Below are 113677 nucleotides of genomic sequence, written 5' to 3' on the forward strand. Positions count from 1 at the left end.
ATGGCCTCCACCGTCGCCGGACCCCGAGCACGACGCACAGGCCCAGCACCAAGCCACCGACCACGGCGATGTTGGACCCCGACACAGCGGTGAGGTGAGTCATCCCGGTGGCCTGCATCGCCTCGGTGAGGTCTGGCGGGGTGCGGCTCGTGTCGCCGATGACGAGGCCCGGGAGGAGTCCGCGCGCGTCGGCCGGCGTCGGGTCGACGGCCCGGCGCAGACCCGCCCGCAGGTGCTCGGCGACCTGCGCCACCCGCCCCGCAGGAGCCACGACCTCGTGCGAGGACACCACGAGCACTGCGAGCTCGGGCCGGCCCGCATCGGGAGGCGCCAGTCGCCCGCGAAGCCGCACCCGGTCGTGCCAGCGCACCTTCATGAGTGACGTGTCCCCGCGAAGCGTGACCGGAGCGTGCGCTCGGCTCGAGCGTCCCCGCCCCTCGATCCGGTGTGCCGTGGCACGAGCCATGACGACCGGCTCACGGCCGGCGCGCGCAGCGGGCGTGAAGGGGTCCGAGGTCACCGTGGCCTCGAGGATCACGACGGCTCTGGTCGCCGTGAGGCTGTCGAGGTCGCCGACCGCTCGCAGGGCGTGCTGGCCGTTGCCGGCGAGCTGGAGCAGGAGGCCGACCCCGAGCCCGAGCAGCACGCCGGGACGTCGCCTGAGCAGGTAGGCGCCCGCGGCCAACGCGGCCAGCACCGCGGTGGTGGTCCAGCGAGCGGTGGACGACCACGTCATCGTCGTCGCGAGCAGCGCCCATCCCAACAGGGCGGGGACGAGCATCCGTAGATCGCTGAACCGCACGACGCCGCGCTCCCACGCCCCGACGTCAACCTCTGGCTCAGCAATCCCGCCACCACGCTCGGGCGCAGCGGGTCCCCGGGGCGCCGACGTCCCGGACGTGCTCACAGCGTCACCTTGGGCGTGAGCTGCGCGAGCAACTTCTCGCCGATTCCGCTGACCTCGCCCAGCTCCTCGACGCTGGTGAAGCGCCCGTGCTCGGTGCGCCAGTCGAGGATGCGCTGCGCGAGGACAGGCCCGACTCCCGGCAACGTGTCGAGCGCGGACAGGTCGGCGGAGTTGAGCGCGACCTTGCCGCCGGCAGAGCCGGCTGAACCCGCCACTCCCCCAGCACCTCCGGCCCCTCCAGTCTGACCAGCGACACCGGCTCCCGGGGCCGCCACGGCCTCGCCGGGTCGCGGAACGACGACCTGCTCGCCGTCGACGAGCACCCGCGCGAGGTTGACGGCTGCCAGGTCGGCCCCCGTCTTGGCGCCCCCGGCCGCTGTCACGGCATCTCCCACGCGTGCGCCCACCGACATCCGGTAGACCCCGGGAGTGCGTACCTGACCCACGACGTGGATGACGAGAATCCCCGCCGCGCCGGAGGCTGCGCCGGCACTGCCGACGGCTCCTGCGGCTCCACCTCCCGCATCCGGCGATCCGGTCGTCGACCCAGCCGGCGAGGCGCGCGACATCGTCGACGTGCCTCGGCTCACTCCGCTCGGATCGGCACCGCCCGGTGAGCGGACCCCCACCACGTCACCGCCACCGGACCCCGCCAGCCACAGACGCACGCCGAAGACGAGCACCACCACGACGATGACGGCGAGCACCGCCGCGGCTGCCGAGCGGCTGGGTACCCACCTGGCACCCCGCAGGCTCGACGGCAGCTCGAACACCGGGCCGCGTGGGACCTCGAGCGGTCGGTGCCGTCCACGCTCCGCACCAGCAACTCCCACCGGCGCCGCTCTCGCGGCCGCGCCGACGGACGGATCGCGCGTCGCACCACGCGACGCACCGCGCGTCGCGCCTCCGGATGGATCGGTGGAGACGTCGTTCGGCTCCCGCACCCGCGCGAGCGCGCGCGGTGAGATGGCGTCGGAGTCGCGGGGGGACGGCATACGCCGACGTTAGGAAGCGCGACAGCGCGACCCAAGCCGCAGACCGCTGTCCTGTGGACGACCGGAGACCGGCGGCGCGGCTGTGGACGGCTCAGCCGACGATGCGCCCTGCCCAGATGGCGATGTTGCGGCGGTGCCGGGCGAGGACGAGCAGGGCCATGAGCGCGAGCCACACCCCCACCCCGCGGTCGACGCCCGTGGTCGCGCGCACCGCCAGGACCACGCCGGCGCCGAGCAGGAACGTCGAGGCGACCACCGACGCGTCACCGAGCCTCTTGACGAACGGCAGGACGACGACGAAGACGGCCAGTGCGGCGAGCGCCACCCATGGAGTCACCGCGAGCATCGCCCCGAGGGACGTCGCCACGCCCTTGCCCCCGCGGCCGGCGAGGTAGGGGCTGTAGATGTGCCCGAGCAGGCAGGCCACCCCGGCGACGAGCGCCACCCACGTGCCCATCGCCCGCAGCACGACGAACGTCGGCACGAAGCCCTTGAGGACGTCGAGGACACCCACAGCGACCCCCCACTTCCTGCCGATGACCCGGCCGAGATTGGTGGCGCCGGGGTTGCCCGACCCGACGGCGGAGACCTCGATGCCACGGCGGCGGCCGACGATGGTCGCCGGGTTGATGCCCCCGATCGAGAAGCAGACCGTCGCGACGACCAGCGTCAGGAGGATCTGGCCGGGGACCGCAAGGTTCATGGTGTGGCCCGGTCAGGCTCGCGGACTCACCGCGATGGCGAGGGTGCCCGGGCCGACATGGGCGCCGACCACCGCCCCGAGCTCGACGACGACGAGCTCCTCGAGGCCGTCGACGCGCAAGCGCAGCCGCTCGGCGAGCTTCTCGGCACGCTCGAGGGAGTCGAGGTGGTGCACCGCGACGTCGACGTGCTCCACACGGGACGCGGCCTCGACCGCGAGCTCCTCGAGCCGGGCGATGGCACGTGAGGACGTGCGGACCCGCTCGAGCGGGACGATGCCCCCGTCCCGCAGGCCCAGGATCGGCTTGATCGCCAGGGCAGACCCCAGCAGCGCATTGGCCTTGCCGATCCTGCCGCCCCGCCTCAGGTGCTCGAGGGTGTCGACGTAGAACACGACGGTCGCACCCTCGCACCGGGCACGCACGACGTCCGCGACCTCCTCGGCCGAACCGCCACGCGAGGCGACCTCGGCGCCGGCGAGGACGGCATACCCCATCGCCATGCCCATCGAACGGCTGTCGATGACGGTGACCGGTACCGGCGACTGGTTCGCGGCGAGCTGGGCGGAGCCGATCGTGCTCGACATGTCCGCCGAGATGTGGACCGAGACGATCGAGTCCGCACCCTCGTCCGCGAGTGCGCGGTAGACGTCGAGGAACGCCTGCGGAGAGGGCCGGCTCGTCGACACCGGACGGAACCGGCGCAGCGCCTCGGCCACCTCCCCCGGACCGACGTCGACACCTTCTCGCCGCTCCTGTCCGCCGATGACGACGTGGAGCGGCACGACCCCGATCCCGTGGGCCTCGACGGCCTCAGGAGTCAGGTATGCCGTGGAGTCGGTGACGAGGGCAGTGGGCACGCTCCGAGGCTAGTGCTCAGAGCGTCCCGTCGTGGTCGCCGTGCCGAGAGACGGTCACCAGGGCAGGTCGACGAGGGTCTCCCGCTGGTCGTCGACCGGCACCCAGCCGCGTCCTTCGACCTGCTCGTATGCCGTCCCCGGCCCGTCCGTGGCGAGCCTCGCCACCGCGGTGAGGAGCCGGTCGACGTGCTCGTCGGTCGACGCCAGCCCGGCGCTGACGCGGACGGCGGTCGTGACCTCGGCGTCCTCGTCGGAGAGGAGGGTGTCGACGAGGAGGTGGGCGCAGAACTTGCCGTCGCGCACGCCGATGCCGTACTCGGCCGAGAGCGCTGCGGAGACGAGGGCCGAGGGCACCCCGTCGATGGTGAAGGTGACGACCGGCGCCCGGTCGAGGTCGTCGCCGAAGATGCTGAACGTCTCGACGCCCTCGATGTCGCGCAGGCCTTGGACGAGCCGCTCGGTGAGGCGTCGCTCGTGCGCCTCGATGGCTCCCCGGTGCTCGCGGATGGCGGCACAGGCGGCAGCGACGGCGATCGCGCCGAGGACGTTGGGGGTCCCGCCCTCGTGGCGGGCGGGACCGGTCTTCCACGTCGTCGACAGTGGTCCGACCGCGGCGGTGGCACCGCCACCGGCCAGGTAGGGCGCGGCCGCGTCGAGCCAGTCCGAGCGGCCGACGAGGACGCCGGCGCCGTAGGGCGCATAGATCTTGTGGCCGCTGAAGGCGACGTAGTCGACGCCGAGGGTGTCGAGGTCGACCCGGCGGTGGCCGACGAGCTGTGCAGCGTCGAGCGCGACGCGGGCGCCGCGCTCACGGGCCACGGCCGCGAGGCGCTCGACCGGCCAGTACTCGCCGGTGACGTTGGAAGCGCCGCTGAGCACGACGAGGGTGCGGGAGGAGGTGGAGCGCTTGAGCGCGTCCCTGAGCAGGGCCTCGGCGTCGCGGTGGGTGAGCGGCACCGGGAGGCGGGTCGTCCGCCGCTCGTCCCACGGCAGCAGGGTGGCGTGGTGCTCGGTGGCGAAGACGATGACCTGGGTGCGGCGAGGCAGGGCCCTCGCAAGCAGGTTGAACGAGTCGGTGGTGTTTCGGGTGAAGACGACCTCGTCGCCGTCGCGGGCGCCCACGAAGCGGGCGACCTCCTCGCGTGCCGCCTCGTAGTAGTGGCTCGACACCTGGCTGGCCCACCCCTGGCCACGGTGGACGCTCGAGTAGGTCCGGGTGGCCTTGTCGACGGCGGCCTTGACGCTGACGAGTGCCGGGGTGGAGGCGCCGTGGTCGAAGTTGGCGTACTCGACCAGGCGACCGTCACAGGTCGGCACCTGAGGTGCGGCGACGACCGCGGGGATCGTGACAGCCGGGATCGTGCGCGCGGCACTCGCGGGTGACGCGAGAGACGCGGTCAGGGGCTCGAGGCTGGACGGCTGGCCCGGCGCGTCGGTCGGCGTCGGTGCGGGCACGGAGCGCAGCCAGGGCTGACGGCGTTCCCGGGTGACGGTGTGCGGAATCGAGCTGGCGATGGACATCTGCTGCTCCCTGGAGAGTCGTTGGACCCTCGAGGTGCTCGCGAGTCCGCGCTTGCCGGCTGCGTTGCTGCAGCCGACCAGGTCGTCACCCGGAGCACCCCACCGCGGAGGAGGGTTGCCGACCAGCAAGCCGGGGCTATGCGCTGGTACTCATGACCTTGTCCGCGACCCTAGCGCGGCGCGGGCACCCCTCGGGACCCTCGTTCCAGCATCTGGAACCTTCAGGCACGGCCGGCCGCGGCGGCGAGCAGCGCTGCGCCGGCGAGGGCCGTCGCGATCCGAGCGCCGTTCCACGCCACCCAGGGCTGCGAGAACCTGCTCCAGTCGGCGGCCGTCGCCGACGATGCGTCGACGGTGGCCAACCGGGTGTTGAGCGGGACGTTTCCGACGCCGGTGACGACGAATGACGCGAACACGAGCACAGCACCGCTGAGCCGGAGCCCACGGTCGGCTCCGTCCCCGGCCAGGCTCGCCACGACGACGGCCACGGACCCGACCGCGACCCCGGCGAGCGGCACCATCAACGCACTCCTCGGTGCCCGGAGGTTCATCGTCTGCATGGCACGGACACCCTCGCGTGCGTCGAGGTCGCGCAGGGCCGGCATGACGAACGCCGAGAACGCGAACATCGCCCCGCCGAACACGGCCGCGCACGCCGCGGTCCCGGCGAGCAGCACCGTTGGGCTGGTCACCGCACACCACCGCCTCGGATGGGTGACAGGGCGTCCTCGGCCCAGTCCTCGAAGGCCTTGGGCTCCCGGCCCAGGGCGTCGCGGACACCCGTGGTCGGGATGACCCCCCGGCCGTCCAGGAGCTCCTCGAACAAGCCGGCGAGAAAGGCTGCGGCCGGCGCGTCGAGGCCGCCGTCGACCGCAGCGGCGATGAACTCCTCGGGCGTCACCCGGACGAACTTGAACGGCAGCCCACTCGCCGCGGCGACGATCTCTGCGGCCCCGGTGAGGGTGATCGACGCGGGGCCCGTGAGCTCGTGGACGATGCCCGCGTGTCCCTCCTGGGTCAGCGCCGCGACCGCGACGTCGGCCACGTCGTCGAGGTCGACGAACGGCTCGGGGACGTCGCCCGGCACCGGCATGCCGAAGGTCCCGGTGGTCAGGGCGTCGGCGAACATCCCCTCCGTGAAGTTCTGCGCGAACCACGAGCATCGGCACACGGTCGCATGGGGGTGTGCCGCCAGCGCAGCCCGCTCCGACGCCAGGGCGCCGTCCTCCCCTCGACCCGAGAGCAGGACGAACCTCTCGACACCGATCTCTGTCGCGAGGGTGGCCAGGTCGTGGATCTGGGCGTCCGCACCCGGGACCGCGAGGTCCGGCTGGTAGGCGACGTAGGCCGCCCGGGCGCCTTGCAGCGCGGCGCGCCACGTCGTGGCGTCGTCCCAGTCGAAGCGCGGAGTCGTGGAGCGCGAGACTGGACGCGTGGGTATGCCGTGTTCCCGCAGTCGGGCGGCGACGCGGGCCCCGGTCTTGCCGAGGCCGCCGACGATGGCGACGGGGGCGCTCGACGTGGCGGGCACTGTGGCCGGCTGCAGGTCACGGGTCAGGTTCGTCGTGGTCATGGGACGAGTCCACCGCGTTATCGATGGACTCTCAATGGTTCAAGCGCTCACATACATACGCCAACGTCTACGCTGGGCGACATGGACGCCTTCAGCGCCGTGCTCGACGGCCCGCGGGCCCGGGGCGCCTTCATCCTGCGACTCGTCCTCGAGCCGCCGTGGGCCATCCGGGTCGAGGACGAGGCTCCGCTCACCGTGGTCACCGTCGTCAAGGGCACCGTCTGGGTGCTCGACGAGTCCGAACGGTTGGAGCTGACGGCCGGCGACACCGCAATCCTTCGCGGTCCCATGCCGTACACGTTCGCCGACGACGCCGGCACGCCACCACAGGTGCGTGTCGATCCCGAGCAGCAGTGCTGGGCCCTTGACGACGGCCGCAGCCTTGCCGACGAGATGAGCCGGGGCGTGAGGACGTGGGGCAACACCGGGCTGGCTGCCCCTGGTGCCACAGTCGCCCTGGTGGGCGCGTACGACCTCACCAGCCAGATCACCCCTCTGCTCGTGGGCCTGCTCCCCCGGGCTGCGGTCATTCGGGGCGCCGACTGGACCTCACCGGTGCGGGACCTCCTCGCGGACGGGATCGGGCGGGACGCCGCTGGACAGGGAGTCGTCCTCGACCGGCTCCTCGACCTCGTGCTCATCGAGGCACTGCGGCACTGGTTCACCACCCGCGCCGACGACGCCCCGCGCTGGTGGGTCGCGGCCGAGGACGAGATGGTCGGCTCCGCCCTCCGCGCCATGCAGAACGACCCGGCGCGTGCGTGGACCGTCGAAGCGCTGGCCCGGCAGGCTGGTGTGTCCCGGGCTGCGTTCGCCCGGCGATTCGCCGAACTCGTCGGCACACCACCGATGACGTTCCTCACCCACTGGCGGCTCTCCACCGCAGCTGACCTGCTTCGGGACACCGATGCCACGATCGCCTCTGTGGCGCGCGACGTCGGCTACGGGAGTCCCTACGCCCTGACCGCGGCGTTCACGAGGCAGTACTCGGCAAGCCCGAAGGCCTACCGCCGAGGAGCGCGACGACCCGCATGACGCGTCCCTGCGGCCGGATCGTCAAGGCGCTGCGGCGAGAATCCGACTCAGCACGCGTCGCGGCTCGATTCCCTCACCGCTCGACGGCCGGTCAGCGGTCGCTGCGCATCCGGACAGCGCCTTCCACAGTGCCCACCCGCGGCCGCGCGCCCACTCGCCGTCGTCGATGTCGAGCTGGTCTCGGAAGACCCGTCGCCCCTGGGTGGTGAGCAGGGTCCAGGCCGCGGCCACGTCGCACGCCGGGTCACCCACTCCACAGGTGCCGAAGTCGATGACGGCCGCCAGATCACCTCCGTCCAGCAACAGGTTCCCCGCAGCCACGTCACCGTGAAACCAGCTCGCAACCCCGTCCCAGCGCGCCTCGAGCGCAGCAGCCCAGACGGCGTGGACCCGGTCGGCGTCGACGGTGTCGCCGAGAGTGGTCACGGCGTCGCGGACGGTCTCGTCGAACGTGCGCAGAGTGCCGCCGCGGAACCAGCTGTGTACGCCGGGCCGTGGCCCACCCGTCGGGTCGACGCGACGCAGTGCTTCGAGGAAGGCGGCCAGATCCCCGGCGAACCGGACGGGGTCCCTCACGAGGTCCGCGCGCATCGGCTGGCCCGGCAGCCAGCCATAGACCGACCACGAGAACGGGTAGCCCGCACCGGGTTCACCCCGACCGAGCGGGTTCGGGACAGCCATCGGCAGCTGGGGCGCGAGCACCGGAAGCCATCGGTGCTCCTTGTCGACTGCCAGGCCATACTCGGCAGCACTGGGCAGGCGCACCGACAGTGTCGATCCCAGCCGAAAGGTCCAGTTGTCCCACCCGCCATGATCCACCGCGCGCACCGGCAGGGACGACCACTGCGGGAACTGTTCCACGATGAGCCGGCGCACCTGCGCGACGGTCACGGCGACGCGCCGCGGTGGGTCGCCCAGCGCAGCCGGAACATCGTCAGCGGCGGATGGCGTGACACGGGGATCGAGCGACACAGCAGCGACCATCGCAGACCGCCCGCGCGAATGCCAACGCTTTCCCGCATGCGGCCATGCCGCACCAAAGTGCCTCGGAAATGAGAAATGGCCCGCCGGTTGGGCGGGCCATTTCTGGAATGTTTGTCCGGCTGCGTCCTACTCTCCCACACCGTCACCAGTGCAGTACCATCGGCGCTGAAGGGCTTAGCTTCCGGGTTCGGAATGGAGCCGGGCGTTTCCCCTTCGCTATGACAGCCGAAACTCTATGGAGATGTCGGTGGTTCTTTCCCCCTGGTCACGTCGCACCGGGTTCGGTGGCGTGTCGGGGGGTTCCCGACCGTATCTCGGGAACTGCACAGTGGACGCGAGCACAACAAAATCTTTTGGTGTGTATCAAGTTATCGGCTTATTAGTACCAGTCAGCTACATGCATTACTGCACTTCCACGTCTGGCCTATCAACCCAGTAGTCTAGCTGGGAGCCTCTCGGACACGAGGTCCATGGAAATCTCATCTTGAAGCGTGCTTCCCGCTTAGATGCTTTCAGCGGTTATCACTTCCGAACGTAGCTAATCAGCGGTGCTCTTGGCAGAACAACTGACACACCAGAGGTTCGTCCATCCCGGTCCTCTCGTACTAGGGACAGCCCTTCTCAAATTTCCTACGCGCACAGCGGATAGGGACCGAACTGTCTCACGACGTTCTAAACCCAGCTCGCGTACCGCTTTAATGGGCGAACAGCCCAACCCTTGGGAGAGACTCCACCCCCAGGATGCGACGAGCCGACATCGAGGTGCCAAACCATGCCGTCGATATGGACTCTTGGGCAAGATCAGCCTGTTATCCCCGGGGTACCTTTTATCCGTTGAGCGACGGCGCTTCCACAAGCCACCGCCGGGTCACTAGTTCCGACTTTCGTCCCTGCTCGACATGTCTGTCTCGCAGTCAAGCTCCCTTGTGCACTTACACTCAAAACCTGATTACCAACCAGGCTGAGGGAACCTTTGAGCGCCTCCGTTACCTTTTAGGAGGCAACCGCCCCAGTTAAACTACCCACCAGGCAATGTCCCTGATCCGGATCACGGACCGAGGTTAGATATCCAGAACGACCAGAGTGGTATTTCAACGTTGACTCCACCGACACTGGCGTGCCGGCTTCACAGTCTCCCACCTATCCTACACAAGCCGTACCGAACACCAATACCAAGCTATAGTAAAGGTCCCGGGGTCTTTCCGTCCTGCTGCGCGTAACGAGCATCTTTACTCGTAGTGCAATTTCGCCGAGTTCATGGTTGAGACAGTGGAGAAGTCGTTACGCCATTCGTGCAGGTCGGAACTTACCCGACAAGGAATTTCGCTACCTTAGGATGGTTATAGTTACCACCGCCGTTTACTGGGGCTTAAATTCTGAGCTTCGACCCCGAAGGATCTAACCCGTCCTCTTAACCTTCCAGCACCGGGCAGGCGTCAGTCCGTATACATCGTCTTGCGACTTAGCACGGACCTGTGTTTTTAGTAAACAGTCGCTTCTCCCTGGTCTCTGCGGCCGTTCGGGCTAGTTCGTGAAGAACTTCACCCTCTGGGCCCCCCTTCTCCCGAAGTTACGGGGGTATTTTGCCGAATTCCTTAACCATGATTCACTCGATCGCCTTGGTATTCTCTACCTAACCACCTGAGTCGGTTTGGGGTACGGGCGGCTCGAACCTCGCTAGAAGATTTTCTTGGCAGCATAGGATCACCCTGCTTCCCGCATTCGCGGTCACTATCAGGTCTCAGGACATGTGTGAGACGGATTTGCCTATCTCACTCCCTACACCCTTGGACGTGGACTACCATCGCCACGCGGAGGCTACCTTCCTGCGTCTCTCCATCGCTTGACTACTACCAGATCGGGTCGCGCGCTCCGCCCGCATCGGTCCGAAGACGTCAGCGGGTTTCAGGCGCTTAGCATCAAAAGGTTCGTCATGGGCGGTTCTTCGCCGGTTCCGGAATATCAACCGGATGTCCATCGACTACGCCTGTCGGCCTCGCCTTAGGTCCCGACTTACCCAGGGCAGATTAGCTTGACCCTGGAACCCTTGGTTATTCGGCGGACGGGTTTCTCGCCCGTCATTCGCTACTCATGCCTGCATTCTCACTCGTGTGGCCTCCACGGCTGGATCACTCCGCCGCTTCCCTGGCCACACGACGCTCCCCTACCCATCAACACGCTTGGACCACCAACCCGCAGGTGTGGTGGCCGGGCAATATGTCAATGCCACAGCTTCGGTGGTGTGCTTGAGCCCCGCTACATTGTCGGCGCGGAATCACTTGACCAGTGAGCTATTACGCACTCTTTAAAGGGTGGCTGCTTCTAAGCCAACCTCCTGGTTGTCAGTGCAACTCCACATCCTTTCCCACTTAGCACACGCTTTGGGACCTTAGCTGGTGGTCTGGGCTGTTTCCCTCTCGACTACGGAGCTTATCCCCCGCAGTCTCACTGCCACGCTCTCACTTACCGGCATTCGGAGTTTGGCTAACGTCAGTAACCTGGTGAGGCCCATCGGCTATCCAGTAGCTCTACCTCCGGTAAGAAACACGTGACGCTGCACCTAAATGCATTTCGGGGAGAACCAGCTATCACGGAGTTTGATTGGCCTTTCACCCCTACCCACAGCTCATCCCCTCAGTTTTCAACCTAAGTGGGTTCGGTCCTCCACGACGTCTTACCGTCGCTTCAACCTGGCCATGGGTAGATCACTCCGCTTCGGGTCTAGACCCAGCGACTCATTCGCCCTATTCGGACTCGCTTTCGCTACGGCTTCCCCACACGGGTTAACCTCGCCACTGAGCACTAACTCGCAGGCTCATTCTTCAAAAGGCACGCTGTCACCCCACAAGGAGGCTCCAACGGATTGTAGGCACACGGTTTCAGGATCTATTTCACTCCCCTCCCGGGGTACTTTTCACCTTTCCCTCACGGTACTTGTCCGCTATCGGTCACCAGGGAATATTTAGGCTTAGCGGGTGGTCCCGCCAGATTCACACGGGATTTCTCGGGCCCCGTGTTACTTGGGATAACTCTCTGAAGTTCACGATGTTTCGTCTACGGGGGTCGCACCCTCTGTGCCGGGCCATTCAATGCCCTTCGACTACACCGCGAATTTTTGACTCCATGCCGGGATGTCAGTCCCGGCCGAGAGGTCCCACGACCCCGTACCTGCAACGCCTGACAGCTATCACACAGATACGGTTTAGCCTCTTCCGCTTTCGCTCGCCACTACTCACGGAATCGCGGTTGCTTTCTCTTCCTGTGGGTACTGAGATGTTTCACTTCCCCACGTTCCCTCTACTCACCCTATGTGTTCAGATGAGAGTGACTGGACTTGCCTCCAGCCGGGTTTCCCCATTCGGAAATCCACGGATCACAGTCTGGTTATCGACTCCCCGTGGCTTATCGCAGATTCCTACGTCCTTCTTCGGTTCCTGGTGCCAAGGCATCCACCGTGCGCCCTTAAAAACTTGATACGCAAAGATAAAGATGCTCGCGTCCACTGTGTAGTTCTCAACATACGGGCGGCCCGCCACCTACGCTGCCATGCCTACCCGCTCCCCCATGAGGGAGCCAGCGGTTCACCAGCGGTGACGGTCCTGACCGGATACCGGCCTGAGTTTCGAGCTTGCGCCCGAGCCCTCAGGACCCAACAACGTGTCAGGCGCCGACCCACCCACCACCACGTTCCAACCACGACAAAAGCCGAGGTGTACTTGCGTGCGATGCACGAGACGACGCCAAATAATCGATGTTCCACCCTTGAGCACCTGCTGCCCCACAGTCGGGGACAGACCAGGCTCTGGACGCTTGCGCGCCAGTGCTCCTTAGAAAGGAGGTGATCCAGCCGCACCTTCCGGTACGGCTACCTTGTTACGACTTAGTCCCAATCGCCAGTCCCACCTTCGACGGCTCCCTCCACAAGGGTTGGGCCACCGGCTTCGGGTGTTACCGACTTTCGTGACTTGACGGGCGGTGTGTACAAGGCCCGGGAACGTATTCACCGCAGCGTTGCTGATCTGCGATTACTAGCGACTCCAACTTCATGGGGTCGAGTTGCAGACCCCAATCCGAACTGAGACCGGTTTTTTGGGATTCGCTCCACCTTGCGGTTTCGCAGCCCTTTGTACCGGCCATTGTAGCATGTGTGAAGCCCAAGACATAAGGGGCATGATGATTTGACCTCATCCCCACCTTCCTCCGAGTTGACCCCGGCAGTCTCCTATGAGTCCCCACCATCACGTGCTGGCAACATAGAACGAGGGTTGCGCTCGTTGCGGGACTTAACCCAACATCTCACGACACGAGCTGACGACAACCATGCACCACCTGTATACCGACCTTGCGGGGCACCCATCTCTGGATGTTTCCGGTATATGTCAAGCCTTGGTAAGGTTCTTCGCGTTGCATCGAATTAATCCACATGCTCCGCCGCTTGTGCGGGCCCCCGTCAATTCCTTTGAGTTTTAGCCTTGCGGCCGTACTCCCCAGGCGGGGAACTTAATGCGTTAGCTGCGGCACGGATCTCGTGGAATGAGACCCACACCTAGTTCCCAACGTTTACGGCATGGACTACCAGGGTATCTAATCCTGTTCGCTCCCCATGCTTTCGCTTCTCAGCGTCAGTAGTGGCCCAGAGACCTGCCTTCGCCATCGGTGTTCCTCCTGATATCTGCGCATTTCACCGCTACACCAGGAATTCCAGTCTCCCCTACCACACTCTAGTCTGCCCGTACCCACTGCAAGTCCGGGGTTGAGCCCCGGATTTTCACAGCAGACGCGACAAACCGCCTACAAGCTCTTTACGCCCAATAATTCCGGACAACGCTCGCACCCTACGTATTACCGCGGCTGCTGGCACGTAGTTAGCCGGTGCTTCTTCTGCAGGTACCGTCACTTGCGCTTCTTCCCTGCTGAAAGAGGTTTACAACCCGAAGGCCGTCATCCCTCACGCGGCGTCGCTGCATCAGGCTTTCGCCCATTGTGCAATATTCCCCACTGCTGCCTCCCGTAGGAGTCTGGGCCGTGTCTCAGTCCCAGTGTGGCCGGTCGCCCTCTCAGGCCGGCTACCCGTCATCGCCTTGGTGAGCCATTACCTCACCAACAAGCTGATAGGCCGCGAGTCCATCCCAGACCGAAAAACTTTCCAGACACTCACCATGCGGTGGCGTCTCGTATCCGGTATTAGACGCCGTTTCCAGCGCTTATTCCAGAGTCAGGGGCAGGTTACTCACGTGTTACTCACCCGTTCGCCACTGCTCACCCAAGAGCAAGCTCTCGAGATCACCGTTCGACTTGCATGTGTTAAGCACGCCGCCAGCGTTCGTCCTGAGCCAGGATCAAACTCTCCGTTGATGACTGCAATCCCCCACCCAAAAGGCGGAGAAAAACATTATCCCAAAAGGATGATTGAAAACCTGGCTGAGCAAGAACAACCAGCAAAAACTGCTGAATGATCATTGTCAACCAAAGGAAAAAAATTCGTTCGCCACGACAACAACACCACCCGAACGGGCAGCGCCACCATCGCCACGAGACGAGGTATTGGCATCGATTTTTGACACGCTGTTGAGTTCTCAAGGAACGGACGCACACCATCAACCAACCCAACAGGGCCAGCATCCAGGGCAACTGCTCAAACCTACCCACGGCCACACTTGGGCGTCAAACCCGGCCTCTTGGACCAGACTCGACCACACTTGGATCTTCGCGGGTGTCCCACTTTAGCAGCCTTTCGACTGCCTCCCAAACCGGCTCTCACCGACGTGGTCCTGCGGGGTCAAACCCAGGGACCGGCCTACTTCGCGCTGGGCCTCAAGCCCTGCACCGTGGTGTCCGTTCCTCCCTCTCGGGCTGACATCGAGAACAGTAGAGGACGTCGCCGCCGAATTCCAAATCGGCGCATTCGTGCAGGTCAGAGGCGTGCCCGGAAACGCCGCCGGCCCCGTCCCGCGGCGTGATCAGCCGGTGGGACGGGGCCGATGAGCCCAAGAAGAACGACGAGTGCGCTCAGAGGGGGACGACGTTGACGAGCTTGGGGGCGCGCACGATGACGGTGCGCACTCCCCCGGCCGTCGCCTCGAGCACCTTGGGCAGCGCGAGCGCCTTCTCGCGGAGCTCGTCCTCACCGATGTCGGAGGCGACCTCGATCCGGTCGCGCACCTTGCCCTTGATCTGGACCACGCAGGTCACGGTGTCCTCGACGAGGAGGGCCGGGTCGGCCACGGGGAAGTCCTCGTGGGTGAGGGACTCGGGGTGCCCGAGCCGTGACCACAGCTCCTCGGCGATGTGGGGTGCGAGCGGCGCGACCATGAGGACGAGCTGCTCCGCTGCCTCGCGGGGCACCGCGTCGAGCTTGGTCAGCGCGTTGTTGAGCTCGATGAGCCGGGCGATGGCGGTGTTGAACCCGAGCTCGTCGTAGTCCCGGCGCACCGCGTCGATCGTCCGGTGCAGCACCCGTGACGTGGTGTCATCGACCGGGGCGTCGACGACGACCACCTCACCGCTCTCCTCGTCGACGACGTTGCGCCAGAGTCGCTGCAGGAACCGTTGGGAGCCGACGATGGCGCGGGTGTCCCACGGCTTGCTCTGGTCCAGCGGGCCCATGCCCATCTCGTAGAGCCGCAGCGTGTCCGCGCCGTACGCGGCATACATCTCGTCGGGAGACACCATGTTCTTGAGCGACTTGCCGATCTTGCCGAACTCGCGTGTGACCGGCTGCCCCTGCCAGGTGAAGCCGACCTCGCCGGAGTCGCCCACGACCTCCTCGACCTCGCTGGCCTCGACCGGCTGACCGCGGTCGTCGCGGTACGCAGGTGCCTGGATGTAGCCCTGCGAGAAGTACGTCCGGAACGGCTCCTCGCTCGAGACGTGCCCGAGGTCGAAGAGCACCTTGTGCCAGAACCTGGCATAAAGCAGGTGCAGCACCGCGTGCTCGACGCCGCCGATGTAGAGGTCCACACCGCCGGGGTCCGCGGCACCGGCCGGCGCACCCTCGACCGGCGTCTCGCGGGGACCGATCCAGTACTCCTCGGTGGCCGCCGACACCAGCTCCTCGCGGTTGTCCGGGTCGAGGTAGCGCAGGTAGTACCAGCAGGAGCCGGCCCAGTTGGGCATCGTGTTGGTCTCCCGGCGGTACTTCTGCACCCCGCGACCGTCACCCAGGTCCAGCTCGACCTCGACCCACTCAGAGACTCGGCCCAGCGGCGGCTCCGGGGAGCTCTCGGCGTCCTCGGGGTCGAACGTGCGGGGGCTGTAGTCGGGCACCTCGGGCAGCTCGACCGGCAGCATCGACTCGGGAACGCCGTGCGCGACCCCGTCGGTGTCGAACAGGATCGGGAAGGGCTCGCCCCAGTAGCGCTGGCGCGAGAACAGCCAGTCGCGCAGCTTGTAGCTGACGGTGGCCTCACCGTGACCACGCTCGACGAGCCAGTCGATCATGGCCGCCTTGGCCTCGGCGACGGGCTTGCCGTTGAGGTCGATCGAGTCGTTGGCGGAGTTGATCGCCGGTCCCTCGCCGGTGAACGCCTCGTCCTCGGGATGACCCTCGCTCGGCTGGACCGTGCGGACCCGGGGCAGGTCGAAGTTGTCCGCGAAGTGCCAGTCGCGCTCGTCCTGGCCGGGCACCGCCATGATGGCGCCGGTGCCGTAGCCCATGAGGACGTAGTCGGCGATGAAGATCGGGATCTCCGCACCCGTGGCCGGGTTCACGGCATACGCGCCGGTGAAGACACCGGTCTTGTCCTTGCCCTCGATCTGGCGCTCGACGTCGCTCTTGCGCGAGGCGGCACGCCGGTATGCCGTCACCGCGGCTTCCGCAGTCGGCTCACCACCGGTCCACGCGGGGTTCGTACCGGGCGCCCACTCCCCCGACGGGACGAGCGAGTCGACCAGCGGGTGCTCGGGGGCGAGCACCATGAAGGTGGCGCCGAAGAGGGTGTCCGGGCGAGTGGTGAAGACCTCGATGGGCTCCGACCCCTCGCCCGCGCCGACCACCGGGAAGGCGACGCGGGCGCCGTGGCTGCGCCCGATCCAGTTGCGCTGCATGGCCTTGACCTTGTCGGGCCACTGCACCCGGTCGAGGTCGTCGGCCAGCCGGTCGGAGTAGTCGGTGATGCGCATCATCCACTGGCGCAGGTTGCGCTTGAAGACCGGGAAGTTGCCCCGCTCGGAGCGGCCGTCGTTGGTGACCTCCTCGTTGGAGAGCACCGTGCCCAGCCCGGGGCACCAGTTGACGGGGGCCTCGGAGGCGTAGGCGAGACGGTGGCTGTCGACGATGTCGGCCTGCTCGACGCTGCTCAGGTCGGCCCAGTCCCGGCCGTCGTCCGCCGGCAGCGGACGGGCGCCGGACGCGTACTCGGCGACGAGCTCGGCGATCGGCCTGGCGCGGCCCAGCCCACCGTCGGGACGCACGGCGTCACGGTCGTACCAGCTGTTGAAGATCTGCAGGAAGATCCACTGCGTCCACTGATAGTAGTCGGGGTCCATCGTGCGGATCGACCGACGGTTGTCCAGGCCCAGCCCGAGACGGCGCAGCTGGCGGGCCATGATGACGATGTTGGCCTCGGTCGTGACGCGCGGGTGCTGACCGGTCTGGACGGCATACTGCTCGGCCGGCAGGCCGAAGGCGTCGTAGCCGAGGCAGTGCAGGACGTTCTTGCCGAGCATGCGGTGGTAGCGCGAGAAGACGTCAGTGGCGATGTAGCCCAGGGGGTGCCCGACGTGCAGGCCCGCTCCGCTGGGGTAGGGGAACATGTCGAGGACGAGCATGTGGCCGCCGTCGAACGAGGCGATCCTGTCCGGGTCGGCGAACGGACCGGACGGGTTGGGCGCGTCGAAGGCGCCGGTGGCCTCCCAGCGTTCCTGCCAGGCCAGCTCGATCTGGTCGGCCAGCTCGGCCGTGTAACGGTGCGCCGTCTCGCTCATCTCATCCTTGCCTCATCGGTGCTGCCCACAAAAAAGCCCCTCGCGCAGGAGGGGTTCGCCACGGTGACGTCCTGGGTCGGAGCGTCAGCGCGGCTGCGGAAGAAGCAGCGGCCTTGCCATGGCTGCAGACTATCGCAGCGCCGCTTCCACCCCGCTCGTTCCCCGAGGGGCGGGCGGGGAGTGCCCCGCCCGGCCGCCTCAGTGGTGGTAGCGGTGGACCACCGCGTGGCCCTTGCCGCGGGCGATGAGCCAGCGGTTGACCGGCACGGTGACGACGAAGGCGACGGCGAGCGCGAAGGCGAGCGCTCCCCAGAAGACCCACGACGTGAGGCCAGCGTCCATCGCGCCGGGCACGACGAGCATGATCGCGTTGTCGACGACCTCCATGACCGTGATGGAGGCGGTGTCCGCGGCGAACGTCACTCCGAGCGCGGTGGCGAGGGGGACGCCGGCCCGCAGGACCGGGGTGAGGGTCAGGGCGTACCCGAAGACGAACGCCAACCCGATGGCGAGGGCGATCGTCGCGAGGTTCGAGAGCCCGAGGGCGGTGCCGATGACGAGGCCGAGGACCTCGCCGATCGCACAGCCGGTGAGGCAGTGAAGCGTCGCGCTCGCTGCCTGGTTCCAGAGCGCCCGGCCGTCCGGGACGCTGACCGGGGGGTGGTTCGCGTGCGTGGTGTGGTTGCTCATGGTCGTTCACCATATACCCCTAGGGGGTATATGGCCAGCCCTTAGGAACCACCAGCTGCCGCCCTGAAGCGCCGGGCCGTCTCCGCGCACGCAGTGCGCAGCTCGTCGGGCGACTCGACCTCGAACATCGCCCCCACCTGGGCCAGGACCATGACGGGCCAGTCCAGCGAGTCCACCCCCATCTCGAGCAGGCAGGTGCCCTCACCGGTCGCCGTGACCTCCCCCCATCGCCCCACGGCCCAGCCCACGCGCTCGGCGGGGGCCGCGACCCGGACGCGGACGGCATACCGGTGTGGGATCCGGCGGAAGCCGGACTGGACGAAGGCGACGGCATCCTCGGCCGGAAGGTCGCGGGGCCGGAAGCGCTGCCCCGTGAGCGCCGGCGCGCTGACCCGGTCCACGCGGAAGGAGCGCCAGTCCTGGCGGTCGCGGTCCCAGCCGACGAGGTACCAGCGCCGCCCGAGCGACACCAACCGGTGCGGCTCGACCCGCCGATGAGTCGGTTCGGCGTCACGCGCCTCATAGCCGAAGGTGACCGACTCGTCGTCGCGGCACGCCTGGGCGAGCGTCGTGAGGACTCCGGCGTCGACGCTCGGACCGCGCGACCACGGACCGGGGGTGTCGGTCTGCGACGCGAGCGCGTCCATGCGGCGCCGCAACCGCGGCGGCATGAGGGCCACGACCTTCGTCAGTGCCTGGACGGAGGTCTCCTCGAGACCTCCCACCGAGCTCGCGGCCGCGGTTCGGAGCCCGGCGGCGATGGCGACCGCCTCGTCGTCCTCGAGCAGGAGTGGGGGCAGCTGGCCGCCGGCGCGCAGCTGGTAGCCCCCGGCCGTGCCGCGGGACGCGTCGACGACGTAGCCGAGGTCGCGGAGGCGCTCGATGTCGCGGCGCAGGGTGCGCCCGCTCACCTCGAGCCGGTCCGCGAGCTCGCCCCCGGGCCAGTAGCGGTGGGTCTGCAGCAGGGAGAGCAGGCTGAGCATCCGGGCACTGGTCGACATATCGTCGACGATAGAGCTCATTGAGGACAGAAACTGACCTGATGGGCTCCTAGCGTCGGAGCCATGGACACCACACCACAGCAGAGCGGTCCGGTCATCCGGACCTCCGGCCTCACCCGCACCTTCACCCGCGGCAAGCACACCGTCGAGGCGGTCCGCGGGCTCGACCTCGAGGTCCACGACGGCGAGCTCGTCGCGTTCCTCGGCCCCAACGGCGCTGGCAAGTCCACGACGCTGCGGATGCTCACCACCCTCATCCCCCCGACGTCGGGAACGGCCCGGGTGGCCGGCTTCGACGTCGTCCGCGACCAGAGGGCGGTGCGTCGCTCGATCGGCTACGTCGGGCAGGGCAACGCCGCGGGCCACCAGCAGCGCGGCCGGGACGAGATCGTCAGCCAGGCCCGCGCCCACGGCCTCTCCCGCAGCGAGGCACACCGTCGCGCGGAGGAGCTGCTCGACGCCTTCGACCTCACCGAGCACGCGGACCGTCCGGTCTCGACGCTGTCCGGCGGCCAACGCCGCCGGCTCGACGTCGCCATCGGCCTCGTGCACCAGCCGCGCCTGATGTTCCTCGACGAGCCCTCGACCGGCCTCGACCCGCAGAACCGGGTCAACCTCCAGGAGCAGGTCCAGCGCCTCAACCGCGACCTCGGCACGACGATCCTCCTCACGACCCACTACCTCGAGGAGGCCGACGCGATCGCCGACCGCGTCGTCATCATCGACCACGGACTCGTCATCGCCGACGACACCGCCGCGCGCCTCAAGTCCGGGCTCGGTGACCTCGTCTCGCTCGCGTTCGCGACCCGCGAGGACGCCGTGCTCGCCGCCGAGCAGGCGGGTCGCCTCGACGGAGCCGCGGTGGCCGTGGACGGCACGCGGGTCACGGTCCGCGTGCCCCACGGCCGCGACCTCGCCCCGGGACTGGTCACCGCACTCGCGGCAGCTGGCTCCCCTGCCTCCTCCATCGAGGTGGTCAGCGCGACCCTCGACGACGTGTTCCTCCACCTCACCGGCCGCAGCCTGCGGGAGAGCACGCAGACCACCGGCGACGCCCTGCCCGAGACCACCGAAGGAGACGCAGCATGAGCACCACCGAGACCACCCGCGCGACCGCCCTCCCGTCCGTCGCCCACGCACCAGCGTCCCGACCCGCACCGAGCTTCCTCGCCGACACGTGGAACGTCATGCTCCGAGAGCTCAAGCCGATGCTGCGCGAGCCCGCATCGGTGCTCTTCGCCATGGTCCAGCCGCTCGTCTTCCTCGCGCTGTTCGCCCCGCTGCTGCCGGACGTCGGCCAGGGGTCGGCCCTGCAGTGGTTCGTCCCGGGCATCATCGCGATGACTGCGCTCATGGGCGCCTCGATGACCGGGTCGAACCTCACCCTCGAGATGAACACCGGGTCGCACGAGCGGCTGCTCGTCTCGCCGTTGCGCCGGTCGGCGCTGCTCGTCGGGCGCGCCCTCAAGGAGGTCGTCCCCGTCCTGGCGCAGGGCCTGCTCATCGTCGCGGTCGTCACGCCCTTCTCGTTCGAGCTGCACCCTCTCGGCATCCTCGTCGGACTGGTCGTGCTCGCCGTCTTCGCGGTGGGGATCGGCTCGCTGTCCTTCGCCCTCGCGCTCGTCTCCAAGGGCCAGGACTGGCTGTTCTGGACGGTCCAGCAGACGCTGATCTTCCCCCTGCTGCTCCTCGCCGGGGTGCTGCTGCCCATCGACGACGGGGCGCCGGGCTGGCTCAAGGTCCTCGGCGACCTCAACCCGCTGACCTACATCGTCGAGGCCGAGCGCGCCCTCTTGGCCGGGACCTGGCCGGCGGGGACCGTCGCCGCCGGAGCGGGTGCTGCCACCGCGGTGGCAGCCTTGGGGCTGGTCGTAGGGCTGCGCACGATGAGCCGGGCCGACTGATCGACCGACCGTGGGGGCCCGCCGCGGACATCGACCGGCGCCCACCGGCCCGCACTAGGCTCAGGCCATGGCGAGCTCGGAGGGCGCCGGTCCCGCGGGCGGGGCCACGGTCCCGTTCCACCTGTGGCCGCCGCTGGCGGTCGGCCTCCCGATGCTGGCGGGCGTCGTCCTCACGTGGACGCTCGGGGACCCGGTCGACCTCGGTGGCTGGCGGGTCCCGGTGGGGTGGCTGCTGCTGGTCGCGTTCACGCTCTGGAACGGCTGGGCGCTGCTGCACTTCCGCCGCCACCGCACGGGGCTGCTGCCCGGGCAGCCGACCCGAGTGATCATGACCTCGGGACCCTTCGCGCTGTCACGCAACCCGCTCTACATCGGGCTGCTCGCCCTCCACCTCGGGCTGGCCCTGCTCGCCCCGTCCGTCTGGGCGCTCGTCCTGTGGCCCGTGTCCGTCGGACTCCTGCTGTGGGGGGCGATCCTGCCCGAGGAGCGGCTCCTCACCCGGGCCTTCGGAGACGAGTACCTCTCGTATGCCGCGCACGTGCGCCGCTGGCTGTAGCCCGGCCGGTCATCCGCGGCTGAAGCCGCCCCCCACGCCGTTGAGGCAGCCCTCGGTCGAGTCGAGCCTCAGAGGCGCTCGCGCAGCCACGCGAAGTCGGCGACGTGCTCGTCGGCGCCGCCCGGCGTCTCGCAGACGACGGGTGCGCCCGCCGACCGGACGACCCCGGCCAGGAGGTCGGCGTCGATCTGGCCCGCGCCGAAGTTGGCGTGGCGGTCGGCGCCGGAGTCGAACGCGTCGCGGCTGTCGTTGCAGTGCACGAGGTCGATCCGTCCGGTGATGGCGAGGACGTCGTCGACGACGGTGTCGAGCGCGTTGCCGCCGGCGTGCGCGTGGCAGGTGTCGAGGCAGAAGCCGACGCGATCGGACTGCGACGCCGGGCCGATGGCCTCCCAGACCCTGGCGATGCGGTCGAGGTAGCGGGCCATGGCGTTGTCGCCGCCGGCGGTGTTCTCGAGCAGCAGGGGCACCTTGAGGTCGGTGGCCTCGACAGCCTTGCGCCAGTTGTCGAAGCCGACCGCAGGATCGTCGCCCTTGCCGACGTGGCCGCCGTGGACGATGAGGCCCTTGGCGCCGATGGACGCCGCGGCGTCGACGTGCTGCTGGAGCAGCTTGCGCGAGGGGATCCGGATGCGGTTGTTGGTCGTCGCCACGTTGATGACGTAGGGCGCGTGGACGTAGAGGTCCACCCCCGCCGCCTCCGCGTCCGTGCGCAGACCGTCGGGCCCACCGGCATACCGGATCTCGGGGCCCTTGTAGCCCTGGGGGTCGCCGAGGAAGAACTGGACCAGCGTCGTCCCGCGGGCCGCGGCCTCGGCGAGGGGGTCGGTCTGGTCGACGTGGGCTCCGATGGTCAGCGACATGCCGACCAGTCTAGGAAGCCCCACCGTCAGCACCGGCGAGCACCGAGGGCCGCACGGCCAGCGGCGCGAACTCGAGCGTCCCGTCGTCGACCCTCTTGGGTGACATGAGGCGCAGGTCGTGGAAGTAGTTCTGGCGGACCGTCCACGGCTTGGTCACGCCCTGCTTGGGGAAGAGGTGACGCGAGCGCTCGACGTAGCCCGAGGACAGCCCGAACGGGGGCGCACCCTCCTCGAGGTCACTCTCGAGGCGAGGAGTGGCCGTGGCCGACCCCGAGGTCCGCAGCTGCTCGAGCACCGCGCACACGAACCGCGACGTGAGGTCGGCGCGCAGCGTCCATGAGTTGTTGGTGTAGCCGAGGCAGACCGCGAGGTTGGGGACCCCGCCGAACATCGCCCCTTTGTAGAGGAACCGCTCGTGCGGCGCGAAGGTCTGACCGTCCACGGTGAACGAGATGCCGCCGGCGACCTCGATCCGCAGGCCGGTCGCAGTGACCACTGCGTCGGCCTCGACCTCGGTGCCGCCGGAGAGGCGAATGCCGGTGCGGGTGAACGTGTCGATGGTGTCCGTCACGACGGACGCCCGCCCGGACCGGATCGCGCGGAAGAGGTCGCCGTCGGGTACGACGCAGAGTCGCTGGTCCCAGGGGCCGTAGCTCGGCGTGAAGTGCTCCCGGACCGCGTCGGACCCGACGAGGCGGGTGTTGAGCCGGGCCAGGCCCGTGCGGACCGCCCCCGGGAAGCGCTGGGCGAGCTCGTAGAAGCCGACGTTCGCCACGAGGTTCTTGGCCCGCACCACCCGGCGCGCGGCACGGTCAGGAAGTACCCGTCGCACCGCGTCGCCGACGGCGTCCCTGCCCGCTCGGGACAGGACGTAGGTCGGGCTGCGCTGGAGCATCGTCACGTGCTCCGCGCCGCGGTCCGCGAGCGCCGGCACCAGGGTCACGGCCGTGGCACCCGAGCCGATGACGACGATGCGCTTGCCCTGCGGCGAGAAGGCCTCGGGCCAGAATTGCGGGTGGATGATCGGGCCGTCGAAGGCCGCCCGCCCGGGGAAGTCGACGACGTGCCCGGTGTCGTAGGAGAAGTAGCCGGTGCAGATGTAGAGGAACGACGCCGAGTGCTCGACCAGTCCGTCGACCGTCTCGGCCTTGACCGACCACCGTGCCGAGCCCGACGACCAGGCGGCCGAGATGACCCGCTGGTCGTGGTGGATGTGGTCGGTGACCCCGAACTCGTCGGCGGTCTCCCGGATGTAGCGACGGATGTTCTCGCCCGACGCCAGAACGTCGGAGCCGGCCCACGGCCGGAACGGGTACGCGAACGTCGACACGTCGGAGTCCGAGCGGATCCCGGGGTAGCGGAAGAGGTCCCAGGTGCCGCCGCTGGCCGCCCGCGACTCGAGGACGGCATACGACCGCTCGGGTGACAGCTGCGACAGGCGGCAGGCGGCCCCCACACCGGACAGCCCCGCACCGATGATGAGGACCTCCACGTCGAGGCGGCGCATCCTGCTCCCTCCGGCGGGCTGGTGGTCAGCCCACATGAAACCACGAGGAGACCCCACCGCCCCGGCTCAGGCGGTGGCGTCCTCCCGGGTGAGCGCCGCGGCCCGACCCGCCTCGAGCCGGGCGATGGGGACCCGGAAGGGGCTGCAGGAGACGTAGTCCAGCCCGGCGTCGTGGAAGAAGTGGATCGACTCCGGGTCGCCGCCGTGCTCGCCGCACACGCCCATGTGCAGGTGAGGCTTCGTCGAGCGGCCGCCGGCGACGGCCGACGAGACCAGCGCCCCGACCCCGTCCGCGTCCAGGGTCTCGAACGGCGAGATCGTCAGCACGCCGTTCTCGAGGTAGTCGGCGAAGAAGGCGCCCTCGACGTCGTCGCGGGAGAAGCCCCACGTCGTCTGGGTGAGGTCGTTGGTGCCGAAGGAGAAGAAGTCGGCCTCCTCGGCGATCCGATGGGCGGTGAGTGCCGCGCGCGGTAGCTCGATCATGCAGCCGATGGGCAGGTCGAGCTCCATCCCCGACGCGCCGCCCACCTCGGCGAGGATGCCCAGCGCCTCCTCGCGGACGAGCTGCAGCTCGCGCACCGAGCCGACGAGCGGAACCATGATCTCGGGCCGCGGGTCCTTGCCGGCCTCGCGCAGCTGGACCGTCGCCTCGGCGATGGCCCGGATCTGCAGGCCGAACAGGCCGGGGATCTTGAGGCCGAGCCGCACGCCTCGCAGGCCCAGCATCGGGTTCTGCTCGTGCATCCGCTGGACGGCGGCGAGGAGCTTGACGTCGCGCGGGTCGGCGCCACCGTCGGCGTTCGCGAGGGCCACCGAGACCGCCAGCTCGGTGAGGTCGGGGAGGAACTCGTGCAGGGGCGGGTCGATGAGCCGGATCGTCGTGGGCAGGCCGTCCATCGCGTCGAGCAGCTCGACGAAGTCCTGTCGCTGGAGCGGGAGCAGCTTCTCGAGAGCCGCCAGGCGCTCGTCGTCACCCTCGGCGAGGACGACGTGCTCGATGTAGGCGCGTCGGTCGCCGAGGAACTGGTGCTCGGTCCGGCACAGGCCGATGCCCTCGGCGCCCCGGGCGCGGGCCCGGCGGGCGTCCTCCGCGGTGTCGGCGTTGGCGCGGACCCGCATGCGGCGGGTGGCGTCCGCGTGCTTCATGACGCGGTCGACCGCCTGGAGCAGCTCGCGCATCGCGTCGTCCTGGCAGGCGTCGAGCCCGGCCTCCAGGCCGTCGGAGACGTAGCGCATGACCGGCGAGTCCACGACGGCGACGTCGCCGAGGAAGACCTCGCCGGTGGTGCCGTCGAGGGCAATGACGTCACCGGGGCGGAGCACGCGTCCGTCGACCCGCACCTCCTTGGCCTCGACGTCGACGTCGAGCTCCTCGGCGCCGACGACGGCGGTGGTGCCCATCCCCCGGGCGACGACCGCGGCGTGCGAGGTCTTGCCACCGCGAGCCGTGAGCACGCCGGACGCGACGATCATGCCCTGCAGGTCGTCCGGGTTGGTCTCCCTGCGGACGAGGATGACGCTCGCACCCGCGTTGGTGCGCTCGAGGGCCTGGGCGTTGTCGAGCACGATCTCGCCGACGGCTGCACCGGGCGAGGCGGCCAGCCCCGTCGTGAGCAGCTCCTTGTCGGCGTCGCCGTCGAACTGCGGGAACAGCAGCTGCGAGAGCTGGGCGCCGGTGGTGCGTGAGATCGCCTCGTCCATCGTGATGAGGTTCTCGTCGACGAGCTGGGTGGCCACCCGGAAGGCAGCGGCAGCGGTGCGCTTGCCCACGCGGGTCTGGAGCATCCACAGCTTGCCGCGCTCGATGGTGAACTCGATGTCGCAGAGGTCGCGGTAGTGGGTCTCGAGGCGTCGCATCGCCTGCATGAGCTCGGCGTAGGACGTCGGGTCGAGCCGTTCGAGGTCGGCGAGCGGCAGCGTGTTGCGGATGCCGGCCACGACGTCCTCGCCCTGCGCGTTGGCGAGGTAGTCGCCGTAGATGCCGGAGTGCCCGGTCGAGGGGTCGCGGGTGAAGGCGACCCCCGTGCCGGAGGTCTCGCCGAGGTTGCCGAAGACCATGGTCATGACGTTGACGGCGGTGCCGAGGTCGTTGGAGATCCGCTCCCGGCGACGGTAGAGCCGCGCCCGCTCGGTGTCCCACGAGCCGAAGACGGCGGCGATGGCCATCTCGAGCTGCTCGCGCGGGTGCTGCGGGAACTCCCGTCCCGTCGAGTCCAGGACGATCTGCTTGAACGTCGTGACGAGCTCGCGCAGGTCATCGGCCGTGAGGTCGACGTCGGTCGCCGCGCCGACGGTGCGCTTCTTCTCGTCGAGGGCGTGGGCGAAGAGGTCACCGTCGATGTCGAGGACGGTCTTGCCGAACATCTGGATGAGCCGGCGGTAGGAGTCCCACGCGAAGCGCTCGTCGCCGGAGAACTCCGCCAGTCCCTTGACGGACGCGTCGTTGAGGCCGACGTTGAGCACCGTCTCCATCATCCCGGGCATCGAGAACTTGGCGCCGGACCGCACGGACACGAGCAGCGGGTCGTGGAAGTCGCCGAGGCGCCGCCCCAGGGTGTCCTCGATCTCGCGAAGCGCCATCGTCACCTCGACCCGGAGTTCGGCCGGGACCTCGCCGTCGCGCATGAACGCCCGGCAGGCCTCGGTCGTGATCGTGAAGCCGGGCGGCACCGGCAACCCGACCCGCGCCATCTCGGCGAGGTTGGCGCCCTTGCCACCGAGCAGGTCCTTCTGCCCCATGTCGCCCTCGCTGAACCGGTACACGTACTTCGGCATGGCCGCTCCTGTCCTCGGATCCTGTCCTCAGGCTAGGAACAGACCGGTCGCATCCATGAGGACCAAGGGCCCGCCTTCGCGACGAGGTCCTGCTCCCACCGGGCGGACGCTCGTCGGGTCGCCACATCCGTGCGTGCGAGCATGAGCCCTTCGTCTCCGACCCCCGGGATCCCTGCGTGCTGCTCTTCCTCCTCATCGCCCTGACCGTGGTCGGGCTCCTCACCCTCTGGTTGCACCGGCGGCTCGTCGTCGCGCCGGGGTGGGCGACGCCGTGGCGGTATGCCGGCTCGCTGGCCCTCGTGCTCCTCACGGCTCTCGCCGTCGTCACCGCCGCGGGCGGCCTGCGCTGGGGGACGGCCGAGGACACGCGACCCGTCGCCGCCGTGGCGCTCTCGTGGCTCGTCGTCGCGCTGTACCTGTCCCTCATCCTCGCCAGCACCCAGATCGGCGCTGTCGTCCTCTGGCTCGTCACGCCGCGCGAGGACCGAGCCCCACGCCTGCGCCGGTTCAACCGGGCCACGGCGCCGGTGGCGGTCATCGCGGCACTGGGCGCGACGGCATACGGAGCAGTGGCGGCCGCCGACCCCACGGTCACACGGACGACGCACACCTCCGGTGCGCTGCCCGCAGCCTTCGACGGGACGACCGTCGCGCTCGTGACCGACCTGCACGCCGGAGTGGTCCACGGACCCGACTTCGCCCGCAAGGTCGTCGACCGGGTCAACGCGGCGAAGCCCGACCTCATCGTGCTGTCCGGCGACGTCGTCGACGCGCCGTTCGAGCGGCACCGCGCCGAGATCGCCCCGCTGGCCGACCTCGAGGCACCTCTCGGGGTCGTCGCGGTGACCGGCAACCACGAGATGTACACCGGCTCGACCGCGGAGTGGCTCGCCGAGTGGGACCGGCTGGGCATCACCGTCCTGTCGAACACCTCCCAGGTCGTCACGCGCGGAGCCGACTCGATCCGGGTGGCCGGAGTGCACGACCGGGAGGGCACCGGCGACTTCGCGCCGGACCCCGCGCGGGCCCTCGACGGGACCTCCGACGCGTTCACCCTCTATGTCGCGCACCAGCCGGCCATGGCCGAGGTGTCGAGTGACCGAGGTGTCGACCTGCAGCTGTCCGGCCACACCCACGGAGGGCAGGTGTGGCCCTTCGGGCTGCTCGTGCCGCTCCAGCAGCCGATGGTGGAGGGCTTCGCCGTCGTCGACGGGGTGCCGGTGATCACGAGCCGTGGCGCGGGGACCTGGGGCCCGCCGGTGCGCATCGCGGCAGCACCCGAGATCCCGCTCATCACGCTGAAGAGAGGTTGACATGTCCGAACCGACGGCCCCGCGTGGGCCGCTATACCGCTCCGTCGTGCGACCGAGCACACCTCTCGTCGTCGTGGGCGCGGCCGTGGCCGGCAGCGGTGTCCTCCTCGGGCTGCTCATCGCCTCCCTCGGCGGCTGGTCGATCGCCCTGGGCGCCCTCGTGCTCCTCCTGCTCGGCACTCTCGGCTGGCTCGTCGCCCGAGGGCCGGTCACTGTGACCGTGACGAGGGACGAGGTGCGGGTGGGCTACCCGTTGGCGTCGCGGACCATCCGGATCGGCGACGTCACGGACGTCGGCGCCGGGGACCACGTCGACGGGCTGGGCTACGGCTGGGGGGTCCGCTGGGAGGGCCGCGGCAAGTGGGCCTACCGCGTCGGGGGCCCGATGGCGACCCTCGTGCACCGTCGTGGTCGGCTCGGCCTCTCCGTCGCGGACCCGCACGAGTTCGTCGAGGCCGTCGTCGGTGCCCGCCAGGACATCACGTGAGCGAGGTCGTCCTCGGCGACGACGGTCTCGCCCGACCCGCCTGGGCCTCGGTCGACCCGATGCTGCGCGACTACTACGACACCGAGTGGGGGCTGCCGGTCCGCGACGAGCGCGGGGTGTTCGAGCGGCTCTCGCTCGAGGCCTTCCAGTCGGGGCTGTCCTGGGCCACGATCCTGCGCAAGCGCCCGGCGTTCCGGGAGGCGTTCTCCGGGTTCGCGCCCGAGGTCGTCGCCGGGTTCGGCGAGGCGGACGTCGAACGGCTCATGGCCGACGCCGGCATCGTGCGCAACCGGGCCAAGGTGCTCGCGACGATCCAGAACGCCCGGGCCACGCTCGGGCTGCGCGACGACCCCGACGGTGACCTCGCGGCATACGTGTGGTCGTTCCGACCCGAACGGACGCCACGCCCACGGACCCACGCCGAGGTGCCCACGACCTCGCCCGAGTCGCTCGCACTCTCCAAGGGGCTCAAGCGCAAGGGCTTCACCTTCGTCGGCCCGACGACGATGTACGCCCTCATGGAGGCCATCGGCATCGTCGACACGCATCTCCTCGACTCGCACCGGCGCGGCACCTCGGGCGTCTGGCCGGACTAGGCCACTCCCGGCTCGGGTCCGTGCAAGGCTCCGGACGTGACCGACGACCCGCACAGCGACTTCTCCCGCGAGGACTTCACCCGGCGCGGCGTCACGCACGAGATCCTGCGCTCGGGCAGCGGCCCGGCCGTCATCGTCATCGCTGAGCTCCCGGGCGTCACGCCCCGCGTGCTCGACTTCGCCCGTCGGGTGCGGGACCTCGGCCTCACCGTCGTCCTCCCGGTCCTCTTCGGCAAGGTCGGTCACGACCCCCACCCGGACTCCGCGGGCCGGCTCGGCCTCCCCGCGGCGATGGCGAGGGCCGGTGCCCGGATCTGCGTCGGCCGCGAGTTCACCCTCCTCGCCACCGGCCGGACCTCCCCCGTCGTGCCGTGGTTGCGCGAGCTCGCCGCCGCGGAGCACCAGCGGTGCGGCGGACCCGGCGTCGGTGCGGTCGGCATGTGCTTCACCGGCGGCTTCGCCCTGGCCATGGCCACCGACGAGCGGGTCCTCGCCCCCGTCCTGGCCCAGCCGTCCCTGCCGCTGGGGCTCACGCCGTGGCAGAAGCGGTCGATCGACACCTCGCCCGAGGAGCTCGCCGTCGTCGCCGAGCGCTGCGCCGCCGGGCTCACGGTCCTGGGGCTGCGCTTCGAGGGTGACTGGCTGGCACCGGCGGAGCGCTTCGCCTACCTGGAGCGGGTCCTCGGCAAGGGCTTCGTCGCCATCCCGCTCCCCCGCGCGTCGGCGAACCCTGCTGCGGTGATGTCGCCGCACTCGACCCTCACCGAGCACCTCGTCGACGCTCCCGGCGCGCCCACCCGGGAGGCCCTCGACCAGGTGCTCGAGCTGTTCCGCAGCCGCCTGCTTCCCGGACGGGACTGAGGCCCTCAGCCGTCGGACGGGAACCGGACGTCGCCGAAGGAGCGCCCGAAGATTCTCCCGACGGCGGCCACCTGCAGGGCGAACCAGCACAGGCCGAGTCCAGTCCCCGCGATCACGGTGACCGTCCTGCCCAGCTCCATGAGGGTGGCGACCAGGGCTCCCAGGGTTCCGGCGACCATCGCGTTGATGACGAAGACGAAGAACGCGGTGGATCCGATGACGTGCACGAAGGTGCTCCGGCGATCACCCAGCGTGTAGGTCGCCGCGAGGCCGTCGCGGTCGTCCCTGGTGGAGGCCGTGAGGTAGGGCTGGATCTCGGGCGCCAGCTCGACGTAGGCAGCCCGCAGCCGGTTCATCGCCCGGACCAGCTGTGAGTCCTCCTGGCTCGCGAGGACCACCCGGACTGCGGTCAGGGTGCCGATGACGAGCGACGCCGCTGAGAACCCCACTGCCAGCGGGAGGATCGACCGGTCGAAACCGACGCCCTGCGCGAAGAGAGCGAGGACGACCAGAAAGGCCGACATCACGGTGAGCATGATCGAGATCCGGCTCATGATCTCGCTCCACGTCATCGAGCGGGTGCCGAGCAGGCTCCAGTGCTCGGTGGCGAGCATCGTCGCCAGCTCGGGCCGCGGTCGGGGCTTCTCGATCGGCTCGTCATCGCTCATGGGGGCACCTCCGTCCCCCGAGTGTCCTCCCGAGCGGCCCGGCGGACATGCAGAACGACGAGGCGCGCCCTGGTCGGAGCGTGGCCCGGCGCGGACCGGGTGCGCTGTGCATGTCCGGCGGACGGCATACGGGCAGGAACGACGAAGGACCGGACACAGTGCGTGTCCGGTCCTTGTCGTCGGGTGGAGCATAGGAGATTCGAACTCCTGACCTCTTCCATGCCATGGAAGCGCGCTACCAACTGCGCCAATGCCCCGAGTTGCCCCGGTGGGACGTCCCCCGAAGGCGACTGCGAAAGTTTACGACGCCACTCGCCCGGCCACCAAATCGGCCTCAGGCCACGCCGTCGTCACGCGTCGAAGCCGTTGCCGCCGAATGGTTCCACGTCTGGATCCGCCACCCCGCGCGGCCCTCGACGAGCTCGGCCCAGTGACAGTTGCCCAGGCCTGCGAGCGCGAGCCACGACGTGCGCTGGTCGATGCCGACCAGATCGGCGGCGAGCGCCCGTCCCGCCACTCCGTGTGTCGCGATGACCGCGCACTCCCCCGGCGCGAGCTCCTCGAGCAGCGCGTCGACGCCAGCGCGACACCGCTGCGCGACGTCCGCCACGGACTCGCCGTGGCCGCCGCGCTTGAAGTCGTCGCCCCGCAGCAGCTTGTCCATGTCCTCGGGATAGCTCGCGCGGACCTCGGCGCCGGTGAGTCCCTGCCAGGCTCCGGCGTGGATCTCACGGAACCGCTCGTCGGTCGAGAGGGGTATGCCGTCCACGCGCGCCACGGTCTCGCCCGTCACCGCTGCGCGGGACAGGTCGGAGGCGACGACGCGCACGGGCGCGAACTCGGCCAGCGCCCGGGCGGCGGCCTCGGCCTGGGCAACCCCCCGCTCGGACAGCGGGGAGTCGAGCTGGCCCTGCCAGACCCCGGCGGCGTTGTGCGTGGTCTCGCCGTGCCGGAGCACGATGAGACGACGCGGCGAGTCGCCCCTCATGACGCGTTCGTTGGGACCCGGCTTCACCGGCCGCCCTGCTCGGTGCCGACGGCGCCGAGGTCGATCTCGGGGCAGTCCTTCCAGAGGCGCTCGAGCTCGTAGAACTCGCGCTCCTCGTCGTGCTGGACGTGGACGACGATGTCGCCGAAGTCGATGAGCACCCAGCGGCCGTCGCGCTGCCCCTCGCGGCGCACGGGCTTGGCTCCGAGCTCGCGCAGGGAGTCCTCGACCTCGTCGACGATGGCGCCGACCTGACGCTCGGTCTCGGCCGAGGCGATGACGAAGACGTCGGTGATCGCGAGCTGCTCGCTCACGTCGATGCCGACGATGGTGGTGGCGAGCTTCTCGGCGGCCGCGTGGGCGGCTGCGCGAGCGAGCTCGAGGGAACGGTCAGTGGCTGGCACGGGACTCCTCGTCCGCTTCGGAGGGTGCGCCGGACGGCGCACCCGGCCCACCGGCATACAGGTGGTGTTTGTTGATGTACTGGACGACGCCATCCGGCACGAGGTACCAGACCGGCTCGCCGTCGGCGACGCGGTCACGACAGTCTGTCGAGCTGATCGCCATGGCCGGCACCTCCTGGAGGGTGACGCGGTCCTGCGGCAGGCCCGACTCCGAGAGCTCGTAGCCCGGCCGGGTCACGCCGATGAAGTGGGCGAGCTGCCAGAGCTCGTCGACGTCCTTCCACGACAGGATCTGCGCGAGGGCGTCGGCGCCGGTGATGAAGAACAGCTCGTCGTCCGGGTGCTGCGCCCGCAGGTCGCGCAGCGTGTCGATCGTGTAGGTCGGACCCTCGCGGTCGACGTCGACGCGGCTCACGAGGAAGTGCGGGTTCGAGGCGGTCGCGACCACCGTCATGAGGTAGCGGTGCTCGGCCTCGCTGACGACCTTGTCGGCCTTCTGCCACGGCTGCCCGGTCGGGACGAAGATGACCTCGTCGAGATCGAAGAGCGACTGGACCTCGGAGGCAGCGACGAGGTGTCCGTGATGGATCGGGTCGAACGTCCCGCCCATCACGCCGAGACGGCGCCGCGACGATGCCGTCAGTGCTCGCCCTGTTGGTCGTGCATCGTGCCGCCGTGCGCGTGGGCCAGCTCGGTCGAGTGGTGGTCGTTGCGCTCGTCGAGCGGCGTGTGGCGCTGCGCCGTGCCACGGAAGGCCCACGTCACGAGCAGCAGGAGGGCGAAGGCGGCGAGCGCCAGGACACCGAAGGCCCAGGGCGGCATGGGCAGGTCGTGGGTGGCGGCTTCCTCGGTGAGGACACGGGCGGCGTGCGACGTCATGACGTGCAGCCTACCGCCCCCGTTGTCCACCGGCCCCGTCCACAGGGCTGTGCACGGGAGCGTGGCGAAAGCCCGTAGCCTGTGGACGACACGCGCGGGACCTCCCACTCACCGACAAACTCGCGGATCGTCTTGCGCCACAGCCGGGTTCGGGGCTAGACAAGTCCTCACGAACAACCGCTCGGGCTTCGCGGCCAGAACGGAAGTCGGGTCGAAGGAGAACGGCTGTGCCGCCGAACCCGCACATTGGGGAAGGATGGGGGTCTCACCCCCAGTCGCGAGCGACATCGCGGGGCGCAGCCGCGGCCGACGGCCAGAGTCGAAGTTCGTCCCGGTCCTGCCGGGACGACGCCACTGTCGCGTGGCCCCCTCGGCGGGCTCGCCCCGCCGGGAACGACCGGCTCAGATGACGGGCTAGCCCCACGCTGAAGGCCCCCGACCTCATACGTCGGGGGCCTTCGGTGGTCCCGGTGGCGAGTTCGCGGTGTCCGGGCTCTGCGCGCGAGGCCGCCCCTTACGCTGAACCCCATGCCCGCGCCCTCTCCCTCCGTCACGCTGAGCATCGTCATCCCGATGTTCAACGAGGAGGCCGTTCTGCCCCTGCTCGTCGAACGGCTCCGTCCCCTCGCGGACCGGCTCGAAACGGTCTACGAGGTCGTCGCCGTCGACGACGGGAGCAGCGACGCGACCCCGGTCGTCCTCGAGCGCCTGCGGCGGGAGTGGCCCGAGCTGCGGATCGTGCGGCTGCGCGCCAACGCCGGTCACCAGGCGGCCATCTCGGCCGGGCTCCGGCGGGCGCGCGGCGACTACGTCGTCACCCTCGACGCGGACCTCCAGGACCCGCCGGAGGTCATCTCGGAGATGCTGCGGATCGCCCGGGAGGACCACGTCGACGTCGTCTACGGCGTGCGCGAGGACCGGTCGACCGACACCGCGTTCAAGCGCTGGAGCGCCCGGCTCTTCTACCGGACCATCCGGCGTCTCGGCGCCATCGACGCCCCGGTTGACGCCGGTGACTTCCGGCTCATGTCGCGCGCCACCGTCGACGCGATCAACTCGCTGCCGGAGCACAACCGGGTGCTGCGGTTCGTCGTGCCCGGGCTCGGTTTCCCGTCGGGGTCGGTGGGCTACACCCGCGAGGTGCGCGCGGCCGGCACCTCCAAGTACCCGCTCGCCAAGATGATCCGGCTCTCGCTCGACTCGGTCACGGGGTTCTCGCACGCTCCGCTGCGCTTCGCGACGTGGCTCGGCCTCCTCGGCGGCCTGGCCGCGCTCGGCGTCCTCGTGTATGCCGTCGTCGCGCGGCTCATCGGGCACGCCCTGCCCGGTTGGACCTCGACCGTCGTCATCGTCTCGGCGGTCGGCGCCGTGCAGCTGCTCGCGCTCGGCATCCTCGGCGAGTACGTCGGCCGCATGTATGCCGTGATGCAGGCTCGGCCCACCTACTTCATCGCCCACGACTCGCTGGACGCCGAGCGGTGAACCGCCGGCTGCTCGGCGTCGTGGTGGCCCTGGCCGTCGCCGTGCTCGGCTTCGGCGGCTGGGTCTCGCTCCGCGACGACGAGACGCCCTCGAAGGCCCCCACCGGCACCCCCGGAGGGGCGCTCACGTTCGTCCTGCCGCCGACCTGGCAGACCCTGGCGTGTGGGACCGACGAGGGTGACTGCGTCCGCGTGGCGACGCCGGGCATGATCGAGGCGCACGCCGCGACCGTCTCGTTCCTGCCACCCAACCCCGTCGAGGGCACGCCGGTGGACACGCTCATCAACCCCGACGTCACCGTCCCGGGGAGCACGCGCATCACCGTCGACGGGCTCCCCGCCACCCGGCTGGACCCCGACCGTGCCGGCCAGGACGCCATCCTCGTGGCCGGTCGAGCCCGCACCGAGGTGGGTTACGCGTTCATGGTGCTCTGCCCCGTCGGAGGCGACGCCGAGCGCGCCCGCGGCCTCTGCGAGCAGATCCTCAGCACCCTCAGGGTGACGCGCTAGCGCCGGCTTCGCGGCCCCACGGTCACGCGCTCACCTGATCTGGCCGTCGCCCTCGACGATCCACTTCGTCGTCGTCAGCTCGGGCAGGGCCATGGGTCCGCGGGCGTGGAGCTTCTGGGTGGAGATGCCGATCTCGGCACCGAACCCGAACTCGCCGCCGTCGGTGAAGCGCGTCGAGGCGTTGACCATGACCGCGGCCGCGTCGACCTCCGTGGTGAAGCGGCGGGCGGCGGCTCGGTCCTCGGTGACGATCGCCTCGGTGTGACCGCTGGAGTGGGCCCGCACGTGCTCGAGTGCCGCGTCGAGGTCCGGGACGACGCCGACCGCCATCTCGAGGGCGAGGTACTCGGTGTCCCAGTCCTCGTCCGTCGCCGCGACATGGGGTATGCCGGCCGCCTCCGCGGCGCGACCGGCCGCAGCATCCGTGTGGAGGACGACCCCGGCGCCGGAGAGCTCGGCGAGGACCTTGGGCAGGAACTCCTCGGCGAGTGACGCGTGGACGAGGAGCGTCTCGGCGGCGTTGCACACGCTCGGGCGGTGGGTCTTGGCGTTGACGGTGATCGCCAGCGCCTTGTCGAGGTCTGCCGCGGCATCGACGTAGACGTGGCAGTTGCCCACGCCCGTCTCGATGACCGGAACGGTCGACTCAGTGACGACGGTCTGGATGAGCCCCGCTCCCCCACGCGGGATGATGAGGTCGACCTGGCCGCGGGCGGTGAGCAGGGCGCGCACGGCGTCACGACCGCCCTCGAGCAGGCCGATGGCGTCGGGCGGGAGGCCCTGCGCCTCGAGGGCCGAACGCATCACGGAGACGAGCGTGCGGTTGGTCGACGCGGCTGCGGATCCGCCACGCAGGATGACCGCGTTGCCGGACTTGAGACCCAGCCCGGCCGCGTCCACGGTGACGTTGGGACGGGCCTCGTAGACCATGCCGACGACGCCCATGGGCACCCGCACCTGACGGATCTGGAGACCGTTGGCGAGCGTCGAGCCCCGCACGACCTCGCCGACGGGGTCGGGCAGGGCGGCGATGTCGCGCAGCGCCGTCGCCACCGCCGCCACCCGCTCGGGGGTGAGGGTGAGCCGGTCGACGAGCCCGTCGGCCATGCCTGCCGCCCGGCCTCGCTCGATGTCCTCCGCGTTCGCGGCGACGACGTCGGCCGTGGCGGCATCGAGCGCGTCGGCCATGGCACGCAGCGCCTCGTCCTTGGCGGCGCGACTGAGCAGGACCAGCCGGCGCGACGCCTCGCGCGCCCTGGCTGCGAGGTCCGAGACCCGGGCGATGTCGGCCGGGTCGAGGTCGGTGAGGGTGGTGGCGGCCATGGTGACAAGCGTAGGTCTCGGTGGGCGGACGGCATACGGGCATCTCAGCGCCCTCGGCGGAGGTGGGAGGATGGCGGGCGTGACGACGATCCTCTCCATCCAGTCCTCGGTCGCCTACGGCCACGTCGGCAACAGCGCCGCGGTGTTCCCGCTGCAGCGTCTTGGTGTCGAGGTCTGGCCGGTCCACACGGTGCACTTCAGCAACCACACGGGCTACGGCGCGTGGCGCGGTCCGCTGCTGCCGGCCGACGACGTCCGCGAGGTCATCACCGGTATCGAGGAGCGCGGGGCGATGCCGGCCATCGACGCGGTGCTCTCGGGCTACCAGGGCGGCGAGGAGATCGGCGACGTCATCCTCGACGCCGTCGCGCGCGTCAAGGCCGCCAACCCCGACGCGATCTACGCCTGCGACCCGGTCATGGGCAACGCCAAGTCCGGCTGCTTCGTCCACCCGGCGATCCCGGTGCTCCTGCGAGAGCGGGTCGTGCCGCAGGCCGACCTCATCACGCCCAACCAGTTCGAGCTTGGCTACCTCACCGAGACCGAGCCCGAGAGCCTCGAGGACACCCTGGCCTCGGTCGAGGCCGCTCGCGCGATGGGCCCCTCGACCGTCCTCGTGACCTCGGTGCTCCGGCCCGACCGTCCGGAGGGCACCATCGAGATGCTCGCCGTCCACGGCGACGGCGCGTGGATCGTCCAGACCCCGCAGCTGCCGATGAAGGCCAACGGCTCCGGCGACGTCACCGCAGCGCTCTTCACGGCGCACCTGCTCGAGTCCGGCGACGCCGGGGTCGCGCTCGGGCGCACGGTGTCGAGCGTGTTCGACCTGCTCAAGCGCACCTTCGACTCGGGCGAGCGCGAGCTCCAGCTCGTGCAGTCGCAGCAGGAGATCGCCGAGCCGCGGATGCAGTTCGAGGTCAGCCGGCTCCGCTGAGGCTCAGAGCAGGACGAGGTCGTCGCGGTGGATGACCTCGCGCTCGTAGGCCGCGCCGAGGTCACGCGCCAGGTCGTGGGTCGAGCGGCCGAGCATCGGCGGCAGCTCGCCGGAGCTGTAGTTGACCAGCCCGCGGGCGACGGCGCGGCCGTCGGGCGCGCAGACGTCGACGGGGTCGCCCCCGACGAACGTGCCCCGGACCTCGACGATCCCGGCAGGCAGGAGCGAGGTGCGGCGCTTGGTGAGCGCGGTGACCGCGCCCTCGTCGACCATGAGGCGTCCCCGCGGCGTCGTCGCGTGGGCGATCCACAGCTGGCGTGACGCACGCGAGCGGGACTGCGGCGCGAAGACCGTGCCGACGTCCTCACCGGCGAGCGCGTGCCCCGCGTCCGCGAGCCGCGACAGCACGGTCGGTATGCCGGCCGCCCCCGCGATGCCTGCCGACTCGACCTTGGTGGCCATCCCCCCGCTGCCGACCGACGAGCCCGTGCCGCCGATCTCGACGTCGGCCAGGTCCTCGGGGTGGAGCACCGCCGAGATCCTCGACGAGCCGGGACGCAACGGAGGCCCGTCGTAGAGCGCGTCGACGTCGGTGAGGAGCACGAGGGCATCGGCGCCGACGAGGTGCGAGACCAGGGCGGCGAGCCGGTCGTTGTCCCCGAACCGGATCTCGTGGGTCGCCACCGTGTCGTTCTCGTTGACGACCGGGACGATGCCGAGGTCGAGGAGGCGGGTGAGGGTGCGGCGGGCGTTGGTGTAGTGGGTGCGGCGGGTGACGTCGTCGGCGGTGAGGAGCACCTGACCGACGGTGAGGTGGTGGCGGGCGAAGGCCCGGGCGTAGGCCGCGACGAGAGCGCCCTGACCCACGGACGCCGCGGCCTGCTGGGTGGCGAGGTCACGCGGGCGGGCGGTCAGGCCGAGCGGCCCGAGGCCCGCGGCGATGGCGCCCGACGAGACGAGGACGACCTCTCCCCCACGCGACCGCACGGTAGCGAGGTGGTCGACGAGCGCGACGAGGCGGGCCTCGTCGATGGCGCCGCCGCCGGGTCCGGTGAGCGAGGACGAGCCGACCTTGACCACGACGCGGCGCGCGCCGCCGATCGCAGCACGCAGCACCGCCTCAGTGCCCACCGGTGGCCCTCACTCGTCGTCGTCGTCGCGGACCGTGGACCAGTGACCGGCCTTGCGCTCGGCAGCCAGGGTCTCGCGGGCAGCCGTCTGGGCGTCCTTGCGACCGTGGAACTCCTCGCGCTTCTCGCCGCGGGTCTTGCGGTCGGACTCGCCGAGCCGCAGGTCGGTGCCGCGGGGGCCGGTGAGCAGCTCGGCACCGGCAGCCATGGTGGGCTCCCAGTCGAAGATCACGGCGTTCTCCTCGGGGCCGATGACGACCGTGGACCCGGCCACCGCACCGGCCTTGTAGAGCTGCTCCTCGACACCGAGACGGTTGAGCCGGTCGGCGAGGTAGCCGACGGCCTCGTCGTTGGAGAAGTCGGTCTGGCGGATCCAGCGCGTGGGCCGGTCGCCGAGGACACGGAAGATCTCGCCGTCGGGGGTGTTCTCGCGGCGCACGGTGAAGCCCGCGTCGTCGACGGCCTTGGGCCGGACGATCGCGCGCGGACGCTCGACGATCTGGGCCTCGAGCTCGGCGCGCGCCTCGGCCACGTGCTTGGCGAGCGAGAAGGTCAGCTCCTTGAGACCGATGTGGGCGACGGCACTGACGATGTGGACCTCGAGCCCACGCTCTTCGAGGTCGGGCCTGACCATCTCGGCGAGGTCGCGGGCGTCGGGCACGTCGGCCTTGTTGAGCACGACGATGCGGGTGCGCTCGGACAGCGGCCGGCCACCGAGGCTGTTGTCGGGGACGTAGGCCGCGAGCTCGGCCTCGATGACGTCGAGGTCGGTCATCGGGTCACGGCCCGGCTCGAGGGTCGCGCAGTCGACGACGTGGACGAGGACCGAGCACCGCTCCACGTGGCGGAGGAACTCGAGCCCGAGGCCCTTGCCCTCGCTCGCGCCGGGGATGAGGCCGGGGACGTCGGCGATCGTGTAGCGCTCGCTGCCGGCCGTGACGACGCCGAGGTTGGGCACGAGGGTCGTGAACGGGTAGTCGGCGATCTTGGGCTTGGCCGCGCTGAGCACCGAGACGAGCGAGGACTTGCCGGCGCTCGGGAAGCCGATGAGGGCGACGTCGGCGAGCGACTTGAGCTCGAGGACGATGTCGAGGGCGTCACCGGGCTCGCCGAGCAGGGCGAAGCCGGGGGCCTTGCGCCGGGCCGAGGCGAGCGCCTTGTTGCCGAGCCCGCCGCGACCGCCCTGGGCGACGACGTAGACGGCGTCGTGGCCGACGAGGTCGGCGAGGATGTCGCCCGCAGCGTTCTTGACGACCGTCCCCTCGGGCACGGGCAGGACGAGGTCGGCGCCGTCGCCACCGTTGCGCTCGTCGCCGGCACCGGGCTTGCCGTTGGTCGCACGCCGGTGGGGGGTGTGGTGGTAGTCGAGCAGCGTCGTCGACTGCGGGTCGACCGCGAGGACGACCGAGCCGCCCTTGCCGCCGTTGCCACCGTCGGGACCGCCGAGGGGCTTGAACTTCTCGCGCTTGACCGAGGCCACGCCGTGCCCACCGTCACCGGCCGCGACGTGCAGGACGACGCGGTCCACGAAGTTGACGGCCATGGGTGATTGCCTCTTTCGACGTTGAGGGTGGTGGGTGAAGTCTACGGGCGAGCGACTCCACCGGATGTGTCCGGCAAGTCGGGGGTGGGCCACCCGGAGCTGCGGACGCAAGCGGGGGTGAGCGGACGGCATACGCGACGTCCGGCAGGTCGCCGGTGGGGCACCCAGAGCTGCGGACGCAAGCACTCGCGGGTGGAACGCAAAGCGCCCGTATGCCGTGCTGATGAGCACGAGGCATCGGGCGCCTTGGTGTCGAGCGTCAGGTCACTCCGCAGGAGCGGTCTCCGCGGGGACGATGTTGACGACCTTGCGGCGGCGCTTGGTGCCGAACTCGACGTTGCCCGCGACGAGCGCGAACAGCGTGTCGTCGCCACCGCGGCCGACACCCTCACCGGGGTGGAAGTGCGTGCCGCGCTGACGGACGAGGATCTCGCCCGCGTTGACGAGCTGGCCGCCGAAGCGCTTCACGCCAAGTCGCTGGGAGTTGCTGTCGCGACCGTTACGGGTCGAGGACGCACCCTTCTTGTGTGCCATGTCTGCCTACCTTCGTGAGTCTTGGACGGTCGCTCAGGCGTCGATCGAGGTGATCTTGACCTGGGTCAGCGGCTGGCGGTGGCCCTGACGCTTGCGGTAGCCGGTCTTGTTCTTGTACTTCATGATCGTGATCTTGGGGCCCTTGGCAGCCTTGACGACCTCAGCCTTCACGGACACCTTGGCCAGCTTGTCGACGTCGGAGGTGACGGTCGAGCCGTCGACGACGAGAAGCGGGATCAGGTCGATGCTGTCGCCGGCCTGGCCGACCTTGTCGATCAGGAGGACGTCTCCGACGGAGACCTTCTCCTGCCGACCGCCTGCGCGAACAATCGCGTACACGTTGGACTCACTTTCGGTTTCAGGATGCGCGCCTTGGATGACCGGCTGATAGCTACCCCGTGACACAGGACATCGGCTCGGTGGGCGCACCGACTGACGAGTTTAGCGGTCGGCCTCCGCCTGCTCCAAATCCGCGGTGGCGGAGCCGGAGGCGTCGGTCGTCGGGCTCGCGGCGGCGGCCTCGGGGGCCGGGGACTCCGCGTCGGCGCCACGCGGCGGACCGGCGGGAGCGACGACCCGACCACGCTTGCGACGCGGCCGAACGACGGGCTCGTCGATCGGTGCCGGCTGGGCGACGGCCTGGACGGGCTCGTGGTCGGCCTCGGTGTCCGGGGTCCCGACCTCGGCGATGACCGCGGGGGCGCGCTCGGCACCGCCCCTCTGTCGTGCCGGCTCGCCACGGTCGGCCGGGTCAGCGTCCACTGGGGCGTGGACCGGCTCGGCGTCCGTCACGGCATCGTCCGCTGCGAGCACGTCCGCCCGGGTCCCGGACGACTCCCCCGGCACGGCCACGGGCTCGGGCGCCTCGTGCGCGTCGGTGACCGCCTCGGGTGTCGACGACCCGGTCGTGACGTCCTCGGTCTCGCCGTCGAGCGCGGCCACGTCGTCGTCGGCGTGCTCACCCGACATCGACTTGATCGCGGCGGCGTGCGCCGCGGCGGCGATCTGCGCAGCGGTCGGACCCGACGGGGCGGCAGTCGGCTCGGGTGCGCTCTCGCGGGGACCGGTGTCGCCCTTGCCGCGTCGGCCGCGGCCGCGGCTGGAGGCGCCGGCCTTGTCGCCACCGCCGCTGCCACCACCGTGACCGTTGCCGTGGGAGTGGCCCTGGTCGCCGGCCTGACCGGAACGGTCGACGGGCTCTGCCTGGACGATGACCCCGCGGCCCGCGCAGTGCTCGCACGGCTCGGAGAAGACCTCGATGAGACCCGATCCGACGCGCTTGCGGGTCATCTGGACGAGGCCGAGGGAGGTGACCTCGGCGACCTGGTGCTTGGTGCGGTCGCGGCCGAGGCACTCGAGGAGGCGACGGACGACGAGGTCGCGGTTGGACTCCAGCACCATGTCGATGAAGTCGATGACGATGATGCCGCCGATGTCGCGCAGCCGGAGCTGGCGGACGATCTCCTCGGCGGCCTCGATGTTGTTCTTGGTGACCGTCTCCTCGAGGTTGCCACCGGAGCCGACGAACTTGCCCGTGTTGACGTCGACGACGGTCATCGCCTCGGTGCGGTCGATGACGAGCGATCCGCCCGAGGGCAGCCAGACCTTGCGGTCCATGGCCTTGGCGATCTGCTCGTCGACCCGGTAGTGGGCGAAGAGGTCGTTCTCGGAGGTCCAGTGGGTGAGGCGCTTGGCCAGGTCGGGCGCGACGTCCTCGACGTAGCCGCTCACCTCGGACCATGCCTGGTCGCCGGAGACGACGAGCTCGCTGAAGTCCTCGGTGAAGACGTCACGGATGACCCGGACGGTGAGGTCTGCCTCGCCGTGCAGCAGGACGGGGGCGCCGCCGTTGCTGGCCTTCTTGGACGCCGCGGCCTTGGCCTTCTTCTGGATGTTGTCCCAGGCCTTGGTGAGGCGCTCGACGTCGGCGCGCAGCTCCTCCTCGGAGGCGCCCTCGGCCGCGGTGCGCACGATGACGCCCGCCGAGTCCGGCACGACCTCCTTGAGGATGGCCTTGAGGCGGGCCCGCTCGGTGTCGGGGAGCTTGCGCGAGATCCCCGTCATCGAGCCCTCGGGCACGTAGACGAGGTAGCGGCCGGGCAGCGAGATCTGGCTCGTGAGCCGGGCACCCTTGTGCCCGATCGGGTCCTTGGTCACCTGGACGAGGACGGTGTCGCCCGAACCCATCGCGTTCTCGATGCGCTTGGCCTGGTTCTGCTCCAGCCCCGCGGCGTCCCAGTTGACCTCACCGGCGTAGAGGACGGCGTTGCGTCCCTTGCCGATGTCGACGAAGGCGGCCTCCATCGAGGGCAGGACGTTCTGGACCCGGCCGAGGTAGACGTTGCCGGCCATCGAGGCGTTGGACTCGCGCGAGACGTAGTGCTCGACGAGGACACCGTCCTCGAGGACGCCGATCTGGGTCTTGTCGCCCTTGCCGCGCACGGCCATGACGCGCTCGACCGACTCGCGCCGGGCCAGGAACTCGGCCTCGGTGATGATCGTGCGACGGCGGCCGGCCTCGCGTCCCTCGCGGCGGCGCTGCTTCTTGGCTTCGAGACGGGTCGACCCCTTGACGGCGGTCGGCTCGTCGCGCTCCTTGCGGGGCTCGCGGACCTTGGTGACGGTGCCGGGCGGGTCGTCGCTGTCACCGGAGGCACCGGAGCGGCGGCGACGACGACGGCGTCGGCTCGTGCCGCCCTCGTCGGTGTCGGAGTCGGCGGAGCCGTCCTCGGGACCGGTGTCACCGCTGCCGGAGGCGTCCTCGGACGCGGCCTCCTCCTGGGGCTCGGTCTGCTCGGCCTTGTCGCTGGAGCCGCGGCCCCGGCGTCCACGACCACCGCGGCGACGGCGACGGCCGCCGTCCTGCGGCTCATCGGTCGCCTCGTCCCGCTCGTCCCGCTCCTCGCGCTCCTCGCGCTCGTCGCGCACCTCGGCAGGAGCCGCGGCGCCCTCGGTGCTCACGGACTCGGAGGCCTCGGCGGCACGGGCCGGCTCGGGGGCGGGCTCCGGGGTGGCGGGGCGCTCGGCGGGAGCCTGTGCGGGGGCGGTGGCCCGGCGGCGACGCGGTGCGGCGCTGGCGTCGGGGGCCTGGAAGATCAGGCCGAAGGAGGGCACGACGGCGGGGGCAGCAGCCTCCTCCTCGGTCTCCTCGAGCCCAGTCGCAGCCTCGTCCCCGAGGAGGGCGTCGACGTCCGCCTCGGTGTCGGCCTCGGGCTCGACGGCGGGCGCGGACTCCGGCTCGGCCTCGGGTGCGGGCTCAGCCGCGGCCTTCTTTCTCGAGCGGGTGCTCTTCCTGGCGGGCTTGTCGGGCTTGTCGGCCTTGTCCGCCTGGTCGGTCTTCTCCGCCTGGTCGGTCTTGCCGGCTGCCTTCTTGGCCGGCTTCCTGGCCGCCCTCTTCCTGGGTGCGGGTGCATCGGCGTCGACGCTGTCGGCAGCGACCTCGGTGGTCGACCCGGAGTCCTCGGGCCCGGCCAGCGTCTGGGTCACGACGGGAGCCGCGGCCTTCTTGGTGGCCCGGCGGCGCTTGGGAGCTGCCTTCGCGGCGGCGGGAGCGTCCTGCGTGACCGTGACGTCGAGCGTCTGGTCGCCGCCATCGGTCGGGGTGGTGGGTTCGTCATGGGTAGCCATGTGGGTGGCCCTTCTGGCTCCACGTAGCCGTCAGCCACACCGTCTGGGCCAGAAACCCGGACCTGCCGGCCCCGTGGGGCTCGGAGTAGCGATCGTGTGCGGGTGAGTGCCCGACACGGAAGTCGTGTGCTGTCCCTGGGCAGTTCGCGCGGCGTGTGAACTCCGCTGCGGCACCGATCAGGAACCGACGGCGTCCTTGTCGGCGGCCAGTGGATCAGCCACCCCGGCAGCTGCGGTGAGCAGCGGGCCCTGGGCCAGTCGTGTCACCAGAGGTGGCAACGGCGGCTCGGGCTCGGAGACTGCATGCAGTGCGGTCAGGATGTCATCGGGGCGAACGGACGGTGTGGTGTGCCGAACGACCATCTGCAGTATCGCACACGACGGGTCGCCGCTCTCGGTGACGACCATCGACACGACGGCCGACCGGACGTCGAACGTCTTGGGCCCGGTCTTGAAGGTGCGGGTCACCTCGGCGACGGTCGTCCCGAGGAACCGCTCGACGGCATACGAGAGGGTCTCGAGGGTGACCCCACGCATCTCGAGGCGCCAGACGCTGCCCTCGAGACGCTCGGCAAGGCTCCCCGGACCGGCCTGGACGACCTCGAGCACGTCGAGGTCGGGAGGGAGCGCCTCGTCGAGGGCGACGCGCAGTGCCTCGGGGTCGACGCGCTCGGTCACCGAGATCTCGAAGTACTCGGCCTCGGAGGCGGTCCCCGTCGGCGCGGCGTTGGCGTAGCTGATCTTCGGGTGCGGGTGGAAGCCGGCGGAGAAGGCCATGGGCACGCCGGCGCGCCGCAGCGCCCGCTCGAGCGCGCGGGCGAAGTCCCGGGTCGAGGAGAACCGCAGCCGTCCGCGCTTGGCGTAGCGGATGCGCAGCTTCTGGACCGCGGGCGGCGGAGGGGGACCTTCGGGAGTGCGACGTGCCATGGTCGCGCCAGCGTATGTCAGCCCGGGACCTCCCCCGTATGCCGTCCGCTCCCCTGCCGCGCGTGATCGTCTTTTCCGCGCGGCGCAGGACGAGCCGCCGACGACGCAGGTCCGGGCGGGGCGCGCGGTGCGGGGTTTTGCCTCGCCCGGGTGCTGTTCCGTACGATGCAGCCACGAGGGGAGTACTTCTCGAGCTCGTGTCGGTCAGTTCGGTCACCCAGACGGTGGCTCCGGCACGACACCAGCGGTCCGCCGCAGGTGAAGGAGACCTCGCGACACCACGTCGTGAGGACCGCTCATGCTCTCTCTCGTCCCTGCCGCCGCGTCGGACGCCGTCGGCACCCCCACCCTCTGGCTGCTGACCATCGGCGCCGTCGTCGGGCTGCTCGTCCTCGACTTCCTCGTCACGAGGCGCCCGCACGAGGTCTCGATGCGCGAGGCCGTGGCCTGGTCGGCGTTCTACGTCGCCATCCCCGTCGCCTTCGGCGTCTGGCTGTGGAACGCCCACGGCAGCCAGACGGGCGTCGAGTACTACACCGGCTACCTCGTCGAGAAGTCGCTGTCGGTCGACAACCTCTTCGTCTTCATGCTGCTGCTCACGGCCTTCGCGGTGCCCAGGGCCTACCAGCAGCGCGTGCTGCTCATCGGCGTCGCCGGTGCGATCGTGCTGCGCGGCATCTTCATCGCGCTGGGCGCACAGCTCATCGCGAGCTTCTCGTGGGCCTTCCTGCTCTTCGGCGCGATCCTGCTCGTCACCGCCGTCAAGGTGCTACGGGACGCGCTCTCACACGCCGACCACGAGGTCGACATCGCGTCGCTGCGCTCGGTCCGCCTCATCCGGCGCTTCTGGCCGGTGACCGACGACTACCGCGGCACCCGGCTGTCGGTGACGGAGGCGGGTCGCCGGATGCTCACCCCGATGGCCCTCGTCGTCGTCGCCATCCTCGGCACCGACATCGTCTTCGCCATCGACTCCGTGCCCGCGGTCTACGGCATCACCGAGGACCCGTACCTCGTCTTCGCGACGAACGCCTTCGCCCTCCTCGGCCTGCGCGCGCTCTACTTCGTGCTCCAGGGGGCGCTCGGCTCGCTGAGGCACCTCGGCCACGGGCTCGCCGCCATCCTCGCGTTCATCGGCGTCAAGCTCGTCCTGCACTGGGCGCACGGCGTCTGGTCCTGGGTGCCGGAGGTCCCGACCCTGTTCTCGCTCGGCGTCATCCTCGCGATCCTCGCGACGGCGACGACGACGAGCCTCGTGGCGGCGAGGCGCGAGGAGGAGCGCGAGCGCGCCGGGACGCCCGTCGGCTGAGTGGCGCGGGTATGCCGGCGCACCCGCCCCGCCAGGGGGAGCACTGCCCGCGCTCGGCCCCGAGACGCGCGTATGCCGTGGCACCCGGCGGGTGCCACGGCATACGGAGCGCTGGTGGTCGGGACCCTCAGCGCAGGGTGACGTCGGCCCACACGAGGCGGTGGTCGCTCGTCGGGAACGGGAAGACGCCGGTGAGCCGGAACAGCGGGTCGGCCTGCACCGGCCAGAAGACGCCGGAGTCGGTCACCGTGAAGTGGCGCGAGAGCAGGGTGTAGTCGACGCGGAGGTTGCCCGGGGCGCCGTCGGCGAAGTCCGCGGTGTCGTACTTCGGGTCACCCTCGTGGGTGAGGTTGGCCCCACCCTGGAGACGTGCGGCCTCGGCGGCGCCCTCGGAGCTCGCCTGCGGGTCGACGATGCGGTGGTTGCCGAGCAGCTGGTGGATGGCGCCGTCGTAGGAGTCGCCGTCGAAGGGGTCGGCGTTGTAGTCGCCCAGGATGACGAACGGCTCGCTCGGGTTGAGTCCACCGCTCTCGCCGGCGTCGTCGTAGATGTAGCTGCCCTGGCCCGGCGTGACGTAGTCGGCCCAGAAGCGGATCTCGTCGTGGTTGCGACGTCCGTTGCGGTCCTCGGGTCCGTCGAAGGTCGGCGGGGTCGGGTGCGCGGCGAGGACGTGGACGGTGCGCTTGCCGACGGTGACGGGCACGTCCCAGTGCGACTTGCTCGAGAGCCGGAGGATGTCCTGCTCCTCCGGGGAGTACCAGTCGGTGGGGAGGACGTTGCCGGGCATGTCCTTCCAGAGGAAGTGCTGGAACGTCCGGACGGAGTCGGTCTCGATCGGGTACTTCGAGAGCACGACCATGCCGTACTGGCCCGGGAAGAGCCCGAACCCGAACGCGTCGTCGCCGCCACCAACCCGGCCGTCGTTGTTGAGGTCGAAGCCGCTCGGGACGCCGGTGTTCGACGGCGCGACGAAGGAGTAGGGGTAGGCCACCGGACTCGCGCCGTTCTGCGGGCGCTCGAGGTAGTTGTCGCGGAACAGGTCGACCGCTTGGCCGGCCGCGACGTAGTCGAACTCGTTGAGCAGGATGACGTCCGGGTCGGTGCGCTGGATGACCTCGGCGACGGCCTTGGCCTGCGCGTTGTCGGGCGTCGACAGGTCGCTGACCAGCTGGCCCTCGACGTTGCGGTTGAGCGAGAGGTTGTAGGTCGCGACCCGCAGGTCCTCACGCTTGTCGGGCTGCGCGGAGGCGCTGGAGGCGGCGGCCAGCGGTGAGAGGGAGAGCACGGCGGCTGCGCCGATCATGACGGCTCGGGCGACGTTCATGGGCAGGGTCCTTCGTCGAGGTTTCGGGGGTGCCTTCAACCTAGTCACGGTGGGCGCCGTAGAGCGGTTCCGAAGGTGAAGGACTCGTGAACCCGTATGCCGTCCGCCCGCGTCCTGGCTCACTCGCCCGCGCAGGGCGCCCGGGCCGGTCGGGCTCGGCAGGAGCAGGTCGACGGCGACGAGGTTGACGACCAGCGCCACCACTGGGCATGGGGCGTCGCCGCGGCGACGGCCCCCTCGACGGTGACACCGTCGGCCCAGGCCAGCTCGGCCTCACCGGGCCGCTGCCGGTTCGGAATGGGGGCGTCCCCGAGCGGCCCCTGAACGACCCCTCAGTCGAGGCAGAACTCGTTGTCCTCGGGGTCGGCCATGACGATGAACCCGGACTCCATCGGGGGCGCCGGCTCGACCCGACGCAGCCGCCGGGCGCCGAGGGCCAGAAGCCGCTCGCACTCGGCCTCGAGCGCGTCCATGCGTTGATCACCCTCGAGACCGGGCGCGGCCCTGACGTCGAGATGGACCCTGTTCTTGGCGACCTTGTCCTCGGGCACCTGCTGGAAGAAGACGCGCGGGCCGCTGCCATCGGGGTCCTCGATCGCCGAGCGCGAGTTGTGCTGCGCCTCGGGCACACCGATCCGGGTGAGGAAGTCGTCCCAGGCGGCGAGTGGGTCCGCGCCCTCGGGCAGGTCGACGCCGGGCGGGCCCGGGATGACGTAGTCGAGGGCCGCGGCCCAGAACCTCGACTGGGCGCGAGGGTCGTGGGCGTCGAACGTGACCTGGATCGTGCGGCTCATGACTGCCAGCGTGGCACTTCCCGCCGACAGCCCGCATCCTCACCGACGTTGCGTCCGCCATCGTGGGGGTCAGGGCGCCAGGTTGGCGGACGCAGGAGGTTGCTCCGACGTTGCGTCCGCCATGGTGGGGGTCAGGGCGCCACCCTGGCGGACGCACGGAGTCAGGCGTGCGAGTGCTCGGCCATGCCCGCCCGGCCGGCGCCGAGCACGGTGAGCGGCAGCAGCACCTTGCCCGTGGGGCCGATCTCGATCTCGGTGCCCATCTGAGGACACACACCGCAGTCGAAGCACGGCGTCCAGCGGCAGTCGTCGACCTCGGTCTCGTCGATCGCGTCGAGCCAGTCCTGCCAGAGCCACTCCTTGTCGAGGCCGGAGTCGACGACGTCCCACGGCAGGACCTCGGACTCCTCGCGCTCACGCGTGGTGTACCAGTCGACGTCGATCGGCCACTCGCTGGCCGCAAAGGCCTTCTCGGCCGAGGCCATCCACAGGTCGTAGGAGAAGTGCTCGCTCCAGCCGTCGAACCGTCCGCCGTCGCGCCACACCTGCTCGATGACGGCGCCGACGCGGCGGTCGCCGCGCGAGAGCAGTCCCTCGACGATGCCGGGCTTGCCGTCGTGGTATCGGAAGCCGATCGAGGACCCCAGCCGCCGGTCGGAACGGATGGCGTCTCGCAGCTTCGCGAGGCGGGCGTCGGTCTCGTCGGCGGAGAGCTGGCCGACCCACTGGAACGGCGTGTGCGGCTTGGGCACGAACCCACCGATCGAGACGGTGCAGCGGATGTCCTTGCGACCGCTGACCCGGCGGCCGGTCTCGATGACCCGCTTGGCGAGCTCGGCGATCTGCAGGACGTCCTCGTCGGTCTCGGTGGGGAGCCCGCACATGAAGTAGAGCTTGACGTTGCGCCAGCCCGCGCCGTAGGCCGCCGACACCGTGTTGATGAGGTCGTCCTCGGTCACCATCTTGTTGATGACCTTGCGGATCCGCTCACTGCCACCCTCGGGTGCGAAGGTCAGGCCTGAGCGCCGGCCGTTGCGGGTGAGCTCGTTGGCGAGGTCGATGTTGAACGCGTCGACGCGCGTCGAGGGGAGCGAGAGGCCGGTGTTGGTTCCCTCGTAGCGGTCGGCCAGGCCCTTGGTGATGTCGGCGATCTCGGAGTGGTCCGCGCTCGAGAGCGAGAGCAGCCCGACCTCCTCGAAGCCGGTCGCGGCGAGGCCCTTCTCGACCATCTCGCCGATGCCGGTGATGGAGCGCTCGCGGACCGGGCGGGTGATCATGCCGGCCTGGCAGAAACGGCAGCCGCGGGTGCAGCCACGGAAGATCTCGACGGACATGCGCTCGTGCACCGACTCGGCGAGCGGGACGAGCGGCTGCTTCGGGTACGGCCAGGCGTCGAGGTCCATGACCGTGTGCTTCGAGACGCGCCACGGGACACCGTGCTCGGTCGGGGCGATCCGCTGGATCCGCCCGTCGGGGAGGTAGCTGACCGCGTAGAACGCCGGGACGTAGACGCCGCCCGTGCGCCCGAGGCGCAGCAACAGCTCGTGCCGGCCACCCGGCATACCCTCGCTCTTCCAGGTGCGGATGAGGTCGGTGACCATGAGGACGGCCTCCTCGCCGTCACCGATGATCGCGGCGTCGACGAAGTCGGCGATGGTCTCGGGGTTGAAGGCCGCGTGGCCACCCGCGATGACGAGCGTGTCACCGTCGACGCGGTCGCGGGCGTGCAGCGGGATGCCGGCGAGGTCGAGGGCCGTGAGCAGGTTGGTGTAGCCGAGCTCGGTCGAGAACGACACCCCGAGGACGTCGAAGTCGCCCACTGCCCGGTGCGCGTCGACGGTGAACTGCGGGACACCCGCGGAGCGCATGAGCGCCTCCATGTCGGGCCACACGGCATACGTGCGCTCGGCAAGGGCGTCGGGGCACTCGTTGAGGACCTCGTAGAGGATCATCGAGCCTTGGTTGGGGACACCGACCTCGTAGGCGTCGGGGTACATGAGCGCCCAGCGGATCGTGACGTCACCCCCGGCATTCCAGTCCTTGACGGTGGAGTTGAGCTCGCCACCGACGTACTGGATCGGCTTGCTGACCTGCTCGAGCAGCGGCTCGAGCTCAGCGAAGAGTGAGGCGCCGGCGGTACGGGTGTGCATCCGTCAAGGGTACGTTCGCGGCCCCGCTGCCCCCAAAGTCGCGCGTCGCGGCCCGGGGCGTCGGGCGCACAATGGGGTGATGGACGCCGCGCGACGGGTGGCCGAGGCGATGGCCGCGTGGCCGCGCAAGGCGTTCCTGCCACGACGCGAGCGCCGCCACGCCGGACGCGACGGACCGCTGCCCATCGGCCACGGTCAGACGAACTCTCAGCCACGCACGGTCGCCGCCATGCTCGAGCTGCTCGACGTGCGTCCGGGCGACCGGGTGCTCGACGTCGGCGCGGGCTCGGCGTGGACGACGGCCCTGCTGGCCCACCTCACGGGTCCCGCCGGACGGGTCGTCGGCGTCGAGCGGATCCCGGAGATCGCCGCCGTGGGTGCAGCGAACCTCGAGAGCACCGGTATGCCGTGGGCTTCCCTGTCGCTCGCGACGCCGGGGGTGCTGGGCTCGCCAGGTGACGGGCCGTTCGACCGGATCCTCGTCTCGGCCGACGCGGAGACCCTCCCCCGGGCGCTGGTCGAACAGCTCTTGCCGGGTGGGGTCATGGTCATCCCGGTGCGCGGGTGGATGCACCGCGTGGTGCGCGACCCGGGGTTCGACCGGGACGGGGTGGCCGACGGCGACGCCCACGTGGAGATCCACGGCGCCTACCGGTTCGTCCCACTCGTCGAGGACTGACCCCGGACCTCAACGACTGATTGCCCGTAGCGGCGGCTTCCGGCGCGGGCACGCCGGACGTCGCCGCGCCGCTACGGGCAATCAGTCGGGAAGGGGTCAGGCGCCGGCGTAGTGGGCGTCGAGCTCGTCCTTGTAGCGCTCTGCGACGACCTTGCGCTTGAGCTTGAGGCTCGGCGTCAGCGCGCCGCTGTCGACGGTGAGGTCCTGGTCGAGGATCGTGAACTTCTTGATCTGCTCCCAGCGGTTGAGGCCGGCGTTGAGCTCGTCGACGTAGCCCTGGACCATGTCGTGGGCGGCGTCCGAGGTGACGATCTCGGCGTAGGTGCGGTCGCCCATGCCGTTGGAGGCGGCCCAGCCCTGGATGGCGTCGGGGTCGAGCGTCACGAGTGCCGACACGAAGTTGCGGTCGGCGCCGTGGACGACGAACTGGCTGACGAAGGGGCACATGCCCTTGAACTGCGACTCGATGATCGAGGGTGCGACGTACTTGCCGCCCGACGTCTTGAAGAGGTCCTTCTTGCGGTCGGTGATCTTGAGGAAGCCGCGGTCGTCGAGCTCGCCGATGTCGCCCGTGCGGAACCAGCCGTCGGCGTCGAGCACCTCAGCCGTCGCCTCGGGGTTGTTGTGGTAGCCGTCCATGACGCCGTCGCCGCGCAGCAGCACCTCGCCGTCCTGCTCGATCTTGATCTCGGTGCCGGGCAGGGGCCACCCGACGGTGCCGTAGCGGTAGGCCGAGGTGCGGTTGACCGTCGTCGCGGCGCACGACTCGGTGAGGCCGTAGCCCTCACCGACGAGCATGCCCATGGAGTCGAACCAGCGGCCGACGTCCTGGTTGAGCGCGGCCGAGCCGGAGATGAAGAGGCGGACGCGTCCACCGAACCGCCCACGCACCTTGCTGAGCACGAGCTTGTCGGCCAGGGCGTACTTGGTGGCGAGCAGGCCGCTCGGGTCCTTGCCCTCGGCGCGCAGGTCGCTCACCTCGCGCCCGACGCCCTCGGCCCAGCGGAAGAGCTTGAGCTTCACGCCGCCCTCCTCCTCCATCATCATCTGGACCCGGTTGTAGGCCTTCTCGAAGATGCGGGGGGCGGCGCCCATGAAGGTCGGCTTCACGACCGCGAGGTTGTCGACGATCTTGTCGATGCGGCCGTCGATCGCCGTGGCGAACCCGATCTGCAGCGGCAGGGTGAGGAGCAGCTTGCCGAAGACGTGGGCCAGCGGCAGCCAGAGGTACTGGAGGTCGTCGTCGCGCAGGATGCCGATCGAGTCGACCGCAGCCGCCTCGTAGGTCCACGCCCGGTGGAGCAGGCGCACGCCCTTGGGGCGCCCGGTGGTGCCCGAGGTGTAGATGATCGTCGCGAGCCGGTCGGGGGTGAGGGCGTCGATCCGCTCGTCGATGAGGCCGGGGGTGCGCTCGAGCCCGGACCGGCCGAGGGCGGCCAGCGCGTCGAGGCTGATGACCCAGTCGTCCTCGCCCGAGGCGGCCTCGGCGTCGAAGGTCACGACCTTGGACACCCCGGGGACCGCGCCGGCGATGCGGCGCAGCTTGGCGACCTGCTCGGCGTCCTCGGCGAAGACGACCTTGCTCTGGGAGTCGGCGAGGATGAAGGCGACGTCGTCGTCGATCGTCGTCGGGTAGATCGTCGTGGTGACACCACCGGCGACCATGACGGCGAGGTCGGCCAGGGCCCACTCGTAGCGGGTGGCCGAGGCGAGCGCCACCCGGTCCTCCGGGCCGACGCCCAGGGCGACGAGTCCCGCGGCGATCGCGTCGACGGTCGCCTTGACCTCGGCCCACGTGACGGTGAGCCACTCGTCACCGCTGTCGGAGACCTTGGCGTACTGGAAGGCCGGCGAGTCGGGCGTCTTCTCGACGCGCTGACGGAAGAGGTGGCCGACGCTGGCCGCCCTCTCCTCGATCAGGCGGTGGTCGACGGCCTCGTCGGCCGGGCTGTGGGTCTGCGGGGTCGCTGAAGGCATCGGGTGTCCTCGTCATTGGGGAGCTCGTGGCGCGAATGCTGCCACAGCAGAGGTGCCAACGGGCCCCCTCGGGCCAAAAGTGACCCACCGGTAATGAAGGCGCAGGCTAGACACGGTCGCGGTGCGCCGCGGCATACGCCGCGTTGACGACACCGACGGCGAGCCACGAGGCGAACATCGAGGATCCGCCGTAGGACACGAAGGGCAGCGGAAGCCCCGTGACAGGCATGACGCCGAGGTTCATGCCGACGTTCTGGAAGACCTGGAACGCCAGCCAGGTCCCCACGCCGACACCGACGAACCGGCCGAAGGCGTCGCCCGACCGACCGGCCACGACGAAGATCCGGACGACGATGAAGGCGAGCAGGACGAGCAGGCCGGCAGCGCCGACGAACCCGAGCTCCTCCCCCGCCACCGAAAAGATGAAGTCGTTGAGCTGGTAGGGCACGAACCCGCCCTGCGTCTGCCGTCCCTCCATGAAACCCTGCCCGGTCCACCCGCCGGAGCCGATCGCCAGCCGCACCTGGCGGGTCTGGTAGCCGATGCCCTGAGGGTCGGCGCTGGGGTCGGCGAAGGCGAGCAGCCGGTCGCGCTGGTAGTCGCTGAGCAGCGGGGTCGTCAGTGCGGCGACGACGAGCCCGACCGCGGCCACTCCGATGCCGACGACCCACCGCCTCGGGGCGCCGGCGACGGCGATGACGACGAAGGCCAGCGCGCCCAGGACGACCGCCGAGCCGAGGTCCGGCTGGAGCATGATCAGGGCGACCGGCACGAGGGCGAGCAGCCAGCCGAGCGCGACGTCGCGGTTGCTCGGCGCCACCCGCCGCTCCCACCGGTCGGCGAGGACGAACGCGAGCACGAGGGCCAGCCCCAGCTTGGCGAACTCCGACGGCTGGACCGTGAACCCCGCGACGACCGGGATCCACGAGCGCGAGCCGTTGATCGTCACCCCGAGCGGGGTGAGCACGGCGACGAGGCCGACGAGCGAGATGCCGTAGAGCCACGGCGTGGCCAGCCGCAGCCCGTGGTGGCCGAGCCGGGCGACGCCGAACGCGAGCGCGATCCCGATCGCGGTGTTGAGGAGGTGGCGGACGAGGTATGCCGTCCCGGCCAGCTCGTGCGTCGCGGACCACACGAGCAGCGCACCCACGAGCGAGGTGCCCGCGGCCCCGACGAGGAGGCCGAGGTCCTGCCGGAGCCAGCGGCTCAGGAGTGGACGATCTGGGTGAGCACCGTGCGGCACTGCTCGACGTCCTTGGCCATCGCGACGAGGAGGTCGTCGATGCTCTCGAAGCGCAGGGTCGGGCGGATGTGCTCGACGAACTCGACCATGACGCGCTCGTCGTAGAGGTCGAGGTCGTCGCGGTCGAGGACGTAGGCCTCGACGGTGCGCCGGTCCTCGGTGTCGAAGGTCGGGTTGGTGCCGATGGAGATCGCCGCGGGCATGGTGCGGTCCGGCTCGCCGGGCTCGAGGCCGAGCCTGGTCAGCCAGCCGGCGTAGACGCCCTCGGCGGGCACGAGCCCCAGCGAGTCCGACGAGAGGTTGGCGGTCGGGTAGCCGAGCTCACGACCACGGTGGTGGCCGTGGACGACGGTGCCGACGACCCGGTGCGGCCGACCGAGCGTGCGGGCCGCCGCGGCGACGTCGCCCTCGCCGAGGTGCTGGCGCACCGAGCTCGAGGACCACCGGTGCCCGTCACCGACGTCCTCGAGGGCGATCACGTCGAAGCCGTGGACCGCACCGAGCTCGCGCAGCGTCTCGACGTCGCCGGAGTTGCGGTAGCCGAACTTCGTGTCGACGCCGACGACGACCGCCTTGGCGCCGAGCCCGTCGACGAAGGTGCTCTTGACGAACTCCTCGGGCGACTGCTGGGCGAACTCCCTGGTGAAGGCGAGGACGAGCAGCCCGTCGATGCCGGTCGTCTCGAGGAGATCGTCGCGCAGCGAACCGGGCGAGATGAGCTCGGGCGCACGCTCGGGGTGGAGCACGGCCAGAGGATGCGGGTCGAAGGTGACGGCGACGGCAGGGAGGCCGAGCTCGTGCCCGGTCTCGACGAGCTGGGTGAGCACCGCCTTGTGGCCGCGGTGGACGCCGTCGAAGTTGCCGAGGGTGACGACGCAGGGTCGCAGGTCGTCGGGCGTCGCCGCGGGGTCGGAGAACCGGTGCACGGTGGACACTCTACGAACTCGCCGGGGCGAAGACGACGTGGCTCCGGGCTGTGGTGGCGCTCTCGTCGAGCATCGCCACCAGCGAGCCGTCCGGGCCGAACGCGGCCACCGGCTCGGTGCGCCCCGGCTCGGCGGATGGCAGCCGCTGCCCGTAGCCGATCGTGCGAGCCTCGTCGGCGGTGAGCTCGCGCGCCGGGAAGCCGGCCCGGGCCGCGTCGGCGAGGGGGATGACGGGCATCGGCTCGCCCTGGAGCGCCTCGAGGTCGGCCAGAGGGTGTGCCGTGTCGAGACCGAAGCCACCGACGCGGGTGCGCCGCAGGGCGGTGAGGTGGCCGGCCGACCCGAGGGCGCCGCCCAGGTCCCGGGCCAGGGCCCGGACGTAGGTGCCCGAGGACACCGTCACGGTGACGTCGAGGTCGATGACGGCGACGTCGCCGACGGTGAGCCTGCGCAGGTCGTGGACGACGAACTGCGACACCGTGACCGGCCGCGCGGGCAGGTCGACTGCCTCCCCCGCGCGGGCCCGGTGGTAGGAGCGCTCACCCTTGACCTTGATGGCGCTCACCGAGCTCGGCACCTGCTCGATCTCACCGGTGAGGGTGGCGACCGCAGCGGCGACCTCGGCGTCGGTGACGGCCGAGACGCCGGGGGCGCTCGTCACCTCACCCTCGGCGTCGTCGGTGAGCGTGCCCTGCCCGAGCCGGATCGTGGCGTCGTAGTCCTTGTCGCAGCCGACGAGGAAGGTCAGGAGCTTCGTGGCCCGCCCGACGCCGAGCACGAGGACTCCCGTGGCCATCGGGTCGAGCGTGCCGGCGTGCCCGACCTTGCGGGTGTTGCAGAGCCGGCGGGCGCGGGCGACGACGTCGTGGCTCGTCCAGTCGGACGGCTTGTCGACGACGAGGAGTCCGTCGACGGTCGCGCTCACGCGCGGTCGGTGTCGTCGTCGTTGTCCGCGTCCACGACCTCGGTGGCGTCGGTGCCCGTGGCGTCGGTGCTCGCGGTGTCGGTGGCCGTGGCGTCTGTGCCCGCGGACTCGCCGTCAGCGTCAGCGTCGTCGTCGTCGTCGCGGCGGTAGGGATCGGCGTCGCCGGCGTAGGTCGCGCCGGTCGCGGCGGCGGCGACCTGGGCGTCGCGCTCACGGGCCTCCTGCAGCAGGACCTCGAGGTGGGCTGCGGTCTCCGGGATGGCGTCGGCGATGAACTCGAGCGACGGGGTGAGCCGGATGCCGAGGTTGCGGCCCACGTGGCTGCGGAGCTTGCCCTTGTTGGCGGTGAGCAGGTAGGCCGTCTTGGCGCGCTGGTCCTCGTCACCGAAGACGGTGTAGAACACCGACGCGTGCTGGAGGTCGTTGGTCACCCGCACGTCGGTGATCGTCACGAAGCCCAGGTCCGGGTCCTTGACGATCGGGTCGAGCCCTGCGGCGATGAGGGTCTTGATGCGGTCGGCGACCTTGCGGGCGCGTGCGGCGTCAGCCACGACAACTCCTTCTCAGATGTTTGGTGGTGCCCGCACACACTATGCGCCCGGCGAGGGTGCGAGCGGCAGGGCTCGGATCGTCGAGATCCGGCCCTGTGTCGAGGCGGGCAGCTCTGGGCCGCACGTCGCCGGATCTCGACGCGAGGCGTGCGCGCGGTGGGGCGGAGGGAGGACGTGACCGGCCGGCATACCGAGTGTCGGTATGCCGGCCGGTCACGTCAGGCGAGGGGCCTCGGGACTCAGGCCCTGGGCTTCGCCCACGCAGAGCGTGGGACCCGTCGCATCACGCCCTGGGCTTCTCGCGCATCTCGTAGGTGGCGATGAGGTCGCCGAGCTGCAGGTCGTTGTAGGACCCGAGGTTGATGCCGCACTCGAAGCCCTCACGGACCTCGGTGACGTCATCCTTGAACCGGCGCAGGCCTGCGATCTCGACGTTCTCGGCCACGACGACGCCGTCGCGGGTGATCCGCGACTTCGTGCCGCGCTTGATCTCGCCGCTGCGGACGATCGATCCGGCGATGTTGCCGAACTTGCTCGACCGGAAGATCTCGCGGATCTCGGCGGTGCCGAGCTCGACCTCCTCGAACTCCGGCTTGAGCATGCCCTTGAGGGACTGCTCGATCTCCTCGATGGCCTGGTAGATCACCGAGTAGTAGCGGATCTCGACGCCCTCGCGCTCGGCGTAGTCAGCGTTCTGGCCCTCGGCCCGGACGTTGAAGCCGATGATGATCGCGTTGGAGGCGACCGCGAGGTTGATGTTGTTCATCGTGATCGCACCGACGCCGCGGTCGATGATGCGCAGGTCCACGTCGTCGCCGACATCGATCTGGAGCAGCGCGTCCTCGAGGGCTTCGACGGAACCGGACACGTCACCCTTGAGGATGAGGTTGAGGGTGTCGACCTTGCCCTGCGCGATGGCCTCGTTGAGGTCCTCGAGCGAGATGCGCTTGCGGGACTTGGCCAGGCTGGCCTGGCGGTCGGCCGACTCGCGACGCTCCGCGATCTGGCGAGCGGTGCGGTCGTCCGGTGCGACGACGAAGGTGTCGCCGGCGCGCGGGACGGACGAGAGACCGAGCACCTGGACCGGACGCGACGGGGTCGCCTCACTGACGTTCTCGCCGTGCTCGTCGAGCATGGCGCGGACGCGGCCGTAGGAGCTGCCGGTGACGATCGCGTCGCCGACGTGGAGCGTTCCGGACTGGATGAGCACCGTCGCGGTCGCACCGCGACCCTTGTCGAGGTTGGCCTCGATCGCGACGCCACGGGCGTCACGGTCCGGGTTGGCCCGCAGGTCGAGGGCGGCGTCGGCGGTGAGGAGCACGGCCTCGAGCAGCGAGTCGATGTTCTCGCCCTGCTTCGCGGACACGTCGACGAACATCGTCTCGCCGCCGTACTCCTCTGCGACGAGGTTGTACTCGGTGAGCTGCTGACGGATCTTGGACGGGTTGGCGCCCTCGACGTCGATCTTGTTGACCGCGACGACGATCGGGACGTCCGCAGCCTGGGCGTGGTTGAGCGCCTCGATGGTCTGCGGCATGACGCCGTCGTCAGCGGCGACGACCAGGATCGCGATGTCGGTCACCTTGGCACCACGGGCACGCATGGCGGTGAACGCCTCGTGACCCGGGGTGTCGATGAAGGTGATCGGACGGTCGACGCCCTCGTGCTCCTTGTGGATCTGGTAGGCACCGATGTGCTGGGTGATGCCACCGGACTCGCCACCCGCGACGTTCTCGTTGCGGATCGCGTCGAGCAGGCGCGTCTTTCCGTGGTCGACGTGACCCATGACGGTGACGACCGGCGGGCGGGCCGCGAGGTCGACCTCGTCCTCGGCGTCGACACCGATCTCGAGGTTGATGTCGAAGGCGTCGAACAGCTCCTTCTCCTCCTCCTCGGGCGAGACCATGCGGATGTCGTAGCCGAGCTCGGCACCGAGCAGGCGGAACGTGTCCTCGTCGAGGCTCTGGGTCGCGGTCGCCATCTCACCGAGGTGGAACATGACCGTGACGAGCGAGCCCGGGTTCGCGTTGATCTTGTCGGCGAAGTCCGTGAGGGACGCACCCTGACGCACCTGGATGACGGTGGAACCGTCACCACGGGGCACGTTCACGCCACCGATCGACGGTGCCTGCATCTCCTCGAACTCGGCGCGCTTCGCGCGCTTGGACTTGCGGGCGCGACCGGGTCGGCCGCCACCGCGACCGAAGGCACCGGCAGTCGAGCCGCGGCCGGCTCCACCGCGGAAGCCGCCGCCGCCGGGACGACCGGCGAAACCGCCACCAGCACCGGGGCCACCGCCGCCGGGACGTCCGGCGCCACCGGCGCCGGGACGGCCACCGCGACCACCGGCACCGCCGGGACGCTCACCCGGGCGCGCGACGGCGCTCGAGCTCGGCATCATGCCGGGGCTGGGACGGGCGCCACCGGGACGCGGGCCGGCAGCACCGGCTCCGGCGCCACCGGGACGGGGCGCGCTGCGCGGACGCGGCATGCCCTGGCTGGCCGCGAACGGGTTGTTGCCGGGACGAGCGGCGCCGCCGCCCTCACGACCGGCCTCGCGGCCACCCTCACGACCTGCGTCGCGACCGCCGTCGCGGCCCTGGCGCATGCCCTGGCTCGGAGCGAACGGGTTGTTGCCGGGACGCGGCGAACCCGCACCGGGGCGCGGGGCGCCGGGACGGGCGCCACCGGACTCAGGGGCGGACGGAGCTGCCTTGGCTGCCGGAGCAGCGGGGGCGGGAGCCGACGGCGTGGCCTTGGCGGCCGGGGCGGCCGGAGCCGGCGCGGCAGGCGCAGGGGCCGACGGGGCGGGTGCTGCGGGAGCAGCCTTGGCCGCCGGAGCGGCAGGGGTCTGCGAGGCCGGGGCGGCCGGTGCTGCGGGGGCAGCCGGGGCCTTGGGGCCGGGGGTTGCCGCGGGGGCGGCGGGAGCCGCTGCGGACTTCTTCGCCGCCGGCTTGGCCGGTGCGGCAGACGGCTTGGCCGCTGCCTCGGCGGGGGCCGCCTTGTCGACGGGGAACTTCTCCTGGTACCGGCGGACGACCGGTGCCTCGACGGTGGAGGACGCCGACTTGACGTACTCACCCATCTCGTTGAGTCGCTCGAGGAGGACCTTGCTGGTCACTCCGACTTCCTTGGCGAGTGCGCTGACGCGAACCTTGGCCACGTTTCTCCTTCTCAGGTCCTGCAACCTGTCGAAGGCGCGGACCGCTAGTTCTGGGGGGAGCTCATTACTGAGTGCTCATCGGGTGCTCATCAGCGTCAAACCCGCTTTCGGTTCCCTGGGGACGGACAATGGTCTGCTCGTGGGTGGCGATCCACTCCGCCACGGCGCTGGTGTCCAGATGCGCACTGACTCGCAGTGCACGCCCGAACGCCCGTCGTCGGACGGCGAGGTCGAAACAGTCTCTGGTGGGGTGCAGCCAGGCGCCACGCCCCGGGAGACATCGTCGAAGGTCGGGAACGAGGTCCCCATCACCTCCGGCGACCACTCGCAGGAGTGCCGACCGGCTATCCGTCTCACGACATCCCACACAGGTGCGCACCGGGCCCGTCAGTGACGGTGTATGCCGGGTGCCCGCCTTGGCGTGCGATGTCCGAGTCCGGAGTCCAGCCCGGTCGGTCCCGTCCATGTTAGCGCCTAGCGGGGGTCGGACGCGTCATCGCCCGCCTCGGGACCCCGCGCGGAGCCCTCTCGGGGCGGCGCCGAGCCCGGGTTGTCGGACCGGATGTCGATCCGCCAGCCGGTGAGCTTGGCGGCGAGTCGGGCGTTCTGGCCCTCGCGGCCGATGGCGAGCGAGAGCTGGTAGTCGGGGACGACGACCCGCGCCGCCCTCAGCGTGCGGTCGACGATCTCGACGGACTGCACGCGCGACGGGCTGAGGGCGGCGGCGATGAAGGTCGCCGGGTCCTCGCTGAAGTCGACGATGTCGATCTTCTCGCCGTGCAGCTCGGCCATGACGGCGCGCACTCGCGCACCCATCGGACCGATGCAGGCGCCCTTGGCGTTGAGGCCGGCCACCTTGGTGTGCACGGCGATCTTGGTGCGGTGCCCCGCCTCGCGGGCCAGGGCGGCGATCTCGACGCTGCCGTCGGCGATCTCGGGGACCTCGAGGGCGAAGAGCTTGCGCACGAGGTTGGGGTGGGTGCGCGACAGGCCGATCTGCGGCCCGCGCATGCCGCGCTTGACGCTCACGACGTAGGTGCGCAGCCGCTGGCCGTGGACGTACTTCTCGCCGGGGACCTGCTCGGCCAGGGGGAGGATGCCCTCGACGGAGCCGAAGTCGACGGTCACGTGGCGCGGGTCGGGGCTCTGCTGGATGACGCCGGCGACGATGTCGCCCTCGCGGCCCTTGAAGTCGCCCATGATCGCGTCGTCCTCGATGTCGCGCAGGCGCTGGACGATGACCTGGCGCGCGGTGGCGGCAGCGACCCGGCCGAAGTCCTTGGGCGTGTCGTCGAACTCCGGGCCGTACTCGCGGCGCATCCGCGGTCGCACGGGCTCGGCCGGCTCGGCCGGCGCCTCTGCCTCGGCGTCGTCCTCGCCGGCGGTGCTTGCGTCCGCCCCTTCGGGGGTCCCAGCACCCACAGTGACGGACGCTGCAGGAGCGCTGTCGGCGGCGACCTCCGCCGGGGCCTCGTCCTCGGGGACCTCGAACTCCTCACGGGCCCAGATCGTCACGTGACCGGTCTTGCGGTCGAGCTCGGCGCGGGCGCTGCGGTAGGAGCCCTCGGTCCGGTGGTAGGCGAGCAGGAGGGCCTGCTCGATGGCGGGAATGAGCACGTCGAGAGAGATGTCGCGCTCGCGCTCGACACCTCTGAGGACGGCGAGGTCGATGTCCATGGTCAGTTCTCCTTGTCCCCCGACGCGTCGGCGTCGTCGTCGTGGTGGCCCTCGGTGGCAGTCTCGGCGGTGTCCTCTTTGCGCGTGAACTCGACCTGCACCTCGGCGCGGTCGATCACGGCATACGCAAGGGTCTCGTCGCGGGCCGGCGTCTTCTTGACAGCTGGGATCGTCACGGTCAGGTCGTCGGCACCGGCGCGGGTGATGCGGCCGGTGACGGGGTCGCCCTCGCGCAGGGTCAGCGTCACGAGGCGGCCCACGTTGCGCTGGAAGTGGCGCGGTGAGGTGAGCGGACGCGAGACGCCGGGCGAGGTGACCTCGAGCGTGTAGGGCTGCTCGCCGAGCACGTCGGAGTCGTCGAGCGCGTCGCTGACGGCCCGGGTCGTGTCGGCGATCTCGTCGAGGGAGAGCGAGGCATGGGTCTCGGTGACGTCACCGGAGGTCTCGAGCGCGCGGTCGACGACGACCCTGACGACCCGACGACGGCCTGCCGGCGTCACCGTGACCTCCTCGAGGACGACTCCTGAGCCCTCCAGCGCACCGGTGAGCAGCTCGTGCACTGCGGTGTCTCGCGTCATCGGTCTCCCTCTCTGTAGTTCTCGGACCGCGTCCTGCACAGCGGCGCCGCCCACTCTAGCCGTGCGCCGTGGTGGCCTTCCACGCGTGCGAGGATGCCGCCATGCGTGAGGTGACACCGTCGGTGGCGAGCCCGAGCCGGCGCCTCGTCACCGCTGGGGCCCTCGGTGCGGTCGTGGTGGCGCTCTCCGGGTGCGGCATCCGCCTCGAGGACGACGCCCCCCGGGTGCCGCTGGTCCCGACGCGCGAGCCGATCGACGCCGAGGACGCCTTGGTGCGGCTCCTCGAGGCGGTGCAGGCGGCCGCCACGGCACCGCTCCTGACCACGGACCCGCTCGCGCCACTCCTGCCACCGCTGCACGCCCGTCAGGCGACCGTGCTCCACGACGCCCTGCGCCAGCGCGGCGTCCCCGAGGACGACCTGTCGACAGCCAGCGCGTCTCCCACGCCGACGTCGACGACCCCGAGCCCGAGCGCCTCAGGCACGGCGTCGCCGTCGGCCAGCGCGTCCGGGTCGACCGCCGTGCCTCCCGTCGTGCGCACCGTCGCCGAGGTCGAGTCGGCGATCCTCGCCGCGGGCGCCGGTCTCGCTGGGGCCGAGGCCGAGCTCAGGCCCACCCTCGTCGCAGTGATGGGTCAGGCCGACGCCGCGGTCCAGCTGGCAGCGCCGAGCCCCACCGCGACGGCGCCACCCACGCAGGCCACGCCCACGGCGTCACCCACTGCGTCGACGTCCGCGTCCCCCGACGAGCCGCCGGCCTGGTCCACACCCTCGGCGCTCGTACCGCTCATCACGGCCACGCGCAGGGCGACGTTCCTCCTCGAGGTCGCCGCCGCGCGGTCGCCCAAGGGAGTACGGGCCGCGTGGCTTCGCGACATCACCGAGCTGCAGGCCCTCACCGCCGACCTCGTCGACGCCGCCGGCGAGGTCGCACCCCCGCCCGACCTGGGCCAGACCCTGCCGAGCCCGGTGACCACGCCCGCCCAGGTCCTCACACTCGCCACCGAGGCCCTGTCGACCCTGCTCGCCACCACCGGCGCGAACCTGCGCCCCCTCACCGATGCCGACCCTGGGGCCGCGTTCGCCTCGGTCCCGGGGTGGCTCGGCACCGTGGCAGCAGTGGCGCACCGGCACGGCATACGGCTCACGCCCTTCCCGGGACTCGCGTGAGCGAAGGGCCGGGGTCCGGCCCCCTCGACCCCCGAGCGCCGACGGACTGGCTCACGTGGATGAGCCGGCTCCCGGCCGAGGGCGGTCCCACCGGTGCCGACTGGGTCGCCTCCGTGGACCGGCTGGCACGGGAGTGCCTCGACGAGTGGGACCTCGACGTGACGGGGACGCCGATGACCGGCTGGACGGCGGTCGTGCACCCTGTGCACCGACGCGATGGAAGCGGCGGCCCGCTCGTGCTCAAGGTGGGCTGGCCGCACGTCGAGTCCGCGCAGGAGCACCTGGCCCTGCGGGCGTGGGAGGGGCGCGGCGCCGTGCGCCTCGTCGCCGCCGACCCGGCGCGGGGTGCGCTCCTCCTGGAGCGGCTCGATGCCGAGCAGGACCTCGACGGGGTCGACATCGACGAGGCCTGCGCGGTGGTCGGCGGTCTCTACCGCGAGCTGCACATCCCGGCGCCACCGACGATCCGGAGCCTCACGGCATACCTCGATCCGTACCTCACCCAGCTGAGGCAGCGCACCGACCTGCCCCGCCGGGTCATCACCCGGGTGACCGGGCTCGCGCGCGAGCTGCTCGCGGAGCCGGGCCCGCGGGTGCTGCTGCACACCGACCTGCACTACCAGAACGTCCTCGCCGCGGAGAGGTCGCCGTGGCTCGCGATCGACCCGAAGCCGCTCGCCGGACCCGCTGCCTACGAGCTGCATCCGTTGCTGCGCAACCGGATCGAGGAGATGGGCACGGGCGCCTCGCTGCGCTGGTCGGTCCGGCGACGGCTCGAGGTGGCCTGTGACGCCGCGGGTCTCGACGACGAGCTCGGGCGGCTGTGGTGCATCGTGCGCTGCGGCGTCGAGATCCTCTGGTCCGCGGTTGACGGGGACGACGTGGAGCTCTCCAAGAACCTCACGCTGCTCAAGGCGCTCGAGGACTGAGCCCTCTTCAGCTGCGCCAGCCGTACTCCACCTCGGGACGCCCGGCTCCGGCGTAGCGCGACCGTCTCGTCGCGACGCCGCTCTCGTGGAGGTGCTCGAGGAACCGGCGAGCGGTGACCCGGCTGACCCCGAGGACCGCCGCGAGCTCGCTGGCGGACAACGCCTCCGGCGACTCCCGGAGGGAGGCCACGACGCGGCCCATGAGCTCCTCGGACATGCCCTTGGGCAGGCTCGCGGTCCGGGCCGGCCGAGCCGCCGCGAAGACCTCGTCGACCTCGGCCTGGCTGCCCACCTCGGCCGTGGCGCGGTGGGTCTCGCGGTAGTCGAGGTAGGCCCGGAGCCGGTCGCGCAGGGTGGCGAACGCGAAGGGCTTGAGGACGTACTGGACGACACCGAGCGAGACCGCCGAACGCATGATGTCGAGGTCCCGGGCCGAGCTGACCGCGATGACGTCGGCCCCGTGACCGGCCGCCCGCATCGCCCGCACGACCTCGAGCCCGTGGAGGTCGGGGAGGTTCATGTCGAGCAGGACCACGTCGACGGGCTGTGCCTGCAACGCCCTGAGAGCCTCCTGGCCGGTGGTCGCCGCGGCCACCACGACGAACCCGGGCACCCGCTCGACGTAGGTCGCGTGGGCCTCGGCGGCGACCGGCTCGTCCTCGACGACGAGGACCCGCAACGGCTCGGTCATCGCCGCTCCCCCGGTGCGGCCAAGGGCAGGCTCACGACGAAGCGTGCACCCGGCGGGCCCGTGACCTCGAGCGACCCGCCGAGCCGGTCGATGGTCTGGGCGACCAGCGCCAGGCCGATCCCGCGACGCCCCGCGCGGCCCTCGCCCTTGGTGCTGAACCCGCGCCGGAAGACCGACTCGACCGCGGCCTCCGGCAGCCCCGGCCCGGTGTCGGCCACCTCGAGGACGAGGAGGTCGCCGCCCTCGTCGACGCGGGCGTCGACGTCGACCCGCCGCTCCGCAGCCCGCCCGCCGGTCGTGGCCGTCATGACCGCGTCGAAGGCGTTGTCGATGAGGTTGCCGACGATGGTGACGACGTCCCGCACGGGCACCGCTCCGGTGGGCCACTGCGCCCCCGGCGCGATGCGCAGCTCGATGCCCTGCTCACTGGCCTGTGCGCTCTTGCCGACGAGCAGGGCCGCGAGCGCCGGCTCGGCGTCGGCGGCGATGACGTCGTCGGCGAGCTGCTGCGTCACGGCGAGCTCGTCGGTGGCGAAGTCGAGGGCCCGGTCGACGTGGCCGAGCTCGATGAGCGAGACGATCGTGTGGATCCGGTTCGCCGACTCGTGCGCCTGGGACCGCAGGGCCTCGGTGACGCCACGCGCCGAGTCCAGCTCGCCGGTGAGGTGCTCGAGGTCGGTGCGGTCACGCAGTGTCGCCACGGTCCCGAGCCGGCGGCCCTCCCACATGGCGGGCGCGGTCCCGAGCACGAGCACCCTCGCCTCGGTGACGTGCAGCTCGTCCTCACGGCGCTCCCCGTCGGAGAGGGCGGCCGTGAGGGCGGGGCTGAGGCCGAGCTCGGCGAGAGGACGACCGCTCGCTCCCTCTGGCAGCCCGAGCAGCCGGACCGCCTCGTCGTTGGCGAGCTGGAGCCGCCCGTCCTGGTCGACGAGCAGCAGTCCCTCGGTCACCGCGTGCAGGACGGCGTCGTAGTACTCGTACATCTCGCGCAGCTGCGCCTCTCCCAGTCCCAGCGTCTGGCGACGGGTGCGCCGGGACACCAGCCCCGTGCCCAGGCCCGAGAGCAGGGCGGCTCCGGCTCCGGCGACGAGCAGACCGGGGAGCTGGTCGCGGACCTCGCGCGAGAGCGCCGTCCGGCGGATCCCCACGGAGACGAGCCCGACCACCTCACCCGCACCGGCATCACCTGCAGCCGCCTCACCTGCAGCCGCCCGGACTGGCACGACGACACGGCGCGACGGACCAAGGGTGCCGGTGTAGTCCTCCACGACCTCGCCTCCGCGCACGGCGTCGCGGATGTGTCCGAGGAACATCTGACCGACCCGGGCCGGGTCCGGGTGCGAGTAGCGGACGCCCTGCGTCGTCATGACGACGACGAAGTCGGTGCCGGTGCTCCGGCGCACGTCCTCGGCGTAGTCCTGGACCGCCGGGCTCGGCGTCGCCGAGACCAGCGCTTCGACCACCGCAGGGGTCGTGGCAACCGTGCGCGCGACCGACATCGCCCGGCTCGTCGCCTCCTGCGTCTGGGCGCGGCGGGCCTGGACGTAGGCCGCCACGAGCCCGACCGCGACGACGAGCAGGGCCACACCGACCTGGAGCACGAACGTCTGCGTCGCGACGCTCCACCGCGCGGGTGACCAGCGAGCGCTCACCGGACCCTCCGGCATACGGCCTCAGGGCAGCCGCGGGGCACCCCACGCACGCGGCCGCGGAACTCAATGAACACAAACGTGACCCTAGTTCCCGAGGACACCAGAATCGGGGTCGCCCAGACCCGGGACCGCCGGGCCGACTACCCAGGAGACCCCCGTGACCGACACCGTCGTCGATCGGCCCGTACGCCGGGACCGCACGCACTGGCTCTACATCGCCGTCATCATCGCGATGGCCCTCGGCATCGCCGTGGGCATCATCGCCCCCGAGTTCGGCGTCAAGCTCAAGTGGCTCGGCACCGCGTTCGTCAACCTCATCAAGATGATGATCAGCCCGATCATCTTCTGCACCATCGTGCTCGGGATCGGCTCGGTGCGGCGCGCCGCGCAGGTCGGCAAGGTCGGCGGCCTCGCCCTCGGCTACTTCCTCACGATGTCGACGGTGGCCCTCGCCGTGGGCCTGCTCGTCGGCAACATCGTCAAGCCCGGCGCGGGCCTCAACCTCACCGACGAGCTCGCCACGAGCGGTCGGGAGGCCGTCGGAGAGGAGCACACCTCGACCGTCGACTTCATCCTCGGCCTCATCCCCGAAACGCTCGTGTCGGCCCTCACCGCGGGCTCGGTGCTCCAGGCGCTCCTCGTCGCGCTGCTCGTCGGCTTCGCGCTGCAGAAGATGGGCCGGGCCGGCGAGCCTGTCCTCAATGGGATCCGGCACCTCGAGCGGCTCGTCTTCCGCCTCATGGCGATGATCATGTATGCCGCACCGATCGGTGCGTTCGGAGCCATGGCTGCCGTCGTGGGCGCGACCGGCTGGGAGGCGCTCAAGTCGCTGGCGCTCATCATGGTCGCCTTCTACGTCACGTGCTTCCTCTTCGTCTTCGTCATCCTCGGCGCGCTGCTCAAGGCCGTCACCGGCGTCAACGTCTTCGCGCTGCTCAAGTACCTCTCGCGCGAGTTCCTGCTCATCCTCTCGACCTCGTCGTCCGAGTCGGCCCTCCCCCGCCTCATCGCCAAGATGGAGCACGCCGGCATCTCGCGCCCCGTCGTCGGCATCACCGTGCCGACGGGCTACTCGTTCAACCTCGACGGCACCGCGATCTACCTGACGATGGCCTCGCTGTTCATCGCCGAGGCGCTCGACAAGCCGTTCTCGCTCGGTGAGCAGATCTCGCTGCTGCTCTTCATGATCATCGCGTCCAAGGGTGCCGCCGGCGTCACCGGCGCCGGCCTGGCGACGCTCGCAGGTGGCCTCCAGTCGCACCGTCCCGACCTCGTCGACGGCGTCGGGTTCATCGTCGGCATCGACCGGATGATGAGCGAGGCCCGCGCGCTGACCAACTTCGCCGGCAACTCGATCGCCACGGTCCTCATCGGCCACTGGGTGGGCGAGCTCGACCGCGCCCAGCTCGACCGGGTGCTGGCCGGCGACGCGCCGTTCGACGAGTCGACCATGCTCGACGAGCACGACGACGAGCACCTCGACCCGCGTGGCGGGCAGCGGGACGAGCAGCGGGACGAGCAGCGGGATGGGCGCCGCGAGCGCGACCTCGTGGGCGACCCGCAGTCGCAGACCGTCGGTCACTGACCCGAGGGCTCACGCAACATCCACCGGGTGTCGGACATCCGGGCTCACGCCCTCGGCGATGGGCCCGGATGTCCGACACCGCGTCACTGACGCTCAGCTCCGTCACCGGACGGGGCCTGCGTCAGGACGGGCCGCCGGTCCGGTTCCGCTCCAACTCGCTCACGAGGTGGCCTCCGACCTCGACGGCGAGCTCTCGCAGTCGCGCGGCCAGGGGTGACAGGGTGCCGCGCGACACGACGCGCACCACGCGGTCCGGCACGGCCGGCTCGAGCCGGTGGAAGGAGAGCGCGGGGTCGTCGAGCTGGCCCCACACCGAGAGCACGGGCATCACCGCCACCCCGAGCCCGGCGCGCACCATCGAGGTGATGCCCTGGTTGTCCACCGTCCGGAAGACGACGTCCGAGGCGACACGGGCGCTCGCGAGGGCCTCCTCGACCACGGCCTGGTCGCAGATCGGCGGCAGGGCCACCATGGCCAGCCCGTCGAGGTCTGCCAGCGCGACGGCGCTCCCGGTGAAGGTTCCCGTCCGGGACAGGAGGACGTGCTCGTCGCGGAAGACCTCGACCTCGTCGGTCCCCTCCGGACCGCGCACGTCGCTGAAGGCGAGGTCCACGACGTCGAGCGGTGGCTGCGCGGTCTCGTCCTCCACCAGCCGGATCTCCGCGCCGGGGTGCTCGACCAGGAGCCGGTCGACCACCCCGGGCAGGAGCACGTTGGTGACCGTCTGGAAGGTGCCGACGTCGACCCGTCCCTCGCCCGCGTGGAACCGGTCGATGGCCTCACGCGCAGCCTCGTCGGCCTCGAGCAGGGTTCGGGCGCGGTCGTGCACCAGCCGGCCGAGCGGCGTGATCCTGGGTCGGCGCGCGCCACCGGGCCGGTCGAACACCGCACCTCCGACGCGACGTTCGAGGGTCGCGATCTGCTGGCTCAGCGTGGACTGGGTGTAGCCGAGCTCGGACGCGGCCGCGCCGAAGGTCCCGGTGCGCTGGACGGCATCGAGGGCGGCGAGGAGTCGCAGGTCGAGCATGTGGCCAGTATCGCTCTGAGCGATCGTCATCATCAAGAACCATCGCTTTTCATGCAGATGTATGCCGCCTAGCGTCGCCGACATGAACCCCGAGACGATGATCCGGCTCGACGAGGTCGAGCTCTGCGTCCAGACCGTCGGCGAGCCCGACCATCCCGCCATCCTGCTCATCCACGGTGCGGCCGCGTCGATGGTCGGCTGGGAGGACGGCCTCTGCGAGCGGCTCGCCTCCCGTGGCCGCTTTGTCATCCGCTACGACCAGCGCGACACGGGCCGGTCGACGGTCTCGACTGGTGGGCGGCCGGCATACGACATGCGTGACCTGGCCGACGACGCGCTCGGCATCCTGGACGTGCTCGGCGTCGAGCGGGCCCACGTGGTGGGCCGCTCGATGTCCGGCGGCACCGCGCTCATCCTCGCCGTCGACCACCCAGACCGCGTTGCGAGCGTCACCTTCATGTCGACGACCACCGGTGGCGACGACCTCCCCGGACCCTCCCCGGCGTTCCTGCGCGCCGTCGAGGCGCCCGCTCCCGACGTCGACGACCGGGCTGCGTGGGTCGAGTGGGTCGTCGAGGTGATCCGGGCCTACAACGGCGAGTCGCCGCTCTTCGACGAGGCGCACGTGCGCCGTCACGTCGAGCTCGACATGGAGCGGTCGGCGGATCCGGGTGCCGGGGCCAACCACTTCACCATCGAGACCCGCGGACCGGTCCGCGGCGGATTTGCGGACGTGGCCGTGCCGGCGCTCGTCGTCCACGGCGAGGTCGACCCGGTGTTCCCGCTGGCTCACGGACGCGCGCTGCGGGACGCGATCCCGGGAGCGAGGCTCGTCGTGCTCGAGGGAGCCGGGCACGAGCTGCCGCCGGCGCGCTGGGACGCGTTCGTGCAGGCGCTGGTCGAGCACACGGGCTCGGGGTCGTGATGCGGGCCGCGGTGTGGCTGCCGCTCTTCGACGAGCTCGCCGACCCCCGCGTCGTGGCCGACCTCGCCGTCGAGGCGGAGGCTGCGGGGTGGGACGGGTTCTTCGTCTGGGACCAGCTCACGTGGCGGGAGCCGGTGGCGTCGGTGGCCGACCCGTGGATCTGCCTGGCCGCTGCGGCCACCGTGACGAGTGGCCTCGCGATCGGCCCGATGGTGACCCCTCTGGCACGACGGCGTCCGACGAAGGTCGCCAGGGAGACCGCGTCGCTCGACCGGCTCAGCGGAGGGCGCCTCGTGCTCGGCGTCGGGCTCGGGAGCGACCGCTTCGCGCAGGAGTACTCCCGGACCGGTGAGCCGCCTGACGACCGGGTCCGTGCCGAGATGCTCGACGAGTCGCTGGAGATCCTGGGTGGCGCCTGGACCGGGGAGTCGGTTGCCCACCATGGACGGCACCACCTCGTCGACGACATGACGTTCCTGCCGAGGCCCGTGCACGGTCGGGTGCCGGTCTGGGTCGCGGCGTTCCCCGGCAACCTCAGACCACTGCGGCGGGCGGCGCGGCACGACGGTGTCTTCCCGGTGAACCTCACCTCGCCCGACCAGCTCGCCGAGGCGGTGGAGCGGGTGCAGGGGCTGCGGGCGGGCGCGACGGGGTCGTTCGACGTCGCGGTCGACGTGCCACCCGGCCAGGACCCGGCGCCGTGGGTCACCGCAGGCGCGACCTGGGTCCTCACCGGCGTCGAGCCGGAGTCGCTCCGGCTCGACGCCGTCCGGGGAGTGGTGCGCGACGGGCCGCACCTCGTGTAGCGCTGCCCACGTCGAGCCCCCCTCTCGTCCCGCGAAGCGCGTGACAGGGTGAAGGCATGCCCAACCGGCTCGCGCACTCGACCTCGCCCTACCTGCTCCAGCACGCCGACAACCCCGTGGACTGGCAGGAGTGGGGTGAGGACGCGTTCGCCGAGGCACGTCGGCGCGACGTCCCGATCCTGCTGTCGGTCGGGTACGCCGCCTGCCACTGGTGCCACGTCATGGCGCACGAGTCGTTCGAGGACGACGGTGTCGCCGCGGTCGTCAACGAGGGCTTCGTGGCCGTCAAGGTGGACCGGGAGGAGCGGCCCGACGTCGACGCGGTCTACATGAACGCCACGACCGCGCTCACCGGGCACGGCGGGTGGCCGATGACCTGCGTCCTCACGCCTGACGGCGACCCCTTCTTCGCGGGGACCTACTTCCCGCGCGAGCAGTTCCTGTCACTGCTCGCCAACGTCACCCGCGTCTGGACCGAGCAGCGCGACGACGTCGTCGCGTCGGGGGCGCACATCGCCGCGCGGCTGCGCGAGATGACGACACCCGGAGCCGCCGCGGCCATCACCACCGAGTCGACGGCGACGGCGGTGATGAGCCTGCGGCAGCACTACGACCTCGCGCGCGGTGGCTTCGGTGGCGCACCCAAGTTCCCGCCGTCGATGGTGCTCGAGTTCCTCCTGCGTCACCACGCCGCGACCGGTGACGCCGACGCCCTCGCGATGGCGCGGGGGACGTGCGAGGCGATGGCGCGAGGAGGCATCTACGACCAGCTCGCGGGCGGCTTCGCCCGGTATGCCGTGGACGCGGACTGGGTGGTCCCCCACTTCGAGAAGATGCTGTACGACAACGCCCAGCTGCTGCGGGTCCACACCCACCTCTGGCGGGCCACACGCGAGCCGCTGTGGCACCGGATCGCCTCTGAGACAGCGGATTTCATCCTCCGAGATCTCGGCACCGCCGAGAGCGGGTTCGCCTCCGCGCTCGACGCCGACACCCTCGTCGACGGTGTGGGCGTCGAGGGCGCGACCTACGCGTGGACGCCGGCACAGCTCGTCGACGTGCTGGGTGAGGACGACGGAGCACGGGCCGCGGCACTGCTCGCCGTCACCCCCGAGGGCACCTTCGAGCACGGCTCGTCGACGCTCCAGCTCCCCGTCGACCCGGACGACGACCAGTGGTGGGCCGACGCCAAGTCCCGCCTGCTCGCCGCCCGGGACGCACGGCCGCAGCCCGCCCGCGACGACAAGGTCGTCACCTCGTGGAACGGGCTGGCGATCGCGGGGCTCGCCGACGCCGGGGTCCTGCTCGAGCGACCCGACCTCGTCGAGGCGGCTGTGCGGTGCGCCGAGTTCGTCGTGACGACCCACCTCGTCGACGGCAGGCTACGCCGCGCCTCACGCGACGGTGCGGTGGGCGGGGCCGCCGGGGTGGCCGACGACCACGGCAACCTCGCCGAGGGCCTGCTCGCGCTCCACCAGGCGACCGGCGACCCACGCTGGCTCGAGGCGGCCGGCGGCATCCTCGCCACCGCCCTCGACCACTTCCGCGACGAGGACGGCTCGGTCCACGACACCGCCGACGACGCCGAGCGGCTCTTCACCCGCCCCCGCACGCAGGCCGACAACGCCGAGCCGTCCGGGGTGTCGTCGCTCGCCGGTGCCTGGCTCACGTATGCCGCCCTGACCGGCTCGTCACGTCACCGCGCCGCCGCCGACGCCGCCCTGGCCAGCGTCGGCGCACTGTCGTCCCGCGACCCCCGCTTCGCCGGCTGGAGCCTCGCGGTCGCCGAGGCGGCGCTGGCCGGCCCGCTCCAGGTGGCGCTCGTCGGCGACGGCGCGGTCGCCGACGAGATGCTGGCGACGGCGAGGACGAGCACCTCCCCCGGCCTCGTGCTCGCGCACGGAGCACCCGACTCCCCCGGCCAGCCGCTGCTCGAGGCGAGGCCGACCGTGGGAGGTGAGCCGACGGCATACGTGTGTCGTGGCTTCGTCTGCGACGCCCCGGTCACGGCGGTCGAGGACCTGCGCCGAGCGCTCGCCGGCTCCTAGAGGTCGACCGTCCCGCTGATCCGGGTCACGGCGTCGCCCGAGACCCAGACCTCGCCGTCGACGGCCTCGACGTGGACGCGTCCGTCGCGACCGATGACCGAGCCCTGTCGCGCGACGTAGCTGTCGGGCAGGGCGCCCATGCCGATGAGCCACTGCGCCAGGCCGGCGTTGGCGCTGCCGGTCACGGGGTCCTCCCCGAAGTCGCTGCCGTCGGCGTAGAACGCGCGCACCTCGATGTCGGTGCCGAGGTCCTCAGCCGACTGATCGTCCCAGCGCCCGAGCACGCACACCTTGAGGTCGGTGAACGCGGCGAGGTCCGGGGTGACGTCGACGACGGCCTGCGCGGTGCCGAGGTCGACGCCGACCCAGCCGGGACCGTTGTCGACCCAGGCCATGTCCTCGACTGCCGCGTGCGAGATACCGAGCCCACGCACGACGCGCGCGCGGAGGTCCGGCTCGACCGGGCCGGACCGGCGAGGCGGAGGAGCAGCGAAACCGAGCCGCGGCGAGCGCCGCACGTCGACCAGCCCTGCCCCGCACTCCTGCACGACCACCTCGCCGCGCGGCTCGCCCCCCGCCTCCAGCCAGGCGTGGGCGCTGCCGATCGTCGGGTGGCCGGCGAAGGGAAGCTCGCCACCGGTCGTCCAGATCCGCACGCGGTAGTCGGCGCGCGGGTCGGTCGGAGCGCACAGGAAGGTCGTCTCGGACAGGTTGGTCCAGCGCGCGAACGCCGCCATCTGGTCGTCGGTCAGGGCATCGGCGTCGTGGACGACGGCGAGCGGGTTGCCGAGCCAGGGCTCGGCCGAGAACACGTCGACCTGTCGGAAGGGCAGCACCCGCACATCCCACCACGAGGGGGCCACAATGGCGTACGTGACGACGCCTCCCCCGCCCTCGGTCGCGCTCGACGGTCTGTCGCCCGAGCGGCGGGAGATGTTCGCGGAGCGCCTGGGGCGGTGGTGGCCGGACCTGCACGACGCGCTGGCAGGCCTCCACGGCGGCGCGGCCACCGACCTCGGAGCCGAACTCGTCGACCTCGCCGCACAGGCGTTCCGCGACCGGCCCGACGCGCAGCACCGGCGCGACCTCCAACGGATGCTCCGTCCGGACTGGCTCCAGGAGCCCTCGATGCTCGGGTACGCCGCCTACACGGAGCGCTTCGCCGGAGACCTGCGAGGCGTGGTCGAGGAGATCCCCTACCTGCGCGACCTCGGCGTCACGTACCTCCACCTCATGCCGCTGCTCCAGCCGCGCGAGGGCGACAACGACGGCGGCTACGCCGTGGCCGACTACCGCGCGGTGCGCCCCGACCTCGGGACGATGGAGGACCTCGAGGTGCTCGCCTCGGCCCTGCACGCCGACGGCGTGAGCCTCGTGCTCGACCTCGTGCTCAATCACGTCGCGCGCGAGCACGACTGGGCCGCACGCGCGAGGTCCGGCGAGACGGCATACCGGGAGTACTTCCACGTCTTCCCCGACCGCACCCTCCCCGACGCGTACGAGCTCACGCTGCCCGAGGTCTTCCCCGACTTCGCCCCCGGGAGCTTCACGTGGGACGACGAGCTCGACGGCTGGGTGTGGACGACGTTCAACGAGTGGCAGTGGGACCTCAACTGGTCCAACCCTGCGGTCCTGCGGGAGTTCGCGTCGATCATCCTCGAGCTCGCCAACCGCGGGGTGGACGTGTTCCGGCTCGACGCCATCGCCTTCATGTGGAAGCGGATGGGCACCGACTGCCAGGGCCAGCCCGAGGTCCACGCCATCACCCAGGCCCTGCGCGCGGTCACCCGGATCGCCTGTCCCGCGGTCGCTTTCAAGGCCGAGGCCATCGTCGCACCGAGCAAGCTGCTCGCCTACCTCGGCCAGGGGCGCTACACCGGCAAGGTCAGCGACCTCGCCTACCACAACAGCCTCATGGTCCAGGTGTGGTCGATGCTGGCCAGCAAGGACGTCCGCCTCGCCGCGCACGCCCTGTCACACCTGCCGACCAAGCCGACGACCTCGACGTGGCTGACCTACCTGCGCTGCCACGACGACATCGGGTGGGCGATCCAGGACGAGGACGCCGTCGCCGTGGGTGTCGACGGCCATGCCCACCGCCGCTTCCTCACGCGCTGGTATGCCGGCCAGTTCCCCGGGTCGAACGCCGACGGCCTGGTCTTCCAGTACAACCCCGCGACCGACGACGGCCGGACGAGCGGGAGCGCCGCCAGCCTGGTCGGGCTCTCCACCGCCGGCACCGATGAGGAGCGCGACCTCGCCGCGCGAGCCCTGCGGCTCGCCCACGCCCTCGTGCTCGGGTGGGGCGGGATCCCGGTGATCTGGAGCGGAGACGAGCTGGGGCAGCCCAACGACCCGCACTGGGCCGACGAGCCCGGGCACGAGGACGACAACCGCTGGGCGCACCGGCCCCGGCTGGACCGGGAGCGGCACGACGCGCGCAACGACCCCACGACGGCGGCGGGACGGGTCTTCGCTGACCTCCAGGGCCTCATCCGGGCGCGCGCGTCGCTCCCCCACCTGCACGGCAGCATCGAGTCCCGCATCGGGCCGGTCGACGACCCGGGGGTGCTCGTCACCGTGCGCGAGCACCCGCTTGGGACCTTCGTGGCCGTGCACAACGTCACTCCGACCTGGCGCCTCTGGCCCGGTCACCGGGCCCACGCCCTCGGCGTGGACAACTCGAGCGACGAGCTCACCGGTCAGCCGCTGACGTGGGGTGACGACGGCAACGTGTGGCTCGAGCCCTACGCCGTCGTGTGGCTCACTGCCGAGGCTCGCTGAGCACCACGCCGTCGAGCAGGACGACGTCGGCGCTCTCGGCGCCTCCGTCGACGACGCGGGCGTTGGACTCGTCGGAGCGCAGCACCCACTCCGTCGCGTCGGCTGCCTCACGGCCGGTCTCGACGTGACGGGCGATGAGCCGCTCCACCCGAGCGTCCGGGTCGAGCGCGCACCACCACACCTCGTCGAGCATCGGCGCCACCGTCGGCCAGTCGCCGTCGTCGAGCAGCAGGTAGTTGCCCTCGGTCACGACCAGGTCGGCGTCGAGGGGGACGACGAGCGAGTCGGGCACCGGCTCACCGACGCCGTGGTCGAAGCTCGGTGCCGTGACGACAGCGCGAGGTTCCGCGCGCACGGACGCCAGCACACCGGCATACGCCATCGCGTCGAACGTGTCGGGAGCGCCCTTGCGGTCGCGTCGCCCGAGCGACTCGAGCGCGGCGTTCGTGAGGTGGAAGCCGTCCATCGGCACGTGCGCGACCCGACCCGACAGGCGCTCGTATGCCGTGACGGCCGTGAGCAGCCGCGTCACCAAGGTCGTCTTGCCGGCTCCGGGTGGCCCGGCGATGCCGAGGACCGCGCGACGGGGTGCGACCCGGTCGACGAGGTCGGCGAGCCGGTCGAGGAGGTCCTCGACCTCGCGGGGGTCACCAGACACCGAGCACCTGCCCACCGATGCGGATCGTGAATGCCGCGACGACCACGACGAAGACGATGCGGACGAAGCCGCTGCCCCGGGACACCGCGGTCCGGGCACCGACGTAGCCGCCGAGGAGGTTCGCCGCAGCCATCACGGCGCCAACCTTCCACATGACGTGGCCTCCGGGGGCGAAGACGGTGAGGGCGCCGAGGTTGGTCGCGAAGTTCGCGATCTTGGCCTTGGCGCTGGCCTCGAGGAAGGCGTAGCCCATGAGGCCGACGAGCGCGAAGACCATGAACGAGCCCGTGCCCGGCCCGAGCGCCCCGTCGTAGACGCCGATGACGAACCCGACGAGCATCGCCGTGACGGTGTGGCGGGTGCCGTCCCACCGCAGCGCCGTGTTCGTCCCGAGCGAGGGCTTGAAGAGCGTGTAGGCACCCACCGCGACGAGCATGACGAGGATGATCGGGTTGAAGGCGGACTTGGGGATGTGCAGCCCGATGAGGGCGCCTCCGATCGCGCCGACGTAGGCCACGGCCGCCATCGGCAGGGCCGTGCGCAGATCCGGACGGACGCGTCGCCAGTAGGTCGTCGCGCTGGCAACCGTGCCGGCGATGGACCCGATCTTGTTCGTGGCCAGGACCTGCGCCGGGCTCGCACCCGGGAAGCCGAGCAGGAGAGCAGGGATCTGGATGAGCCCTCCCCCGCCGACGACCGCGTCGATCCAGCCGGCGACGAACCCGGCGAGGGCCATGAGCGCGAGCGTGGTCAGCCCGACGTCGCCCAGCGCCTCGGTCATGCCTCCGACCACGCGTCGACGATGTCGAGGATGTCGAGCAGCTCGTGGGCGACGGCGTCGGGAGTGACCTCGACGGCGACCTGCTGGTCGACCGGGATGTCCGAGTGCGGGATCCAGATGGCGCGCATGCCGACCTGCTGCGGACCGTGGACGTCCTCGAACGGGCGGTCACCGACGTAGGCCGCCGCCTCGGGGTCGACACCGACGGCCTCGCACGCCGCACGGAAGGCGTCGGCGTGCGGCTTCACGACGTGGATCTCGGAGGAGTAGACGTCGGCGTCGAGGAGGTCGAGGACACCGTCGCGCCTGAACACCTCGCGGTGGTAGTCGCGGGACCAGATCGTGTTGGAGAGGACGCCGATGCGAATTCCCCTCTCTCGCAGCCCTTCCCACACGGGACGGACCTGTGCGTCGGTGTGGGTGTGCGGCTCCCAGAAGCCGCGGTAGGCCGCGAGCGCCAGGTGGTGACGGTCGTGGGCCGGGTCGATGCCGGCGTCGTCGAGGATCGCCTCGAGCGTCGCGCTGGAGTGCTCGGTGCGACCTCGTTGCCACGCCCGGCCCTCGGCCTCGAGGATGCGCATCGCCAGCGAGTCCGCCTCGGCGAGCTCCTCGGCAGGCATGTCGCTCGCGTCGAGGGGGATGCCGTGGACCTCGCGCGCATAGACCCGCCACTGCTGCGGCAGGTCGACGTCGTGCCAGGGCGTGAGGGTCCCGCCCCAGTCGAAGATGACGGCCTCGAGGGGGCGGGACTGCGTCATGCGCCGTCTCCGCGGACCTCGCGCAGCACCTCGTCGACGACGGAGTCGACCGCGACCTCGCGACGCTCGCCGGAGCGGCGGTCCTTGATCTCGACGATGCCGTTCTCGAGCGACTTGCCGACGACGACGATGGTCGGGACGCCGATGAGCTCGGAGTCCTTGAACTTCACGCCGGGGCTGACCTTCTCGCGGTCGTCGTAGAGGACCTCGAGGCCCTGGGCCTCGAAGGCCGCGGTGAGCTCGTCAGCCTTGGCGAAGACGTCACCATCGCGGTCGCGGTTCTTGCCCGTCGCGACGACGTGGACGTCGGCGGGCGTGACGTTGCGCGGCCAGCACAGGCCCGCCTCGTCGAGGTTGCCCTCCGCGACCGCGGCGACGGCGCGCGAGACGCCGATGCCGTAGGAGCCCATCGTCACGGTGACGAGCTTGCCGTTCTCGTCGAGCACCTTGAGGTCGAGCGCCTCGGCGAACTTGCGGCCGAGCTGGAAGATGTGGCCCATCTCGATGCCGCGGGCGGTGTGCAGGACTCCGTTGCCGTCGGGGCTCGGGTCGCCCTCGCGCACCTCGGCGGCCTGGATCGTGCCGTCGGCGGTGAAGTCACGACCGTGGACGAGGTCGAGGACGTGCTTGCCGTGCTCGTCGGCACCGGTGACCCACGCGGACCCCTCGGCGACCGACGGGTCGAGGAGGTAGCGGATCTTCGACTCGCGTTCCTCGCCGAGCACGCCCGGGCCGATGTAGCCCTTGGCCAGCGACGGGGTGGCGGCGAAGTCCTTCTCGTCGAAGGCCTCGACCTCGGCGGGCGACACCTGCGCCTCGAGCCGCTTGGCGTCGACCTCGCGGTCACCGGGCACGCCGATGGCGAGCGGCTCACGGGTGCCGTCGGGGTGGACGAGCATGACGATGACGTTCTTGAGGGTGTCGGCGGCGGTCCACTCCCGACCGTCGTGGCGCGGGTGGTTCGCGTTGAGCGAGGCGACGAGCGTCTCGATCGTCGGGGTGTCGGGGGTGTCCTCGATGTGCGCAGCCGGCACGGCCGAGGCGTCCAGTGCCTCGGCCTGCGCGACCACGACGGCCTCGACGTTCGCGGCATACGTGCCGGCATCGTTGCGGACGAACGTGTCCTCGCCGATCGCACTCACGGCGAGGAACTCCTCGCTCGCCGAGCCGCCCATGGCACCGGACATCGCGGCGACGATGACGTACTCGAAGCCGAGCCGGTCGAAGATCCGGACATAGGCCTCGCGGTGCGCGTCGTAGGACGCCTGCAGCCCCTCGTCGCTCACGTCGAACGAGTACGAGTCCTTCATGATGAACTCGCGCCCGCGCAGGAGCCCGGCGCGCGGCCGCGCCTCGTCGCGGTACTTGTTCTGGATCTGGTAGATGCTGAGCGGCAGGTCCTTGTAGGAGCTGTACAGGTCCTTGACGGCGAGGGTGAACATCTCCTCGTGCGTCGGCCCGAGCAGGTAGTCGACGCCCTTGCGGTCCTTGAGCCGGAAGATGTTGTCGCCGTACTCGGTCCAGCGGTTCGTCGCCTCGTAGGGCTCGCGCGGCAGCAGTGCCGGGAACGTCAGCTCCTGCGCCCCCATCGCGTCCATCTCCTCGCGGACGATCGCCTCGACACGGCGCAGGACCTTGAGCCCGAGCGGCAGCCAGGTGTAGATGCCGGGTGCGGCGCGACGGATGTAGCCGGCGCGCACGAGGAGCCGGTGACCGGGCAGCTCGGCATCGGCCGGGTCCTCGCGCAGGGTTCGCAGGAACAGCGAGGACATGCGCATGGCCACAGTGGCTCTCCAGGGTCTTGGTGGGGGGAACCCGCCAAGGATAACGACGACCTCGTATGCCGTTCACTCCCATTCCGGGTACGCGGCAACGGAGAGCGCGGCGTGGCTCAGGCGAAGGCACCGAACGTGTCGCCGTTGATCACCGTCGTCATGTAGAGGTAGCCCCGGCTGGCCGCGAATCGTGGGTCCTTCTTGACGATCGCCATGAACGCCTGGTGCTCGGCTTTGCTCCGGCCCACGAGGCAGCCCGCGCCGTGTGTGCCGATGCTGTTCGCCGGGGCGTCGTGAGCGTGGTGCTGGTTGATGCCGAAGCCGTCGCCCGTGAAGGTCCGGTCGCCGGTGCGCTTCCCGTCCTTGTTCTTGTCCCGATGCACTGTGACGTTCGCGGCCTGTACCAGCGCTTCGTGCTTGCGGGGCGGCGACTGGTTCGCCCGGTGGAACCCGACCCTCCACGCCTTGTACTGCCCGAACGCGATCCGGGCGGCACCGTTGGCATTGAGCGGGTGGTCCGTGAAGTGTTTCCCCGGCTCGGTGGTGGCCAAGGCGTTGTGCAGCACGACCGGCTTCCCGCTCACGTCGCGCTTGATCACGATGCGCCGGTCGTTGAACTGGTCGGGAGCATCGGGGTTGGGTCGACCGTCGGCGTTCGCGCCCTCGATGTAGACGATGGTGAGAAAGCCCGGAAGCCGTGCCACGAACAGGCGGTTGGCCAGCATGAACTTGACGAGTCGACTACCGAAGTCGGTGCCCAGCTTCCAGGGCAGGAACGTCCGCGGCGTCTGCTGGAGCAGGGCCTTGGCGATCGCCGGAGTGATGGCCACAGGGGCCGGGAGCCCCAGGGTCTTGGCGAACGTGGGGACCACGAGCCTCGTCACCGGACCGACCGAACCATCAGCGGGTGGGTCGAGGCAGCCGAGGGCGACGAGGCGGCTCTGGAACTCCTTGGCAAGGGCGACCGAACCGCCGAAGTCCTGGACGGAGACGCTGGCCGTGCCGGCTGCGATCTGTGCGAGTGTCATGGCTGCCTCCCAGCGCTCGTCGTACCCCGAGCAGCCCGGCAGCCGAAGGCTTCCGGCGCCCCGTCAGTGCTCACGGTCCTCGGATGCCCGGGATGCCACAACACTCATCCGGGCTGGCCCGGATGAGTGTTGTGGGCGTGGCCCGTCGCCTGCGCGGCGCGAACGCCTGGCCGCCGAGGACCATCTGAACCGCGGTCAGGGCCTGGCGAAGACTCCCTCGACGAACTGGCTCAGCTGCCTCTCGTCCAGGTGCTTGGCGAGATCGGCCTCGCTGATCATGCCGACCAGCCTGTGGTCGGCCATGACCGGCAGTCGCTTGATCTGCTCGCGACCCATCGTCTCGACGACCGTGCTCATGTCGGTGTCGGCGTCGACCCAGGTGACCTTGCCCTGGGCGAGCTCGGCGGCGGTGCAGCTGCTCGGGTCCAAGCCCTCTGCGATGCACTTGATGACGATGTCGCGGTCGGTGATGATCCCGTGCAGCTTCTCGTCCTTGCCGCAGATGGGCAGGGAGCCGACTCCCATGTCGCGCATCATCCGGGCCGCTTCGTCGAGCGTCTGGTCCTCTGCGATGCACTGCGTTCCTGCGTGCATGATGTCTCGGGCCGTCGTCATGGTGACCTCCTCGGTGTGGGGGAACTTCCGGGGCGGCGCACGGGGACTGGCCTGGACGACGAAGGCCGGTCGGCACGCCGTCCCCGCCACTCTCCTCCGGCCGTCGGGGTCGCACAACCCCCGCCGGGACCGTTCAGTCGGGCTCGACGAACCTCGCCGTGGGGGCTGCCCGCCGCAGCGCCGGGACCCACATGAGCAAGGCGGCGCAGCCGTTCGCGACGGCCACGACGACGAGGGCGCGAGCCACTCCCCAGTGGGACGCGACCTGACCCGACACGAGGACGCCGAGCGTCGCGCCTCCACCCCAGGAGATCGTCCGGGACGCGGTGCTCACGCGTGAGAGGAGCCGTTCGGGGATGACCTGCATGCGGTAGGTGACCGTCGCCGAGATGACGAGCACCTGCAACGTCGCGTAGACGAGGTAGACCGCGAGCGCCAGGCCGTAGCGGTCCATCCTGCTCAGCACGACGAGGAGCAGCGTCATCGCCGGGAAGAGGAGCTGCCCCAGGCGGATCGCCCCGAGCCGGCGGCTGAGCCGGGGCATGAGGAACGACGCGAAGAACGCGCCGGCGGCCCAGCTGCCGAAGAGCAGCCCGAACCGCCAGCCGCTCGTGCCCACGCCGAGGACGCGGTCGGCCCACGGCACGATGAGACCGAGAAGCGCAGCGGCAGAGCCGGCTCCGAAGACGGCGACCATCGCCAGCGGCCACAGCGTCGGGTGCCGCCGAAGGTAGGTCAGGCCCTCGACGAGGTCGCCCCACAGGACGCCGGGCGTGACACGGACCGCCTGCTCTCGGGTCCCGTTCATCGCGGAGCGGATCGCACGGACGAGCAGGACGCTGCCGAGGAAGGACAGGACGTCCACGACGAGCAGCGTTGCCGGTGACCAGATGACGAGCGCGAGGCCCGCAGCAGCCGGCATGGCGACGTCGAGGACACCTTGAGTGCCCCAGATCCGCGCGTTGGCGTCGGGCAGACGATGACGCCCGACCAGCGTCGGGAGTGCCCCGGCACTGGACCCGTCGAAGAGCACAGCCGCGGACGCAGAGGCGAAGGCGGCGGCATACACGTGCGGGATGGTGAGCACCCCCAGGACGTGGGCCACGACGAGGCTGGCGATGGCGCCGGCGCTCACCAGGTCGGCGGCGATCATGATGCGGCGACGGTCGAAGCGGTCGCCCAGGACGCCGCCGACGAGCCCGAAGAACGCCATCGAGAGGGTGCTCGTGGCCATGAGCGACGACGTGAGCGCCGGCGAGCCCGTCTCCTGGTAGATGAGCACCGGCAGGGCGACCGCCGTGACCGACGAGCCGATCATCGTCACCGCGCGCGAGGACCAGTAGCGCAAGAAGTCGGCGTCGCGCCACAGCGTCGGGGCCGCGGCGCTCGTCACCACCCCACCCTAGGCTGGCGGCCATGGCGAGCGAGCTGACCATCGAGCGCGTGCTGACCCTCGTCGAGCTGGTGCCCCGCGGCCGGGTGGTGAGCTACGGCGACCTCGGCGGCATCGTCGGGATCGGTCCTCGGCAGGTGGGGTCCTTCATGTCGCAACACAGCGACGGACTCCCCTGGTGGCGCGTCACCAACGCCTCCGGTGACCTGCCGAGGGACCTGCTCGACCGGGCCCGGCCGCACTGGGCCGACGAGGGGATCCTCGTGAAGCGCAACGGCCTGGGCTGCCGGATCGCCGACTACCGCGCGGACCTCGAGGCGCTGGCCACGGCATACCGGGTCCGCATCGCCGACACGCTCGAACGCACGGGCACCGCGATCCCGCACACGAGCAACCCCGCGGCCCGCGCGCTCGCGGCGGCCGGCATCACGACGCTCGAGGAACTCAGCGAGTGGCGCCGCTCAGACGTACTCGCCCTGCACGGCACGGGCCCGAAGGCGTTGGGCATGCTCGACCTCGCCCTCGCCGAGGCCGAGCTGGAGTGGAGGGCCTGAGCCCTCGCCTACTGCAGCCCCGCCGTCAGGGGTGGCCGTGCCGTGACGCTCGTCAGGCCGCGGTGCTGGACTCCGCAGCCCGCTTGAGCCGGGCCAGGCCCTTCTCGAAGTCCTTGCCGACGAGCTTCTCGGTCGGCACGACCTTGGCGAACAGGGCCATGAGGCCGGTGTTGTTGCCCCGCATGACCCAGTCGACGTTCGTGCCGTCACCGACCGGGGTGAGCACGAACTCGATCTCGTGATCGGCCTTGAAGGGCTTCGTGAAGTGCAGGTCGACGCCGATGCTCTGGCCGCTGGAGCTCGTGATCTCCATCGAACCCTCGCCGGCCTTGCGGTTGCCCTGCCACTCGTAATGGGCCCCCACACCGGAGTCCGAGCCGGAGTAGGCGCGGCGCAGGTCCGGGTCGACGTCTTCCCACGGAGACCAGGCCTCCCAGCGGTGGAAGTCGTTGATGAGTCCGTGGACGACGGCCGGTGGCGCGTCGATGGAGGTGCTGCGGCTGAACTCGAAGGCGGCCATGGCGCCCAGACTAGGACTCCGCTGGGGGCCGGCGGGAGGGATCAGAGGCGACCGGCGGCGCGCAGGGCGGTCCGGATGAGCGGCCACTGCAGCGGGAGCCGGGCGACGGTGCCCGCCAGGAAGGCCTTGGAGCCGGCGTCATCCCTGCGCTGGGCCCGCTTGGCGTGGTCGGCGGTCATCTGGACGTTGGCGGGGAACACCCCGACGAGCAGGACCGCGCTGGCGAGACCGGCGGCCTTGCGCGTGCGCGGGTGGAGCAGCCCGAGCGCACAGACGATCTCGGCGACACCGCTGACGTAGACGAGCTCGCGCTTGCGTGGCAGCACGTGCGGCACGATCCCCTCGAAGACCTGGGGGCGGACGAGATGGGTCGCGCCCGAGGTGAGGAAGAGGGTCGCGAGTCCCACGGTGGCCTTGTCGAGCGGCGGGTTCGTCTGCGGCATACGGTCATCGTCGCAGAACGCGCCCCTGCTGCACGGGGCAGCAAGGGCGCGTTCGGGCCTTCGGTGGGCTGGTCGCCGAGCGACTCAGGGGGTCGGCGGCGCCGGGGGCGGGGTCACCGGCTCGTCGGTCCGCGGCAGGCTCGCGCCGGGGGCCGGACGGTTGTGGGCGATGCCGAGTCCGGAGCGCACGGCGTTGCCGCCCTTGCCCACGTGGCCGGCGTACTTCGGGCCCACCTTGCCCCTCACGGCCGACTCGACCTTGGCGATGGCGGACGAGACGGAGTCGGGGTTCTTCTGGGCGTAGTCGCGGGCCTGCTTGGCCAGTCCGGCCAGTGCGGCGAGCTTGATGACACCACGAGCCATGGGTCCTCCTCGGGTTGAAAACGGGTCTGCCCGGTGAACTCGCACGGGCCGGGCGGTGTTCCCGGACCCTGCTCGCAGGAGCCTTGACCACCTCCTGAGTCGCTCCTGACCGGGGGTTTGCCCGACCCAACCTAGCGTCGAAGTGCTGGCTCTCCCCACCACGCCACCGATGCAGGAGGAACCTCCATGACCATTCTCGCCACGCGTGGCGCCCGGACGGCAGCCGTCGCGGCCGTCTCCGTCGCCGCCCTCCTCGGGACCGCTCCCTCGGCCTCCGCCGTCACCAAGCTCACCCACTCGCAGGCGACCGCGAAGCTGTCCGCGGCCGGAATCACCTGGTCCTCGACCGGTGGCTGCAGCAACCGCAACGTGTCGACCTGCACGTCGTTCGAGCAGATCAACTCGACGACCATCGACGGCATCATCACCCTCAAGCGCGCCAGCGGCTGTGCCATCAACGCCACGGGCGGCACCGAGGTGGGGCACGCGTCGGGGACCTACAGCCACTGGAACGGCTACAAGATCGACATCGGCCTCTACAGCTGCGTCGGCAGCTACATCACGAGCACGTTCACGTATGCCGGGGTGCGCGGTGACGGTGCACCCATGTATCGCTCAGGCGCGGGCAACATCTACGCCAAGGAGAGCAACCACTGGGACATCCTCTACTACAACTGCGGCGGCTGCTGATCCCCGTCGGCCCCCCGGTCCTCACGAACGGGGCACATGTCACGCGCTTGTGAGGACCGGGAGCCCGAGCCCGCGGGCAACTTGGTCCATGAAGCGCCAGGGGTCGAGCCTGAGGCCCAGCAACGGGATCCGCAGCACCCTGGTCGACCCGAGTGCGACCTCGTTGGCCCGGAGCGCGTCGTCGGTGGGGTTGAGCCCGAGCAGGTGGTGACCGCCGTCGATCTCGACGACGAGGCCCTCCCACTCGACATCGAGGTAGACGCGGCCCGAGGGACCAGTCCGCAGACTCTGCCGTCGGGGCTGCGGCAAGCCGTAGCGACGGCACCATCCGCCGAAGTCGAGCTCGCCCAACGAGTGCGCACCGTCGCACACATCGGGAATCACCTGCCCGAGGAGCTCGCGTCGCGGCGAGCGACGCACGATCAGCCACGCCTCCATGAGTCGCGCCGGTCGCACGAGCCGCTGTTGGACGGGCAGGCACACGAGCAGGGCTGCCTGTCGGTCACTCACCGCCCACTGCGCGGCGTGGATGATCGCCCACTCAGGAGCGACCCGCGGAACTCCCGCAGTGACGCAGCGTTCGAGGACCCGCCGCTGATGAGTGGTCACGCCATGGACCTCACGGACGCTGGCCGACCTCGGGAGGCTCACGTCGATGGTCGATGGTGCGAAGCCCTGCATGCCCTGGGCGACGAGCGCCGCCGGCCCGTCGAGCACGGCACCCGGGCCGGACTCCCACACCGCATGCCACAGGTCGGCTACCGGCTCCTTCGGGACCTCGAGCACCTCGAGGGTGTGCAGCCCCCTGACGCGCCAGCGACCGTTGCCAACCTCGGTGCGCACGTCGTTGCGGTGCACCCCGGCGGCGCGCAGGTCACGTCGACGCACGACTCCCCCGCGCTCCGCCGCCAGTCCTGCGGCAACGCGCCGCCTCTGATTCTTGTCCATCAGTCGATCGTCGATCGGCCTCCGGTCATGAGCCACGTGCAGAGGGGCTGCCTGTGGACGATGGCCACCGGGACCGATGACTGTGGACGACGGCGTCCTCACAAACGGGGCTCATGTCCCCCGTTCGTGAGGACCACGCGGACCAAGCCGGCGTCGTCAGAGGAGGACGGTGGTGAAGTCGCCGACGGGCGCGAACCCGAGCGCACCATAGGTCGCCAGCGCCGGCGCGTTGAAGTCGTTGACGTACAGCGACACCATCGGCGCCTGCCCCGCCATCACCTGCTCCATCACCGACGCCAGCATCGGCACGGCGAGCCCCTGCCCGCGCAGGTGCGGCGCCAGCCACACCCCCTGCAGCTGCGCGCACCCGAGCGCCAGCGACCCGATGTCGGTCTTGAAGATCACCTGGCCGTCCTCGACGACGACGTAGGTGTGACCGCGCGCGATGAGCGACGCCAGCGAGCCGCGATAGCTGCGCGGCGACCCCGAGTACGGCGCGTAGCCGATCTCGGCCGTGAACATGTGGGCGGCGGCCGGCAGCACGATGTCGACCTCGTCGGCCCGCGCCGGACGCACCCTCGGGTCGAGCTCCACCCCGAGCGCCGACGGCGGCGTCGACGTGGACAGCAGCGGCTGGTGGTCACGGATCGCCCGCGGCCGGCCCCAGTCCGGCTCGAGGTCGTCCCAGAGGTCGACGACCTCCTCACGGGGGCCGAGCAGCGAGGCGACCCGGCCGCGCCAGCGACGCATCCGATCGGCATACATCGCCCTCGCCCCGGGAGTGGACTCGACGGGCACGATGTTGGAGCTCGCCCAGCACATCGACGTGAGCCGGCCGTCCTCGCGCACGCCCATCGCCGCCGCGACCGAGCCGCTGGACAACGTCTCGAGGATCCGCGCGGCCACGAACACGTGCGCCGGGACGTTGCGCGAGCAGAGCTCGAGAGCGTCGTCGACGTCGCTGCGGGTGAGTGACCTCACCGGGGTTCGGGTGCGGAGCACGCGATCAGCCTAGGCGGCGAACCTGCACCGCACCTGCCGTCCCGCGCGAATTTCCGTGCGGAGGCGTATGCCGTCCGCCACTGTCCGCGGTCAGCCCACCGTGACGCTCGGGGCGCCCGCGGTCTCCTCGTCGATCGGCTCGCCCATCTCCTCGGCGATCCGCATGGCCTCCTCGATGAGGGTCTCGACGATCATGGCCTCGGGCACGGTCTTGATGACCTCGCCCTTGACGAAGATCTGGCCCTTGCCGTTGCCGGAGGCGACACCGAGGTCGGCCTCGCGGGCCTCACCGGGACCGTTGACGACGCAGCCCATGACGGCGACGCGCAGCGGGACGGTCATGCCCTCGAGCCCGGCGGTGACCTGCTCGGCGAGGGTGTAGACGTCGACCTGAGCGCGACCGCACGACGGGCACGACACGATCTCGAGCTTGCGGGGCTTGAGGTTGAGCGACTGGAGGATCTGGTTGCCGACCTTGACCTCCTCGACGGGAGGAGCGGACAGCGAGACGCGGATGGTGTCGCCGATGCCCTTGGAGAGCAGCGCGCCGAACGCCGTCGCCGACTTGATCGTGCCCTGGAACGCCGGCCCGGCCTCGGTCACACCGAGGTGCAGCGGCCAGTCGCCCCGCTCGGAGAGCATCTCGTAGGCGCGCACCATGACGACCGGGTCGTTGTGCTTGACCGAGATCTTGAAGTCGTGGAAGTCGTGCTCCTCGAAGAGCCCGGCCTCCCACACCGCCGACTCGACGAGCGCCTCGGCGGTGGCCTTGCCGTACTTCTGCAGCAGGCGCGGGTCGAGCGAACCGGCGTTGACGCCGATCCGGATCGAGACGCCGGCGTCCTTGGCGGCCGCGGCGATCTGCTTGACCTGGTCGTCGAACTTGCGGATGTTGCCGGGGTTGACGCGGACCGCGGCGCAGCCGGCGTCGATCGCCGCGAAGACGTACTTGGGCTGGAAGTGGATGTCGGCGATGACCGGGATCTGCGACTTCTTGGCGATGGCCGGCAGCGCCTCGGCGTCGTCCTGGCTCGGGCACGCGACGCGCACGATGTCGCAGCCGGTCGCGGTGAGCTCGGCGATCTGCTGGAGCGTGGCGTTGATGTCGGTCGTCGGCGTCGTCGTCATCGACTGCACGGAGATGGGGGCGTCGCCACCGACCTCGACCTTGCCGACCTTGATCTTGCGCGTCTTGCGACGGGGCGCCAGCACGGGCGGGGGCAGGGACGGCATACCGAGACCAACAGTCATGGCACCCATTATCCGGTATGCCGTCCGCGCACCACGCCGCGCACCCTCACCGGGCGCTCCAGGCGGGCGGACGCGACCTCAGGCACCTCAGGCGCCTCAGCCGCCGAGGTCGATCGGGTTGACGATGTCGGCATAGATGAGCAGCGCCGACATGACGAGCAGGCCCAGCGACACGGCATACGCGACAGGGAGGGCCTTGGCGACGTCGACGTGACCGGGGTCGGGGTTGCCGCGCATCCGCGCCCAGCCCTTCTTCGTCCCCTCCCAGAGGGCCCCGGCGACGTGCCCGCCGTCGAGCGGCAGGAGCGGGATGAGGTTGAAGACGAAGAGCATGAAGTTCAGCGAGGCGATGAGCATGACTAGGAACCACGCCTTGTCTCCCCACGACTCGCCCACGACGTCGTCGAGCTTGCCCGCCGACACGTCACCGGCCACGCGCCCGACGCCGACCACCGAGATGGGGCTCTCGAGGTCGCGCTCCTGACCGGAGAAGGCGGCGTTCCAGACACCGACCATCTTCTGCGGGATGCGGACGATGGCCGTGGCCGTGCGCCAGAGGTTCTCACCGATGATCCCGGGCACGGCGGTGATCGGCTGGGTCTCGTAGTCGAGGAGCGCCGCCGAGCTCACGCCGAGGTAGCCGGTCTCGACGACCTTCTGCTTGCCGTCGGCGCCGAGGATGGGCTGGCCCTGGTCGTCGTAGGCGGGGAGCGTGTTGAGGATCGGGGTGACGGAGAGCGTGCGCTCGGTGCCCGCGCGGAGCACGACGACGTCCGTCGGCTGGTCGACCCGCGGGCGCACGAGGCGACCCACGTCGGCCGAGCTCAGGACGGGCTCGCCGTTGATCGTGCGGATCTCGTCGCCCGGGAGGATGCCGGCCGCGTTGGCGGGGGTCTCGGGAGCACCTGCACAGCTCGGGTCGGTCTGGGCCGCCTCGAAGGTCTTGACGCACTCGGCGACCGCGGCGACCCGGGCGCCCTCCTGCACCGCGAGCATGCCGTGGGCGGTGACGAGGACGGTGAGGAGCACGGTGCCGATGACGAAGTTCATCAACGGCCCGCCGAGCATGATGATGACCTTGCGGTGGACCGGGAGGCGGTAGAAGACGCGGTCCTCGTCGCCGGGGCGCAGCTCCTCGAGCGAGGCCTTGCGGGCCTCGTCGGCGAGCTGGCTGAAGCGCCCGGTCGAGGAGACGCGCACCTTGGTCGGGTCCTCGCCCGGCCGCGGCGGGAACATGCCGATCATCCGGATGTAGCCCCCGAGCGGGATCGCCTTGACGCCGTACTCGGTCTCACCGCGGCGGCGCGACCAGATCGTCGGCCCGAAGCCCACCATGTACTGGGTCACGCGCACGCCGAACCGCTTCGCCGGCACGAGGTGGCCGACCTCGTGCAGCGCGATCGAGGCGGCCACGCCCACGGCGAGGACGAGCACGCCCACGATGTATGCGAGAACGGTCATGAGACGAACCTTCGTGCCTTCCAGCGGTCGGTGACGGTCGGTGACGGTCGGTGAGGGCTCAGATGCCGAGCTCGGTGGCGGCCTGTCCCCGGGCCCACGCGTCGGCGGCGAGCACTCCGTCAACGGTCGACGCGTCGAATTCACTCCCAGTATGCGCGTCCGCGTGCGCCTCGACGACCCGCTCCACGGAGTCGACGATGTCGAGGAACCCGATCCGTCCGTCGTGGAAGGCGTCGACGGCGACCTCGTTGGCCGCGTTGTAGACCGCGGGGTAGGTCCCTCCGGCCTCGCCGACCTGGCGTGCGAGCCGCACCGCGGGGAACGCCTCGTCGTCGAGTGGGGCGAAGTCCCACGACTGTGTGAGCGACCAGTCACACGGCTCGTCGATGTCGTCGAGGCGGTCCGGCCACGAGAGCCCGAGCGCGATCGGGACGAGCATGCGGGGCGGGCCGAGCTGGGCGATGGTCGAGCCGTCGCGGAACTCGACCATCGAGTGGATCTGCTGCTGCGGGTGCACGACGACGTCGATCCGGTCGAACGGGATGTCGAAGAGCAGGTGCGCCTCGATGACCTCGAGTCCCTTGTTGACGAGCGTTGCGGAGTTCGTCGTGATGACCCGCCCCATCGAGAAGTTCGGGTGCGCGAGCGCCTGCTCGGGCGTGACGTCGGCGAGCTCGGCACGCGTGCGGCCGCGGAACGGGCCCCCGCTCGCGGTGACGACGAGGCGCCGGACCTCCTCGGCGCGTCCCCCGCGCAGCGCCTGCGCGATGGCGCTGTGCTCGCTGTCGACGGGGACGATCTGGTCGGGCTTGGCGGCGCGCTTCACGAGGTCGCCGCCGATGATGAGGGACTCCTTGTTGGCCAGCGCCAGGGTCGACCCGGCCGCCAGCGCCGCCAGCGTGGGCCGCAGCCCGATCGAGCCGGTGATGCCGTTGAGGACGACGTCGGCGCCGTTCCCGGCGGCCGTCACCGCCGCCCCGTCCCCGACCACGATCTCGGGTGCGTATGCCGGCCCACGCAGAGCGTGGGACCCGCGCCCCAGCCCCGCGGCATACGCACCGATCGCGGAGCGCACGTCCTCGACGGAGCCGGACGCCAGGGCGACAAGGGGGACGTCGAAGTCGACGGCCTGGCGGGCGACGAGGTCGACGTTGCTTCCGGCACTGATCGCGGTGACGGTGAAGCGGTCACGGTTGCGGCCGATAACGTCGAGGGCCTGGGTGCCGATCGAGCCGGTCGAGCCGATGAGGGAGACGCTGCGCGGGCTCACGCGTCGGCCCCGTTGCCGGCGCCCCGGCCAGCCTCGGCCTCGGCCTCGCGGGAGGCCTCGATGGCGGTCCTGCGAGCGAGCCGGTGCTCGCGGCGGATCTCGGCCTCGCGGAAGCGGCGCCGCTCCTCCGCCGTCTCGAGGTCGAGCTCCGGGACGTGCTTGGGGCGGCCGTCGGCGTCGACCGCGACGAAGACGAGGTAGGCGCTGGCGACGTGGACCCGGTCGGTGATCGCGTCCCACCGGTCGACCTCGACGCGCACGCCGACCTCCATCGACGAGCGGCCGGCCCAGTTGAGCTGCGCGCTCGAGTGGAGGATGTCGCCCACCCGCACCGGGGTCAGGAAGGTCATCTCGTCCATCGCGGCGGTGACGGCCGGCCCGCCCGCGTAGCGGTTGGCGACGACGCCGGCGATGCTGTCGACCGCCTTCATGAGGACGCCGCCGTGCACGGTCCCCAGGAGGTTGGACTCGGTGGCACGCATGATCTCGGACAGGTCGACTCGGGTCTGGCTCGGTGTCGTCACGGCGACCATCCTGCCAGCGGACGTCAGGTGCTCTCGGGAGCCCGCCAGCCCGGGTCACGGCCGGCGCGGGCCAGGACGCGCTCGAACTCGTTCGCCCCGGGGACATCGACCGCCGGACCGAACATGCCGGGCGTCCCGCCCTTGTCGAAACCCTCGACGTGGCCGGCAAGTGCCTCGACGGTTGCCTCGTCGGGCGCGAACTCCTGGCCGGTCGCACGGGCGAGGTCCCACGCGTGCAGGGTGATCTCGTTGAGCGCCACCAGCCCCATGACCTCGGCGGGCGCGTCGAAGCCACCGGCCCGCGTCATGCCGGTCCAGGCGTCGGGCTGTTGCCAGGCCGCAGCGAGCCGCTCGGACTGCGCCGGGATCTCCTCCCGCCACTGAGGCGGTGCGTCCGGCCAGCCCTGCTGGTCGGGGTTGGTGTCGGTGAGCGGCCCGAGCTCCTTGTCCGCGCTCGCGCGGAAGGCCAGGGTCAGGCCGTGCAGGTGCCCGAGGAGCTGCGAGACGGTGCGTCCGTCGCACGGTGTGGGGTCGTCGAGCCGGGAGTCGTCGACTCCCCCGACGACGTCGCTCAGCCGCTGGGCCGAAGGCCCCAGGTCAGGTGGGTTCGTCGTGGTCGCCATGCCCTCCACCGTCCCACAGCGGGGCGCCGGGTCGGGATGGGAGCCTCAGCGTTCGATGATGGTCACGTGGACGCTCGGGTGGTCCTCGTCGAGCTCGGCCAGCACCGACTCGATCCCGGTCGCGGCACGCGGGTCGGAGCGCCGCAGCTCGGCCGCGCCGTCCCAGACGATCTCCCAGTCACCCTCGCTCTCGCGGGCCAGGGTGTCGAGGCAGTCGGCGAGGGCGTCGAGGTTCATGCCGAACCACTCGGGGAAGTTGAGCGCCTCCGAGAAGGCCTCGAGGGTGGCCGCCTTGGTCGGCGCGCCCTGGACGACCTGCACCAGGCGCCCCTCCTCGACGGCGTCGGCCACGAGCCCGTCGAGGTCGACCTGGTCACCGAGAACGCGCATCACTGACCCTCCTGGATCTGCCGGAAGCTGTCGTAGTGGTCGTCGGTCCAGTACCTGTCGCCGCCCTGGCCGCCGACGATCCGGCGAGCCCCGCGGTCGTCCGATCCCGGTGTCTCGACGGTGTACTCGCGGTAGTAGCCGCGTTTCTGCTGGGGCAGGATGCCCTCGCGGTTCTGGAAGGTCCGGTCGTCCTGGTCGTACGGGTACGGCCCTCCGGCCCGGATGAGCGCGAGCGTCGCCTTCGCCTGGCGCGGCAGCCTCGACTCCGCGACCGTCTCCAGTCCCGAGTCGGGCGTCCTCGCTCCGGAGGGGTATGCCGTCCCGCTCGGCCCCGCGGTCGCCGTCGCCCTCGCTGCGGGGTCCTCGGCCGTGACGCCGTCGCGGTTCGCGACCCACCACAGCCCGACGACGAGGGCGACGACGAGCAGTGGCACGAGCCACGTGAGCGCCGAGCGACGTCCGGTCACGGGTGAGGTCACGTTCGCCATTGTGCCCGTGGCGCCGCATCCGTGCGGGACGTCCCTCCGCGCGCTCCCCTCAGCCCTCGGGCGGGTGCTCCTGGATGAAGCCGTGGATCGGTCGGAGCTGGTCGAGCGGGGCGAAGAAGCCCAGCGTCCCCTGATCGACGACGAGCCGCCTGACACCGTGCTGGGCGAGCTGGTCGCACAGGTCGAGAATGCCGCTGGAGGGCACGGAGAGGACCCGGCTCGCCTGTTCCTCGTCCAAGCCGTTCGCGAGTGCGAACTCCCGGGCGCGGGTGCCGGTGGTGAACGCGAGGAGCGAGGGCACCTCGTCGACCAGGCCCACGAGCGGTCCGACCTCGGGCGGGGTGCCACGCGCGACGAAGAACCACTTCTCGAGTCCGAACATCGCGCGCCACAGGGCGGTCTGCGCACCGAGCGCACCACCGGAGGCACGCGCCGCGTCGGACAGCGCGTCGATCGTCGCCGGGTCGGTCGACTGCGAGGTCTCACTCATGGCGAGCACCCTACGGACGGGGTGGGTGGGGTCAGGGGTTGAGGGAGACGTAGGTGGTCTCGAGGTACTCGTGGATCCCCTCGAACCCTCCCTCTCGGCCGAAGCCGGAGTGCTTCACCCCACCGAACGGCGCCGCGGCGTTCGACACGATGCCGGTGTTGATGCCGACCATCCCGAACTCGAGCGCCTCGCTCACCCGCAGCACCCGGGAGTGGTCACGGGTGTAGGCGTAGGCGACCAGGCCGTACTCGGTCGAGTTGGCCAGGCGCACGGCCTCGGCCTCGTCGGCGAACGTCGTGACCGGCGCGACGGGCCCGAAGATCTCCTCACCGAGGACCCGGGCGTCGGCCGGCACGTCGACGAGCACGGTCGGAGCGTAGAAGTGCCCGCGACCGGCCACCTTGTCGCCGCCGGTGAGCAGCCGCGCGCCACGGTCGACCGCGTCCTGCACGAGCTCGTGCACGCCGTCGCGCGCCTTGGCGGTGATGAGCGGCCCCACCTGCACACCGGACTTGGTCCCCTTGCCGACCGTGAGCCCGCGCATGCGCCGCGCCAGCCGCTGCCCGAAGTCCTCGGCCACCGACTCGTGGACGAGGAACCGGTTCGCCGAGGTGCAGGCCTCGCCGATGTTGCGCATCTTGGCGAGCATCGCCCCGTCGACGGCGGCTTCGAGGTCGGCGTCCTCGAAGACGAGGAACGGCGCGTTGCCGCCGAGCTCCATCGAGACGCGCAGCAGCTGCTCGGCCGACTGCTCGACGAGCCTGCGCCCCACAGCGGTCGACCCGGTGAACGTCAGCTTGCGCAGCCGGGGGTCGCGGATGATCGGCTCCGACACGAAGGCGGTGTCAGAGGTCGTCACGACGTTGAGCACCCCGGCGGGCAGACCCGCCTCCTCGAGAAGCGCGGCGAGGGCCAGCATCGACAGCGGTGTCTCCTGGGCCGGCTTGACCACCATCGTGCAGCCGGCCGCGACGGCCGGCCCGATCTTGCGGGTCCCCATCGCGAGCGGGAAGTTCCACGGCGTGATCATGAACGTCGGGCCGACCGGCTTCTGCATGGTGAGCAGGCGGGAGCCACCGGCCGGGTTCACGGCATACCGGCCGTGGATGCGCACGGCCTCCTCGCTGAACCACCGGAAGAACTCGGCCGCGTAGGCGACCTCACCGCGCGACTCGGCGAGCGGCTTGCCCATCTCGAGGGTCATGAGCATCGCGAACTCGTCGGTGCGGGCGGTGAGAAGCTCGAACGCCCGGCGCAGGATCTCGCCGCGCTCCCGAGGTGCCGTCGCTGTCCAGTCCGCCTGTGCCGCAACGGCTGCATCGAGCGCCAGCCCTCCGTCCGCGACGGTCCCATTGGCGACCTCGACGAGGACACCTCCGGTCGCCGGGTCGTGGACCGGGAACGTCGTCGCGCTGAGCGAGTCGCGCCACTCCCCTGCGACGAGCAGCTGGGTGGGCACGGAGGAGAGGACGGACTTCTGCGTCACGGCAGCCATGCCCCGACTGTATGACGCCGTCGCGTCACGTAGCGTCCACCCCATGAGCCCACTGGAGATACGCCCTGTCGGTGGCGGCCGCGGCTGCCTCACGATGATCGCCGTGTCGATCATCGCCTCGATCATCCTCACCGTGGCCCTCAACCTGCTCCTGCGCTGACCGGCCGCCGCTGGAGCCGCCGGGGCAGGATGGGCACCATGGACGAGATCGAGACGCTGCGCGACCTCGACGCAGCGCTCGCGAGCGGCACCTCGCTGCGCGGCCTGCGGATCCAGGACCTCGACCTCACCGGCCACGAGGGCCAGCTGCTCGCCCGCAGCGACCTGGAGGGCATCGTCGTCCTCGGCGGTCGCCTCTCCCCCGAGCTCGGTGAGCACCTGCGCCTCCACGGAGCGCTGGTCTTCCCGACCGACCCGCACGCCCCCGTCAACGCCTACCGCGCGAGCCTCTACCAGCCGCACGAGCTGTACGCCGGCCTCGACAGCTCCGGCTACGAGAGCACCCCCGATGCCCGCGCCTACCACTGGGCCAAGGACGCCGACCTGCACCACGACGCCTTCGTCACGCTGCTCCGCGCGATCCACGACGACTCGGTGACCGACGCCCTGGGCGAGTTCCTCGGCGGCTCACCGGTCGTCGGCGTTATGGGTGGCCACGCGCTGAAGCGCGACAGCGAGGCGTATGCCGGGGCCGCCCGTCTCGGCCACCGCCTCGCCTCCGCGGGCCTCGTCGTCGCGACCGGCGGTGGCCCGGGAGCGATGGAGGCCGCGAACCTCGGGGCCCTGTGCCCGTCACCGGAGGCCGTGACGGAGGCGCTGGGCCGGCTTGCGCGCATCCCCTCGTTCCACCCGTCGATCCGCGACTGGGCGCAGATCGCCCTCGACACCTACGACGAGATCGTGCGAATCCCGCTGTCCGACAACGGAGTTCGCAGCGTCGGCATCCCGACGTGGTTCTACGGTCACGAGCCTCCCAACGTCTTCTGCAACGGCATCGCCAAGTACTTCAGCAACGCCCTGCGTGAGGACGGCCTCCTGGCACGCTCGACCGCGGGACTCGTCATCCTCCACGGAGCAGCGGGGACGGTGCAGGAGATCTTCCAGTCGATCACCCCGCTCTACTACGCCGAGGAGGACAGGGCGCTGCCGCCCCTGGTGCTCGTGGGAGTCGACCACTGGTCGCGGGACGTGCCCGTCTGGCACGCGATCGAGGCGCTCGGTCGCGACCGCGGTCTGGGGCGCGCGGTCCATCTCGTCGATGACGTCGACGAGGCCGCGGACATCGTGCTCGGCCACGCCTGAGGCCACCCCGGCGTCACAGGCCCCGCATCCGCAGCGCCGCCTGGGTGCGGTCGCGGACCTGGAGCTTGGCGAGCACGTTGGACACGTGGTTCTGCACGGTCTTGAGGCTGAGGTCGAGCTCGCGTGCGATCTCGGTGTTCGACGATCCCTTCGCGACCAGTGCGAGCACCTCCGACTCACGCGGGGTGAGGTCGACGGGCGGTCGGCCACGGTGCGGGTCGGTCCCCCGCCCCATGACCGTGCCGCCCGCGGCGACGGCATGGATCGCGGCGAGCACCTCCTGCTGGCCTGCCTCCTTGAGGAGGTATCCGCTCGCACCCACCCGCAGGGCGGAGGTCACGCTCGCCTGGTCGGCCTGCATCGTGAGGACGAGGACGCGACAGCCCGGCTGCTCGGCGAGGATCTGCCGGGTCGCCTCCAGCCCCGGCAGCCCCGGGAGGTTGAGGTCCATGAGCACGACGTCAGGGTCGGTGGCCCTCGCCACCGAGACAGCCTCCACGCCGTCACCGGCGGCACCCACCACCTCGATGTCGTCGACGGTCCGCAGCAGGCCCACCAAGCCGTCGCGGAACAGTGGGTGGTCGTCGACGACGAGGACGCGGGTCATGCCGTCACCCCAGCGCCGAGCGGCAACCGGAGCGAGACGAGGGTGCCTCGAGCCAGGGAGCTGACCTCGACGCGGCCGCCGATCTCGTCGGCGCGCTCTGACATGCTCCGCAGACCCACCCCCAGTCCTCGGGACCGGTGCGAGGAGGAGCCGTCGGACCCACCGCCGTCGTCGCTGACGTCGAGGGCGAGCACGTCGTCCGACACGGTCGCCGCCACGCGGCAGCTCGTCGCACCCGCGTGCCGGACGACGTTGGTCAGCGCCTCCTGGGCCACCCGGTAGGCGACCACCTCGACTGCGGCGGGCAGCACTGGCCTCGTGCCGGGCAGGTCGAGCGTGAGGTCCAGTCCGGCCGCGCCGACGAGCTCATGGCCGAGCTCGGCGACCGCGACGAAGAGCCCGAGGTCGTCCAGGGCGGCCGGGCGAAGGCCGTCGACGATGCGCCGCACCTCGGCCACCGTCTCGCGCAGCCCGGACTGGAGCAGGTCCAGCCGGTCGTCCACCGCGCGCCCGGACCGCACGAGGTTGCTGATGGTGTCGACCTGGAACCCCAACCCGGCGAGCGAGGGCCCGAGCCCGTCGTGCAGGTCCCGACGCAGCCGCCGCCGTTCGTGCTCCCGGGCCGCGACGAGGCGCTCCTGGGCCGAGCGCAGGTCCTCCACGAGCCCCGCGGCGTGCACCACCCCGCCCACCTGCCGTGCGACGTCGTCCAGGAGCCGGCCCTCGTGCTCGCGCAGGGTCCGCCCGCTCCAGTGGAGGGTGCCGACCTCGGACCCGTATGCCGTGAGCGGCACCACGTGGACCTCGGCTCCGCGCACCCCGCTGGCCGCGAGTGGGCGCCCGGTCGCGTCGAGGATCTCGACGTGGTCGAGCCGCAGCCCGTCGACCAGCTCGTCGGTGAGCGAGCGCAGCAGGGCCGGTCCGTCGGCCGCGTCCGCGAGGCGTCGCCCGGTCTCGGCGAGCACCTCGGCGGGCGCCGACCATCGCCCGTAGGTGAGGCGGTTCGCCGCCCGCTGGAGGGAGTCGCGCACGGGAGCGAACGCGACGGCGACGACCCCCGCTGCGGCCCAGGGCAGCCAGGGGGTGCCGCGGTCCACGAGCATGGCGCCGACCCCGCCGACGACGAGGGCGTAGATGCCGGCCAGTGCGGCCGAGAGCCCGACGTAGGTGACCGACCGGTTCACCACGATCTGCACGTCGTAGAGACGCCGCTGGAGGAGGGCGATTGCGACCGCGACCGGGACGGGCGCCATGACCAGCGCGAACATCCACGGCTCCACCCACGGCGTCGCCACGAGGGGCATGAGCAGCAACGGCAGGGCGAACGCGATCGCGAAGATCATCACCTGCTGCCGTTGCAGGTCGTCACCCCGGCGCCAGCGCCGGACCATGGCGGTGACGGCGACGGCCAGGCAGGCGGACGCCACGACGAGCGCCCCGATGGCCATGAGGTCCGCCACGACCGTCCACGGCCCGTCGAGCCCCACGGGGTTGTCGACACCGGCGAGGCGGTCCTCGAGCGGCACCGGCGCCAGGACCGAGCCCAGCACGAGCAGCGCGACGCACGCGGCAGCCAGGCGGCCGGCATACCGAGGCGGTCTCCCGTCGGGGAAGACGAGCGGGAGGACCACGACGAGCAGGAGCCAGCCCCCGCCGCGGACCGCCGTGCCGGCCACGCCGACGAGTGCCGCCGCCTCGTCGATGACCTCGCTCCGCAGGGGGGTGGCGACGAGCGCCTCCCCCACACCCCAGGCCAACGCGCCGGCGAGCATGAGCCGCCCCACCGTGTGACCCGGCCTGGCCAGCTCGATGACGGCGCCGACGGCGGCATACGTCGCGACGACGAGGACGATCGCCGCGTCGTCGAACCCGTCACGACCGGCGGTGGCGAACAGCGGTGGGACGAGGGCGCACGCGACGGCGAGGGCAGCGACGACCAGCGTCAGGGCCACCCTCACCGTTCGCATGACTCACCTCGCCTCAAGGGTGCCCGACGAGGACGCCGCCCGGCAGCGATCCGGCGGATTCGGTGACGGTGCTCCCGCGGCGGAGCAGCTGCACGGCCACGCCGACGAACCACACGAGCCAGACCATCGTCCCGATGTCCTGCCACTGCACCGCGGTCAGCGGAGGTGAGACGAGGAGGGCTGCGACGGTAACGAGCCCGAAGCCGCCGACCCACTTGGTGTGGGTGCGGTCCGCGAGAGCCGCCAGCGCGACGCCGGCCGTGGCCCCGGCGAGCAGGTAGGCGCTGAGGAAGTGGGCGAACAGCCGGATGTTGTTGATCGCGAAGGCGGTGTCCGTGTCGAGGCCGTGCTGCGCGCCGTACATCGCCGCCGCACCGGCGGGGAAGCCCACCGCGAAGACCTGCGCGACGTAGGCCAGGCCGCAGGCCAGCCCGGTCCAGGAGGCCCAGCGACCCGCCTCACTGCCCGAGCCGAAGCAGCGGGCCAGCATGACGAGCACCGGGACGAGCAGGACGAAGCCGAAGGCCTCGAGCAGTCCGCCGGAGAACGAGCGGGTGAGGTTGCCCTCGACGTAGGCGTCCTCGATGCCCTGGGCGCCGTCGGCGAACAGCGGTCCCTGCTGGATGGCGATCCCGGCGAAGATGAGCGCGACGTGGACGAGTGCGAGGGCTCCGGCGATCCGCCGGAGCCGAACGGGGACGTGTGACATGGGGAGCTCCTCGAATGGGGCGACCGTCGGTCGGTCGCGGTGTCCATCGAGGATCGAGCCGGCGGGTGCCTTCGCGGATCGGGCTCGTTCCCGGGTCGGTCGGGAAGTTCTCCCGGGTGCGCAGCCTCAGCCGCGCGTGAGCAGGACGACCCCGAGGCACATCTCGTCGGTGGTGCCCTCGCCCCAGGCGACGTAGCGCTCCTGCGTGCCCTCGTAGGCGGGGAGGACGTCGCGCATCGCCTGGTCGTGGGTGCACGTCACGGTGAGCGTGTCGCCCTTTGTGATGGGCACCGGCTTCGGGAGCGGGACGGCGTCCTGGTCGTCGAAGTTCCAGACCGGGATGTCGAGCACCCGCTTGGCCCGGGGCGTGCCCTTGTTGACGTCCACGGTGATCGACTTGCCGAGCAGGTGCATGTGGCCGGCCACCGCGCGGATCTGGCCGGGCTCGGTGACGGGACGGGTGCACGACTGGGTCGGCCCGGGCTTGAGCTCGCCGCACAGCAGGTGCAGGAGGTCTGCGGTCGCGACCTGCTCCCCGAAGCGCTGCCGGATGTCGGCGACGGCCGGTGTGCGGGCGCAGAGCTCGCCGGGTGTGCCCTTGCGGCACGGGAGCTCGACGGGCGCGGGGAGCACCATCGTCCGGAGCGGGGTCTTCGTCCCTGCCGATGCCGGAGTGAGCCGCAGCCGGGCGCTGCTCTGGTCGGCGCCGTCGCCGACGAGGAGGTTGTAGTGCATCTGCATGACGAGGCGGGAGCCCTTGGGCAGCGGGATGCCGATGTCCGCGGCCATGACCCGCTCGCCACCCCCGGGGGCCCACGCGGCCACCCACTCGGCGCTGTTGATCTGGGAGGCCGCGCCACCCTTGATGCCGGTGCCGCCGAAGCAGGTCCAGCCGTCGCCCTGCTCCCTGGCGTCCTGCGCCTCCGCGGCCGCCACGTCCTGCGGCTCGACCTTGTAGAGGATGACGTGGTGCACCGCGTCGGGGTTGTCCGGCATGACCTTGACGCCGCTGACGATCATGTCCTGCGCGAACTGCGGGTCCACGAGGAAGCAGCGGTAGTCGTCGGTGCCCTTGCCGTACGGCGGCTTGGGGGTGTACGCGGCGGCCATCGAGATGTCCTGGAACGTCTCGCCGGCGCGCAGTGCCACCTCGGGCGCCTCCGGGGAGGACGTCGCCGTGGCCTTGCCCTGGGAGGCCGCCGGGGACGCCGCATGGCTGCTGGCGTGCGTCTCCTCGCCCCGCAGGTTGTCGGGCAGCGTCCCACCACAGGCGGTGAGGGTCAGGGCGACGACGACGCCGACCACGGCGGTGCGCAGGTGCATCCGTCAAGAGTAGACGGCGGACCTGACGTCACGATCCGGAACCGGAGCGGAGGAGGTGGGCGGACGGCATACCGAACCGAAGGAGCCCGTATGCCGGCCCACGCAGAGCGTGGGACCCGCGCTCACCTGCCGCTCAGGAGGTCGCCGCCGCGAGCTGGCCGCAGGCCCCGTCGATGTCGGAGCCACGGGTGTCGCGCACGGTCGTCGGGATGCCGTGGGCGCGCAGCCGCTCGACGAACTGCTGCTCGACGCCGTGGCGCGAGGCGGTCCACTTCGAGCCGGGCGTCGGGTTGAGCGGGATGGGGTTGACGTGCACCCAGCCCTTGCCACGCGCGACGAGCTTCTCGCCGAGCAGGTCGGCGCGCCAGGCGTGGTCGTTGATGTCCTTGATGAGGGCGTACTCGATGCTCACCCGCCGGCCGGTCGCCTCGTAGTAGCGGTAGGCCGCGTCGAGCGCCTCGTCGACCTTCCACCGGGTGTTGATCGGGACGAGCTCGTCGCGCAGCTCGTCGTCGGGGGCGTGCAACGAGAGCGCGAGGGTGACGGGGATCCCCTCGGCGGTGAGCTTGTCGATGCCGGGGACGAGCCCCACGGTCGACATCGTGATGCCACGCGCCGACATGCCGAGCCCGTCCGGAGAGGGGTCGGTGAGGCGGCGGATCGCACCGATGGCCGCCTTGTAGTTGGCCAGCGCCTCACCCATGCCCATGAAGACGACGTTGCTCACGCGCTGCGGGCCACCCGAAGGCTCTGTCGAGGCGTCGACCGTGTCTTGGTCGGTCTCGTCACCGAGTCCGGCCTCCGCCGGGTGCGTGGCGCCGATGGCGGGCAGGGCGCCGTGACGCAGCTTGCGGTTGGCGTCGACGACCTGCTCGACGATCTCGGCCGCCGACATGTTGCGGGTGAGCCCCGCCTGGCCGGTGGCGCAGAACGGGCAGTTCATGCCGCAGCCCGCCTGGCTCGAGATGCAGATCGTCACCCGACGCGGGTAGCGCATGAGCACCGACTCGACGAGCGCCCCGTCGTGCAGGCGCCACACCGACTTGAGCGTCGCGCCGCGGTCGGCCTCGAGGGTGCGGACCGGGGTGAGCAGCGTCGGCAGGAGGTCGGCGACGAGCTGGTCGCGGACGGCCTTGGGCAGGTCGGTCATCTCCTCGGGCGACTCGACGAGCCGCTCGAAGTAGTGGGTCGAGAGCTGCTTGGCGCGGAAGCCCTTGTGGCCGAGCTCCTCGACGGCGGCCTTGCGCTCGGCCGGGGTGAGGTCGGCGAGGTGGCGCGGCGGCTTGCCGCGACGCGGCGCCTGGAAGGTGAGCTGTCCCGGCACGGGGCGGCCGACGGTGGGTTCTGGGAGGGAGGTCATCGTGACCCAGTCTCCCACTCCCGGTGCTTGGTCAGGGAGCCGCCCAGAGGAGCAGCGCCCAGACGACCGGGATGCAGACGAGGAGCGAGTCGAGACGGTCCATGAGGCCGCCGTGGCCGGGCAGGAGCGTGCCCATGTCCTTGATGCCGAGGTCGCGCTTGATGCTCGACTCGATGAGGTCGCCGATCGTCGCGGCGGCCGCGACGACGACACCGATGACGGCGCCCTGCCACCACACCCCACCGAGCAGGGTGGCGAGACCGACGGCGCCCACGACCGCGCAGGTGAACACCGACCCGCCGAAACCCTCCCACGACTTCTTGGGCGAGAGTGACGGCGCCATCGGGTGCTTGCCGAGGAAGACCCCGAAGGCGTAGCCGCCGATGTCGGAGGCCACGGTCACGAGGACGAAGTAGATGATCCGCAGGTGCCCGTCGTCGGCGGCGAGCAGCAGCGAGGCGAAGCCGCCGAGGAAGCACGGGTAGAGCGCGACGAACAGCGCGCCGCTGATGTCACGCATGGCGCCGTCGAGCCCGTCGGCGACCCGCCACACGAGGATGCCGGTGCAGGTGAGGCCGAAGGTGAGGACGAGCGCCTCGGGGCCGCGGTAGTAGGCCGAGAGCAGCATCGAGACCGCGCCGATGACGACGGGCACGAAGGGCACGTCGACACCGGCCTGCCGCACCGCGCGGCGCATCTCCCACGCGCCGAGCACGATGGCGACGACGAGGACAGGCAGGAAGAGCTCGCGCCGGAACACCAGCGAGGCGATGACGAGGGCGGCCAGCCCGACCCCGACGCCGATCGCTGCCGGGAGGTTGCGGCCGGCCTTCGGGGCCTTGGGTGCCTTGGTGGCACCCCGGGCAGCGGCCTTGGACCGTGCCTCCGGCGCGGCCGCAGGGTCCTCAGTGGTGGAGGAGTCGCTCATCTCGGACGTCCACCCGAGGTCAGACCTCGAGCAGCTCGGTCTCCTTGCTCTTGAGCACCTCGTCGACCGTGTCGACGTACTTCTTCGTCGTGTGCTCGAGGTCCTTCTCGGCGCGCGAGCCCTCGTCCTCGCCGACTTCGCCGTCCTTGACGAGCTTCTCGATGGACTCCTTGGCCTGGCGCCGGATGTTGCGGATCGCGACCTTGGCGTCCTCGCCCTGGCCGCGCGCCATCTTGATGTACTCCTTGCGGCGCTCCTCGGTGAGCTGCGGCAGGACGCACCGGATGATGTTGCCGTCGTTGGACGGGTTCACACCGAGGTCCGCGTCACGCAGGGCCTTCTCGATGTTGGACATGGCGCCCTTGTCGAACGGGGAGATGAGGATCGTGCGCGCCTCGGGCGTCTGGAACGACGCGAGCTGCTGCAGCGGGGTCGGCGCGCCGTAGTAGTCGACGACGACCTTGTTGAACATGCCGGGGTGGGCGCGGCCGGTGCGGATGCCGGAGAGGTTGTCCTTGGCGACCTCGACGGCCTTCTCCATCTTCTCCTCGGCCTCGAGCATGGTGTCGTCGATCATCTGGGCAGGTCTCCTTCGGTATGCCGTGCCGCCCGGTGGGGCGGCAGGGTCCAGTCTGTCAAAGAATGGCGCGAACGCCGTGGCCGCGGGGCCTCACGGCGTGACGAGGGTCCCCATGCGCTCGCCGAGGATGGCGCGGGTGATGTTGCCCTCGCCCTCCATCCCGAAGACCATCATCGGCAGGCCGTTCTCCATGCAGAGGCTGAACGCAGCGGCGTCGACGACCTTGAGCCCCTTGCGAAGGGCGTCCGAGTAGGTCACCGTGTCGAGCTTGCGCGCGTCCGGGTTCGTGCGCGGGTCGGAGTCGTAGACCCCGTCGACGCCGCTCTTTGACATGAGCACCATGTCGCACTGGCACTCCAGTGCTCGCTGTGCGCTCACCGTGTCGGTGGAGAAGTACGGCATACCGGCTCCGGCACCGAAGATCACCGCTCGCCCCTTCTCGAGGTGGCGGATCGCACGTCGCGGGATGTAGGGCTCGGCGACCTGGCCCATGGTGATGGCGGTCTGCACGCGGGTGTCGATGCCCTCCTTCTCGAGGAAGTCCTGGAGGGCGAGGCAGTTCATCACCGTGCCGAGCATGCCGATGTAGTCGGCCCGGGAGCGCTCCATGCCCTTCTGCTGCAGCTCGGCGCCGCGGAAGAAGTTGCCGCCGCCGACGACGATGGCCACCTGCGTGCCCTGGCGGATCGCTGCGGCGATCTGGGCGGCGATGCCGCGCACGACCTCGGGGTCGACCCCGATCTTGCCGCCGCCGAACACCTCGCCACTGAGCTTGAGCAAAACCCGTCGGGGGCGCCCTGCGGTGGTCGTCGGGGCGAGCTGGGTCTGGACGTCAGTGGTCACCGTGCCTCCTCGGCAGTGTCTGCTGGCGGTGCCCCGAATCCTCGCACACCGCGCGTGGGTGCGCGCCCTCCGGGTTGGCACACTGGGAGCCGTGACCCAGACCCCAGCCCAGGCCTCCCCCAGCGCCGGGCCCGTGACCGTCGCCATCACCCGACGCGTCCGTCCGGAGGACGAGCTCCTCATGCGTGCGTGGGCCGACGCCGGCACCCAGATGGCCAGCCATTTCCCCGGATTCCTGGGCTCCGGATGGGTGCGTCCGTCGCGGCAGTCGACCGACTGGCACATGCTCTACCGGTTCGACTCGCGCGAGTCGCTCGCCACGTGGCAGGAGTCCAACGAGCGCAACCGGTGGCTCACCGCCGGCACCAACCTCGTCGAGGACACGAGGATCGAGCACCGGACCGGCATCGAGGGCTGGTTCGACGAGCCCACCGAGCACGCCGTGGCCGATCTCTCGTCGTCGGTCGCGCCCCCTGCTCCCCCACGGTGGAAGCAGATGGTCGTCATCTGGCTCGCCTTCTTCCCCACCTCGCTGGCGCTGGGCTACCTCTTCGCGCCGTTCACCGGCGGCTGGCCGGTGTGGGCCCGCGTGCTGCTGTCCACTGTCGTCGCGACGCCGCTCATGACCTACCTCATCCTCCCGAGGATGACCCGGCTGTTCCACCCGTGGCTCACCCGCGGCCTCGACGACTGAGTGTTCGGCGGCGGTCAGTTCGACTCCGAGGCCTCGCTGAAGGCATCGTCAGTGACCGTCAGCTGCAGGTTGCCGTCCTCAGCCCGCACCACCTCGATGTGCAAGGGGACACGATCTGCAGTGAGGGCATCGGCGCCCGGTTCGGACGTCATCAGCCAGCCCGCCTCGGTCAGGCGCTGGCGATAGGCCGACAGTGCCTCCTCGACGTCCGTCGCCAGGATCCAGAGGACGGCGCGACCACCACCACCCTCGAGCACGGGCCCGGCGTCGGCACCCAGCTCGAGGTCCTCGATCGCGGCCTCCATCCTCGTGGCCGAGTCGGCCACCCCGGGCGCCAGCGGCTCGCTCCGGTTGACGAGGGCCACCCGTGCGGACGCCCGCGTGTCCCGGGCCCTCTCGATGTCCGCCATGCGCGCGAGGTACGGCGCCACGAGGACGCCGAGGACGACGACGGCCACGACGACCTTCACCCACCGGGTCTCGCCGGCGAGCCTGAGGGCCGGCAGGGCGGCCGCACCGACCGCGAGCGCCAGCACCGCCCCCAGCACGAGCATCTTCCCATCAGGTCGGGTGGCCGTCTGGTCGCCGTAGGTGTCCTCGAAGGCGACGACGACGGCCGTGACCAGCGCTGCAACGGCAACAGCGGTGACGACGAACAGGACGGGCCCGAACGCCCGACTCCTGCTTGCGGGGCCCGATTCGCGATCGACGCGCCGGTCCATGGGAGCCATGATCCTCCGGCCCGGACGGCGTCGCAGCCGTTTCGTCCCCACGCGCGACCTCCCGTCCGGATCAGGCCGAGACGCAGGTATGCCGTCCGCTCGGGTGAGCGGACGGCATACCGGATGCTGTGTGCCAGCGGGGTCAGACCAGTGGGTCAGCCACCGACGCGGAAACGCGCGAAGGACGTCGCCGTGGCGCCGGCCTCCTCGAGGACCTTGGCGACGGTCTTCTTCGGCTCCTTGGCGAACGGCTGCTCGAGCAGGACGTTCTCCTTGAAGTAGCCGTTGACGCGACCCTCGACGATCTTCGGGAGCGCAGCCTCGGGCTTGCCCTCCTCCTTGGCCGTGGCCTCGGCGACGCGACGCTCGTTCTCGACCGTCTCGGCGTCGACCTCGTCACGGGTGAGGACGGTCGGGCTGAACGCGGCGATGTGCATCGCGACGTCGCGGGCGACGGACTCGTCGCCACCCTCGGTCGCCACGAGGACGCCGATCTGCGCGGGCAGGTCGGGGCTCGTCTTGTGAAGGTACGCGGCGACGTTCGGGGCCTCGACGCGGGCCACGCGCTTGACCTCGATCTTCTCGCCGATCGTCGCGTTGGACGCGTCGAGCAGCTCCTGGACGGTCTGGCCCTCGGGGAGCGTGCTCGCGAGCAGCTCCTCGGCGTTGGTGGCCTTGACGGCGACGGCCTGGGCGAAGACCTGCTCGGCCAGAGCGATGAACTTCTCACCCTTGGCGACGAAGTCGGTCTCGCAGAGGACCTCGACGAGCGTGCCGACGCCACCCTCGGCCTTGGCGATGACCAGGCCGTTGGAGGTCGTGCGACCCTCGCGCTTGGTCACGCCCTTGAGGCCCTTGACCCGCAGGATCTCGGTGGCCTTGGCCTGGTCGCCGTCGGCCTCGTCGAGGGCCTTCTTGACGTCGAGCATGCCGGCACCCGTGGACTCACGGAGCGCCTTGATGTCAGCGGCGGTGTAGTTCGCCATGTGTGTATGCGCTTCTTTCTGTGTCAAAGACGGACGGAGAAGGGTGGGGCTCAGGCCTTCTCGGCGGGAGCAGCGTCGGCCTCGACCGGAGCGGCCTCGGTCTCGACAGCAGCCTCGGCGGGAACAGCCTCAGCCGGGGCAGCCTCAGCCGGAGCGGCCTCGGCAGCGTCGGCAGCGGCGGTCGCGCCGGCCTCGGGGGCCACGGTCTCGGCGGTCTCGGCAGCAGCCTCGGCGTCGCCACCGAGGAGCTCGCGCTCCCACTCGGCGAGCGGCTCGTTGCCGGCGTCCTCGGTGTCAGCAGCGGCGTTGCCACCCGAACGCGCGATGAGGCCCTCGGCCACGGCGTCGGCGATGACCCGCGTCAGCAGCGTGACGGAGCGGATCGCGTCGTCGTTGCCGGGGATCTTGTAGTCGACCTCGTCGGGGTCGCAGTTGGTGTCGAGGATCGCGATGACGGGGAGCCCGAGCTTGCGCGCCTCGTCGACGGCGAGGTGCTCCTTCTTGGTGTCGACGATCCACACGGCGGACGGGACCTTGGCCATGCCGCGGATGCCACCGAGGGTCTTGTCGAGCTTGTCGCGCTCACGCTTGAGGAGCAGGAGCTCCTTCTTGGTGCGGCCGGAGCCGGCGACGTCCTCGAAGTCGATCTCGTCGAGCTCGACGAGACGGGTCAGACGCTTGGAGATCGTCTGGAAGTTGGTGAGCATGCCACCGAGCCAGCGGTGGTTGACGTAGGGCATGCCGACGCGCGTCGCCTGCTCGGCGATGGGCTCCTGGGCCTGCTTCTTGGTGCCGACGAAGAGGATCGAGCCACCGTGGGCGACGGTCTCGCGCACGAACTCGTACGCGTTGTTGATGTAGGTCACCGACTGCTGCAGGTCGATGATGTAGATCCCGTTGCGCTCGGTCATGATGAAGCGCTTCATCTTCGGGTTCCAGCGACGGGTCTGGTGCCCGAAGTGGACGCCGCTCTCGAGGAGCTGGCGCATGGTGACGACGGCCATGCCGTGTTCTCCTTGTGCTTGGTTCAGTTGCGTCGACGGCGCACGGGTCGTGCACTGCCTGCCTGGCGTCCCGACGCACCCCGCCGTATGCCGTGAGGCTCGGACTGTCGTGGTGCGTCCCGCTTCGTGGTGATCCAGTCAGCGGCGAAGAGACGCGCGAATTGGGTGTCCGTGCGCGAGCACACGAAGACCGTCGCCCATCGTACGCTCCGGCGGCCCCAGCCGAGAAATCCACCGGCACCGACCCCACGGACATGCAGAACCCCGCGTGGGGCCACGTCTCGTGCGGGGACGGGGCGCCGGAAATCCGTTCTGCATGTCCGTCGGCCCGGCGTAGGCTCGCGCCTCGTGTCGCGTCTGGGGGAGGTCATCGCGCCGGCCCGTCTCGGCCGGCCGTTCCGCTGGCTCATGTCGGCGTCGTGGACGAGCAACATCGGCGACGGCATCGCCCTGGCCGCAGGTCCGTTGCTCGTCGCCTCCCAGACCCGCAACCCCACCCTCGTGGCGATGGCCGCGCTGCTCCAGCGCCTGCCGTGGCTGCTGCTCGGCCTGTATGCCGGAGCCGTCGCCGACCGTCTCGACCGCAAGCGCATCATCGTCGTCGCCAACGGCCTGCGCGTGCTCGTCGTGCTCGCCCTGTGCACCTTCATCGCCACGGACCGGGTCTCGATCGGGGTCGTGCTCGCGACGATGTTCGCCTACGGGGTGTGCGAGGTCTTCGCGGACTCCACCGCCGGGACCCTCCTGCCCATGGTCGTGAAGCGTGACGACCTGCGCACCGGCCAGGTGCGGCTCCAGGCCGGCTTCCTCACCGCCAACGAGCTCGTCGGTCCACCCGTGGGCGCCTTCCTCTTCGCCGCCGGCATGGTCTGGCCGTTCGTCACGCAGGCGCTGCTCGTCGTGCTGGCCATCGGCCTGGTGAGCCGGATGGAGCTCCCGCGCGGAGGCGTGCGCGGCGCGGTGGACACCCACATCCGGGCCGACATCCGCGAGGGCCTGCGCTGGGTCCGCCACCACGCGGCGATGCGCACCCTCGCACTGGTCATCCTCACGTTCAACGTCACGTGGGGTGCGGCGTGGTCGGTGCTCGTCCTCTACTCGCTCGACCACCTCGACATGGGGCCGGTCGGGTTCGGCCTGCTCACGACGGCGAGCGCCGTGGGTGGCATCCTCGCGACGCTGAGCTTCGACCGACTGTCGAGCCGCTTCTCGCTCGCGACTCTCATGAAGGCCTGCCTGCTCGCCGAGGTCCTCACCCACCTCGCCCTCGCCCTCGCGACGACCGGCTGGGTGGCCATCGTCATCATGACCGTCTTCGGCGCCTACGCCTTCACATGGGGCACCGTGAGCGTGACGGTCCGGCAGCGAGCCGTGCCCACGGCATACCAGGGTCGGGTCGGGAGCGTCTACGTCACGGGACTCTTCCTCGGCCTCGTCGTCGGGCAGGCGATCGGTGGGCCGATCGCCGGGCGATGGGGCCTCACCGCGCCCTACTGGTTCGCCTTCGCGGGCACCGCCGTCATCCTCGCGCTCGTGTGGCGCCCGCTCGACAGCATCGCGCACGCCGGCGACGACGACCCCGACATCGTCTGACTGCCGACCTGCGTCTCGGCGCATCGACAGGGGAGACTCGGCGCATGGACGACGTCGTCGCAGTGGTGCTCATCGCCGTCGTGGTGCTCCTGGGCCTGTTCCTGCTCGGGGTCGGATTCCTCATGTGGCGGTTCAAGATCCCCCCACGCGGAGTGGTGGCCCTCGCGACGGCCGGCTTCTACCTCGTCGTTCCCGTCGACATCGTCCCCGAAGCGGTGCTCGGGCCCCTGGGCCTGGTCGACGATGCGGGCGTCGTCGGGGCGGCTGTGCTGTTCGCGCTGCGGATCGCGCGAGCCCGCAGGGTGCTGCTCGAGTCCGGAGTCGTCTTCAGCCGGACACCCCGGGCACCGCGAGGGCGACGCACGCCTGATCGCGAACCTCCGCTCACGCGAGACTGAGCACTCCCCTGCCGAGGCGCACCTCGGCGCCGTGTGGCAGCGCCCGGTTGAGGGGGGCGTGCCCGAACTCCCCACCCGCCCACACGGGCACTCCCAGGGACAGCAGCCGGTCGCGCAGGACGGCCTCGACCTCCGCCGGTGGAGACGGCATCGAGAAGTCACCGACGACGACCCCGCGGACACCGTCGAACCAGCCCGACCGGAGCAGCTGGGTGAGGCCCCGGTCGAGGACGAAGCCGGGCTGACCCACGTCCTCAAGGAAGGCGATGGCACCACGGGCGGGGACGAGGTCGCTGGTGCCCACCGAGGCGGCGAGGAGGGCAACGTTGCCACCCACGAGTGGTCCGGTGGCCTCACCCTCCAGCCACGGGGTGAGACCGGTGAGCACCGCATCGCCGCTCGCGACCTCGCCGAACAGCAACGACCGCAGCGCCTCGATGCCGGCCTCCTCCCCGTCAGACAGGCCGGCGACCACGGGGCCGTGGACGCTCTGCAGGCCTGCTTCGAGGGCGACCCGGTGCAGGAGCGGGGTGACGTCCGAGAAGCCCACGAGCCACTTGCCCCCGCCGGTCGCCAGCGCGTCGGGCGGCAGGACCGACAGGAGCCGCTGCACGCCGTAGCCGCCGCGAGCGCACAGCACAGCGGCAACCGACGGGTCGGACCATGCCTCCACGAGGTCGGCGGCACGCGCCTCGTCCGGCGCCGCGAGGTGGGCCACGTCGGGGTGGGTCTCCCAGAGGTGACGGCCCTCCACGACGTCGAGGCCCCAGGCCCGCAGACGCTCGATGCCCTGCTCGACCCGGGGCCGTTGCACCGGGTCGGCCACCGTCGTCGACAGCGCGACGACTGCCACGCGGTCGCCGTGGACGAGGGAGCGAGGTGCACGCAACGACATGTCGGCCATCCTCACAGGGCGCGGTGGTGCCGGGAGATCAGCCCAGGCGCAGCGTGCCGCTCTCGAGAACGGCCGCGGCGCCCATGGGCAGGGACCGGTTGGCGGTGATGTGGCCGAACGAGCCACCCACCCACGTGGGCTTGCCGAGGGAGAGGATGCGGTCGCGCAGGATCTTCTCGGTGTCCGCCGGAGTCGACGCCATCGAGAAGTCGCCCAGGACGAAGCCGGCCGCGTCGTCGAGCCAGCCGGACCGCCGCAGCTTGGTGAAGTTGCGGTCGAGGACGTAGCCCGCGTCGCCGACGTCCTCCAGCACGACGATGGCGCCCTTGGTGGACATGAGGTCACCCGTGGCCACCGAGGTGGCAAGCATCGTCACGTTGCCGCCGACGAGACGGCCCTCGACGCTGCCCTCCCGCCACGGGGTGAGGCCGCCGAGCAGTGACTCGCCCGCCTCCACCTCGCCGAAGAGGATCCGTCGCATCGACTCCAACGTCGCGGGGTCCGCCGTCGCGATCCCCGTGACGCCGGGTCCGTGCAGGGTCTGCAGGCCGGTCTCGACGTTGATGCGGCTGAGCAGCACGGTCGTGTCGGAGTAGCCGGCGAGCCATTTCCCCGTGCCTTCGCGTAACGCCTTGGGGTCCATGACCTCGAGGGTCCGCTGCGCGCCGTAGCCGCCTCGCGCCGTGATGATGGCGTCGACATCGGGGTCCTTCCAGGCTGCGAGGAGGTCCGCCGCCCGGTCCTCGTCCGTGCCGGCGAGCCCGACGGTCGGGTCCGAGTCCCAGAGGTGCTCTCCCTCCACGACGTTGAGACCCCATGCCTTCATCTTCTCGATGCCGCTCAGCACCCGGGTCCGCTGGCTCGCGGGCGTCACGTGACCCGAGGGGGCGACGACCGCGACGGTGTCACCGCTGCGCAGGGGCGTCGGCGCCTTGAGCGTCCGCGGCCCGGCTGCTGCTCGGTCGGCCGGCGCAGCCGTGGCGCCGGCCGTGGCAGTGCCGAGGGCCAGGGGTGCGGCCATCACACCGGCCAGTGCGGAGCGTCGAGTCAGTCGCTGGGTCATGGGTCTCTCCTTGGGAGTGCGTGGCAGCACGAGTTCACGCCGATGTGAACAATGCACACGACCCTGCCACACCGCGGCACTTTGTGACGGCCCAAGCGGCGAGTCAGAGGTGCTTGAGCGCCTCGCGCCGGCTCAGCCCGGAGATCCGGTGGGTGTGGCGGTCGACGAACGCCTGGACCCACACGGGGTCGGTTCGCGCGTACTGCCGCAGCGCCCACCCGATGGCCTTGCGGATGAAGAACTCGTGGTCGTCGAGGTTGGGCTCGATGACCGCCTCGAGCAGGTCGGTGTCGGTCCGGTCCTGGTGCCGGAGCTGGCTGATGATGGCCGACCTCCTCAGCCAGAGGTCGTCCCGCTCGGCCCAGTCGCGCATCCGCAGCCCCTCCCCCTCGGGGTCGACGAGCAGGACCTCACCCACGACGTTGGAGAGCTCGTCGACGAGGTCCCACCACGCCCCGGTGACGACGAGGTGCTCGACCAGCGGCATGAGCTCCGGGTCGCGCCACGAGCGGTAGGCGCGGTGGCGGAGCAGGTCGAGGGCGGCATACCTCTCCTCTCGGAACTCGGCCGCGTCCCAGAGCGAGCGGACCGCGCGCTCGAAGGCCGGGCGGCTGTCGAGCCGCAGCCCCGGGTCGGCGAGGACCGGTCGGACGACCTGCCTGCGTCCCGGTGAGGTCAGCCCGAGGAAGGGCATGGCGCTCTTCATGTAGCGCTGCTGCCCGACGGCGCGCTCCGGGTCGGCGCCGGTGCGCAGCGCAGCACGCAGTGCGTCGACGAGCTCCTCGCCCGAGTCGGTCATGTCGCCGAGCGTAGGGGCGCCCTCTGACGCGTAGCCTGCGATTCATGGATTCGCCTCTCGTGCACCGCATGCAGGGCTTCGGCTCGACGATCTTCGCCGAGATGTCGGCGCTCGCCGTCGAGCACGGCGCCCTCAACCTCGGTCAGGGCTTCCCCGACACCGACGGTCCGCAGGAGGTGCTCGACGCCGCGAAGGCCGCGATCGACGACGGTCGTAACCAGTACCCACCAGGCGCCGGCGTCCCCGAGCTCCTCGACGCGATCGCGGTCCACCAAAAGCGTTTCTACGGTCTTGACCTCGACCCGCGACGCGAGGTGCTCGTTACCGTCGGCGCCACCGAGGCCATCGCCGCGACCATCCTCGCGCTGTGCGAGCGGGGCGACGAGGTCGTCACCTTCGAGCCCTACTACGACTCGTATGCCGCCTCGATCGCACTGGCCGGCGCCGTCCGCCGGACGTCGGTGCTCCGC

104 protein-coding genes, 1 tRNA gene, 3 rRNA genes and 1 riboswitch (2 of these 109 only partly in view) are annotated in these 113677 nt (G+C 70.8%); of the genes, 27 read left to right on the top strand and 81 right to left on the bottom strand.

Features of this window, described 5'->3' with window-relative positions:
• The 7 genes from LL946_RS00240 to LL946_RS00270 form a co-directional block, all read right to left on the bottom strand.
• A protein-coding gene (locus LL946_RS00240) for a ComEC/Rec2 family competence protein (protein WP_404383593.1) crosses the window boundary here: on the bottom strand, positions 1-907 show its start. Its footprint begins 1517 nt before the window's first position; the window shows 907 of its 2424 coding nt (coding positions 1-907); its start codon is at positions 905-907; its stop codon lies off the left edge, out of view.
• Entirely contained in the window at positions 904-1902 is a 999-nt protein-coding gene (locus LL946_RS00245) for a helix-hairpin-helix domain-containing protein (RefSeq protein WP_404383595.1), read from the bottom strand. The genes LL946_RS00240 and LL946_RS00245 overlap by 4 nt, the downstream gene beginning before the upstream one ends.
• A 91-nt stretch (positions 1903-1993) precedes the next feature.
• Entirely contained in the window at positions 1994-2605 is a 612-nt protein-coding gene (locus tag LL946_RS00250; RefSeq protein WP_404383597.1) for a glycerol-3-phosphate acyltransferase, read from the bottom strand.
• Between the two features lie 12 nt (positions 2606-2617).
• Positions 2618-3463, bottom strand: a complete 846-nt coding sequence (locus LL946_RS00255) for a DegV family protein (protein ID WP_404383599.1) — start codon at positions 3461-3463, stop codon at positions 2618-2620.
• A 54-nt stretch (positions 3464-3517) separates the two neighbouring features.
• Complete coding sequence (locus tag LL946_RS00260) at positions 3518-4984, bottom strand: aminotransferase class V-fold PLP-dependent enzyme (RefSeq protein WP_404383601.1); 1467 nt, start codon at positions 4982-4984, stop codon at positions 3518-3520.
• A 43-nt stretch (positions 4985-5027) separates the two neighbouring features.
• Positions 5028-5142, bottom strand: a riboswitch (SAM riboswitch).
• Between the two features lie 63 nt (positions 5143-5205).
• The gene (locus tag LL946_RS00265; protein WP_404383603.1) at positions 5206-5676 is read right to left on the bottom strand and encodes an anthrone oxygenase family protein; all 471 of its coding nucleotides are present in this window, start codon (positions 5674-5676) and stop codon (positions 5206-5208) included.
• Positions 5673-6557 carry an NmrA family transcriptional regulator gene (locus tag LL946_RS00270; protein WP_404383605.1) on the bottom strand — a complete coding sequence of 295 codons (885 nt, stop codon included), beginning with the start codon at positions 6555-6557 and terminating at the stop codon, positions 5673-5675. Before LL946_RS00270 ends, LL946_RS00265 begins: the two co-directional genes overlap by 4 nt.
• 81 nt (positions 6558-6638) lie before the next feature.
• Between LL946_RS00270 and LL946_RS00275 the strand changes: the two genes are divergently transcribed.
• A complete protein-coding gene (locus LL946_RS00275; RefSeq protein WP_404383607.1) occupies positions 6639-7592 on the top strand; it encodes an AraC family transcriptional regulator in 954 nt (317 codons plus the stop codon).
• A gap of 21 nt (positions 7593-7613) precedes the next feature.
• Here LL946_RS00275 and LL946_RS00280 read toward each other — a convergent pair whose 3' ends face one another.
• From LL946_RS00280 to LL946_RS00310, 7 genes are all read right to left on the bottom strand, one after another.
• On the bottom strand, positions 7614-8483 hold the full coding sequence (locus LL946_RS00280) for an aminoglycoside phosphotransferase family protein (RefSeq protein ID WP_404383609.1): 870 nt from the start codon (positions 8481-8483) through the stop codon (positions 7614-7616).
• A gap of 206 nt (positions 8484-8689) precedes the next feature.
• A 5S ribosomal RNA gene (rrf, locus tag LL946_RS00285) occupies positions 8690-8806 on the bottom strand.
• 129 nt (positions 8807-8935) lie between these two features.
• A 23S ribosomal RNA gene (locus LL946_RS00290) occupies positions 8936-12052 on the bottom strand.
• Positions 12053-12407: 355 nt separating this feature from the next.
• Positions 12408-13931, bottom strand: a 16S ribosomal RNA gene (locus LL946_RS00295).
• Together the 16S, 23S and 5S rRNA genes form the textbook arrangement of a ribosomal RNA operon.
• A 654-nt stretch (positions 13932-14585) precedes the next feature.
• Positions 14586-17501 carry a leucine--tRNA ligase gene (gene leuS / locus LL946_RS00300; RefSeq protein ID WP_404383611.1) on the bottom strand — a complete coding sequence of 972 codons (2916 nt, stop codon included), beginning with the start codon at positions 17499-17501 and terminating at the stop codon, positions 14586-14588.
• Between the two features lie 198 nt (positions 17502-17699).
• Entirely contained in the window at positions 17700-18191 is a 492-nt protein-coding gene (locus LL946_RS00305; protein ID WP_404383613.1) for a DUF4396 domain-containing protein, read from the bottom strand.
• Between the two features lie 41 nt (positions 18192-18232).
• Complete coding sequence (locus LL946_RS00310; RefSeq protein WP_404383615.1) at positions 18233-19192, bottom strand: helix-turn-helix transcriptional regulator; 960 nt, start codon at positions 19190-19192, stop codon at positions 18233-18235.
• A 63-nt stretch (positions 19193-19255) separates the two neighbouring features.
• Here LL946_RS00310 and LL946_RS00315 point away from each other — a divergent pair, with 63 nt between their 5' ends.
• The 3 genes from LL946_RS00315 to LL946_RS00325 all read left to right on the top strand — a co-directional run bounded on the left by LL946_RS00315 (position 19256) and on the right by LL946_RS00325 (position 21652).
• Positions 19256-20281, top strand: a complete 1026-nt coding sequence (locus tag LL946_RS00315; protein ID WP_404383617.1) for an ATP-binding cassette domain-containing protein — start codon at positions 19256-19258, stop codon at positions 20279-20281.
• Positions 20278-21096: an ABC transporter permease gene (locus LL946_RS00320; RefSeq protein WP_404383619.1), complete on the top strand. Its 819-nt coding sequence runs from the start codon at positions 20278-20280 to the stop codon at positions 21094-21096. The genes LL946_RS00315 and LL946_RS00320 overlap by 4 nt, the downstream gene beginning before the upstream one ends.
• A 67-nt stretch (positions 21097-21163) precedes the next feature.
• The gene (locus LL946_RS00325; protein ID WP_404383621.1) at positions 21164-21652 is read left to right on the top strand and encodes a methyltransferase family protein; all 489 of its coding nucleotides are present in this window, start codon (positions 21164-21166) and stop codon (positions 21650-21652) included.
• Between the two features lie 68 nt (positions 21653-21720).
• Here the strand turns inward: LL946_RS00325 and LL946_RS00330 are convergent, their stop codons facing one another.
• From LL946_RS00330 to ppdK, 3 genes are all read right to left on the bottom strand, one after another.
• On the bottom strand, positions 21721-22515 hold the full coding sequence (locus LL946_RS00330) for a deoxyribonuclease IV (protein ID WP_404383623.1): 795 nt from the start codon (positions 22513-22515) through the stop codon (positions 21721-21723).
• A 10-nt stretch (positions 22516-22525) separates the two neighbouring features.
• On the bottom strand, positions 22526-24022 hold the full coding sequence (locus LL946_RS00335; RefSeq protein WP_404383625.1) for a flavin-containing monooxygenase: 1497 nt from the start codon (positions 24020-24022) through the stop codon (positions 22526-22528).
• A gap of 66 nt (positions 24023-24088) precedes the next feature.
• Positions 24089-26797: a pyruvate, phosphate dikinase gene (gene ppdK, locus LL946_RS00340; RefSeq protein ID WP_404383627.1), complete on the bottom strand. Its 2709-nt coding sequence runs from the start codon at positions 26795-26797 to the stop codon at positions 24089-24091.
• A 176-nt stretch (positions 26798-26973) separates the two neighbouring features.
• Here ppdK and LL946_RS00345 point away from each other — a divergent pair, with 176 nt between their 5' ends.
• Genes LL946_RS00345 through LL946_RS00360 form a run of 4 tightly spaced genes read left to right on the top strand, consistent with a single transcriptional unit; the run spans position 26974 to position 30054 of the window.
• Positions 26974-28110, top strand: coding sequence for a metallophosphoesterase (locus LL946_RS00345; RefSeq protein ID WP_404383629.1), 1137 nt, complete (start codon positions 26974-26976; stop codon positions 28108-28110).
• 1 nt (position 28111) lies between these two features.
• Positions 28112-28597 carry a hypothetical protein gene (locus tag LL946_RS00350; protein WP_404383631.1) on the top strand — a complete coding sequence of 162 codons (486 nt, stop codon included), beginning with the start codon at positions 28112-28114 and terminating at the stop codon, positions 28595-28597.
• A 59-nt stretch (positions 28598-28656) separates the two neighbouring features.
• The gene (locus LL946_RS00355; RefSeq protein WP_404386756.1) at positions 28657-29193 is read left to right on the top strand and encodes a DNA-3-methyladenine glycosylase I; all 537 of its coding nucleotides are present in this window, start codon (positions 28657-28659) and stop codon (positions 29191-29193) included.
• Between the two features lie 36 nt (positions 29194-29229).
• Positions 29230-30054, top strand: coding sequence for a dienelactone hydrolase family protein (locus LL946_RS00360; RefSeq protein ID WP_404383633.1), 825 nt, complete (start codon positions 29230-29232; stop codon positions 30052-30054).
• Positions 30055-30059: 5 nt separating this feature from the next.
• Here the strand turns inward: LL946_RS00360 and LL946_RS00365 are convergent, their stop codons facing one another.
• From LL946_RS00365 to LL946_RS00390, 6 genes are all read right to left on the bottom strand, one after another.
• Entirely contained in the window at positions 30060-30722 is a 663-nt protein-coding gene (locus LL946_RS00365) for a hypothetical protein (protein ID WP_404383635.1), read from the bottom strand.
• A gap of 184 nt (positions 30723-30906) precedes the next feature.
• A tRNA-Ala gene (locus tag LL946_RS00370) sits at positions 30907-30979 on the bottom strand.
• A gap of 77 nt (positions 30980-31056) precedes the next feature.
• Positions 31057-31710 carry a histidine phosphatase family protein gene (locus LL946_RS00375; protein ID WP_404383637.1) on the bottom strand — a complete coding sequence of 218 codons (654 nt, stop codon included), beginning with the start codon at positions 31708-31710 and terminating at the stop codon, positions 31057-31059.
• A gap of 23 nt (positions 31711-31733) precedes the next feature.
• Positions 31734-32114 (bottom strand): ribosome silencing factor, encoded by a 381-nt coding sequence (gene rsfS, locus LL946_RS00380; protein WP_404383638.1) that lies wholly within the window; start codon positions 32112-32114, stop codon positions 31734-31736.
• Positions 32101-32724: a nicotinate-nucleotide adenylyltransferase gene (gene nadD / locus LL946_RS00385; RefSeq protein ID WP_404383640.1), complete on the bottom strand. Its 624-nt coding sequence runs from the start codon at positions 32722-32724 to the stop codon at positions 32101-32103. Before nadD ends, rsfS begins: the two co-directional genes overlap by 14 nt.
• A gap of 29 nt (positions 32725-32753) precedes the next feature.
• The gene (locus tag LL946_RS00390) at positions 32754-32993 is read right to left on the bottom strand and encodes a hypothetical protein (RefSeq protein WP_404383642.1); all 240 of its coding nucleotides are present in this window, start codon (positions 32991-32993) and stop codon (positions 32754-32756) included.
• 528 nt (positions 32994-33521) lie between these two features.
• Between LL946_RS00390 and LL946_RS00395 the strand changes: the two genes are divergently transcribed.
• Together LL946_RS00395 and LL946_RS00400 are read left to right on the top strand one after the other, a co-directional pair.
• Positions 33522-34475: a glycosyltransferase family 2 protein gene (locus tag LL946_RS00395; protein ID WP_404383644.1), complete on the top strand. Its 954-nt coding sequence runs from the start codon at positions 33522-33524 to the stop codon at positions 34473-34475.
• Positions 34472-34984 (top strand): hypothetical protein, encoded by a 513-nt coding sequence (locus tag LL946_RS00400; protein ID WP_404383646.1) that lies wholly within the window; start codon positions 34472-34474, stop codon positions 34982-34984. The genes LL946_RS00395 and LL946_RS00400 overlap by 4 nt, the downstream gene beginning before the upstream one ends.
• Before the next feature lie 30 nt (positions 34985-35014).
• On the opposite strand, the gene LL946_RS00405 is transcribed toward LL946_RS00400, so the two are convergent.
• Complete coding sequence (locus LL946_RS00405; protein WP_404383648.1) at positions 35015-36307, bottom strand: glutamate-5-semialdehyde dehydrogenase; 1293 nt, start codon at positions 36305-36307, stop codon at positions 35015-35017.
• 70 nt (positions 36308-36377) lie between these two features.
• Here LL946_RS00405 and pdxY point away from each other — a divergent pair, with 70 nt between their 5' ends.
• Complete coding sequence (gene pdxY, locus LL946_RS00410; protein WP_404386757.1) at positions 36378-37241, top strand: pyridoxal kinase PdxY; 864 nt, start codon at positions 36378-36380, stop codon at positions 37239-37241.
• A gap of 3 nt (positions 37242-37244) precedes the next feature.
• Here the strand turns inward: pdxY and proB are convergent, their stop codons facing one another.
• The 6 genes from proB to LL946_RS00440 form a co-directional block, all read right to left on the bottom strand.
• Positions 37245-38372, bottom strand: coding sequence for a glutamate 5-kinase (gene proB, locus LL946_RS00415; protein ID WP_404383650.1), 1128 nt, complete (start codon positions 38370-38372; stop codon positions 37245-37247).
• Between the two features lie 9 nt (positions 38373-38381).
• Entirely contained in the window at positions 38382-39914 is a 1533-nt protein-coding gene (obgE, locus tag LL946_RS00420; RefSeq protein WP_404383652.1) for a GTPase ObgE, read from the bottom strand.
• A gap of 264 nt (positions 39915-40178) precedes the next feature.
• The gene (rpmA, locus tag LL946_RS00425) at positions 40179-40448 is read right to left on the bottom strand and encodes a 50S ribosomal protein L27 (protein WP_404383654.1); all 270 of its coding nucleotides are present in this window, start codon (positions 40446-40448) and stop codon (positions 40179-40181) included.
• A 33-nt stretch (positions 40449-40481) separates the two neighbouring features.
• Positions 40482-40787, bottom strand: a complete 306-nt coding sequence (gene rplU / locus LL946_RS00430; protein ID WP_404383656.1) for a 50S ribosomal protein L21 — start codon at positions 40785-40787, stop codon at positions 40482-40484.
• Positions 40788-40889: 102 nt separating this feature from the next.
• Positions 40890-44075 carry an Rne/Rng family ribonuclease gene (locus tag LL946_RS00435; protein ID WP_404383658.1) on the bottom strand — a complete coding sequence of 1062 codons (3186 nt, stop codon included), beginning with the start codon at positions 44073-44075 and terminating at the stop codon, positions 40890-40892.
• 177 nt (positions 44076-44252) lie between these two features.
• Positions 44253-45002 (bottom strand): TIGR03936 family radical SAM-associated protein, encoded by a 750-nt coding sequence (locus LL946_RS00440; protein WP_404383660.1) that lies wholly within the window; start codon positions 45000-45002, stop codon positions 44253-44255.
• Between the two features lie 298 nt (positions 45003-45300).
• Here LL946_RS00440 and LL946_RS00445 point away from each other — a divergent pair, with 298 nt between their 5' ends.
• Positions 45301-46311 (top strand): TerC family protein, encoded by a 1011-nt coding sequence (locus LL946_RS00445; protein WP_404383662.1) that lies wholly within the window; start codon positions 45301-45303, stop codon positions 46309-46311.
• A gap of 127 nt (positions 46312-46438) precedes the next feature.
• Here LL946_RS00445 and LL946_RS00450 read toward each other — a convergent pair whose 3' ends face one another.
• From LL946_RS00450 to LL946_RS00460, 3 genes are all read right to left on the bottom strand, one after another.
• On the bottom strand, positions 46439-47635 hold the full coding sequence (locus LL946_RS00450; RefSeq protein WP_404383664.1) for an endonuclease/exonuclease/phosphatase family protein: 1197 nt from the start codon (positions 47633-47635) through the stop codon (positions 46439-46441).
• A 332-nt stretch (positions 47636-47967) separates the two neighbouring features.
• Entirely contained in the window at positions 47968-48429 is a 462-nt protein-coding gene (locus LL946_RS00455; RefSeq protein ID WP_404383666.1) for a VOC family protein, read from the bottom strand.
• Positions 48430-48590: 161 nt separating this feature from the next.
• Complete coding sequence (locus LL946_RS00460; RefSeq protein WP_404383668.1) at positions 48591-50579, bottom strand: TIGR03960 family B12-binding radical SAM protein; 1989 nt, start codon at positions 50577-50579, stop codon at positions 48591-48593.
• 79 nt (positions 50580-50658) lie between these two features.
• Here LL946_RS00460 and LL946_RS00465 point away from each other — a divergent pair, with 79 nt between their 5' ends.
• Positions 50659-51258, top strand: coding sequence for a protein-L-isoaspartate O-methyltransferase (locus LL946_RS00465; protein WP_404383670.1), 600 nt, complete (start codon positions 50659-50661; stop codon positions 51256-51258).
• A 96-nt stretch (positions 51259-51354) separates the two neighbouring features.
• On the opposite strand, the gene LL946_RS00470 is transcribed toward LL946_RS00465, so the two are convergent.
• The 9 genes from LL946_RS00470 to rimP form a co-directional block, all read right to left on the bottom strand.
• Positions 51355-53235, bottom strand: coding sequence for an AMP-dependent synthetase/ligase (locus LL946_RS00470; protein WP_404383672.1), 1881 nt, complete (start codon positions 53233-53235; stop codon positions 51355-51357).
• A 106-nt stretch (positions 53236-53341) separates the two neighbouring features.
• On the bottom strand, positions 53342-54478 hold the full coding sequence (rodA, locus tag LL946_RS00475) for a rod shape-determining protein RodA (RefSeq protein WP_404383674.1): 1137 nt from the start codon (positions 54476-54478) through the stop codon (positions 53342-53344).
• Entirely contained in the window at positions 54442-55404 is a 963-nt protein-coding gene (locus LL946_RS00480) for a bifunctional riboflavin kinase/FAD synthetase (protein ID WP_404383676.1), read from the bottom strand. The genes rodA and LL946_RS00480 overlap by 37 nt, the downstream gene beginning before the upstream one ends.
• Before the next feature lie 10 nt (positions 55405-55414).
• Entirely contained in the window at positions 55415-56329 is a 915-nt protein-coding gene (gene truB / locus LL946_RS00485) for a tRNA pseudouridine(55) synthase TruB (protein ID WP_404383678.1), read from the bottom strand.
• Positions 56326-56880 carry a 30S ribosome-binding factor RbfA gene (gene rbfA / locus LL946_RS00490; RefSeq protein WP_404383680.1) on the bottom strand — a complete coding sequence of 185 codons (555 nt, stop codon included), beginning with the start codon at positions 56878-56880 and terminating at the stop codon, positions 56326-56328. The genes truB and rbfA overlap by 4 nt, the downstream gene beginning before the upstream one ends.
• Before the next feature lie 283 nt (positions 56881-57163).
• The gene (infB, locus tag LL946_RS00495) at positions 57164-60043 is read right to left on the bottom strand and encodes a translation initiation factor IF-2 (RefSeq protein WP_404383682.1); all 2880 of its coding nucleotides are present in this window, start codon (positions 60041-60043) and stop codon (positions 57164-57166) included.
• 64 nt (positions 60044-60107) lie between these two features.
• Positions 60108-60509, bottom strand: a complete 402-nt coding sequence (locus LL946_RS00500) for a YlxR family protein (protein WP_404383684.1) — start codon at positions 60507-60509, stop codon at positions 60108-60110.
• Positions 60510-60517: 8 nt separating this feature from the next.
• Positions 60518-61720, bottom strand: a complete 1203-nt coding sequence (gene nusA / locus LL946_RS00505; RefSeq protein WP_404383686.1) for a transcription termination factor NusA — start codon at positions 61718-61720, stop codon at positions 60518-60520.
• Positions 61721-61722: 2 nt separating this feature from the next.
• Positions 61723-62298 (bottom strand): ribosome maturation factor RimP, encoded by a 576-nt coding sequence (gene rimP / locus LL946_RS00510; RefSeq protein WP_404383688.1) that lies wholly within the window; start codon positions 62296-62298, stop codon positions 61723-61725.
• A gap of 101 nt (positions 62299-62399) precedes the next feature.
• On the opposite strand from rimP, the gene LL946_RS00515 reads away from it, so the two are divergent.
• Both LL946_RS00515 and LL946_RS00520 read left to right on the top strand, forming a co-directional pair.
• Positions 62400-63467, top strand: a complete 1068-nt coding sequence (locus LL946_RS00515; protein WP_404383690.1) for a hypothetical protein — start codon at positions 62400-62402, stop codon at positions 63465-63467.
• 59 nt (positions 63468-63526) lie between these two features.
• Positions 63527-64396 (top strand): aminoglycoside phosphotransferase family protein, encoded by an 870-nt coding sequence (locus tag LL946_RS00520; protein WP_404383692.1) that lies wholly within the window; start codon positions 63527-63529, stop codon positions 64394-64396.
• A gap of 7 nt (positions 64397-64403) precedes the next feature.
• On the opposite strand, the gene LL946_RS00525 is transcribed toward LL946_RS00520, so the two are convergent.
• Together LL946_RS00525 and LL946_RS00530 are read right to left on the bottom strand one after the other, a co-directional pair.
• On the bottom strand, positions 64404-65087 hold the full coding sequence (locus tag LL946_RS00525; protein ID WP_404383694.1) for a response regulator: 684 nt from the start codon (positions 65085-65087) through the stop codon (positions 64404-64406).
• Complete coding sequence (locus tag LL946_RS00530) at positions 65084-66739, bottom strand: ATP-binding protein (RefSeq protein ID WP_404383696.1); 1656 nt, start codon at positions 66737-66739, stop codon at positions 65084-65086. The genes LL946_RS00525 and LL946_RS00530 overlap by 4 nt, the downstream gene beginning before the upstream one ends.
• A gap of 157 nt (positions 66740-66896) precedes the next feature.
• On the opposite strand from LL946_RS00530, the gene LL946_RS00535 reads away from it, so the two are divergent.
• Positions 66897-68324, top strand: a complete 1428-nt coding sequence (locus LL946_RS00535; RefSeq protein WP_404383698.1) for a cation:dicarboxylate symporter family transporter — start codon at positions 66897-66899, stop codon at positions 68322-68324.
• Positions 68325-68445: 121 nt separating this feature from the next.
• On the opposite strand, the gene LL946_RS00540 is transcribed toward LL946_RS00535, so the two are convergent.
• Complete coding sequence (locus LL946_RS00540) at positions 68446-69351, bottom strand: LysR family transcriptional regulator (protein ID WP_404383700.1); 906 nt, start codon at positions 69349-69351, stop codon at positions 68446-68448.
• 82 nt (positions 69352-69433) lie between these two features.
• On the opposite strand from LL946_RS00540, the gene LL946_RS00545 reads away from it, so the two are divergent.
• From LL946_RS00545 to LL946_RS00555, 3 genes are read left to right on the top strand one after another with little or no spacing between them, the layout of a single operon-like run.
• Complete coding sequence (locus LL946_RS00545) at positions 69434-70276, top strand: alpha/beta fold hydrolase (protein WP_404383702.1); 843 nt, start codon at positions 69434-69436, stop codon at positions 70274-70276.
• A complete protein-coding gene (locus LL946_RS00550; protein ID WP_404386758.1) occupies positions 70276-71082 on the top strand; it encodes an LLM class flavin-dependent oxidoreductase in 807 nt (268 codons plus the stop codon). The genes LL946_RS00545 and LL946_RS00550 overlap by 1 nt, the downstream gene beginning before the upstream one ends.
• A 56-nt stretch (positions 71083-71138) precedes the next feature.
• Positions 71139-73130: a thioredoxin domain-containing protein gene (locus tag LL946_RS00555; RefSeq protein ID WP_404383704.1), complete on the top strand. Its 1992-nt coding sequence runs from the start codon at positions 71139-71141 to the stop codon at positions 73128-73130.
• On the opposite strand, the gene LL946_RS00560 is transcribed toward LL946_RS00555, so the two are convergent.
• Positions 73127-73966: a PhzF family phenazine biosynthesis protein gene (locus LL946_RS00560; RefSeq protein ID WP_404383706.1), complete on the bottom strand. Its 840-nt coding sequence runs from the start codon at positions 73964-73966 to the stop codon at positions 73127-73129. The two genes, LL946_RS00555 and LL946_RS00560, sit on opposite strands and share 4 nt — an antisense overlap.
• A 28-nt stretch (positions 73967-73994) precedes the next feature.
• Here LL946_RS00560 and LL946_RS00565 point away from each other — a divergent pair, with 28 nt between their 5' ends.
• Entirely contained in the window at positions 73995-75914 is a 1920-nt protein-coding gene (locus LL946_RS00565; RefSeq protein ID WP_404383708.1) for an alpha-amylase family protein, read from the top strand.
• On the opposite strand, the gene LL946_RS00570 is transcribed toward LL946_RS00565, so the two are convergent.
• The 7 genes from LL946_RS00570 to LL946_RS00600 all read right to left on the bottom strand — a co-directional run bounded on the left by LL946_RS00570 (position 75895) and on the right by LL946_RS00600 (position 82922).
• Positions 75895-76572: a nucleoside/nucleotide kinase family protein gene (locus LL946_RS00570; RefSeq protein WP_404383710.1), complete on the bottom strand. Its 678-nt coding sequence runs from the start codon at positions 76570-76572 to the stop codon at positions 75895-75897. The two genes, LL946_RS00565 and LL946_RS00570, sit on opposite strands and share 20 nt — an antisense overlap.
• The gene (locus LL946_RS00575) at positions 76562-77353 is read right to left on the bottom strand and encodes a TSUP family transporter (RefSeq protein WP_404383712.1); all 792 of its coding nucleotides are present in this window, start codon (positions 77351-77353) and stop codon (positions 76562-76564) included. Before LL946_RS00575 ends, LL946_RS00570 begins: the two co-directional genes overlap by 11 nt.
• Positions 77350-78111, bottom strand: coding sequence for an HAD family hydrolase (locus LL946_RS00580; RefSeq protein ID WP_404383714.1), 762 nt, complete (start codon positions 78109-78111; stop codon positions 77350-77352). Before LL946_RS00580 ends, LL946_RS00575 begins: the two co-directional genes overlap by 4 nt.
• Positions 78108-79889 carry a proline--tRNA ligase gene (locus LL946_RS00585; protein WP_404383716.1) on the bottom strand — a complete coding sequence of 594 codons (1782 nt, stop codon included), beginning with the start codon at positions 79887-79889 and terminating at the stop codon, positions 78108-78110. The genes LL946_RS00580 and LL946_RS00585 overlap by 4 nt, the downstream gene beginning before the upstream one ends.
• A gap of 113 nt (positions 79890-80002) precedes the next feature.
• Complete coding sequence (locus LL946_RS00590) at positions 80003-80914, bottom strand: peptidoglycan-binding protein (RefSeq protein ID WP_404383718.1); 912 nt, start codon at positions 80912-80914, stop codon at positions 80003-80005.
• A 195-nt stretch (positions 80915-81109) separates the two neighbouring features.
• Positions 81110-81529 carry a CBS domain-containing protein gene (locus LL946_RS00595; RefSeq protein WP_404383720.1) on the bottom strand — a complete coding sequence of 140 codons (420 nt, stop codon included), beginning with the start codon at positions 81527-81529 and terminating at the stop codon, positions 81110-81112.
• 133 nt (positions 81530-81662) lie between these two features.
• A complete protein-coding gene (locus tag LL946_RS00600) occupies positions 81663-82922 on the bottom strand; it encodes an MFS transporter (RefSeq protein ID WP_404383722.1) in 1260 nt (419 codons plus the stop codon).
• 23 nt (positions 82923-82945) lie between these two features.
• Between LL946_RS00600 and LL946_RS00605 the strand changes: the two genes are divergently transcribed.
• Complete coding sequence (locus tag LL946_RS00605) at positions 82946-83476, top strand: MGMT family protein (RefSeq protein WP_404383724.1); 531 nt, start codon at positions 82946-82948, stop codon at positions 83474-83476.
• Positions 83477-83528: 52 nt separating this feature from the next.
• Here LL946_RS00605 and LL946_RS00610 read toward each other — a convergent pair whose 3' ends face one another.
• The 3 genes from LL946_RS00610 to LL946_RS00620 form a co-directional block, all read right to left on the bottom strand.
• Positions 83529-83996 carry an SRPBCC family protein gene (locus LL946_RS00610; RefSeq protein ID WP_404383726.1) on the bottom strand — a complete coding sequence of 156 codons (468 nt, stop codon included), beginning with the start codon at positions 83994-83996 and terminating at the stop codon, positions 83529-83531.
• Positions 83997-84037: 41 nt separating this feature from the next.
• Positions 84038-84439 carry a MauE/DoxX family redox-associated membrane protein gene (locus tag LL946_RS00615; RefSeq protein ID WP_404383728.1) on the bottom strand — a complete coding sequence of 134 codons (402 nt, stop codon included), beginning with the start codon at positions 84437-84439 and terminating at the stop codon, positions 84038-84040.
• Positions 84440-84523: 84 nt separating this feature from the next.
• Positions 84524-84802: an antitoxin gene (locus LL946_RS00620; RefSeq protein WP_404383730.1), complete on the bottom strand. Its 279-nt coding sequence runs from the start codon at positions 84800-84802 to the stop codon at positions 84524-84526.
• 186 nt (positions 84803-84988) lie between these two features.
• On the opposite strand from LL946_RS00620, the gene LL946_RS00625 reads away from it, so the two are divergent.
• On the top strand, positions 84989-85492 hold the full coding sequence (locus LL946_RS00625) for a hypothetical protein (protein WP_404383732.1): 504 nt from the start codon (positions 84989-84991) through the stop codon (positions 85490-85492).
• A 39-nt stretch (positions 85493-85531) separates the two neighbouring features.
• Here LL946_RS00625 and LL946_RS00630 read toward each other — a convergent pair whose 3' ends face one another.
• The 11 genes from LL946_RS00630 to LL946_RS00680 form a co-directional block, all read right to left on the bottom strand.
• Positions 85532-86440, bottom strand: a complete 909-nt coding sequence (locus tag LL946_RS00630; RefSeq protein WP_404383734.1) for a hypothetical protein — start codon at positions 86438-86440, stop codon at positions 85532-85534.
• 156 nt (positions 86441-86596) lie between these two features.
• Complete coding sequence (locus LL946_RS00635) at positions 86597-87442, bottom strand: GNAT family N-acetyltransferase (RefSeq protein WP_404383736.1); 846 nt, start codon at positions 87440-87442, stop codon at positions 86597-86599.
• A gap of 90 nt (positions 87443-87532) precedes the next feature.
• Positions 87533-88693 carry a flavodoxin-dependent (E)-4-hydroxy-3-methylbut-2-enyl-diphosphate synthase gene (gene ispG, locus LL946_RS00640; RefSeq protein ID WP_404383738.1) on the bottom strand — a complete coding sequence of 387 codons (1161 nt, stop codon included), beginning with the start codon at positions 88691-88693 and terminating at the stop codon, positions 87533-87535.
• Between the two features lie 96 nt (positions 88694-88789).
• Positions 88790-90154: a M50 family metallopeptidase gene (locus tag LL946_RS00645; protein ID WP_404383740.1), complete on the bottom strand. Its 1365-nt coding sequence runs from the start codon at positions 90152-90154 to the stop codon at positions 88790-88792.
• Between the two features lie 58 nt (positions 90155-90212).
• On the bottom strand, positions 90213-91424 hold the full coding sequence (gene dxr / locus LL946_RS00650) for a 1-deoxy-D-xylulose-5-phosphate reductoisomerase (RefSeq protein WP_404383742.1): 1212 nt from the start codon (positions 91422-91424) through the stop codon (positions 90213-90215).
• Entirely contained in the window at positions 91421-91957 is a 537-nt protein-coding gene (locus LL946_RS00655) for an acyl-CoA thioesterase (RefSeq protein WP_404383744.1), read from the bottom strand. The genes dxr and LL946_RS00655 overlap by 4 nt, the downstream gene beginning before the upstream one ends.
• Positions 91958-91971: 14 nt before the next feature.
• A complete protein-coding gene (locus LL946_RS00660; RefSeq protein WP_404383746.1) occupies positions 91972-92571 on the bottom strand; it encodes a TIGR03086 family metal-binding protein in 600 nt (199 codons plus the stop codon).
• A 45-nt stretch (positions 92572-92616) separates the two neighbouring features.
• Positions 92617-92961 carry a barstar family protein gene (locus tag LL946_RS00665; protein WP_404383748.1) on the bottom strand — a complete coding sequence of 115 codons (345 nt, stop codon included), beginning with the start codon at positions 92959-92961 and terminating at the stop codon, positions 92617-92619.
• The gene (locus LL946_RS00670) at positions 92961-93449 is read right to left on the bottom strand and encodes a ribonuclease domain-containing protein (protein WP_404383750.1); all 489 of its coding nucleotides are present in this window, start codon (positions 93447-93449) and stop codon (positions 92961-92963) included. Before LL946_RS00670 ends, LL946_RS00665 begins: the two co-directional genes overlap by 1 nt.
• 49 nt (positions 93450-93498) lie before the next feature.
• A complete protein-coding gene (locus tag LL946_RS00675; RefSeq protein WP_404383752.1) occupies positions 93499-93939 on the bottom strand; it encodes a hypothetical protein in 441 nt (146 codons plus the stop codon).
• 31 nt (positions 93940-93970) lie between these two features.
• Complete coding sequence (locus LL946_RS00680; protein ID WP_404383754.1) at positions 93971-95434, bottom strand: NAD-dependent succinate-semialdehyde dehydrogenase; 1464 nt, start codon at positions 95432-95434, stop codon at positions 93971-93973.
• A 198-nt stretch (positions 95435-95632) separates the two neighbouring features.
• Here LL946_RS00680 and LL946_RS00685 point away from each other — a divergent pair, with 198 nt between their 5' ends.
• Complete coding sequence (locus LL946_RS00685; protein ID WP_404383756.1) at positions 95633-96736, top strand: LOG family protein; 1104 nt, start codon at positions 95633-95635, stop codon at positions 96734-96736.
• 13 nt (positions 96737-96749) lie between these two features.
• On the opposite strand, the gene LL946_RS00690 is transcribed toward LL946_RS00685, so the two are convergent.
• From LL946_RS00690 to pyrH, 8 genes are all read right to left on the bottom strand, one after another.
• The gene (locus LL946_RS00690; RefSeq protein ID WP_404383758.1) at positions 96750-97343 is read right to left on the bottom strand and encodes a response regulator; all 594 of its coding nucleotides are present in this window, start codon (positions 97341-97343) and stop codon (positions 96750-96752) included.
• On the bottom strand, positions 97340-99310 hold the full coding sequence (locus LL946_RS00695; RefSeq protein WP_404383760.1) for a histidine kinase: 1971 nt from the start codon (positions 99308-99310) through the stop codon (positions 97340-97342). The genes LL946_RS00690 and LL946_RS00695 overlap by 4 nt, the downstream gene beginning before the upstream one ends.
• A gap of 13 nt (positions 99311-99323) precedes the next feature.
• Positions 99324-100019 (bottom strand): hypothetical protein, encoded by a 696-nt coding sequence (locus LL946_RS00700; protein WP_404383762.1) that lies wholly within the window; start codon positions 100017-100019, stop codon positions 99324-99326.
• Positions 100020-100145: 126 nt separating this feature from the next.
• Entirely contained in the window at positions 100146-101342 is a 1197-nt protein-coding gene (locus tag LL946_RS00705) for a hypothetical protein (RefSeq protein WP_404383764.1), read from the bottom strand.
• 133 nt (positions 101343-101475) lie between these two features.
• Positions 101476-102702 (bottom strand): 23S rRNA (adenine(2503)-C(2))-methyltransferase RlmN, encoded by a 1227-nt coding sequence (gene rlmN, locus LL946_RS00710; protein ID WP_404383766.1) that lies wholly within the window; start codon positions 102700-102702, stop codon positions 101476-101478.
• 31 nt (positions 102703-102733) lie between these two features.
• Entirely contained in the window at positions 102734-103630 is an 897-nt protein-coding gene (locus LL946_RS00715; protein ID WP_404383768.1) for a phosphatidate cytidylyltransferase, read from the bottom strand.
• A gap of 19 nt (positions 103631-103649) precedes the next feature.
• Positions 103650-104207 (bottom strand): ribosome recycling factor, encoded by a 558-nt coding sequence (gene frr / locus LL946_RS00720; RefSeq protein WP_404383770.1) that lies wholly within the window; start codon positions 104205-104207, stop codon positions 103650-103652.
• A 93-nt stretch (positions 104208-104300) separates the two neighbouring features.
• Entirely contained in the window at positions 104301-105053 is a 753-nt protein-coding gene (gene pyrH / locus LL946_RS00725) for a UMP kinase (RefSeq protein WP_404383772.1), read from the bottom strand.
• Between the two features lie 91 nt (positions 105054-105144).
• Here pyrH and LL946_RS00730 point away from each other — a divergent pair, with 91 nt between their 5' ends.
• The gene (locus LL946_RS00730; protein WP_404383774.1) at positions 105145-105747 is read left to right on the top strand and encodes an antibiotic biosynthesis monooxygenase; all 603 of its coding nucleotides are present in this window, start codon (positions 105145-105147) and stop codon (positions 105745-105747) included.
• A 14-nt stretch (positions 105748-105761) separates the two neighbouring features.
• Here the strand turns inward: LL946_RS00730 and LL946_RS00735 are convergent, their stop codons facing one another.
• From LL946_RS00735 to rpsB, 3 genes are all read right to left on the bottom strand, one after another.
• Positions 105762-106469, bottom strand: a complete 708-nt coding sequence (locus LL946_RS00735; RefSeq protein WP_404383776.1) for a hypothetical protein — start codon at positions 106467-106469, stop codon at positions 105762-105764.
• 155 nt (positions 106470-106624) lie between these two features.
• Positions 106625-107455 carry a translation elongation factor Ts gene (tsf, locus tag LL946_RS00740; protein ID WP_404383778.1) on the bottom strand — a complete coding sequence of 277 codons (831 nt, stop codon included), beginning with the start codon at positions 107453-107455 and terminating at the stop codon, positions 106625-106627.
• Between the two features lie 50 nt (positions 107456-107505).
• Positions 107506-108459 carry a 30S ribosomal protein S2 gene (gene rpsB, locus LL946_RS00745; RefSeq protein WP_404383780.1) on the bottom strand — a complete coding sequence of 318 codons (954 nt, stop codon included), beginning with the start codon at positions 108457-108459 and terminating at the stop codon, positions 107506-107508.
• 348 nt (positions 108460-108807) lie between these two features.
• On the opposite strand from rpsB, the gene LL946_RS00750 reads away from it, so the two are divergent.
• Together LL946_RS00750 and LL946_RS00755 are read left to right on the top strand one after the other, a co-directional pair.
• Positions 108808-110052, top strand: a complete 1245-nt coding sequence (locus tag LL946_RS00750; protein WP_404383782.1) for an MFS transporter — start codon at positions 108808-108810, stop codon at positions 110050-110052.
• A gap of 44 nt (positions 110053-110096) precedes the next feature.
• Entirely contained in the window at positions 110097-110450 is a 354-nt protein-coding gene (locus LL946_RS00755; RefSeq protein ID WP_404383784.1) for a DUF1232 domain-containing protein, read from the top strand.
• Here the strand turns inward: LL946_RS00755 and LL946_RS00760 are convergent.
• The 3 genes from LL946_RS00760 to LL946_RS00770 all read right to left on the bottom strand — a co-directional run bounded on the left by LL946_RS00760 (position 110437) and on the right by LL946_RS00770 (position 113207).
• Entirely contained in the window at positions 110437-111345 is a 909-nt protein-coding gene (locus tag LL946_RS00760; protein ID WP_404383786.1) for an LD-carboxypeptidase, read from the bottom strand. The two genes, LL946_RS00755 and LL946_RS00760, sit on opposite strands and share 14 nt — an antisense overlap.
• Before the next feature lie 37 nt (positions 111346-111382).
• Positions 111383-112408, bottom strand: coding sequence for an LD-carboxypeptidase (locus tag LL946_RS00765; RefSeq protein ID WP_404383788.1), 1026 nt, complete (start codon positions 112406-112408; stop codon positions 111383-111385).
• 103 nt (positions 112409-112511) lie between these two features.
• Positions 112512-113207: a DNA alkylation repair protein gene (locus tag LL946_RS00770; protein WP_404383790.1), complete on the bottom strand. Its 696-nt coding sequence runs from the start codon at positions 113205-113207 to the stop codon at positions 112512-112514.
• Positions 113208-113251: 44 nt separating this feature from the next.
• Here LL946_RS00770 and LL946_RS00775 point away from each other — a divergent pair, with 44 nt between their 5' ends.
• A protein-coding gene (locus LL946_RS00775; protein WP_404383792.1) for a pyridoxal phosphate-dependent aminotransferase crosses the window boundary here: on the top strand, positions 113252-113677 show its 5' end (the start). It continues 735 nt past the right edge of the window; the window shows 426 of its 1161 coding nt (coding positions 1-426); the start codon lies at positions 113252-113254; its stop codon lies beyond the right edge, outside the window.

The organism is Knoellia locipacati (genome assembly GCF_044791685.1).
Classification (GTDB): domain Bacteria; phylum Actinomycetota; class Actinomycetes; order Actinomycetales; family Dermatophilaceae; genus Knoellia; species Knoellia locipacati_A.

Bases quoted from the DNA above. Each gene is read 5' to 3' on its own strand.
- LL946_RS00540 (WP_404383700.1), bottom strand. From the start codon at position 69,351: ATGCTCGACCTGCGACTCCTCGCCGCCCTCGATGCCGTCCAGCGCACC.
- rpsB (WP_404383780.1), bottom strand. From the start codon at position 108,459: ATGGCCGTCGTCACCATGCGCCAGCTCCTCGAGAGCGGCGTCCACTTC.
- LL946_RS00390 (WP_404383642.1), bottom strand. From the start codon at position 32,993: ATGACGTCGCACGCCGCCCGTGTCCTCACCGAGGAAGCCGCCACCCAC.
- LL946_RS00325 (WP_404383621.1), top strand. From the start codon at position 21,164: ATGGCGAGCTCGGAGGGCGCCGGTCCCGCGGGCGGGGCCACGGTCCCG.
- LL946_RS00395 (WP_404383644.1), top strand. From the start codon at position 33,522: ATGCCCGCGCCCTCTCCCTCCGTCACGCTGAGCATCGTCATCCCGATG.
- LL946_RS00585 (WP_404383716.1), bottom strand. From the start codon at position 79,889: ATGCGCATGTCCTCGCTGTTCCTGCGAACCCTGCGCGAGGACCCGGCC.
- LL946_RS00330 (WP_404383623.1), bottom strand. From the start codon at position 22,515: ATGTCGCTGACCATCGGAGCCCACGTCGACCAGACCGACCCCCTCGCC.
- LL946_RS00580 (WP_404383714.1), bottom strand. From the start codon at position 78,111: ATGACGCAGTCCCGCCCCCTCGAGGCCGTCATCTTCGACTGGGGCGGG.
- LL946_RS00575 (WP_404383712.1), bottom strand. From the start codon at position 77,353: ATGACCGAGGCGCTGGGCGACGTCGGGCTGACCACGCTCGCGCTCATG.
- LL946_RS00470 (WP_404383672.1), bottom strand. From the start codon at position 53,235: ATGCCTTCAGCGACCCCGCAGACCCACAGCCCGGCCGACGAGGCCGTC.
- LL946_RS00620 (WP_404383730.1), bottom strand. From the start codon at position 84,802: ATGGCTCGTGGTGTCATCAAGCTCGCCGCACTGGCCGGACTGGCCAAG.
- LL946_RS00355 (WP_404386756.1), top strand. From the start codon at position 28,657: ATGCTGCGCGACTACTACGACACCGAGTGGGGGCTGCCGGTCCGCGAC.
- LL946_RS00550 (WP_404386758.1), top strand. From the start codon at position 70,276: ATGCGGGCCGCGGTGTGGCTGCCGCTCTTCGACGAGCTCGCCGACCCC.
- rimP (WP_404383688.1), bottom strand. From the start codon at position 62,298: ATGACGCGAGACACCGCAGTGCACGAGCTGCTCACCGGTGCGCTGGAG.
- LL946_RS00320 (WP_404383619.1), top strand. From the start codon at position 20,278: ATGAGCACCACCGAGACCACCCGCGCGACCGCCCTCCCGTCCGTCGCC.
- ppdK (WP_404383627.1), bottom strand. From the start codon at position 26,797: ATGCCGAAGTACGTGTACCGGTTCAGCGAGGGCGACATGGGGCAGAAG.
- LL946_RS00520 (WP_404383692.1), top strand. From the start codon at position 63,527: ATGAGCCGGCTCCCGGCCGAGGGCGGTCCCACCGGTGCCGACTGGGTC.
- LL946_RS00435 (WP_404383658.1), bottom strand. From the start codon at position 44,075: ATGGCTACCCATGACGAACCCACCACCCCGACCGATGGCGGCGACCAG.
- nusA (WP_404383686.1), bottom strand. From the start codon at position 61,720: ATGGACATCGACCTCGCCGTCCTCAGAGGTGTCGAGCGCGAGCGCGAC.
- frr (WP_404383770.1), bottom strand. From the start codon at position 104,207: ATGATCGACGACACCATGCTCGAGGCCGAGGAGAAGATGGAGAAGGCC.
- LL946_RS00310 (WP_404383615.1), bottom strand. From the start codon at position 19,192: ATGTCGACCAGTGCCCGGATGCTCAGCCTGCTCTCCCTGCTGCAGACC.
- LL946_RS00335 (WP_404383625.1), bottom strand. From the start codon at position 24,022: ATGCGCCGCCTCGACGTGGAGGTCCTCATCATCGGTGCGGGGCTGTCC.
- LL946_RS00260 (WP_404383601.1), bottom strand. From the start codon at position 4,984: ATGTCCATCGCCAGCTCGATTCCGCACACCGTCACCCGGGAACGCCGT.
- LL946_RS00555 (WP_404383704.1), top strand. From the start codon at position 71,139: ATGCCCAACCGGCTCGCGCACTCGACCTCGCCCTACCTGCTCCAGCAC.
- LL946_RS00670 (WP_404383750.1), bottom strand. From the start codon at position 93,449: ATGGCGAACGTGACCTCACCCGTGACCGGACGTCGCTCGGCGCTCACG.
- LL946_RS00625 (WP_404383732.1), top strand. From the start codon at position 84,989: ATGACCATTCTCGCCACGCGTGGCGCCCGGACGGCAGCCGTCGCGGCC.
- LL946_RS00770 (WP_404383790.1), bottom strand. From the start codon at position 113,207: ATGACCGACTCGGGCGAGGAGCTCGTCGACGCACTGCGTGCTGCGCTG.
- LL946_RS00525 (WP_404383694.1), bottom strand. From the start codon at position 65,087: ATGACCGAGCCGTTGCGGGTCCTCGTCGTCGAGGACGAGCCGGTCGCC.
- LL946_RS00695 (WP_404383760.1), bottom strand. From the start codon at position 99,310: ATGCGAACGGTGAGGGTGGCCCTGACGCTGGTCGTCGCTGCCCTCGCC.
- tsf (WP_404383778.1), bottom strand. From the start codon at position 107,455: ATGGCGAACTACACCGCCGCTGACATCAAGGCGCTCCGTGAGTCCACG.
- LL946_RS00305 (WP_404383613.1), bottom strand. From the start codon at position 18,191: ATGAGCAACCACACCACGCACGCGAACCACCCCCCGGTCAGCGTCCCG.
- LL946_RS00675 (WP_404383752.1), bottom strand. From the start codon at position 93,939: ATGAGTGAGACCTCGCAGTCGACCGACCCGGCGACGATCGACGCGCTG.
- LL946_RS00760 (WP_404383786.1), bottom strand. From the start codon at position 111,345: ATGTCGTTGCGTGCACCTCGCTCCCTCGTCCACGGCGACCGCGTGGCA.
- rlmN (WP_404383766.1), bottom strand. From the start codon at position 102,702: ATGACCTCCCTCCCAGAACCCACCGTCGGCCGCCCCGTGCCGGGACAG.
- LL946_RS00655 (WP_404383744.1), bottom strand. From the start codon at position 91,957: ATGGTCGCCGTGACGACACCGAGCCAGACCCGAGTCGACCTGTCCGAG.
- LL946_RS00565 (WP_404383708.1), top strand. From the start codon at position 73,995: ATGGCGTACGTGACGACGCCTCCCCCGCCCTCGGTCGCGCTCGACGGT.
- LL946_RS00715 (WP_404383768.1), bottom strand. From the start codon at position 103,630: ATGAGCGACTCCTCCACCACTGAGGACCCTGCGGCCGCGCCGGAGGCA.
- LL946_RS00500 (WP_404383684.1), bottom strand. From the start codon at position 60,509: ATGGACGGGACCGACCGGGCTGGACTCCGGACTCGGACATCGCACGCC.
- LL946_RS00245 (WP_404383595.1), bottom strand. From the start codon at position 1,902: ATGCCGTCCCCCCGCGACTCCGACGCCATCTCACCGCGCGCGCTCGCG.
- LL946_RS00615 (WP_404383728.1), bottom strand. From the start codon at position 84,439: ATGCCGCAGACGAACCCGCCGCTCGACAAGGCCACCGTGGGACTCGCG.
- LL946_RS00270 (WP_404383605.1), bottom strand. From the start codon at position 6,557: ATGACCACGACGAACCTGACCCGTGACCTGCAGCCGGCCACAGTGCCC.
- LL946_RS00440 (WP_404383660.1), bottom strand. From the start codon at position 45,002: ATGGCACGTCGCACTCCCGAAGGTCCCCCTCCGCCGCCCGCGGTCCAG.
- LL946_RS00660 (WP_404383746.1), bottom strand. From the start codon at position 92,571: ATGGCGACCACGACGAACCCACCTGACCTGGGGCCTTCGGCCCAGCGG.
- pdxY (WP_404386757.1), top strand. From the start codon at position 36,378: ATGGCGGGCGTGACGACGATCCTCTCCATCCAGTCCTCGGTCGCCTAC.
- LL946_RS00665 (WP_404383748.1), bottom strand. From the start codon at position 92,961: ATGCGCGTTCTCGGTGACCAGGTCGACCTCGACGGGCTCGTGGCCGAC.
- LL946_RS00465 (WP_404383670.1), top strand. From the start codon at position 50,659: ATGGACGCCGCGCGACGGGTGGCCGAGGCGATGGCCGCGTGGCCGCGC.
- nadD (WP_404383640.1), bottom strand. From the start codon at position 32,724: ATGGGCGGGACGTTCGACCCGATCCATCACGGACACCTCGTCGCTGCC.
- LL946_RS00765 (WP_404383788.1), bottom strand. From the start codon at position 112,408: ATGACCCAGCGACTGACTCGACGCTCCGCACTGGCCGGTGTGATGGCC.
- LL946_RS00645 (WP_404383740.1), bottom strand. From the start codon at position 90,154: ATGACCGTTCTCGCATACATCGTGGGCGTGCTCGTCCTCGCCGTGGGC.
- LL946_RS00690 (WP_404383758.1), bottom strand. From the start codon at position 97,343: ATGACCCGCGTCCTCGTCGTCGACGACCACCCACTGTTCCGCGACGGC.
- LL946_RS00445 (WP_404383662.1), top strand. From the start codon at position 45,301: ATGCTCTCTCTCGTCCCTGCCGCCGCGTCGGACGCCGTCGGCACCCCC.
- LL946_RS00460 (WP_404383668.1), bottom strand. From the start codon at position 50,579: ATGCACACCCGTACCGCCGGCGCCTCACTCTTCGCTGAGCTCGAGCCG.
- LL946_RS00450 (WP_404383664.1), bottom strand. From the start codon at position 47,635: ATGAACGTCGCCCGAGCCGTCATGATCGGCGCAGCCGCCGTGCTCTCC.
- LL946_RS00605 (WP_404383724.1), top strand. From the start codon at position 82,946: ATGGCGAGCGAGCTGACCATCGAGCGCGTGCTGACCCTCGTCGAGCTG.
- LL946_RS00680 (WP_404383754.1), bottom strand. From the start codon at position 95,434: ATGGCTGCCGTGACGCAGAAGTCCGTCCTCTCCTCCGTGCCCACCCAG.
- LL946_RS00250 (WP_404383597.1), bottom strand. From the start codon at position 2,605: ATGAACCTTGCGGTCCCCGGCCAGATCCTCCTGACGCTGGTCGTCGCG.
- LL946_RS00515 (WP_404383690.1), top strand. From the start codon at position 62,400: ATGCGTGAGGTGACACCGTCGGTGGCGAGCCCGAGCCGGCGCCTCGTC.
- LL946_RS00405 (WP_404383648.1), bottom strand. From the start codon at position 36,307: ATGGCCGCCACCACCCTCACCGACCTCGACCCGGCCGACATCGCCCGG.
- LL946_RS00630 (WP_404383734.1), bottom strand. From the start codon at position 86,440: ATGGACAAGAATCAGAGGCGGCGCGTTGCCGCAGGACTGGCGGCGGAG.
- LL946_RS00735 (WP_404383776.1), bottom strand. From the start codon at position 106,469: ATGGACCGGCGCGTCGATCGCGAATCGGGCCCCGCAAGCAGGAGTCGG.
- LL946_RS00590 (WP_404383718.1), bottom strand. From the start codon at position 80,914: ATGACACTCGCACAGATCGCAGCCGGCACGGCCAGCGTCTCCGTCCAG.
- LL946_RS00705 (WP_404383764.1), bottom strand. From the start codon at position 101,342: ATGCACCTGCGCACCGCCGTGGTCGGCGTCGTCGTCGCCCTGACCCTC.
- LL946_RS00350 (WP_404383631.1), top strand. From the start codon at position 28,112: ATGTCCGAACCGACGGCCCCGCGTGGGCCGCTATACCGCTCCGTCGTG.
- LL946_RS00275 (WP_404383607.1), top strand. From the start codon at position 6,639: ATGGACGCCTTCAGCGCCGTGCTCGACGGCCCGCGGGCCCGGGGCGCC.
- ispG (WP_404383738.1), bottom strand. From the start codon at position 88,693: ATGACTGTTGGTCTCGGTATGCCGTCCCTGCCCCCGCCCGTGCTGGCG.
- LL946_RS00545 (WP_404383702.1), top strand. From the start codon at position 69,434: ATGAACCCCGAGACGATGATCCGGCTCGACGAGGTCGAGCTCTGCGTC.
- obgE (WP_404383652.1), bottom strand. From the start codon at position 39,914: ATGGCCGTCAACTTCGTGGACCGCGTCGTCCTGCACGTCGCGGCCGGT.
- leuS (WP_404383611.1), bottom strand. From the start codon at position 17,501: ATGAGCGAGACGGCGCACCGTTACACGGCCGAGCTGGCCGACCAGATC.
- LL946_RS00365 (WP_404383635.1), bottom strand. From the start codon at position 30,722: ATGAGCGATGACGAGCCGATCGAGAAGCCCCGACCGCGGCCCGAGCTG.
- LL946_RS00700 (WP_404383762.1), bottom strand. From the start codon at position 100,019: ATGTCACACGTCCCCGTTCGGCTCCGGCGGATCGCCGGAGCCCTCGCA.
- LL946_RS00375 (WP_404383637.1), bottom strand. From the start codon at position 31,710: ATGAGGGGCGACTCGCCGCGTCGTCTCATCGTGCTCCGGCACGGCGAG.
- LL946_RS00755 (WP_404383784.1), top strand. From the start codon at position 110,097: ATGGACGACGTCGTCGCAGTGGTGCTCATCGCCGTCGTGGTGCTCCTG.
- LL946_RS00595 (WP_404383720.1), bottom strand. From the start codon at position 81,529: ATGACGACGGCCCGAGACATCATGCACGCAGGAACGCAGTGCATCGCA.
- LL946_RS00685 (WP_404383756.1), top strand. From the start codon at position 95,633: ATGGACGAGATCGAGACGCTGCGCGACCTCGACGCAGCGCTCGCGAGC.
- LL946_RS00610 (WP_404383726.1), bottom strand. From the start codon at position 83,996: ATGGCCGCCTTCGAGTTCAGCCGCAGCACCTCCATCGACGCGCCACCG.
- LL946_RS00315 (WP_404383617.1), top strand. From the start codon at position 19,256: ATGGACACCACACCACAGCAGAGCGGTCCGGTCATCCGGACCTCCGGC.
- rpmA (WP_404383654.1), bottom strand. From the start codon at position 40,448: ATGGCACACAAGAAGGGTGCGTCCTCGACCCGTAACGGTCGCGACAGC.
- LL946_RS00455 (WP_404383666.1), bottom strand. From the start codon at position 48,429: ATGAGCCGCACGATCCAGGTCACGTTCGACGCCCACGACCCTCGCGCC.